Annotated in this window: 100 protein-coding genes and 1 tRNA gene (2 of these 101 running past the window's edge); 51 read left to right on the forward strand and 50 right to left on the reverse strand. The window is 38.6% G+C overall.

All coding sequences use genetic code 11. The features are described from left to right. Window positions 1–249, forward strand: the 3' end of a protein-coding gene (locus tag SKC36_RS07940) for a CopD family protein (RefSeq protein ID WP_459465556.1). Its footprint begins 294 nt before the window's first position; only the last 249 of its 543 coding nucleotides appear in the window; its start codon lies off the left edge, out of view; the stop codon is at window positions 247–249. Here the strand turns inward: SKC36_RS07940 and smpB are convergent. The 4 genes from smpB to SKC36_RS07960 all read right to left on the reverse strand — a co-directional run bounded on the left by smpB (window position 246) and on the right by SKC36_RS07960 (window position 4,248). After that, entirely contained in the window at window positions 246–707 is a 462-nt protein-coding gene (gene smpB, locus SKC36_RS07945; RefSeq protein WP_269004586.1) for an SsrA-binding protein SmpB, read from the reverse strand. The two genes, SKC36_RS07940 and smpB, sit on opposite strands and share 4 nt — an antisense overlap. Window positions 708–766: 59 nt before the next feature. Beyond that, window positions 767–1,348: an OmpH/Skp family outer membrane protein gene (locus tag SKC36_RS07950; RefSeq protein ID WP_459465557.1), complete on the reverse strand. Its 582-nt coding sequence runs from the start codon at window positions 1,346–1,348 to the stop codon at window positions 767–769. Window positions 1,349–1,423: 75 nt separating this feature from the next. Then, window positions 1,424–1,792 (reverse strand): hypothetical protein, encoded by a 369-nt coding sequence (locus SKC36_RS07955; protein WP_459453338.1) that lies wholly within the window; start codon window positions 1,790–1,792, stop codon window positions 1,424–1,426. Between the two features lie 2 nt (window positions 1,793–1,794). Next, entirely contained in the window at window positions 1,795–4,248 is a 2,454-nt protein-coding gene (locus SKC36_RS07960; protein ID WP_459465558.1) for a penicillin acylase family protein, read from the reverse strand. Between the two features lie 117 nt (window positions 4,249–4,365). On the opposite strand from SKC36_RS07960, the gene SKC36_RS07965 reads away from it, so the two are divergent. Both SKC36_RS07965 and SKC36_RS07970 read left to right on the forward strand, forming a co-directional pair. Next, entirely contained in the window at window positions 4,366–5,307 is a 942-nt protein-coding gene (locus SKC36_RS07965) for a N(4)-(beta-N-acetylglucosaminyl)-L-asparaginase (protein WP_459465559.1), read from the forward strand. 11 nt (window positions 5,308–5,318) lie between these two features. After that, window positions 5,319–7,151, forward strand: coding sequence for a glycosyltransferase (locus SKC36_RS07970; protein ID WP_459453335.1), 1,833 nt, complete (start codon window positions 5,319–5,321; stop codon window positions 7,149–7,151). A 62-nt stretch (window positions 7,152–7,213) separates the two neighbouring features. Here the strand turns inward: SKC36_RS07970 and SKC36_RS07975 are convergent, their stop codons facing one another. The 3 genes from SKC36_RS07975 to xylA are packed head-to-tail and all read right to left on the reverse strand — an operon-like array spanning window position 7,214 to window position 11,908. Next, window positions 7,214–7,873 (reverse strand): DNA alkylation repair protein, encoded by a 660-nt coding sequence (locus SKC36_RS07975; protein ID WP_459465560.1) that lies wholly within the window; start codon window positions 7,871–7,873, stop codon window positions 7,214–7,216. Beyond that, window positions 7,870–10,575, reverse strand: coding sequence for a glycosyl hydrolase (locus tag SKC36_RS07980; RefSeq protein WP_459465561.1), 2,706 nt, complete (start codon window positions 10,573–10,575; stop codon window positions 7,870–7,872). The genes SKC36_RS07975 and SKC36_RS07980 overlap by 4 nt, the downstream gene beginning before the upstream one ends. A 4-nt stretch (window positions 10,576–10,579) precedes the next feature. Further along, on the reverse strand, window positions 10,580–11,908 hold the full coding sequence (xylA, locus tag SKC36_RS07985; RefSeq protein ID WP_459453332.1) for a xylose isomerase: 1,329 nt from the start codon (window positions 11,906–11,908) through the stop codon (window positions 10,580–10,582). A 176-nt stretch (window positions 11,909–12,084) separates the two neighbouring features. Here xylA and SKC36_RS07990 point away from each other — a divergent pair, with 176 nt between their 5' ends. After that, window positions 12,085–14,442 (forward strand): M1 family metallopeptidase, encoded by a 2,358-nt coding sequence (locus SKC36_RS07990; RefSeq protein WP_459453331.1) that lies wholly within the window; start codon window positions 12,085–12,087, stop codon window positions 14,440–14,442. A gap of 77 nt (window positions 14,443–14,519) precedes the next feature. Here the strand turns inward: SKC36_RS07990 and SKC36_RS07995 are convergent, their stop codons facing one another. From SKC36_RS07995 to SKC36_RS08005, 3 genes are all read right to left on the reverse strand, one after another. Then, window positions 14,520–15,350 (reverse strand): phytoene/squalene synthase family protein, encoded by an 831-nt coding sequence (locus SKC36_RS07995; RefSeq protein ID WP_459465562.1) that lies wholly within the window; start codon window positions 15,348–15,350, stop codon window positions 14,520–14,522. A gap of 1 nt (window position 15,351) precedes the next feature. Then, window positions 15,352–16,827: a phytoene desaturase family protein gene (locus SKC36_RS08000; RefSeq protein ID WP_459465563.1), complete on the reverse strand. Its 1,476-nt coding sequence runs from the start codon at window positions 16,825–16,827 to the stop codon at window positions 15,352–15,354. 137 nt (window positions 16,828–16,964) lie between these two features. Continuing rightward, complete coding sequence (locus SKC36_RS08005; protein WP_459453328.1) at window positions 16,965–17,468, reverse strand: RNA polymerase sigma factor; 504 nt, start codon at window positions 17,466–17,468, stop codon at window positions 16,965–16,967. A gap of 197 nt (window positions 17,469–17,665) precedes the next feature. On the opposite strand from SKC36_RS08005, the gene SKC36_RS08010 reads away from it, so the two are divergent. Then, the gene (locus tag SKC36_RS08010) at window positions 17,666–19,999 is read left to right on the forward strand and encodes a TonB-dependent receptor (RefSeq protein ID WP_459465564.1); all 2,334 of its coding nucleotides are present in this window, start codon (window positions 17,666–17,668) and stop codon (window positions 19,997–19,999) included. Here the strand turns inward: SKC36_RS08010 and SKC36_RS08015 are convergent, their stop codons facing one another. The 3 genes from SKC36_RS08015 to SKC36_RS08025 form a co-directional block, all read right to left on the reverse strand. Next, the gene (locus tag SKC36_RS08015; protein ID WP_459453326.1) at window positions 20,000–21,409 is read right to left on the reverse strand and encodes a murein hydrolase activator EnvC family protein; all 1,410 of its coding nucleotides are present in this window, start codon (window positions 21,407–21,409) and stop codon (window positions 20,000–20,002) included. 11 nt (window positions 21,410–21,420) lie between these two features. Then, entirely contained in the window at window positions 21,421–22,236 is an 816-nt protein-coding gene (locus SKC36_RS08020) for a DUF4292 domain-containing protein (RefSeq protein WP_459465565.1), read from the reverse strand. Between the two features lie 70 nt (window positions 22,237–22,306). Continuing rightward, window positions 22,307–24,025 carry a tetratricopeptide repeat protein gene (locus tag SKC36_RS08025; RefSeq protein WP_459465566.1) on the reverse strand — a complete coding sequence of 573 codons (1,719 nt, stop codon included), beginning with the start codon at window positions 24,023–24,025 and terminating at the stop codon, window positions 22,307–22,309. Between the two features lie 104 nt (window positions 24,026–24,129). On the opposite strand from SKC36_RS08025, the gene SKC36_RS08030 reads away from it, so the two are divergent. Further along, window positions 24,130–25,242 carry an amidohydrolase family protein gene (locus SKC36_RS08030; protein ID WP_459465567.1) on the forward strand — a complete coding sequence of 371 codons (1,113 nt, stop codon included), beginning with the start codon at window positions 24,130–24,132 and terminating at the stop codon, window positions 25,240–25,242. Here the strand turns inward: SKC36_RS08030 and SKC36_RS08035 are convergent, their stop codons facing one another. Genes SKC36_RS08035 through ileS form a run of 3 tightly spaced genes read right to left on the reverse strand, consistent with a single transcriptional unit; the run spans window position 25,243 to window position 31,138 of the window. Continuing rightward, window positions 25,243–26,322 carry a hypothetical protein gene (locus SKC36_RS08035; RefSeq protein ID WP_459465568.1) on the reverse strand — a complete coding sequence of 360 codons (1,080 nt, stop codon included), beginning with the start codon at window positions 26,320–26,322 and terminating at the stop codon, window positions 25,243–25,245. A 1-nt stretch (window position 26,323) separates the two neighbouring features. After that, window positions 26,324–27,730 (reverse strand): MBOAT family O-acyltransferase, encoded by a 1,407-nt coding sequence (locus SKC36_RS08040; RefSeq protein WP_459453321.1) that lies wholly within the window; start codon window positions 27,728–27,730, stop codon window positions 26,324–26,326. A gap of 6 nt (window positions 27,731–27,736) precedes the next feature. After that, entirely contained in the window at window positions 27,737–31,138 is a 3,402-nt protein-coding gene (gene ileS, locus SKC36_RS08045; protein WP_459465569.1) for an isoleucine--tRNA ligase, read from the reverse strand. Window positions 31,139–31,310: 172 nt separating this feature from the next. Between ileS and SKC36_RS08050 the strand changes: the two genes are divergently transcribed. Genes SKC36_RS08050 through SKC36_RS08065 form a run of 4 tightly spaced genes read left to right on the forward strand, consistent with a single transcriptional unit; the run spans window position 31,311 to window position 34,222 of the window. Then, window positions 31,311–31,928, forward strand: a complete 618-nt coding sequence (locus SKC36_RS08050) for a 5-formyltetrahydrofolate cyclo-ligase (protein WP_459453319.1) — start codon at window positions 31,311–31,313, stop codon at window positions 31,926–31,928. 33 nt (window positions 31,929–31,961) lie between these two features. After that, on the forward strand, window positions 31,962–32,468 hold the full coding sequence (locus tag SKC36_RS08055; RefSeq protein ID WP_459453318.1) for a hypothetical protein: 507 nt from the start codon (window positions 31,962–31,964) through the stop codon (window positions 32,466–32,468). 10 nt (window positions 32,469–32,478) lie between these two features. Beyond that, a complete protein-coding gene (locus SKC36_RS08060; protein WP_459453317.1) occupies window positions 32,479–33,471 on the forward strand; it encodes an aspartate-semialdehyde dehydrogenase in 993 nt (330 codons plus the stop codon). 34 nt (window positions 33,472–33,505) lie between these two features. Further along, window positions 33,506–34,222: a pyridoxine 5'-phosphate synthase gene (locus SKC36_RS08065; protein ID WP_459453316.1), complete on the forward strand. Its 717-nt coding sequence runs from the start codon at window positions 33,506–33,508 to the stop codon at window positions 34,220–34,222. A 364-nt stretch (window positions 34,223–34,586) separates the two neighbouring features. Here the strand turns inward: SKC36_RS08065 and SKC36_RS08070 are convergent, their stop codons facing one another. Beyond that, complete coding sequence (locus SKC36_RS08070; protein ID WP_459453315.1) at window positions 34,587–35,201, reverse strand: hypothetical protein; 615 nt, start codon at window positions 35,199–35,201, stop codon at window positions 34,587–34,589. 227 nt (window positions 35,202–35,428) lie between these two features. Between SKC36_RS08070 and SKC36_RS08075 the strand changes: the two genes are divergently transcribed. From SKC36_RS08075 to SKC36_RS08105, 7 genes are all read left to right on the forward strand, one after another. Further along, a complete protein-coding gene (locus tag SKC36_RS08075) occupies window positions 35,429–36,028 on the forward strand; it encodes an RNA polymerase sigma factor (protein WP_459453314.1) in 600 nt (199 codons plus the stop codon). Further along, complete coding sequence (locus SKC36_RS08080) at window positions 36,003–36,215, forward strand: hypothetical protein (RefSeq protein WP_459453313.1); 213 nt, start codon at window positions 36,003–36,005, stop codon at window positions 36,213–36,215. The genes SKC36_RS08075 and SKC36_RS08080 overlap by 26 nt, the downstream gene beginning before the upstream one ends. Before the next feature lie 53 nt (window positions 36,216–36,268). After that, complete coding sequence (nth, locus tag SKC36_RS08085; RefSeq protein WP_459453312.1) at window positions 36,269–36,919, forward strand: endonuclease III; 651 nt, start codon at window positions 36,269–36,271, stop codon at window positions 36,917–36,919. Then, the gene (gene pnuC / locus SKC36_RS08090; protein WP_459453311.1) at window positions 36,916–37,482 is read left to right on the forward strand and encodes a nicotinamide riboside transporter PnuC; all 567 of its coding nucleotides are present in this window, start codon (window positions 36,916–36,918) and stop codon (window positions 37,480–37,482) included. Before nth ends, pnuC begins: the two co-directional genes overlap by 4 nt. Before the next feature lie 161 nt (window positions 37,483–37,643). Next, entirely contained in the window at window positions 37,644–38,027 is a 384-nt protein-coding gene (locus tag SKC36_RS08095) for a TraR/DksA family transcriptional regulator (RefSeq protein ID WP_459453310.1), read from the forward strand. After that, window positions 38,028–38,378, forward strand: coding sequence for a phage holin family protein (locus SKC36_RS08100; protein WP_459453309.1), 351 nt, complete (start codon window positions 38,028–38,030; stop codon window positions 38,376–38,378). Then, window positions 38,375–38,716, forward strand: a complete 342-nt coding sequence (locus SKC36_RS08105) for a hypothetical protein (protein ID WP_459453308.1) — start codon at window positions 38,375–38,377, stop codon at window positions 38,714–38,716. Before SKC36_RS08100 ends, SKC36_RS08105 begins: the two co-directional genes overlap by 4 nt. A 222-nt stretch (window positions 38,717–38,938) precedes the next feature. Here SKC36_RS08105 and prfB read toward each other — a convergent pair. Continuing rightward, a protein-coding gene (gene prfB, locus SKC36_RS08110; RefSeq protein WP_459453307.1) for a peptide chain release factor 2 occupies window positions 38,939–40,013 on the reverse strand; the annotation gives its coding sequence in 2 pieces (ribosomal slippage) (window positions 38,939–39,961 and window positions 39,963–40,013; 1,074 coding nt in all). Window positions 40,014–40,093: 80 nt separating this feature from the next. Between prfB and lpdA the strand changes: the two genes are divergently transcribed. Beyond that, window positions 40,094–41,488, forward strand: coding sequence for a dihydrolipoyl dehydrogenase (lpdA, locus tag SKC36_RS08115; RefSeq protein WP_459453306.1), 1,395 nt, complete (start codon window positions 40,094–40,096; stop codon window positions 41,486–41,488). Here lpdA and SKC36_RS08120 read toward each other — a convergent pair. The 4 genes from SKC36_RS08120 to SKC36_RS08135 all read right to left on the reverse strand — a co-directional run bounded on the left by SKC36_RS08120 (window position 41,483) and on the right by SKC36_RS08135 (window position 44,522). After that, window positions 41,483–42,109: a 3-keto-disaccharide hydrolase gene (locus SKC36_RS08120; protein WP_459453305.1), complete on the reverse strand. Its 627-nt coding sequence runs from the start codon at window positions 42,107–42,109 to the stop codon at window positions 41,483–41,485. The genes lpdA and SKC36_RS08120 overlap by 6 nt on opposite strands. A gap of 8 nt (window positions 42,110–42,117) precedes the next feature. Further along, window positions 42,118–43,440, reverse strand: a complete 1,323-nt coding sequence (locus tag SKC36_RS08125; RefSeq protein ID WP_459465570.1) for a Gfo/Idh/MocA family protein — start codon at window positions 43,438–43,440, stop codon at window positions 42,118–42,120. Between the two features lie 272 nt (window positions 43,441–43,712). After that, the gene (locus SKC36_RS08130; RefSeq protein ID WP_459465571.1) at window positions 43,713–44,336 is read right to left on the reverse strand and encodes an FMN-binding negative transcriptional regulator; all 624 of its coding nucleotides are present in this window, start codon (window positions 44,334–44,336) and stop codon (window positions 43,713–43,715) included. A 98-nt stretch (window positions 44,337–44,434) separates the two neighbouring features. Further along, a tRNA-Ser gene (locus SKC36_RS08135) sits at window positions 44,435–44,522 on the reverse strand. 313 nt (window positions 44,523–44,835) lie between these two features. On the opposite strand from SKC36_RS08135, the gene SKC36_RS08140 reads away from it, so the two are divergent. Genes SKC36_RS08140 through SKC36_RS08150 form a run of 3 tightly spaced genes read left to right on the forward strand, consistent with a single transcriptional unit; the run spans window position 44,836 to window position 48,104 of the window. Beyond that, on the forward strand, window positions 44,836–46,926 hold the full coding sequence (locus SKC36_RS08140) for a nitrite reductase (protein WP_459465572.1): 2,091 nt from the start codon (window positions 44,836–44,838) through the stop codon (window positions 46,924–46,926). A gap of 1 nt (window position 46,927) precedes the next feature. Then, window positions 46,928–47,725, forward strand: a complete 798-nt coding sequence (cobA, locus tag SKC36_RS08145; RefSeq protein ID WP_459453301.1) for a uroporphyrinogen-III C-methyltransferase — start codon at window positions 46,928–46,930, stop codon at window positions 47,723–47,725. Continuing rightward, on the forward strand, window positions 47,715–48,104 hold the full coding sequence (locus SKC36_RS08150) for a RidA family protein (protein WP_459453300.1): 390 nt from the start codon (window positions 47,715–47,717) through the stop codon (window positions 48,102–48,104). Before cobA ends, SKC36_RS08150 begins: the two co-directional genes overlap by 11 nt. A gap of 91 nt (window positions 48,105–48,195) precedes the next feature. Here SKC36_RS08150 and SKC36_RS08155 read toward each other — a convergent pair whose 3' ends face one another. Beyond that, window positions 48,196–49,179, reverse strand: a complete 984-nt coding sequence (locus SKC36_RS08155) for a bifunctional heptose 7-phosphate kinase/heptose 1-phosphate adenyltransferase (protein ID WP_459453299.1) — start codon at window positions 49,177–49,179, stop codon at window positions 48,196–48,198. Window positions 49,180–49,181: 2 nt separating this feature from the next. Continuing rightward, window positions 49,182–50,162 carry a GTP 3',8-cyclase MoaA gene (moaA, locus tag SKC36_RS08160; protein WP_459465604.1) on the reverse strand — a complete coding sequence of 327 codons (981 nt, stop codon included), beginning with the start codon at window positions 50,160–50,162 and terminating at the stop codon, window positions 49,182–49,184. An 80-nt stretch (window positions 50,163–50,242) separates the two neighbouring features. Between moaA and SKC36_RS08165 the strand changes: the two genes are divergently transcribed. From SKC36_RS08165 to SKC36_RS08190, 6 genes are all read left to right on the forward strand, one after another. Continuing rightward, on the forward strand, window positions 50,243–50,488 hold the full coding sequence (locus SKC36_RS08165) for a MoaD/ThiS family protein (RefSeq protein ID WP_459453298.1): 246 nt from the start codon (window positions 50,243–50,245) through the stop codon (window positions 50,486–50,488). A gap of 44 nt (window positions 50,489–50,532) precedes the next feature. After that, window positions 50,533–52,428 carry an NADH-quinone oxidoreductase subunit 5 family protein gene (locus SKC36_RS08170; RefSeq protein ID WP_459453297.1) on the forward strand — a complete coding sequence of 632 codons (1,896 nt, stop codon included), beginning with the start codon at window positions 50,533–50,535 and terminating at the stop codon, window positions 52,426–52,428. Between the two features lie 22 nt (window positions 52,429–52,450). Beyond that, on the forward strand, window positions 52,451–54,109 hold the full coding sequence (locus SKC36_RS08175; RefSeq protein ID WP_459465573.1) for a complex I subunit 4 family protein: 1,659 nt from the start codon (window positions 52,451–52,453) through the stop codon (window positions 54,107–54,109). A 10-nt stretch (window positions 54,110–54,119) separates the two neighbouring features. After that, on the forward strand, window positions 54,120–54,479 hold the full coding sequence (locus SKC36_RS08180; protein ID WP_459453295.1) for an NINE protein: 360 nt from the start codon (window positions 54,120–54,122) through the stop codon (window positions 54,477–54,479). Window positions 54,480–54,506: 27 nt separating this feature from the next. Further along, window positions 54,507–55,403, forward strand: coding sequence for a hydroxypyruvate isomerase family protein (locus tag SKC36_RS08185; protein WP_459453294.1), 897 nt, complete (start codon window positions 54,507–54,509; stop codon window positions 55,401–55,403). Window positions 55,404–55,558: 155 nt separating this feature from the next. Next, window positions 55,559–58,798, forward strand: coding sequence for a T9SS type A sorting domain-containing protein (locus SKC36_RS08190; RefSeq protein WP_459465574.1), 3,240 nt, complete (start codon window positions 55,559–55,561; stop codon window positions 58,796–58,798). Between the two features lie 79 nt (window positions 58,799–58,877). Here SKC36_RS08190 and SKC36_RS08195 read toward each other — a convergent pair whose 3' ends face one another. The 8 genes from SKC36_RS08195 to SKC36_RS08230 form a co-directional block, all read right to left on the reverse strand. Beyond that, window positions 58,878–59,651, reverse strand: coding sequence for an SDR family NAD(P)-dependent oxidoreductase (locus SKC36_RS08195; protein ID WP_459465575.1), 774 nt, complete (start codon window positions 59,649–59,651; stop codon window positions 58,878–58,880). Window positions 59,652–59,719: 68 nt separating this feature from the next. After that, window positions 59,720–61,414, reverse strand: coding sequence for a tetratricopeptide repeat protein (locus SKC36_RS08200; RefSeq protein WP_459453291.1), 1,695 nt, complete (start codon window positions 61,412–61,414; stop codon window positions 59,720–59,722). A 160-nt stretch (window positions 61,415–61,574) separates the two neighbouring features. Continuing rightward, on the reverse strand, window positions 61,575–62,519 hold the full coding sequence (locus SKC36_RS08205) for a PstS family phosphate ABC transporter substrate-binding protein (protein WP_459465576.1): 945 nt from the start codon (window positions 62,517–62,519) through the stop codon (window positions 61,575–61,577). After that, a complete protein-coding gene (locus SKC36_RS08210) occupies window positions 62,509–62,751 on the reverse strand; it encodes a hypothetical protein (protein WP_459465577.1) in 243 nt (80 codons plus the stop codon). Before SKC36_RS08210 ends, SKC36_RS08205 begins: the two co-directional genes overlap by 11 nt. Window positions 62,752–62,831: 80 nt before the next feature. Further along, on the reverse strand, window positions 62,832–63,653 hold the full coding sequence (locus SKC36_RS08215) for an energy transducer TonB (protein WP_459465578.1): 822 nt from the start codon (window positions 63,651–63,653) through the stop codon (window positions 62,832–62,834). A 44-nt stretch (window positions 63,654–63,697) separates the two neighbouring features. Then, the gene (locus SKC36_RS08220) at window positions 63,698–64,213 is read right to left on the reverse strand and encodes an ExbD/TolR family protein (RefSeq protein WP_109324017.1); all 516 of its coding nucleotides are present in this window, start codon (window positions 64,211–64,213) and stop codon (window positions 63,698–63,700) included. 24 nt (window positions 64,214–64,237) lie between these two features. Continuing rightward, window positions 64,238–64,843 (reverse strand): ExbD/TolR family protein, encoded by a 606-nt coding sequence (locus SKC36_RS08225; protein ID WP_459453287.1) that lies wholly within the window; start codon window positions 64,841–64,843, stop codon window positions 64,238–64,240. Between the two features lie 73 nt (window positions 64,844–64,916). Further along, window positions 64,917–65,753 carry a MotA/TolQ/ExbB proton channel family protein gene (locus tag SKC36_RS08230; protein ID WP_459453286.1) on the reverse strand — a complete coding sequence of 279 codons (837 nt, stop codon included), beginning with the start codon at window positions 65,751–65,753 and terminating at the stop codon, window positions 64,917–64,919. A 354-nt stretch (window positions 65,754–66,107) separates the two neighbouring features. On the opposite strand from SKC36_RS08230, the gene SKC36_RS08235 reads away from it, so the two are divergent. Continuing rightward, the gene (locus SKC36_RS08235; protein WP_459465579.1) at window positions 66,108–66,437 is read left to right on the forward strand and encodes a DciA family protein; all 330 of its coding nucleotides are present in this window, start codon (window positions 66,108–66,110) and stop codon (window positions 66,435–66,437) included. On the opposite strand, the gene SKC36_RS08240 is transcribed toward SKC36_RS08235, so the two are convergent. Genes SKC36_RS08240 through SKC36_RS08250 form a run of 3 tightly spaced genes read right to left on the reverse strand, consistent with a single transcriptional unit; the run spans window position 66,415 to window position 69,075 of the window. After that, complete coding sequence (locus tag SKC36_RS08240; RefSeq protein WP_459465580.1) at window positions 66,415–67,584, reverse strand: glycosyltransferase family 87 protein; 1,170 nt, start codon at window positions 67,582–67,584, stop codon at window positions 66,415–66,417. The two genes, SKC36_RS08235 and SKC36_RS08240, sit on opposite strands and share 23 nt — an antisense overlap. Further along, window positions 67,574–68,368 carry a polysaccharide deacetylase family protein gene (locus SKC36_RS08245; protein ID WP_459453283.1) on the reverse strand — a complete coding sequence of 265 codons (795 nt, stop codon included), beginning with the start codon at window positions 68,366–68,368 and terminating at the stop codon, window positions 67,574–67,576. The genes SKC36_RS08240 and SKC36_RS08245 overlap by 11 nt, the downstream gene beginning before the upstream one ends. Then, window positions 68,365–69,075 (reverse strand): glycosyltransferase family 2 protein, encoded by a 711-nt coding sequence (locus SKC36_RS08250; protein WP_459465581.1) that lies wholly within the window; start codon window positions 69,073–69,075, stop codon window positions 68,365–68,367. Before SKC36_RS08250 ends, SKC36_RS08245 begins: the two co-directional genes overlap by 4 nt. Before the next feature lie 119 nt (window positions 69,076–69,194). On the opposite strand from SKC36_RS08250, the gene SKC36_RS08255 reads away from it, so the two are divergent. The 5 genes from SKC36_RS08255 to ftsZ all read left to right on the forward strand — a co-directional run bounded on the left by SKC36_RS08255 (window position 69,195) and on the right by ftsZ (window position 75,645). Next, window positions 69,195–70,091, forward strand: coding sequence for a S66 peptidase family protein (locus SKC36_RS08255; protein WP_459465582.1), 897 nt, complete (start codon window positions 69,195–69,197; stop codon window positions 70,089–70,091). Window positions 70,092–70,131: 40 nt separating this feature from the next. Beyond that, window positions 70,132–71,670, forward strand: a complete 1,539-nt coding sequence (locus SKC36_RS08260; protein ID WP_459465583.1) for a YifB family Mg chelatase-like AAA ATPase — start codon at window positions 70,132–70,134, stop codon at window positions 71,668–71,670. A 27-nt stretch (window positions 71,671–71,697) separates the two neighbouring features. Beyond that, entirely contained in the window at window positions 71,698–72,711 is a 1,014-nt protein-coding gene (locus tag SKC36_RS08265) for a hypothetical protein (protein WP_459465584.1), read from the forward strand. A gap of 102 nt (window positions 72,712–72,813) precedes the next feature. After that, window positions 72,814–74,304 (forward strand): M20/M25/M40 family metallo-hydrolase, encoded by a 1,491-nt coding sequence (locus tag SKC36_RS08270; protein ID WP_459465585.1) that lies wholly within the window; start codon window positions 72,814–72,816, stop codon window positions 74,302–74,304. Window positions 74,305–74,358: 54 nt separating this feature from the next. Continuing rightward, complete coding sequence (ftsZ, locus tag SKC36_RS08275; RefSeq protein WP_459465586.1) at window positions 74,359–75,645, forward strand: cell division protein FtsZ; 1,287 nt, start codon at window positions 74,359–74,361, stop codon at window positions 75,643–75,645. Here the strand turns inward: ftsZ and SKC36_RS08280 are convergent. Continuing rightward, complete coding sequence (locus tag SKC36_RS08280) at window positions 75,642–76,400, reverse strand: copper homeostasis protein CutC (RefSeq protein ID WP_459453276.1); 759 nt, start codon at window positions 76,398–76,400, stop codon at window positions 75,642–75,644. The genes ftsZ and SKC36_RS08280 overlap by 4 nt on opposite strands. Window positions 76,401–76,579: 179 nt before the next feature. Between SKC36_RS08280 and SKC36_RS08285 the strand changes: the two genes are divergently transcribed. Continuing rightward, complete coding sequence (locus SKC36_RS08285; RefSeq protein ID WP_109324052.1) at window positions 76,580–76,801, forward strand: DUF2795 domain-containing protein; 222 nt, start codon at window positions 76,580–76,582, stop codon at window positions 76,799–76,801. On the opposite strand, the gene SKC36_RS08290 is transcribed toward SKC36_RS08285, so the two are convergent. Next, entirely contained in the window at window positions 76,798–78,381 is a 1,584-nt protein-coding gene (locus SKC36_RS08290) for a glycerol-3-phosphate dehydrogenase/oxidase (RefSeq protein WP_459453275.1), read from the reverse strand. The genes SKC36_RS08285 and SKC36_RS08290 overlap by 4 nt on opposite strands. A 190-nt stretch (window positions 78,382–78,571) precedes the next feature. On the opposite strand from SKC36_RS08290, the gene SKC36_RS08295 reads away from it, so the two are divergent. The 4 genes from SKC36_RS08295 (at window position 78,572) to serS (ending at window position 82,422) form a co-directional block, all read left to right on the forward strand. Next, entirely contained in the window at window positions 78,572–79,249 is a 678-nt protein-coding gene (locus tag SKC36_RS08295; protein WP_459453274.1) for a tetratricopeptide repeat protein, read from the forward strand. Window positions 79,250–79,321: 72 nt separating this feature from the next. Further along, on the forward strand, window positions 79,322–79,798 hold the full coding sequence (ribH, locus tag SKC36_RS08300; RefSeq protein ID WP_459453273.1) for a 6,7-dimethyl-8-ribityllumazine synthase: 477 nt from the start codon (window positions 79,322–79,324) through the stop codon (window positions 79,796–79,798). 19 nt (window positions 79,799–79,817) lie between these two features. Next, the gene (locus SKC36_RS08305) at window positions 79,818–81,140 is read left to right on the forward strand and encodes an aspartate kinase (protein WP_459453272.1); all 1,323 of its coding nucleotides are present in this window, start codon (window positions 79,818–79,820) and stop codon (window positions 81,138–81,140) included. 10 nt (window positions 81,141–81,150) lie between these two features. Next, window positions 81,151–82,422 carry a serine--tRNA ligase gene (gene serS, locus SKC36_RS08310; protein ID WP_459465587.1) on the forward strand — a complete coding sequence of 424 codons (1,272 nt, stop codon included), beginning with the start codon at window positions 81,151–81,153 and terminating at the stop codon, window positions 82,420–82,422. On the opposite strand, the gene SKC36_RS08315 is transcribed toward serS, so the two are convergent. Further along, the gene (locus SKC36_RS08315) at window positions 82,415–83,122 is read right to left on the reverse strand and encodes a response regulator transcription factor (RefSeq protein ID WP_459453270.1); all 708 of its coding nucleotides are present in this window, start codon (window positions 83,120–83,122) and stop codon (window positions 82,415–82,417) included. The two genes, serS and SKC36_RS08315, sit on opposite strands and share 8 nt — an antisense overlap. A gap of 11 nt (window positions 83,123–83,133) precedes the next feature. Beyond that, a complete protein-coding gene (locus SKC36_RS08320) occupies window positions 83,134–85,029 on the reverse strand; it encodes a sensor histidine kinase (RefSeq protein ID WP_459465588.1) in 1,896 nt (631 codons plus the stop codon). Between the two features lie 137 nt (window positions 85,030–85,166). Between SKC36_RS08320 and SKC36_RS08325 the strand changes: the two genes are divergently transcribed. Continuing rightward, entirely contained in the window at window positions 85,167–85,973 is an 807-nt protein-coding gene (locus SKC36_RS08325) for a T9SS type A sorting domain-containing protein (protein ID WP_459465589.1), read from the forward strand. A 242-nt stretch (window positions 85,974–86,215) separates the two neighbouring features. Here SKC36_RS08325 and SKC36_RS08330 read toward each other — a convergent pair whose 3' ends face one another. Then, the gene (locus tag SKC36_RS08330; protein ID WP_459465605.1) at window positions 86,216–88,315 is read right to left on the reverse strand and encodes a prolyl oligopeptidase family serine peptidase; all 2,100 of its coding nucleotides are present in this window, start codon (window positions 88,313–88,315) and stop codon (window positions 86,216–86,218) included. Window positions 88,316–88,323: 8 nt separating this feature from the next. Next, on the reverse strand, window positions 88,324–89,349 hold the full coding sequence (ruvB, locus tag SKC36_RS08335; RefSeq protein ID WP_459453267.1) for a Holliday junction branch migration DNA helicase RuvB: 1,026 nt from the start codon (window positions 89,347–89,349) through the stop codon (window positions 88,324–88,326). Between the two features lie 162 nt (window positions 89,350–89,511). On the opposite strand from ruvB, the gene SKC36_RS08340 reads away from it, so the two are divergent. Both SKC36_RS08340 and glpK read left to right on the forward strand, forming a co-directional pair. Beyond that, complete coding sequence (locus SKC36_RS08340; RefSeq protein ID WP_459453266.1) at window positions 89,512–90,213, forward strand: MIP/aquaporin family protein; 702 nt, start codon at window positions 89,512–89,514, stop codon at window positions 90,211–90,213. A gap of 8 nt (window positions 90,214–90,221) precedes the next feature. Beyond that, window positions 90,222–91,712, forward strand: coding sequence for a glycerol kinase GlpK (gene glpK / locus SKC36_RS08345; protein ID WP_459453265.1), 1,491 nt, complete (start codon window positions 90,222–90,224; stop codon window positions 91,710–91,712). Here the strand turns inward: glpK and SKC36_RS08350 are convergent. Continuing rightward, window positions 91,709–91,831, reverse strand: a complete 123-nt coding sequence (locus tag SKC36_RS08350) for a hypothetical protein (RefSeq protein ID WP_262495125.1) — start codon at window positions 91,829–91,831, stop codon at window positions 91,709–91,711. The two genes, glpK and SKC36_RS08350, sit on opposite strands and share 4 nt — an antisense overlap. Window positions 91,832–91,841: 10 nt before the next feature. Beyond that, window positions 91,842–93,323, reverse strand: a complete 1,482-nt coding sequence (locus SKC36_RS08355) for a type III PLP-dependent enzyme domain-containing protein (protein WP_459453264.1) — start codon at window positions 93,321–93,323, stop codon at window positions 91,842–91,844. 69 nt (window positions 93,324–93,392) lie between these two features. Between SKC36_RS08355 and SKC36_RS08360 the strand changes: the two genes are divergently transcribed. Continuing rightward, on the forward strand, window positions 93,393–94,796 hold the full coding sequence (locus tag SKC36_RS08360; RefSeq protein ID WP_459465590.1) for a UDP-N-acetylmuramate--L-alanine ligase: 1,404 nt from the start codon (window positions 93,393–93,395) through the stop codon (window positions 94,794–94,796). Here the strand turns inward: SKC36_RS08360 and SKC36_RS08365 are convergent. Further along, window positions 94,782–96,056 carry a DUF349 domain-containing protein gene (locus tag SKC36_RS08365; RefSeq protein ID WP_459453262.1) on the reverse strand — a complete coding sequence of 425 codons (1,275 nt, stop codon included), beginning with the start codon at window positions 96,054–96,056 and terminating at the stop codon, window positions 94,782–94,784. The two genes, SKC36_RS08360 and SKC36_RS08365, sit on opposite strands and share 15 nt — an antisense overlap. A 220-nt stretch (window positions 96,057–96,276) precedes the next feature. Here SKC36_RS08365 and ettA point away from each other — a divergent pair, with 220 nt between their 5' ends. From ettA to SKC36_RS08390, 5 genes are read left to right on the forward strand one after another with little or no spacing between them, the layout of a single operon-like run. Further along, a complete protein-coding gene (ettA, locus tag SKC36_RS08370; RefSeq protein WP_459465591.1) occupies window positions 96,277–97,944 on the forward strand; it encodes an energy-dependent translational throttle protein EttA in 1,668 nt (555 codons plus the stop codon). Continuing rightward, window positions 97,945–98,316: a DMT family protein gene (locus tag SKC36_RS08375; protein WP_459453260.1), complete on the forward strand. Its 372-nt coding sequence runs from the start codon at window positions 97,945–97,947 to the stop codon at window positions 98,314–98,316. It begins immediately after the preceding gene. A gap of 30 nt (window positions 98,317–98,346) precedes the next feature. Beyond that, window positions 98,347–99,306: an AAA family ATPase gene (locus SKC36_RS08380; RefSeq protein ID WP_459453259.1), complete on the forward strand. Its 960-nt coding sequence runs from the start codon at window positions 98,347–98,349 to the stop codon at window positions 99,304–99,306. A gap of 55 nt (window positions 99,307–99,361) precedes the next feature. Beyond that, a complete protein-coding gene (locus SKC36_RS08385) occupies window positions 99,362–101,572 on the forward strand; it encodes a glycosyl hydrolase family 28 protein (protein WP_459465592.1) in 2,211 nt (736 codons plus the stop codon). 10 nt (window positions 101,573–101,582) lie between these two features. Further along, window positions 101,583–102,041, forward strand: coding sequence for a DUF1569 domain-containing protein (locus SKC36_RS08390; protein WP_459465593.1), 459 nt, complete (start codon window positions 101,583–101,585; stop codon window positions 102,039–102,041). Here SKC36_RS08390 and SKC36_RS08395 read toward each other — a convergent pair whose 3' ends face one another. Next, the gene (locus SKC36_RS08395; protein WP_459453256.1) at window positions 102,042–102,479 is read right to left on the reverse strand and encodes an Lcl C-terminal domain-containing protein; all 438 of its coding nucleotides are present in this window, start codon (window positions 102,477–102,479) and stop codon (window positions 102,042–102,044) included. Window positions 102,480–102,923: 444 nt separating this feature from the next. On the opposite strand from SKC36_RS08395, the gene SKC36_RS08400 reads away from it, so the two are divergent. Genes SKC36_RS08400 through SKC36_RS08415 form a run of 4 tightly spaced genes read left to right on the forward strand, consistent with a single transcriptional unit; the run spans window position 102,924 to window position 109,761 of the window. Continuing rightward, window positions 102,924–103,685, forward strand: a complete 762-nt coding sequence (locus tag SKC36_RS08400; RefSeq protein ID WP_459453255.1) for a hypothetical protein — start codon at window positions 102,924–102,926, stop codon at window positions 103,683–103,685. Window positions 103,686–103,711: 26 nt separating this feature from the next. Next, window positions 103,712–107,008 carry a tetratricopeptide repeat protein gene (locus tag SKC36_RS08405; protein ID WP_459465594.1) on the forward strand — a complete coding sequence of 1,099 codons (3,297 nt, stop codon included), beginning with the start codon at window positions 103,712–103,714 and terminating at the stop codon, window positions 107,006–107,008. 57 nt (window positions 107,009–107,065) lie between these two features. Beyond that, a complete protein-coding gene (locus SKC36_RS08410) occupies window positions 107,066–108,697 on the forward strand; it encodes a TonB-dependent receptor (RefSeq protein WP_459465595.1) in 1,632 nt (543 codons plus the stop codon). A gap of 38 nt (window positions 108,698–108,735) precedes the next feature. Next, complete coding sequence (locus SKC36_RS08415) at window positions 108,736–109,761, forward strand: NAD(P)H-dependent glycerol-3-phosphate dehydrogenase (RefSeq protein WP_459453252.1); 1,026 nt, start codon at window positions 108,736–108,738, stop codon at window positions 109,759–109,761. Here SKC36_RS08415 and SKC36_RS08420 read toward each other — a convergent pair whose 3' ends face one another. From SKC36_RS08420 to SKC36_RS08440, 5 genes are all read right to left on the reverse strand, one after another. Next, a complete protein-coding gene (locus tag SKC36_RS08420) occupies window positions 109,762–110,154 on the reverse strand; it encodes an HIT family protein (protein ID WP_459453251.1) in 393 nt (130 codons plus the stop codon). Between the two features lies 1 nt (window position 110,155). Next, window positions 110,156–112,117 (reverse strand): KUP/HAK/KT family potassium transporter, encoded by a 1,962-nt coding sequence (locus SKC36_RS08425; protein WP_459453250.1) that lies wholly within the window; start codon window positions 112,115–112,117, stop codon window positions 110,156–110,158. A gap of 326 nt (window positions 112,118–112,443) precedes the next feature. Further along, window positions 112,444–113,304 (reverse strand): dienelactone hydrolase family protein, encoded by an 861-nt coding sequence (locus SKC36_RS08430; RefSeq protein ID WP_459465596.1) that lies wholly within the window; start codon window positions 113,302–113,304, stop codon window positions 112,444–112,446. Between the two features lie 48 nt (window positions 113,305–113,352). Further along, the gene (locus tag SKC36_RS08435; RefSeq protein WP_459453248.1) at window positions 113,353–114,726 is read right to left on the reverse strand and encodes a monooxygenase; all 1,374 of its coding nucleotides are present in this window, start codon (window positions 114,724–114,726) and stop codon (window positions 113,353–113,355) included. Further along, window positions 114,723–115,343: the 3' portion of an AlbA family DNA-binding domain-containing protein gene (locus SKC36_RS08440; RefSeq protein WP_459453247.1), read on the reverse strand. 75 nt of this gene lie beyond the right edge of the window; the window shows 621 of its 696 coding nt (coding positions 76–696); its start codon lies beyond the right edge, outside the window; it ends in the stop codon at window positions 114,723–114,725. Before SKC36_RS08440 ends, SKC36_RS08435 begins: the two co-directional genes overlap by 4 nt.

The raw sequence follows: 115,343 nt of genomic DNA on the forward strand, positions 1-115,343 counted from the left end.
GGTATTACCATTTACCACTTCTATTGTCGCCACATAATTTTAAAATTCCGACAACAAAAATTTATTTTCTCTGGTCCCCAGCTTCGACTGTTCAATGAGATTGCCACCATTTTATTGGTGTCAGTGGTGTTTCTAGTGGTAGGAAAAAATAGCCTGGATTGGCTTTATGGCTTACTTGGATTTACCTTGTTTGGAATACTGATCATGGCAGCAGTAAAGCTTGCTAAGCGCTTTAGAAATAAAGCTTAGGATAATTGCCTAGCCATTTCTCGCTTGACATCTTTTTCCTTAATATCCTCTCGCTTATCAAAACTTTTTTTACCCTTTGCCAAGGCAATATTCAGTTTGGCATAGCCTTTATCTGAAATAAATAATCGAGTAGGAATGATGGTTAAGCCTACATTTTTTAACTCTTTTTGAAGTTTTTTCAGCTCCCTTTTAGACAATAACAACTTTCGATCTCGAAGTGGCGTATGGTTGAAATGAGTACCCTCTTCATAGGTGGAAATATGCATATTTCTCACATATAATTCGTCCTGCATGAACAAACAATAGGCGTCTGTGAGGTTGGCTTTTCCTTGACGGATGGATTTAATCTCCGTGCCTGTCAATACCAATCCTGCGGTCCAGGTTTCCAAAAATGCATATTCAAAAGAAGCTCTTCTATTCTGTATTTCAACTTTCTTTTGAATTTTTTCTCTTGCCATGTTGGTACAAATAAAAAAGCCACACAGATGCACTGCGTGGCTTTTTAGCGTTTAAAAGATTACTTACCCGCTTTTTTTGCAGCGTATTCTTTGTTCAAACCTTCAATCATTTTTTGAGTTACATCCACAGAAGCATCAGCAAATAAAATACCGCCTCCTAGTTTAGAATAACCCAAAACGAATTCAAACTTGTTCTCTTTGTTCACCTTGGTGATATACTCACGAATGTTATTATATAACTCTTCGTTTTTCTTAGCTTGTTCTTGACCTAACTCAGCTTGCTTTTGCTGGCTATATTGTTGCAATTCTGCACCCTTCTTTTTTAAAGTCATGTCAGCCGCTTGCAATTCTGCTTGAGTCATAGCAGAAGCACGTTGTTGGATAGCTTGCAATTCACCTTGAAGTGCTCGTTCTTTTTGACCTAAATCAACCTGTAAACGGTATCCTTTATTTTCAAACTCTTTTTGAGCGTCTTTGTAGAATTGATAATTATTCAAAAGTGAATCTGAATTAACGAATACAATTCTCTTCCCGTCAGAAGTAGTGGCTCCAATTCCTGCTGAAGACCCTGATGGTTTAAAATACAAATAAGCAATTGCAAAAGTTAAAACTACTAACCAAGCATAATGAAGATTTTTCACGGGGTATAATGTTTAAAAATGACTAGGACGCAAAGATACAAGGTCTTATTCAGTTGTCCTAAAAAATTACAATTTTCAATGATTTCCTCTCAATTTTGAGCCTGCCCAGGACCATAATGCCCCTGTTAAACCTCCAAAAACACCTGTAAGCAAGTATAAAGCCAGCACACTTCCACCTAGAGGTAAAATTTGTGCCATGCGTGAAGGCAAAGTACTTGGGAATTGGCTATCCATCCAAATCGCAGAAACGCTCCAAAGGATAAATCCAGCCCCTAATCCAATTAAAAATGCCGATCTACTTGGTAAAGCCAAAAAGAAGGAAATTATTCCAAACACAATTCCCATGGCATACCAAGGCAAATATATTTGAACAATTGCGCCCAATATTACCAAAATGAGAATTGTAGTAAGGGCAAAAGATGTACTCACGTTACGCTGTGCCATAATTACTTAGTTAAAATCATTTTTTTACGAATTCGATTGGTTTTTTGATCAGGTTGATTCAAAAATAATAAGGGTCTTAACTCTCCTTTGGCCCAGGTATCAATTAAATCATCATAATGTGAACTACCCGGATTTCCTGACTGTCCGCCTGGATAAACGCCATAGGCATTCGGATTTCCTGATTTAGACAATTCAACCACCAATCTCCAAGAAGGTCCTGTTTTGGTGGTTGAAGCATTCACTATGGTACCACCTCCGCCAATGGGAATATTGAGTCGGCTCAAGGCATCCATGCCTGGAATTAAATGACGAACACCCGTCTGCTTATGTTTGTACCAAACCCAATCAGCACCTAATGGTCCATGTAGCTTAGTTAAACTATCTACGTTGGCTTGGAAAGAAGTTCGAATGATATCATCCATACTTTCCTTCTTATTCTTGGTTTTCACATTGTCCCACCAAATTGCTGTCGGTTCTTCGATGATCAATTTCAATGTTCTATCCACCGTTGGAATATTCATAGGCGCCTTTTCATCACTATTGAATTCATCATCCCAAAGGAAAGACTGCAATAAAATCACCCAATTTTCAAAAATAGTAGCACCAATGGATTCCTTCGAATTCTGCAAGTCCCATTTCTTCAATACATCGATGGCTGATGCCATGGCTGGACTAGGATTGGTAATATGAGGCAATAATAATGGCAATAATCTACGGGCCCTGATATTAAAATTATCATTTTGCAGCCCCCTCAATGAATCAACTGTGGCTTTATTCATGGCTGTTAAGCGCTCATTAATTCTTCTTCCACGCTCAGAGGGAGCAAACTGCCAGCCCAAATAATACGGATAACTTTTATCCACCGAAAATTGATTTGCTGAGCTCACAAATCCCCTAGGCGGGTTTTTAACATGCGGATCATGATCATGAGGAATATAGCCCTTCCAATCAGCTGCTGGATCCGTTCCATCCAATAGATATTTACCTTGTAAAGGAGATTTTAAAGGGAATTTTCCATTGACCCAAAGAGCAATATCTCCTTGATTACTTGCAAAAACAAAGTTTTGCGCTGGTGCAGAAAAATGGGTAATAGCCGCTTTATATTCCTCATAATTGGCAGCACGATTTAACTGATAAAAAGCAGAAACTTCGCTCGATTTTTCCAAGGCAATCCACTTTAAAGCATGTCCAACCGGTATATTCGAACGGAATGGTTTTTCGTGACTCAAATAAACCACCGGACCATGGTGCGTGAAAAACACGGTATCAACAAAATCATCCTCCCCCCTTACTTTAAACCTCTCTATGCGCATGGTCGTTTTTTTCCATTTTCCATCATGCCAATACTCTCGCTTAGAAGCATCTTTGAATTTAATTTGGTACCAATCCAACACATCCGAACCCACATTCGTAACTCCCCAAGCGATGTTCTTATTAAAACCGGCAATCACATTGGGTGAACCTGGCATGGTAGATCCATAAACATTGATACCTGGTGCTACCAATTGCATTTGATACCAAATGGAAGGCAATGAAAGCGTCAAATGGGGGTCATTGGCTAAAATTGGCATTCCCGATATCGTTTTATTCCCCGCTACTGCCCAGTTGTTCGATCCCGTATTCGGATCTTTTTCTGGAGTTTTCATGGTACTTCCTAAACCTATAAAATCTGCAGGAGCTGCCGGAATAGGCAAAGGCTTGAAATCTAAGGGAGTCCCTTCGGGGATAATTGGACTTTCTTCGAAGGGATAATTTGGGAATAAATGCTCGGCTACTTCACGACCATACTTTCTCAAAATATTAGTCATCTTTAAATCATCCGTACCTGATGCCAAAACAAATGACATATTTTTTAAAAATAAGGCACTTTTAATTGGTGCCCATTTTTCAGGACGATAATTCAATAATTTATATTCTAAGGGTAATGTTCGGTCATTTAAGCTTTCTATATAAGCATTAACTCCATCTGTATAAGCTTCTAGCGAGGCTTTAGCCACTGGATCTTCCACCATACCTTTTAAGGATTGCTCCGCACCATACACAGCCCCCATTCTTCGTTGAAATTGATCCGAGGCCATTCCTTTAGATCCGACGATTTCCGAAATTCTTCCACCAGCAAAATGGGTTTGAAATTCCATTTGCCACAAACGATCTTTGGCTGTTAAATAACCCTGAGCCAAGTATAAATCGTGGTCATTTTTAGCAAAAACATGGGGAATAGCCATTTCATCGTACAAGACTTGAACAGGCTCAATTAAACCAGGAATTTGTAGGGTCTCCTCCGTTTGCTCCGAGGCATCTGCTTTCTCAGCATTGACCCAGAATCCGTGGAAAGGACTTAGTAATTTACCCATCGGAGGTAAGGTGCCCCAATTGGTATGCAAGGCATAAGTCCAAATTAAGGTTACGATTAAAGGGAAAAAGGATTTAAATTGTCTCATTGATGCGTTGGGCACTCATTTGAAGATGAAAATTCAAAGATTTTATTTTAATTTAGAAAGACAATTTTACACATTTGTTATTCAATCAACAAACAAAATTAATTCTTAAGTGGGCGAGGCCATAAATATTGAATGAAAAGAAGATCATTTTTAAAAACTACAGGAATTTTAGGACTTGCTAGTCCTGCTTTATTAGAACAGCAAAGCATCCCAGAACCCATTATCATAGCTACTTGGAAAAATGAAAAAGGTACCCAGGCGGGGTATCAAAAAATCATGGAAACAGGAAAAGCCTTGGATGGTGTAGAAGCGGGTGCTTGGGTACCGGAGGCAGACCCCAATGAAACGACGGTGGGGTATGGAGGATATCCAGACCGAGATGGACATGTGACCTTGGATGCTTGTATCATGGATCACCTGGGCAATGCCGGATCTGTTACCTTTCTTGAACACATCATACATCCTATTTCGGTAGCTAGGGCTGTAATGGAAAAAACACCCCATGTCATGCTTTCTGGTGCTGGAGCTCTGGAATTCGCCCTGTCGCAAGGTTTCAAAAAGCAGAATTTATTGACAGAAAAATCTAAAAAAGCTTGGCTTGAGTGGAAGAAACAAGCTAAATATGAGCCAAAAGTCAACATCGAACGACATGATACCATCGGCTTGTTAGCCTTAGGAAAAGCCGGTGAAATAGCGGGGGCATGCTCCACAAGTGGCATGGCCTTTAAAATGCATGGTCGCGTGGGGGATTCTCCTATCATTGGTGGAGCTGTATTTTGTGATGATGAAGTGGGTGGAGCCTGTGCTACTGGCCTCGGAGAATTTGTGATGAAAACATTGGGCTCTTTCCTGATTGTCGAGTTTATGAGACAAGGTAAAAGTCCACAGCAGGCTTGTGAAGAAGCCATTATGCGGATAGTTAAACGATATAAATACCAAGAATTTCAAGTTGGCTATTTAGCCATGAATAAAAAAGGAGAATATGGTGCTTATGCTATTCAAAAAGGCTTTAATTTCACCATTACCAAAAATGGAAAAACGGAAGTCATTGAAAGTGCCTCTTACATGTCTTAAATCATTTCACTATGACGAACGAAATTAAAACAAGAAAGCCCGTAGTTAAAAAGAAATTCTTAGTCGAAGTAGCTTGGGAAACATGTAATCAAGTTGGTGGAATATATACGGTTATTCGTACCAAAGTTCCTTCTATGGTGGAAAAATGGGGAGATGACTATGCCTTGTTAGGCCCCTATTTTCCTCAAACGGCTGCAGCTGAATTTGAGGCTCTACCAGTGGGGGAAGACACCCCAATGGAAAGGGCTATTTTGTGGATGAGGGAGCAAGGATATCAAGTGCATTATGGTAATTGGTTAATAACCGGTAAACCAAAAATCATTCTCTTTGACATAGCTTCCATTTATGAACAAATAAATGCCATCAAAGGTAGAATTTGGGAAAACCATAAAATCTCCACCTTAGGAGTAGAAGAATTAGTAAACCAAACCATTGCTTTGGGGGAATTAATCCGACTATTCATCACGAAATGGGCACAAGAAAATCAGAATAAAAAAGACCTAATCGTTCATTTTCATGAATGGATGGCTTCCACTTGTTTACCTGATTTAAAGAAAGATAAAGTAAAAATTTCAACGGTATTCACGACACATGCTACCATGTTAGGGCGTTACCTCGCCGGCAATGTTCCCAATTTTTATGATGTCATAGATACATTTGACTGGTATAAAGAAGCCGTTAATTATGGCATTGAAGCTCAAGCTAGCTTTGAAAGACATGCCGCTCAAAAAGCAGACGTTTTGACTACCGTCAGTGATATCACGGCCAAAGAATGTCAATATTTTTTGGGTCGAATACCTGAATTGATCTTGCCAAATGGATTGAATATCCAACGCTTCGCAGCCTTGCATGAGCATCAAAATTTGCATTCCAAATACAAGCAGAATTTATCTGAATTTGTCATGGGGCATTTTTTCCAAAGTCAAGCATTTGACCTGGATCAAACCCTCTACTTATTTACCTCTGGTCGATTCGAATATAGCAATAAAGGATACGATTTAACGCTTGATGCACTCGCCTTGTTAAATCAAAAAATGAAGGACATTGGCTCCAAGAAAACGGTGGTAATGTTTTTTGTCACCAAGCAGCCATACCATTCCATTGATCCAGAAGTATTGCATTCACGTGCCGTATTAAATGAAATTCGAGAGAACTGCTCAGCCATTGAAAAAGAAGTAGGGGAAAAACTATTTTTAGCAGCTGCTTCTTCCAACAACCTACAATTACCTGATTTAAACAATTTTGTTGATGAATATTGGCGACTTCGTCTTAGAAGAACAGTTCAAACTTGGAAATCTGGTTCTCGTCCTAAAGTGGTTACTCACTTATTGAAACAAGAAGATGACATCATCCGCAATCTGCATCGCACCAATTTATTGAATAACCCAGATGATAAAGTCAAGATTGTTTATCACCCTGATTTTATTGTTTCTACGAATCCATTATTTGGTTTAGATTACAGTCAGTTTGTACGAGGCTGTCATTTAGGTGTATTCCCAAGTTATTATGAACCATGGGGTTATACTCCATTAGAATGTATGGCTAGAGGAGTGCCTACTGTTACTTCCGACTTATCTGGCTTTGGGGATTATATCATGCAAATCATGCGAGATTATGAGCAATGGGGCGTAAGCGTAGTGAATCGTAAAAGCCAAACTTACCAAGAGTCGGTGGAACAATTGGCCAACAATTTATTCAAATTTACCCAACAATCTCAAAGGGAAAGAATTACGCAAAGAAACCGCGTAGAGAGTATTGCGGATACCTTTGATTGGTCCAATTTACGTAGCTATTATGATACAGCCCACGAATTGGCCCTAATGAAAAAAAGGAATAAGGCATAATCACTGATGCCATTTCATTTTAAAAGCCTTGTCAGAATAGAATCATTCCGACAAGGCTTTTTCTATAAATGCTTTAAAGCTTCCCTCCTGCTCAAGGCGGCCAATTCATGGGATTTAACAAAATCTTTCACCCAAATACCATCCACTCGAGCATATTGTCTTAATGACCAACCGATAGCTTTTTGGATGAAAAATTCTTTCTCCCGAGAAAGTTCCAAAATGATGCTGGATAATAAGGCAATATCGGTCTTTTGCTTATACGTCAGCTGAAACAAAACACAAACCCGTTGAAGCCAAAAATTACCTGATGACATCCAACGACTAATCCAAAAATCTCGTTGAGCAGGATTTTTCAATAAATAATGCCCCATAACATGTGGTCCCAAAACATCTACAACATCCCACCAGGATTGATTTCCAATCCAATTTTCCACTAATTCGGGAATTCGATCATCCCATTGTTTTTTCTCCAATAAGAGGTAATCCAATGCGAGGTATTGAAATTCTCGTTCCCTCATTTGAAATAATTCATTGGCTACCACAAACCAATCTAAACCTTTACCTTCCTGCTTGTACCATGCCTGGAGAATTTGATGCCTCAGCGGTTTCTTAATCCCTAAAAATGGGAATTGATCCCGCATGTATTTCCTCATCCAGAACGAATTTTCTTCCTGGGCATGGGCATGCATATGCTCAGATAAGTGGGCTAATGGAGCATTCATCGATTACTAAAATAGATGTTACCTTGCAGGCCACTGTCCGTTATGGGCCAATTAGAAGCATCAAAAGGATTATATCGAATGTCCACAAAATTAATCTCATAGAAATTTTTCCATTTCCCTCCCTCTTTATCCAACTGGCGGATTCGATTAGCTGATACATTGGTTACTTCCAATTCGATGTGGTTTTCTTCTTTCAATATTCCTGCAGGAAGCTTTAATTGAAATGGAATTGACCAAACTATTCCTACATCTTTTCCATTTAACCGCACCTTTACCCAATCTCTAACCTGATCAAAATGAAGGATTTTAGCTGATTTTAATTCTTCCGCACTTAAAGAAAAATCAAAGGAGTATTTCGCAGAGCCACTAAATTGATGCGTAGATGAGTCCTTCGTCCAATAGCCTAATTCCTTCATTTTAAGGGAAGGAGGTAAAAAGGGCGAACCATGTAAAAAATCTACTTGTATGTTACCCTTAGGCTGGATAAGGACTTCTTGTTTTTCTAACAAAGCTTGAATTTCCCCTCCTTTAAAAGTATTTGACACCTTGATAATCCGGCTTTCACCTGGCGCCAAGACTAAGTTTAAAACTTTAGATTTCGGTAATTTAATTTTCTTCAACTCCAGTGTCAATGGATTCAAAAGTTCAAGGCTCGAACCAGATTTTGCTAGGGAAATATTTCCCTCTGAAAACTGATGGGATAAATTGCTAACAAAATAAGCAAAACCGTTTTCCGTCCTTTTACGGATAAAAGAAAGCCCTTGCTCGGCCATCGTTTCCTTACTGACAGCGTGACGAGTTAAGGCATCAGCAGGATCAGATAATACCTTTAATAGAAAACTTTCTCGGGCCTTATTCCAGCGCTCCTTTTGTTCATCTGAATAATTCCAAGTACTAGGCACTGAGGGAATATGTTCTAAAAAATAAACGGGCATACCCTGCTTAACCCATCCGGCTAATAATTCCATAGTTTCCAAGGATAAATGGGTACTAGGAGGAATTAATAACATCTTATAAGTATTACCCGAAGGGGCCTTCCATCTCTTTGGAGCTACTACCTGTAAAGTGCTAAGTAAATGATCAGATACATAATCTACCTGAAAACCACGGTTTTGTAAGGCATTGGACCACTTACCAAATGGGGTTTGAATCATCCAATCCCGACTATTGGCATGCAAATCCAGCGCATGGGTTTTACCGGATGCATTTCTTTGATGCCAAATATCTTCCATGGGAAAATACAAGAGCAAGTCAGCGTCGGTCGGGTACTTCTGCAACATTGTTTGACATGTCTCAATATACTTGTTCAATTCGGGCAATGCACCCCAAAAATGACTTTGTGGGTTAAAATTGGTACTAGCATAAAATAACCAACCTGGCCAAGCTACTTCGGGTGGTGAATAGGTAGCACCATGGTAGAAAACATGGTTGACTCCACCAATAAAAACTTCATCAATGATGGGTTTTACTTGAGCCAATGAAACTTTAAAATGGTTTCCTAACCAAGTAGCTGTTTCACAAGAAACTAGTTTTTTACCCATGATATCAGCTGCCGAAGAAGCCAATTTGATATTTCTTAGGTCAGGTATTCCAAATCGAACGCTATCATAATCAGGATCAATGCGATACCCTGGAATGGTATAGGGCTTACTTCCAAAAAACTCGGTTTCAGGAATGTCCACTGAGGCATATAAATCAATTAAATTTCCAGGGGATCCATGTGCTTGATCCCGACTTATAAATCCTTGACTTTTAATCCATTGTGCCCAAGGTTTGGTAAACTGATTTAACAATAAATCAGCTAAGGTACGGTGATAATCCGCCCAAACTTGGTTTTGGAATTCGCCTTCTGCTTTTGCTTCTGCCAAAACGGGTAAATAATGGCGTAAATCGTAGCCGTTTATGCGCTTAAATTCATCAAATAAACGAGGACTAAAGTTTGCTCCATAAACTTCATAAGAATCGGTATAAATGGCTCTTAAGGGGGCATGCGACTTTTTTAAGACAGCCGCGAATGGTTGTTTATAAACATCCCAAGCTTCTTGAGAAAAATGATCCATGACCAAACCTTCTCCACCCGGAGCGGCGCGTTTCACCTTTTGTTGGGTTAATGTCTGGTAAAACAAATAAACAACGGTATTAGAGACTTTGGCTTTCCAGTTGGCTAGTTGGCCCTGTTGATATAACGGCCATAAATCTTCTTGAAAATTCTTAGCTTGATAAGCGGTGATGGATACCAATTTAGCATTGGGAAATTTATCAAGCGTGGGGGAAATTGGAGCTAATTTTTCTCCTTCAGATAAAGTTATTTGTTGAATTTTATAGGATTTGGCCGCTTCAGATGCTCCAATTTGGGGTCCTCCATACGGCCAGCCGGTTCCTAAGGTTAAATCAATCCCCAAGTGTAACCTTTTGGCTTCCTTCAAGACAAATGCAAATTTACTATTCCACTCTGGACTTAGGTAATTCAAAAATTGCTTCTCATAACCTTTAGCTCCGTAAATAGGAATGATATGTAAGCCCCCAAAACCTGCTTTAGAAAAAGCCTCCAAGTTATGCGTAATTCCTTTTTCAGAAACAGCATTTCCAGGCCACCACCAATATGCCCAGGGTTTGGCACTTGAAAAAAGAGCAGGGTCTTTCGGCCCTGCTGCTTTAACATTGCTGCCAATCAACAGCAATAAAAAGAGAATTTTCTTCATTTTCTTAGACAAATCTGCCCAATAAATTTTCTAAATATTCTTGCTTACCTGATATCAAGGCTGGCTCACCAATTTCAGTGGCAATTTGATATAAGTCTTCCAATTTCAATTTTCCTTGCTCAAATTCCGCACCTTTACCTGAATCAAAGCTGGCATAACGAGCCGCTTTCAAACGATCCATTTCTCCGTGAGTTAAAATCTTATCAGCGATCAATAAGGCACGAGCAATGGTATCCATTCCACCTACGTGAGCATAGAATAAATCAGCCGCATCGGTTGAATTTCTACGACGCTTCGCATCAAAGTTAATTCCTCCTCCAGCTAAACCACCTTGACGTAATACGATGGCCATAGCTTCAGCCCATTCATAAATATCCGTTGGGAATTGGTCAGTATCCCAACCATTTTGATAATCTCCGCGGTTAGCATCCATCGAAGCTAGCATTCCATTATCAGAGGCTACTTGGCACTCATGTGCAAAAGTATGTCCAGCTAAAGTAGCATGGTTAACCTCTAAATTCAATCCAAATTCAGAAAGCAAATCAAACTCTCTCAAGAAACCAATCACCGTAGCTGAATCATAATCATATTGATGCTTAGTTGGCTCACAAGGTTTTGGTTCAATAAAGAATTTACCCTTAAATCCATTTCTACGAGCATATTCCACACAAGTATGCAACATTCGAGCAAAGTGCTCACGCTCGCGTTTCATGTCTGTGTTTAATAATGACATGTAACCTTCTCTACCTCCCCAGAAAACATAACCACGACCTCCTAATTTTATCGTTGCATCAATCGCTGATTTTAACTGAGCACCCGCATGGGCCACTACTTCAAAATTTGGATTGGTCGCTGCACCGTTCATATACCGCTCATTTGAGAACAAATTGGCCGTTCCCCAAAGTAATTGAACACCACTTTCCGCTTGTTTCTTGGCAAAAATATCGGATATGTATTGCACACGACTGCTGAATTCTTTCGGATCATTCGACTGGTCGATAGCATCCACGTCGTGGAAACAATAAAATGGTGCACCTATTTTGGTAATAAATTCAAATGCTGCATCAGCTTTATCTGCCGCGCGCTGACGAGGATCAGATGCTACATCCCATGGATAGTGATGCGTGCCTGGTCCAAATGGGTCTGAACCATCTCCACAAAAAGAGTGCCAATACGCAATAGCAAAACGAAGGTGCTCCTTCATGGTTTTACCCGCTACTATTCTATTTTCATCATAGTAACGAAATGCTAAAGGATTATCAGAATCAACTCCTTCAAATTTAATTTTTTCGATGCCTTTGAAATATTCTTTTTGGCCTATAATCACACTCATGGTTCAACAGTTTAAATTATATCTATAAGCTTCAAAACTACAAAATCTACCTAAGACTAAAATAGCAATCTATCCTTTTTTTTTAGTCTGTCCTGCCTGATAATCAACGAAGGCTTAAAAATAGATGAACAAAGAGTAAAATCTTTTTTCTATTTTTGAAAAAAAAGAGCTCATCAATGACAAAAAAACTATTTTTCTTCCTCCTTTTAGGACTTTTTTCCCATTCTGTTTTGGGTCAATCTTCCACAGGTACTTATAATGCAAACGGTCGATTCGAACAATTAGAATCAATTTTGCCCACACCCAATTCCTACCGTACAGCCAGTGGCTCACCCGGTAAAGATTATTGGCAGCAGCGTGCAGATTATGATATTAAAGTTGAACTAGATGATATCAATAGAAAAATCACCGGTTCTGAAACAATCACCTATTTCAATAATTCACCAGATGAATTGCCCTATTTGTGGTTACAATTAGACCAAAACTTATTTGAAAAAGGGGCAGCAGGTAATACCACTAAAACTGGCGACATTAAAAATGGTATTTCAGCAGCGGCGTTTAAAGAATTAACAGATCCTAAAAGTTACGGCTATAAAATCACTGCTGTAAAAGACATCAAAGGAAATGCTTTGCGCTATACCATCAATCAGACAATGATGCGGATCGACTTACCTACACCGGTTAAATCTGGGGCTAGCGTGAGTTTTGCAATTGATTGGAATTATTTAATCACTGAATATTATGGCCGTTCTGGCTATGAATTTTTTGCAAAAGATGGTAACGCCAATTATTTCATTGCTCACTGGTTCCCAAGAATGGCCGTTTACAATGATGTCTACGGATGGCAACACAAACAGTTTTTAGGTCAGGGAGAATTCACCCTGAACTTCGGAAACTATAAAGTAGCCATCACTGCGCCCAATGACATGGTAGTAGGTGCTGGAGGAGAATTATTGAATCCAAATCAAGTGATGAGCGCTACCCAGTTAAAACGTTGGGAAAAGGCCAAAACAGCTACTCGTCCAGTAGAAATCGTGAATCAGGAAGAAGCAGAGTTAGCGGAAAAAGGTAAACCGACAGGTAAAAAAACTTGGATTTATAAGGCAGACAATGTGCGTGATTTTGCCTTTACAGCTTCCCGTAAATTCATTTGGGATGCCATGCAAGTGGATGTAGAAGGTAAAAAAGTTTGGGCCATGTCCTACTATTCCAAAGAAGGAAATCCACTTTGGGGGAAATACTCCACCATGGTCGTAGCCCACACCCTGCGTTCTTATTCCAAAAGAACCGTAGCCTATCCTTATCCTGTAGCCATTTCTTGTCATGCTACCTTGGGAGGCGGAATGGAATACCCTATGATTTCATTTAATGGCGGTCGTCCTGAAGCAGATGGTACCTATTCAGAAAATGTGAAGAATGGTATGATTGGGGTTATTATCCACGAAGTTGGCCATAATTTCTTCCCAATGATCATCAATTCAGATGAAAGACAATGGTCTTGGATGGATGAAGGATTAAATACTTTCTGCCAATATTTAGCAGAGCAAGAGTGGGATAGAAATTTCCCAGCTAGAAGAGGAGAAGCTCAAAGCATTGTTCCCTACATGCGTTTAGATTCTAAAAATCAAGTTCCGATCATGGCGAACTCAGAAAACATCATGGATTTTGGAAACAATGCCTATGCCAAACCTGCCGCGGCTTTGAACATTTTGCGTGAGACAGTTATGGGTCGAGAATTATTTGATTATGCCTTCAAAGAATACGCTCGTAGATGGGCATTCAAACAACCCTATCCAGCTGATTTTTTCCGTACTTTGGAAGATGCCTCTGGAGTTGATTTAGATTGGTTCTGGAGAGGTTGGTTCTATGGAACAGAGCCTGTTAACCAATCGATTGAAACCGTAGAATGGTATGGAATTGACAACCAAGATCCTATTGCCAAAAAGGCCAAGGATAAAGCTGATTTTACAGCTAAAAGAGAGACCATTTCTAATATCCGAAACAAAACAGATATCAAAGAAACGGTGGTGGAAAAAGAACCTGATATGAAGGACTTTTACAATAGCTATGACCGCTTTGCAACTTCAGATGCGGAAAAAAAGAAATACCAAGATTACCTGGCTTCCTTATCAGATGATGAAAGAAAATTAGTAGCAGAGGGTAAAAACTTCTATGTAGTCAATTTTAAAAATAAGGGAGGTTTACCTATGCCGGTCATTGTTAAATTGACTTTTGAGGATGGAACAGAAGAAGTACTTCGTTTTCCTGCAGAAATTTGGAGATTAAATGATGTTCAAGCGAAGAAAATCATTCCAACTAGCAAGAAAGTAGCTAAGTGGACTTTAGACCCTTACTATGAAATTGCGGATATCGATACGGATGATAACGCATTCCCAAGGGAGCCTGTACAACCTACTCGAGTTCAATTGTTTAAGGCTCAACCAAGAAGCTACGGAGCAGGTCAGGCCAACCCTATGCAAGAAGCTCAAAATGCTAAAAAAGCGGCAGGAGCAGTGACAGGTTCAAAAAATTAATTGACTGATTTGGTTAAAATGAAAAATGTCAACCCTAGTGGTTGACATTTTTTTTATGCTAATCTTACAAAATGGAATTAGGCTAAACCACATTTTAGTTTAACAAAAATCCATAACTTCTCTAGGTCTGGAACTCGAACACGTTCTTCTTTGATTAATTGAAGTGGTGCCTGTTTTATATGCTCAAATAAACGGGTGTAGTATAAATAGGCCAACAAAACTCCATTTTTGGCCTCTTGAGGAAGTCGATTGATACCACGCAATCCAGCGTCAAAGTCCAGTTGAATATCAGCCTCAATGGCTTTTTTATCGTTCTCCGTCATGGTCAAATAATCGACTCCTGGGAAATAAACCCGACCTCGTTCATCAAAATCTGATTTGATATCACGTAAAAAATTGATTTTTTGAAATGCTGAACCCAAGGCACAAGCATCGTCCCTTAATGAGTGATATTGTACTTTATCCCCTTGACAAAAAACATGTAAACACATCAAGCCAACTACCTCTGCTGAGCCATAAATATATCTTTTATACCCAGCTTCATCGTAGTTAGTCTCAAATAAATCCAACTCCATGGAATATAAAAAAGCATCCACTAATTCTTGCTCCATGCCAAACTCATGATACACACTTTGAAAAGATTCTAGAATAGGATTCAAACTGATTTTTTCCTCAAGTGCCCAATAGGTATCCTTCTTAAAACGTTCAAAAAGCACTTTTTTATCGTGCTCATGAAAAGTATCTACAATTTCATCCGCCAAGCGTACGAATCCATAAATCGCATATACGGGATCGTGAAATCGACTAGACAGAGTCTTAATGCCGGATGAAAAAGAAGTTGAATAGGCATTCGTCAATAATTTAGAACATGCCAAAGAAACACGTTGATATAAATCTATCTGGGTCATGCTATTTTTTTAGGGATTTATCTACCTCATTAGCTACCACCAAGCCTGAAATCAATGAAGGAGGAACGCCAGGGCCAGGCACTGTGAGCTGACCAGTGTAATATAAATTGTCCAGTTTTTTATTTTTCAGACTAGGTTTTAGAATAGCTGTTTGTAATAAAGTATTCGCTAAACCATAAGCATTGCCCTTGAATGCATGGTAGTCCGACATAAAATCCTGATGCGCATAGGAACGCTTGTAGACTATAAAATCCCGAATATTTTCTCCACAATATGCTTCTAAACGATCCATTAACTGGTGAAAATAATTTTCACGATGCGCCTCTGTATCTTCTAAATTAGGAGCTACAGGAATCAACAAAAACAGATTCTCGCATCCCTCAGGGGCTACACTTGGGTCAGTTACCGAAGGAGCACTGGCATAAAATAATGGATCTGAAGGCCAAGAAGGTTCAGTATAAATCTCGTGGGAATGCACTGAAAAATCACGGTCAAAAAATAAGTTATGATGTTTCAACTTCGGTAAACGTTTAGAAATACCTAAATAAAACAACAAAGACGAAGGAGCCATTACGCGTTTATCCCAATACTCTTCGTTATAATTCCTAAAATCATCACCCAATAACTGTTCCACCCAATGGTAATCAGCACTTGCTACCACCATGTCTGCCTCCATTAAGCCATTGGCTGTCTTTACACCTCGAACATGATTATTGACAATTTCAAAACCTGTCACTTCAGCATTATAGGTGAATTTTACCTGCTTTTCCTCAGCTAAAGCTACCATTCCTTTGACAATTTGATGCATACCACCCAAGGGGTACCAGGTTCCCATGGTTATTTCTGCATAATTCATCAAACTATACATAGCAGGGGTATTTTGTGAAATTGCTCCTAAAAATAAAATGGGGAATTCCATCAATTTTAAGAGGGTACTCGACTTAAAAAATTTACGAATATGCTTGTAAAAAGAAGAAAACACATCCATTCGAATGGCATCAATAAGTATTTTGATGCTCAAAAATTCGGAAATCTTTAGGGAAGGACGCCACACGAAATCTTGAATACCTACGCGGTATTTATACGCTGCTTGATGCAAAAATTTATCCAATTGAGCCGAAGCCCCCTCTTCATAGGATTCAAACATGGACTTAATGCCTGCTAAATCCGCAGGTATATCAATAACTTCTGAGTCAGATAATATTACGGAATAAGAAGGATCCAATCGTTTTAAATGGTAATAATCCGAAGGCTTTTTACCAAATTTCCCAAAATAAGTCTCAAATATATCCGGCATCCAATACCAGCTTGGCCCCATATCAAATACAAATCCTTGCTCTCGAAAAACGCGAGCTCTACCCCCTGGCTCAGCATTTTTTTCTAAAACCTGAACCTCATATCCCTTGTCAGCCAAAGCCGTAGCTGCCGAAATTCCTGAAAAACCTGCACCAATGACAATTACCTTTTTCTTTTTCATTCTTTCCATTTAGTCGAACCTAAACAAATATAACCATCTTTTGAAAGAGCTAAACAGACTAAAAGAAAAAGTCAGATAAAATCTGACTTTTTGCTTGTTTCTTCTGTTAACCAAAAAACTAATCAATTGTGAAAAATCTATGCGTACATGTACAATTTTTTCTTTAATTCTTTACGAGCAATGTGGATACGGTTCTTAACTGTACCGATAGGTAAATCCAATTCTTCTGAAATCTCGTGGTATTTAAATCCCCGGAAATACATCAAAAAAGGCAATCGGTACATCTCGTCTGTTTGTTGCAAGGCTTTTTCTAAATCTTCGCGAACAAAATCGCTTAATGCCCCATTATACTGTAAAGATTCTTGTGAGTTGATGAAATGTAAATTTTCTGTAGTATCTATAAAAGTATTTCTACGAACCATCCGCTGGTATTGCGTGATGAACGTGTTTTTCATGATGGTAAACAACCAAGCTTTTAAATTGGTCCCTTCTGCATACTTGTCTCTGTTGGAATATGCCTTGACCAAAGTATCTTGAACCAAGTCATTGGCATCATCCATATCTTTTGTTAAACGTAAAGCAAAGGGTTTCAAAAACTTAGAAAAGCTTCCAACCTGGTACGTAAATTCAAGAGCTGTCATATCTGAAGTGATTGTTTTGTTTAACAAATTTATAAAAAGATTAAACAAAACAAATTATTATGAAAAAAAATTTATCGTTTTATTTTAAAGACTGGTCGCCCCATATGGCTTGATCATCGGTTATATCCTATCAAAATTGGGCTAAAAACGAAAATGAGTGTATATTTAAAGTCTCATCTTATATAGATGGCCTACCCATGAAATTAAAATCCCTGGTCATATTTTTTTTGTTTATACTTCCATTACACGATAGCTATTCGCAGAAAAATTGCTTTTGTACTTTACAAGGGAATGTATCTTCCAAAGAAAACAAGGAAAAAATCAAAGGGGCCTATGTTTATTTAAAGGGGACAAATATTGCTGTCCAAACCGATTCTCTTGGATTTTTCTCCCTCAAAAAAATCTGTCCTGGTTCATATACCTTAGTTTGTGAAATGAGTAGCTATGACCCGGTGGAAATTAAGGTTAATCTTAGCAACGAGCATGAAGAAAATATTGCCTTGCAAGTGCATGATGAGCACCTACAAGAAGTAATTGTAAGCGGCAAAAGGAATGAAACCAGTGCGCAAATGCGTGGTACGCTAAGTGCGGAGGAAAGAAAAGAAAGGGATGGTCTCAATTTAGGTGAAATGTTGAAGGGCATCTCAGGAGTACAAAGCTTACAAACAGGTAGTACTATTTCTAAGCCCGTGATTCATGGTATGCACTCCAGCAGGGTCATCATATTAAACCAAGGTATAAGACAAGAAGGGCAAAACTGGGGCAGTGAACACGCTCCTGAAGTAGATCCATTTGTCAGTAAGAATATCCAAGTCATCAAAGGACCTGCTGGCTTACGCTATGGCGGGGACGCCATTGGAGGAATTGTGATGTTAGAACCTAATGCCCTTCCAGATACAAGCGGCATCAAAGGTGAATTGCAAAGTATCTATTTTACCAATGGTCGACAATGGGTTGGTTCAGGTAGTCTAGAAGGTGGTTTCACAGGAACCAAAGGCTGGGGCTGGCGTGTGCAAGGAACCATCAAAAACGGAGGAAATATTCAGGCGGCTGATTATTATTTAGCGAATACTGGAGTGCAAGAGCAAAATTTTTCTACCCAGTTAGGCTACAAATCTCGCCAATTCGGGGCGGATTTATTTTACAGTCGTTTTCATACTGTATTAGGTATCTTTCTGGGTTCTCATATTGGTAATGTCAATGATTTAGAACGATCTATTGCATTGGCTAGACCTTTAGCACAATTCACTCCAAAGGATTTTATCCGCAACATTGACCGCCCAAATCAAGATGTCATTCACGATTTATTAAAGTTTAAAAGCTTTTACCAAGTTTCTAGCCAATATAACTTGCGCTTAACCTTAGCCCATCAAACCGATCAACGCTTGGAATTGGATGTGCTCCGTGCAGGAAAAAACATTAATACCTTAAGTTTTCAGTTAAGTACCTGGAATGGTGAGTTAATATTAGATGGGTCTAACGCTAGCCAATTATGGAAAGGCCAATTTGGCCTAACTTTTTCCTTACAGGATAATATCACGTCTGGAAACCGAGTTAACTCACCTACGCTCGTTACAAGCCTTTTACCCAATTATGAACAAAATAATTTGGGCTTATTTGCCATAGAAAGAATGGTTAAAGAAAAATGGGAATTGGAATTAGGCCTTCGCTTAGACCAAAAGCAAATTATCACCCACCGTCCTATCAAAAATTATTCTTTCATCGTGGACCGAGATGAAAAGCGATTTACAGGCCTATCAGGTAGCGTAGGAATTAAATACCACTGGACAGATCAGCTAGAAAGCCACTTGATTTTAGCCCGGGCATTCCGTGCACCAGGAGCCAATGAGCTTTTCTCCAATGGCGTTCACCATGGTGCTGCTGCCTATGAAATTGGACAAATAAACTTAAAAGGTGAGACAGCTACCAATCTAAGCCTCAATACTCAATACAATTTAGATAAGTGGGATATTGAATTAGGCTTATATAGTAATCAGATTCGTGACTTCATTTATTTACGTCCCATGGTAAACGATGGTCAAGCTTTCTATGTCGTGACCCTGCGAGGCATTTTTCCTGGATTTACCTATGAACAAATCAATGCCAGATTCAATGGATTAGATGGTCAAATTACCTACCATGTTAATCCTAAAATTTCGTTCCAACATAAAACAAGTTTGGTCAGGGCTTACAATACCAAAAACAGGGAGTATATGGTCAACATTCCAGCTGACCGTTTTGAATATTTAATCCGTTATCAATTCAATAGCAACAAACAGTACCTCAGTGCTGGTGTTACCCAGGTTTCTCGGCAAAGTCGGGTGGAACCCGGCTCAGATTATACAGACCCACCTGCCGGCTACCAATTGGTGCAAGTTAATTGGGGCTATCAATTCAAAAATGTAGATGTGGGAATCAGAGTCACCAATGCCTTGAATGAATCTTATCGAGATTATTTAAATAGATTTAGATATTACACGGATGACCAAGGGAGAAATATCCAGTTCAGGGTAGCCTACAAATTTAGCTGATTAGCGTCTTAACCATTGTTCAGGATTCTGTCGAATGGTATTTTTCCAAACCTGAAAATTTATTTCAGCAGTACCATCATCATCTGAGGCTACACTTCCTATGCGCTGACCTGTTCTAACTCGTTGACCTGTGGAAACAGACACATTATCCAATTTACTATATACGGTAAAATAATCTCCATGTTGGATAGCCACCACCATGTTAATACCTGGAATATTCACCACGGATTGTACTATACCTTCATATACAGAATGAACTGGAGAACCTGGAGCTGTTTGAATATCAATACCATTGTTATTGATCATTACCCCTTTTAGTATGGGATGCTTATGTACCCCAAAGTGATCTGAAATAAAACCGGAAGGTACTGGAAATGGCATTTTCCCACGTAAGGCTCCAAAGGAATTAGCCAATTTAGCTTCTTCCGCATTCATATAATATATATTCTTCTCTAGTGGAGCAGTTTTGGCTTCCTCAGCCTTTTCTGCTGCTTTGGCTCTGGCTACCTCTTTTTTATCTTCAGCAGCTTCCACCCTAGTTTCAGATTTAGTATCATCATCTTTGGTAGACCTATCACTCAATTTCGGTAAAGTGCCATCACCTTTCAAAGTAGGTAAAGCGGGTTTATTAACCTCCAATTTTCGAGCTTGCTGGGCTAAACGCAAACGGCGCTCTCTTTCCTGACTTTTCTGAATTTCACGCGCAACGATACCTGCAATTAAATTGTCCAATTTTCGAATAGCAAGTTTTTTGCGTTCTAGTTCGATCCGTAATTTCTTCTCCTGCTGGGTTAGTACCGTAACAACTTTGTCTTCTTTGGTTTTAAGCACTTCCAAATTCTTCTTTTCTTTCTCTTTTTCAACCAACACTTTCTTCTCCTCTGTCTTCTTGAAAATAACCTGCTGTTCTTTGGACATTAAGTCTTGACGAGTCTGAAAAATTTTGTGGGCTTGTGCCTTACGGTTGCTTGTAAATTGACGTAAGTAATCAAAACGCCGAGTAAATTCACCCAGATTAGAGGAAAGAAGTAAGAAACTGAGCTTATTGTAAACGGTAGAAGTTTTCTGAGCTTCAAATAACATTTGCGCATACATACGCTTTAATTTTTTCAATTTAGCGGCTAATATGTCACTTTCTTGCCGCAATTTATTGGCTTCTTGTGCTAATAATTTTTGATTTTCACTTAAAATACCAATCTGCTTTTTCTGTACTCCAATCTGCTCTTTTAGCACATTCAGTTTCCCCAATGAGGCTTTTTTCTTTTTGGAAGTACGGGATATGATGCTGTTTAATTCTTTAATCTTAGCTAAGTTCTCCTTCTTTTGACGCTCCAATTGCTCTCTTTTATCCACTTGGGCATCCAGGGAAAAAACGAATAGAAAACAGATTAAAAAAACAATGTATTTCAAGGTTGCAAGATTTATTTGTTGAGGTATTTTGCTGGCACTTTAAAAGGGAATTCTAAAGGGGTATCCAATAATTCTACTTTGGAATATTTTATACTAATGAGTGTTTTAACCAATTTATTGTCCTTGTCCTTCACATCTAAGGTAATTTGGCTCGAAAAAGGAAATAAAAATTGATTTATCGAAGCAAAATCTTCGTAATCTAAAGTCAATTTATTTTCGGTTGGTCCATCATTCACTAATAATTTTTTTAGTTTTCGATTGGGACCCACATAATTATCAATTTGAATTCGACCTTCATCTTGCTTCAAAATGTAATTTTCATTCTCGCGAATCACCCTGGAATTCTTCTTTTTAAATGGTTGATTTCCCACAATGAGTGATTGAAGTATTTCGTAATTAATTTTAAAACCCATTTTGGTACTTAAACTATCATAGGTCAAATTAAAATATTCATTATTGATCTTATGAAAAAACTGAACGCGGTCTTTTGAAAATAAACCAGTGGCACCTGTAATCATTGAAACAGAAATGTTCATCCAGATTAAACTATCCTTTTTCATTCGAATATCTACCGTGTAGGTATCAGCATTTGAATTTGTTTTCCAAAGCACCTTTGACTTAGCTTTTAAATAATTGAAATTCAAATCTTCTGAAACTACTTTATTGTCCTCTTTAGGCTCTTCTACGGGCGGCTGAACTTCCACTGGCACGGGTTTTATTTCTGCCTGTACCAGCGTGTCTTTAGGAATTAAGCTATCCAAAACAGCCACATTTTCTACTAGAGGGGCAGCTACCTTTTTTCCACAGGATTGGAAAAGTATAAACATAACAACTAGTAAAATAGTATTCCTGTGGCTTATATTCGGCATGCGATTATTTTTACAGCACAAAATTATCTCAATTTTCGATAATTTGCCTCTTCTCTATCTTTTTAAATAAATTGGGACTGGCACCTTCCAAGGTTTTGGCCTTTTGCCAGGCATTCATGGCCTCATCAGTCTTACCCAATCGAAAAAGGATATCACCATAATGTTCCCAGACTGTTGAACTGTTTTGCTTCTCATCTTTCAATGCGAGTTCCAAGTACTGTAAAGCTTTGCTGTAGTCTTTTTGCTGATATAAAACCCAAGCATAGGTATCTAAATAAGTACCATTTTTAGGGAATTTATCCGTTAACATTTTGGCCATTTTGGCGGCTTTGTCAAGCTTATCCTTACGGAGCGACAAATAGTAACTATAGTTATTTAATACATGTTCTTCATCGGGACTTTTCGCTAATACCTTTTCAAAACTCATATCGGAATCACGGTAATTACCCACAGCATGATAGGCATCCCCCATCAAGGCAAATAATTGAACGTACCATGAATCTTTTTCTTGCACATAAGGATTTGCTGACTCAAATGAGGCTAATGCCTCTTTACTTTTTCCTTGCATGTATTGAGCAAAACCCATTTGAAACCATAAAAACCCTTGATTCGGATAAGCCTCCAATGCTTCTTGAGCATGCACAATGACACTATCCAGCGTATTCATTTCAAAATCTAATTGGATGATTCTAGTCCAAACCTCAAACTTACCCCCTCCATTTCTGGCTGCTTTTAAATAGGATTTTTGACCTTCTTGAAATTTGGAAATACTCATCCACAAATCACCTTGCATCGCCACAAAACGAGGTTCTTTAGGGAAAGCCGCAACCGCTTTTTGAAGAAAAGCATAGGCTTTATCCCAATCCGTTTTCCCGGACATCAATTCAAAAGTTTGTAATGTTACTTGACTGAATAACTCGATGTGCATATCAGCATCTGCCAAACAACGCTCCAAAAAGTCGAGTGAACCAGCAAAATTCTTCTCATGAACGCGAACATTGGCATTCAATAAGGCAACCTGACCATCATTTGGGAAATCTATTGACAATTGCTCCAAGGCTGATTTTGCTCCTTTCCAAGTACTTAAATGCCACCAATATTCCATTTGTTCCCAAGCAAACAAAGGCTGTTCAGGATTATTGGCTACAAAAGCTACTCCTTCTTGAATAGCCTCCTCCCATTGTTCATTTTTTAAATAAATGTATTGCTTAGTCCGAATGATTTCCGGAAAATCACCAACCCATGGCTCCGCAGATTTTAATGCTTTCAAAGCCTCGTCACCTTGATTATTCCAAAGATAAGCTTGTGCCAATCGAAGATTTACATCAGGCTGCATGGAATCATATTGAATCAATTTCAAAAAACAGGCAATGGCCTCCTTCGACTTGCGCTCCTGTAAAAGCAAGTCTCCGTATAACAAACCGTAATCTAAAGAATAAGGTGAAAGTTCATTGGCCTTCTGAGCATATTTAAGGGCATTAACAGACTTCCCTTGAGCCAAATACGACTTAGCCAAATAAAAAGAAATAGAGGCTTCCTGAGGCATTTCTGGCAAAAGCTGCTCCCAAACTAAGATGGCTTCATCATAATCCTCTTTTAAATAATGACGCATGCCCTCAGCCATCCATTCCTCTGCTCGTGCAGGAGAAAAAGCGGTGCTTTCTTTCTTAGCTTTTTTACCAGTATCCTGTGCCAAGAGTGGACTGGAAAGCAACAAAATATAAAGTATTAGATTGAGGTATTTCATAAAAGTTCGAATATACCGAAATACCCTGAATCCTTTTCAAAATTCTCTATGAAATGCGCTGTATTTGAACAGAATTGAATAGATTCGTTAAAATTATTAAAAAGATGAAATACCTATTGTTCTGCACATTACTAATAAGTAGCTCTATTTTCGCTCAAGAAAAAACCATGAGTTTCGAGGAATATGATCCAATTTCAACCTTGAAAGTACCAGAGCATCAAATAAAACAAGCCAAATACCCCTTCATTGATATTCATAATCATCAATTTAATATGCCCAATCAAGATTTGGCCTACCTATTAAAACAGATGGATAGCCTCAACATGAAGGTCATGGTCAACCTAAGTGGAAAGGGCTCACAACGAGGGGCCGATATCGCTGCGGGAACCGAATATTTGACACAATCGGCGCGCGCTGGCCGTGAAAAAACCAATAATCGCGTGGTGGTATTTACCAATTTGAGTTTTGCCAATATTGATAGTCCCGATTGGACGGCCAAAACAGTTGCAGCCCTTGAGGCCGAAGTAAAAGCTGGGGCTATGGGATTAAAGATTTATAAAGACCTAGGCTTGGAAGTAAAAGACTCCAAAGGAAACAGACTACGTACCAATGACCCTAGATTAGATCCAGTATGGGCAAAATGTGGGGAATTGAATATACCTGTATTAATTCACACGGGAGAACCAATCTCCTTCTTCGATGTGCATGATAAAACCAATGAGCGCTGGCTGGAATTAAAACAATTCCCAGGTAGAGCCCGTCCTGCCTCTAAATATCCTTCCTGGCAGGTGGTCATGGATGAACTTACTGACATCATTCGCAAGCATCCGAAAACAAAATTTATAGCCGCTCATTTGGCTTGGAGAGGTAATGATTTAGCTGAATTAGGCCGTTTATTGGATAAGTATCCTAATATGTACACAGAAATAGGGGCCGTAATTCACGAACTAGGAAGACAACCCAAAAATGCCCGCAAATTCATGATTCAATACCAAGATAGAGTTCTATTCGGTAAAGATATTTGGGCTACATCCGAGTATTACACGTATTTTAGGTTGTTAGAAACAGATGATGAATACTTTCCATATTACCGAAAAAGACACGCTTTTTGGCGAATTTATGGACTAGGTTTACCAGATGAAGTATTGAAAAAGGTCTATTATAAGAATGCTCTGAGTTTACTACCTAAATTAGATAAAAGCTGGTTTCCCAAATAATTAGGGTAATTTATCGAGCACTTGATTGAATTCCTTCAGCCATATTTGTGCCCCTCTGAGGGTCCAATGAGAGTCCGACTGATAAAAATTCATGCGAGCGTTTTGCTTCAAAGCTTTACTAGGGTCTAATAATTTGACGCCGAGTTTGGGATGTAGTTTAATCTTTTCCAATGCCAAATTAGGTGCATTCAGTTCCGTTCCTAATACAGCCACGGGATTAGGAATCAAAGAAAAGATAACCTCATCATAGCCATTTGATAAATAATAAGATTCTATTTCTTGAAGGTTTTTTACCATCAAATCTACCTGATTTGGCTCCAAGGGTTTAAAGGAAGAAGTCTTTTTTTCAGGATTGACTGTCTCTTCCAAATATAGAAATTTTCCATCCTTAGATACGCAGACGTCAGGATTTGTTCGTCCTAAAATCCTCCAAGTAAAATCCGCTTTTAGCTCTTTTATCCAGCCTAATATCCCAAGGTTAAATAAAACAAAATCCAAATTAGACTCTAAGGTAGGGTGGTAAATGGCTTTTTTAACCCCTGCATCAAATCGATCTAATTGATAGAAAATGGATTCTTTGACTGATCGATCTTGGACTAATTTCTCTGGCATTGGATGGTCCAAACGTAACCTAGTGTCTGCCAAATTCATTCGATCCCACATATTTCTTTCAACGCATTCAATCAACAACACCTGCTTATTTCCCTTTTTAGCAGGAATTAGATGTGTTTGAGTATCTGACCAGCGATAAAATTGAAGGGATTTGACCCGATTAAAATAGGCAGGATTAACTTGAAATGAACTGTACAAATAACTATCCCCTAAGATGGTTAGGTCATAATCCTTTAGGGCTGAATCAATTTTTTCAGGCAAGGGCAACAATTGCGTATCCTTTTCAATCCGAAAATCAGATAAATATGAAATCCCATATAAATCCCCAAAACGATATTTATCTGCACCCCAAACATCGTTTCTGGCATATCGCCCTTGGGTAATCCAATGCATTCCCTTTTCCGAACTACTGATAATCAGTATGGCCGAAGAGAGAAGAAATACAAAAAGGGCTATTATCCGACGCATCTTAAAATTGGAAGTAGATAAATTGTTTCAAACTAAATACTCCTAAAAAATAAATGGCAAGTACTAAAAAACTAAACTGCCAGGCAAATGAGCCTTGGTTAGCCTTATGCAATATGTTTTGTCTGTATTCCCACCAGCACAAAGAAATTATTAAGCATAAAGACAAGATGATTTCCTGTAGGCTCATGGCCAAAACCAAGCCTTTTTCTGTTCCATTAACTATAGTTGAAAAAAACTGTTTTACTTCCGTAAAGTGTTTTAACCTAAAAAAGACCCAAGCAAATGTCACCAAGGTGAAAGTCAAGATGCGATACAGCCATTGTACCCAAATCTGCTTTTGTGCCTCCGCAGCCAAACTAGGGAACACTCGGTTGATACTTAAACCTATCACCTGAAAAATACCATGCAAAGCCCCCCAAATCACAAAATTCCAACTTGCGCCATGCCAAATTCCCGATAAAATAAACACGACCATGATATTAAAATACCATTTGGGAACAGCCACTCGGTTCCCCCCTAAAGAGAAATAAACGTAATCTTTGAACCAAGTAGATAAGGATATATGCCAACGACGCCAAAATTCAGGCAAGGATTTAGCAAAATAAGGAGCGTTAAAATTATCCATTAATTTAAAACCCATAACCCTGGCAGCGCCAATGGCCACATCCGAATAACCTGAAAAATCACAATATATCTGAAAGGAATAAAAAAACGCGGCTAAAACTAAAGCTCCACTAGATTGATCCTGAATATGTTCATAAGTTGGATCAACTAATAAAGCCAATCGATCCGCTATGACTACCTTTTTGAAAATACCGGCCGCCATTTGTAAAAGGCCTGATTTGACTCGATTCCAATCCCAAGCATGCACTTCGTAAAATTGGTGCAACAAATTTTGAGGTCTTTCAATGGGGCCTGCTACCAGCTGAGGGTAAAACATGACATAAAGACTATAAATCCCAAAATTCCTCTCAGCTTTTTGATGGCCACGATATACTTCTATGGTATAACTCATGGCTTGAAACGTATGGAAGGACAATCCAATGGGCAAAATCATTTCCAAAACCGGAAGCTGAACATGTGTCCCCAAACTTTCGGATAACCATTCGATGTTTTGATCAATGAAATGATAGTACTTAAATATGGCCAAAACACCAATATTGGCTAACAAACTTGCCGATAAAAATAACTTTTTTTGAAGGCCTTCAAAACGTTCTAGGTAAATGCCAGCAAAATAATCGATGACAATGGTGAAGCCTAAAATACCCAAATACATGGGCACAAAAGCCATATAAAAGTAGCATGAGGCCACTAAAAGTAAGAGCCAACGAAATTTGGGATGTAATAAAAAATAGGCACTGGTAATAATTCCAAAGAAGACTAAAAACTGCAAGGAATTGAATACCATAGCTTCTTATTTATGAACCGTCACCTTGACCGATAAAATGGTGTCATCGATGGAAATTTCAGACGCTTGGTCTAGCGACTCCTTCCAATCAATACGCAAAGCCTGCACTTCTTGACAAATATATGACTCAAATTCACGGATACTTTCTTCCCATGCCTCATCACCCTGGAGCACCTCGATGTTTATCTTATCCACCACATCAAATCCCGAATCTTTTCTTAGGTTTTGTATGCGGTTTACGAATTCACGTGCTCTACCTTCTCGAACCAATGATGGGCTCAATTGATTATCTAGCGCAATGGTTAAACCCGATTCACTGGCCGTTAAATAACCTGGCATATCCTCAGTCAAAATCTCCACATCCACTAATTCAATAGCAAAACCAGCCTTTGAAATGGTCCCATGTGCTTCCAATGATTGTAAATCATCTGAACTCATTGAGCTAATTGCTTCCGCAACAGCCTTCATATCTTTACCAAATTTAGGACCTAAAGCCTTGAAATTAGGTTTCACTTTTTTGCTCAATACTCCCGCTGCATCGTCTAAATAATTGACTTGCTTTACATTAACCTCTGATTTAATCAAATCTTCTACTCGACGAATTTGATCCCGAACTTGTTCTTGTAAAACTGGCACTAAAACCTGTGCCAATGGCTGACGTACTTTCAATTTATGTACTTTACGAATAGAATGCACCAAAGAACAAATTCGTTGGGCTAGGTCCATGGAAGCTTCTAAATCTGGATTAACCCAAGACGGATTAACTTGAACAAAATCCGTTAAATGAACAGATTCCTTTTGGCTTAGATTCTTGTATAACCAATCTCCATAAAAAGGCGCTATGGGCGACATCAATTGAGCAACTGTCTCCAAACAAGTATATAAAGTTTGGTAAGCCGCTTGTTTATCCGGATTGATTCCTTTTTCCGTAGACTCTGGATTCCAGAATCTTCTTCGAGATAATCGTACATACCAGTTTGATAAATGATCACATACAAAATCTTGAATTGCTCGACCCGCTTTGGTTGGCTCATAGGTAGCATAAGACTCATCTACCTCTTGAATTAATTGCATTAATTTAGATAAAACCCAACGATCTAATTCGGTTAAATTAGCTTCTACTAATGGATTGGCCTTCGGGTCGAATCCGTCTAAATTAGCATATAAAGCAAAGAAATTATACGTATTGGTTAAGGTGCCAAAAAACTTATTTCTCACCTCGGTGATACCCGCTAAATCAAATTTTAAGTTATCCCAAGGCTGTGCATTGGTAATCATATACCAGCGCGTAGGATCAGCCCCATACTTTTTCAAGGTATCAAAAGGGTCAATGGCATTACCCAAACGTTTGGACATTTTATTGCCATTTTTATCTAATACTAAGCCAGTAGAAACGACATTTTTAAATGCAACAGAATCTTCTACCATGCTAGAGATCGCATGTAAGGTAAAGAACCATCCCCGAGTTTGATCCACACCTTCTGAAATAAAATCGGCTGGATATGATTCTTTAAATATGTCTTGATTTTCAAATGGGTAATGCCATTGAGCAAAAGGCATAGCACCAGAATCAAACCAAACGTCAATCAGATCTAATTCCCTAGATAAAATAGCGCCCTGAGCACTAATCAAATAAACCTGATCAACAAAAGGACGATGAAGATCAGCCGTACCAGCTTGTATGGCGGCTAAAAAATCTTGATTCCCTTGGGCTTGCTCTGCATTTAATTTACCTGAAGCCAAAGCCTTCTCCAATTCAAAAGTCAACTGCTCCAAGGACCCAATACAAATCTCCTCAGCACCATCTTCCGTTCTCCAAATGGGCAAAGGAGTTCCCCAATACCTCGAACGCGAAAGATTCCAATCCACTAAATTCTCCAACCAGTTTCCAAAACGACCCGTACCAGTAGATTCAGGTTTCCACTGGATGGTTTGATTCAAAGCAATCAATTTATCTTTTACTGCTGTGGTTTTAATAAACCAAGAATCTAATGGATAGTATAAAACAGGTTTATCTGTTCTCCAACAATGTGGATATGGGTGATCAAATTTCTGTACGTTGAATGCCTTGTTTTCCGTTTTCAGTTGAATGGCTATTCGCTCGTCCACTGACAAATACTTATCACGGCCTTGTTTAATTCTGGCCTGCTCTTTTTCTTCTTCCGAAAGGTAAGCTTCTTTAACTGGCTCTAAAGCATAATCACTTACTTCTTGAACAAATTGACCTTGGCGATTCACCAAAGGCACTTCTTTGCCATTGGAATCCAATACCATGATAGCAGGAATACCGTTTTGTTGTGCAACTCGGAAGTCATCTGCCCCAAAAGTTGGAGCTGTATGAACGATTCCCGTTCCATCTTCAGTCGTCACGAAATCACCTAAAATCACACGGAATGCCGGTGTAGCAGGTTGCACATAGGGCATTAATTGTTCGTATTCAATTCCTTCTAAATCAGAGCCTTTACATTCCCCTACTACCTGATAAGGAATGGCTTGAGGTTTTTTCTCTGCAGCTAAAAAGGCATCAAAATCCCCATTTTCAGCCGAAGCAGTAAAATAGTTTTTAAGTAAATCCTTAGCAAGTACTACGTGTACAGGAAGAAAGGTATAGGGATTAAAAGTCTTTACCAGCACATAAGTAATCCCTTTCCCTGCGGTTAAGGCAGAGTTGGATGGCAAGGTCCATGGAGTTGTAGTCCATGCCAAAAGATATACAGGATTAGTTTGACTCCATTCAAATAAAAACTGAGATTTCTCATTCTGAATCGCTTTGAACTGAGCCGTTAAAGAAGTGTCTTTAACATCTCGATAGCAGCCAGGCTGGTTCAATTCATGTGAAGATAATCCCGTACCAGCAGCAGGAGAATAAGGCTGAATGGTATAACCTTTATATAGCAGGCCTTTGTCATAAAGCCTTTTCAATAAATTCCAAACACTTTCTATGTAGGGCGTTTGATAGGTAACATAAGGGTTTTCCAAATCCACCCAATAGCCCATTTTTTGAGTTAAATCATTCCATTGTCCCGTGAATTTCATGACAGTTTCACGGCACTTTTGGTTATACTCTTCCACGCTTATTTTCTTACCAATATCTTCTTTGGTAATGCCCAATTCTTTCTCTACTTGCAACTCCACTGGTAAACCATGGGTATCCCAACCGCCCTTACGCTTTACTTGTTTTCCTTTAAGTGTTTGATAGCGACAAAAAATATCTTTGATAGCACGCGCCATCACATGGTGGATACCCGGAGTACCATTAGCGGAAGGGGGGCCTTCGTAAAAAGTAAAGCTTGGGTGACCTGCACGTGTGGAAATTGATTTCTCAAAAATCTGTTCTTGATTCCAGAAATTTAAAATCTCATCGGCAACTTGCGCGTAATCTAAATTTTTGTATTCCTTGAATTTCACGTATAAAGGGGATTTAATAGTATATGCTAGGCAAAATTGAGGCAAAAATAGTAAAATTTGGGCTGATTTCGTAATAAGATCATGTAGCTAAGCCAATAAATCGAATTTATATCTGGCTTAATTTACTTTGATTTTCCAGCATTAATATCCTAATTTGATTCTACTTTGAATTATGAAAAAGAGTGACATCAGAAATAGGCATGCTAGCCAAAGAAAATCCTGGTCTCAGGAGGAATGGTTGCTGCAAAATTTACGAATAAAAGAAATTCTCTTTGACTTTTTAAAACAAGTCCCACCGGGCTGCTTAATGCTTAGTTTTCAATCCATCGAAAGTAAGCGAGAAGTGGATACCAAGACCATCAACGAAAAATTGCTTCTTCCTCCTTTTGAATTTCAACTAGCTTTCCCTCGCGTGGAAGGAGATGGAATCATGTCTGCCTACCTCTCGGATGAAAAAACAATTTGGCATAAGTCCTCTTGGAATATTCTAGAACCCGATCCCACTACTTCCAAGAAAATCAAGCCAAGCACCCTTCAAGCTATTTTAGTTCCTCTAATAGGCTTTGATTTGCAAGGTCATCGCGTAGGATTTGGTAAAGGGTTTTACGACCGCTTTTTAGCACTTTGTGATCCTGCCTGTTTAAAAATTGGTTTAAGTTTAGAAGAACCTGTGGCTCAAATAGAAGATTTACATGCCCATGACATCCCATTGGATGTTGTGGTTACTCCCGAAAGACTTTATTCCATACATGGAATTAGTCCAAAAAATCCTTTCTTGTTCAAGATATAAGACCTAATTTTGCGTTCCTTTAAATATTTTTCTGTGAAAATCAGGCTATTATTGGCACTTTTCTTTTGTTTGTTGACTTGTAATTTATTAGGTCAAGAAGAAGTCAAGGGCAAATTATATCCTATTGAACAGATTGAAGGAGGTTGGAATAAAAAGTATTCCTACAAAAGGCAAATTATTGAAAGTCCCTTGGCCTTACAAATTCCATTATTGGAAGCAAAGGATCCAGAAGTGAGCTATGAGTTTTTGACCTATAAACGTCAAAAAAAGAGTGCAGAAATCATTTCAGCTTTCACGACGGGATTTTCGGTTTATACTTTTTTGAGTAAAGGAAAGGTATCTGATGGCTTTTATTGGACAGTAGTAGGAAGTGCCGCCGTTTTAAATTTGTATTTAGGTACGGTAAGTATCAAGCATTTCAAAAAAGCATTGAAACGCTACAATGAAATAGCACAAACTGACAGTAAAATCAGTTTACAAATTAATTCTCATGGGAGCTCAGGGGCTTCGATGGGTTTAGCATGGAATTATCAATTTTAACGATTATACAATGAAAGTTGCAGTAGTGGGCGCCACAGGCTTAGTTGGCGGTGAAATCTTGAAAGTTTTGGCGGAAAGAAATTTCCCGGTTAGCGAATTAATTCCGGTTGCATCGGAGCGCTCAATCGGTAAAAAGGTAAGTTTCAAAGGTAAGGAATTTGCTGTTGTCGGATTTGATACAGCTATTGCCATGAAACCTAACGTGGCTATTTTTTCAGCGGGAGGAAGCACATCCCTAGCTATTGCACCCAAATTTGCCGAAGCGGGAATTACGGTGGTGGATAACTCTTCTGCATGGCGCATGGATCCTAGCAAGAAATTGGTTGTTCCAGAAATCAATGCCTCCACTTTGACACCTGAAGATAAAATCATTGCAAATCCTAATTGCTCTACCATTCAAATGGTGGTTGTGATGAATCCATTGCATAAAAAATATAAAATCAAACGAGTGGTTGTTTCAACCTACCAGTCGGTTACAGGAACAGGTAAAGCAGCCGTAGATCAACTTTTCAATGAGCGTGCTGGTAAAACAGATTACGATAAGGTTTATCCTCATAAAATAGACTTGAATGTATTGCCGCACATTGATGTGTTTTTAGATAATGGTTATACCAAAGAAGAGATGAAAATGGTCAATGAGACCAAAAAAATCATGATGGATGACTCCATACAGGTTACAGCAACGACTGTTCGTATTCCTACGATTGGGGGTCACTCAGAATCGGTAAATATCGAATTTGAAAATGATTTTGATTTAGATGAAGTTAGACGCCTATTGGAACAAGAAGAAGGGGTTATTGTGCAAGATGATCCAAAAAATTTCTTGTACCCAATGCCTATCACCGCTCATGGAAAGGATGAGGTTTTTGTAGGACGTATTCGTCGCGATGAAACCCAAGCGAATACCTTGAATCTGTGGATTGTAGCAGATAATTTAAGAAAAGGGGCCGCTACCAACGCCGTTCAAATTGCGGAGTATTTGGCCAAGCATCAATTAATTTAAAAAATTGGCCGGTTTATCCGGCCTTTTTTATGATATGACTAGACTTAGTGTAAACATTAATAAAATTGCCACGCTTAGAAATTCTCGAGGTGGGAATAATCCTGATTTAATCCAGGTTGCATTAGATTGTGAGCGTTTTGGAGCAGAGGGAATAACCGTTCATCCTAGGCCAGATGAAAGACATATTCGATATGCTGATGTTTACGCATTAAAAAAAGTCATCCAAACAGAATTCAACATTGAGGGAAACCCTTTGGAAGAGAAATTCGTGGAGTTGGTTTTAGCGGTAAAACCTGAACAAGTAACCTTGGTACCAGATGCCTTGGGGCAGATTACGTCCAACCATGGCTGGGATACGGTAAAACATCAGGACTTACTTATTCGATTAATTGCCCCTTTCAAAGCGGCCGGGATTCGAACTTCCATATTTGTTGACCCAGTCCTAGAAATGGTTGAAGCGGCTAAAACCACTGGCGCAGACCGTATAGAATTATACACAGAGCCTTTTGCTGAGGAATTCCCGAATCATCCAGATCAGTCGGTGGCTGCTTACAGAAAAGCTGCATTTAGGGCACATTCTTTAGGCTTGGGCGTAAATGCGGGGCATGACTTAAGCCTAGAAAATTTAGCCTTTTTCAAGTCCCAAGTTCAACCTTTAGATGAGGTCTCGATAGGGCATGCCTTGATTTGCGATGCTTTATACTATGGATTGGAGAATACAATTCAACTCTACAAACGTCAGTTGATCTAGGACATTTCTGTTATTTAAAGCGTCCTTTAAACAACAAAAACATCCTTTAAAAATGATTGAATTTAAAAAATTCATCATTCTACATTAAACGTGGTTAGGTATTCCAAAGAAAACCTTAATTGTTCAGCCTCAGCTGATTTCCTGTTCTGAGTGATACAAAAGTGAGGATAATTAAAATAATTCAACTTGCGAATAATCAATAAATAAAATTGCGGCCTATCAATTAAACTGTGAAAATCTATTTCAGATGAATCTAAAACAGTATTTTAGGTTGAAGGCATTAAGATTAATCGATTCAAAATATTGATAAAAAAAAGGGGGTAACCTTTCGATTACCCCCTAATTTATAAGTTCTAATGGCCTATTAATCTCTTTGACCCGTTAAAACTACGGCTCCACCTGCTACAGATAATTTGATAGCAGCTACTTTTCCATCTGTTCTTGAAAAAATAATATCGGCATCATATCCTTGAATCGTGGCTGTATATACATCAGCATCCTTGGATGGTTTTAATTCAGCTGGCTCACCACCACCTGCATCTGAGCTTAAGAAAAGTTTACCTTCTTTAGCTGCAATTAAGATTTTCTTTACATACTCATTCTCGGCCATTTTAAAAGAACCAGCATATTCGTCTGAAGCAGATTTTGCCGCTTCTTTTTGACCTGCTAATACTTGTCCTTGCGCATCAATTTTAATGACGCTTACCTGACCATTCACACGTTCAAATGTGATCGTAGCACCCATACTTTCTAATACAAACTCATCAGCTTTTTTACCTGCGGCCAATTCAGTATCTGGGAAACCTTCTGCTGACATGACCAATTTTCCTTCTTTGGTGGTCAATTTTACTGACTTCACGTATGGATTATCTTGTAATTTATAATTACCAGCATAATCTGTCACGGCGGTTTGGGCATTGGCGGTAAATGCAAAAAATGCCAATGATAGTCCTATGGCAATATTTTTTAATTTTTTCATTGGGTGTTAATTTTGATTTGTTTGGCAAATCTAATAAAAAAATGATGCTTGCATCATACTTGTTAGCTTGAAATGATAAAAAATAATATAAAAAATTTCATATCAATTTGATTAAGGATTTTGATTTATAAAAGTTTTATTTACTTTTGAAGCGAAATCAATTCGCCAACCAAACAATAGGAGACCCTGCATGAGATAAAACTCTACGTTAACAATTTTGAATTTTTATGATCAAAAATCAAGTTAACGATGCAGCGTTGGTGTCAGCGTACATCCAAGGCGACGACCAAGCGTTTGAAACGTTGGTTAAAAGAAGCAAATCAAAAGTCTACACAACCCTTTATTTAATTGTTAAAGATCGCTACATAGCAGAAGATCTGATGCAAGAAACCTACATTAAAGCCATCGACGTGTTGAAGTCGGGCCGCTATAATGAGGAGGGTAAGTTTCTGCCATGGGTAGTCCGAATTGCTCACAATTTGGCTATTGATTATTTCAGAAAAGACAAGCGTTATCCAACCATTGTATTGGAAGATGGCTCAAAAGTATTCAACAGTTTTGAATTTGCAGAAGATTCTGCAGAGGAGATACAATTAAAAGAGGATCAAATCGTTAATATCAGAGAATTAATTAAAAAACTGCCTGATGAACAACGAGAGGTCCTTGTCATGCGTCATTACGAAGAATTAAGTTTCCAAGAAATAGCGGCACAGACTCAAGTTAGCATCAATACGGCCTTAGGTAGAATGCGTTATGCGTTAATCAACCTAAGAAAAATGCTAGAAAAACAAGAGAATGCCTATGACGCAAAGCTTTACCACAAATGACCTAGTTAAAAACCTTTACGAACCCAAACCAGGGTTTTCACCCGTTTTAAGCTTGGAAGACCAATCGGAATTGGCTTCCCTGCAAAAGGTCAAATTGTCATTAGACAATGCCCTGCTAGAACCTCCTAGTAGAACGATTGAGGCTATTTTAGCCTATTCAAAGCATCAGATGCCCATTCAATCCTAATGGATGGGCATCCTAGCTTAAAATTTTTCTTACCTTTGTAGAAAGCCTTTTTCATGCAAAGAAAAGAACGATTTCAAGCGTTTGTTGATCATTTTTCCAGCTCTTTTCCAGAGGCCGAAACCGAGTTACACTACCGTAATCCATATGAATTATTAGTGGCCGTAGTGTTGTCGGCACAATGTACAGACAAGCGAATCAATCAAGTTACCCCTGCCCTTTTTAAACGCTTTCCTAGTCCTAAATTTTTAGCTGAATCCAATGTGGATGAAATATTCAGCTACATTCGATCTGTTTCCTATCCCAATAATAAAGCCAAGCATTTATTAGGCTTAGGTCAAAAACTGATGGACAACTTTCAGGGGGAAGTACCTGAATCTTTGGATAATTTACAAACACTTCCAGGAGTGGGCAGAAAAACCGCTAATGTCATTGCCTCGGTAATTTACCATCAACCAGCTATGGCGGTGGATACCCATGTATATCGAGTTTCCAGAAGATTGGGCTTAGTGCCTCAAACCGCCAATACACCTCTAAAAGTTGAACAAATTTTAGTCAAACATTTACCCAATGACGTGATAGCTAGGGCACACCACTGGCTCATCCTACATGGTCGATACATTTGTTTAGCCCGTAAACCTCAATGCTCAAGCTGTCAAATTAGTAGTTTTTGTGCTTTCTTTGAAAAAAATAAGCTCAAAGCATGATCTTCCAATGGCTGCGTGAAAACTTCTGGGAGTTTGGTGGTATCATTTGCTCCCTTTTGGGAGTTTATTTTTCTATTCAACAACATTTGTCGTCTTGGATTTGGAATATATTAGGCTCTTTCCTGTTTGGAATTTTATTCTATCAACATGGATTGTATTCCGACATGGAATTGCAAGGTTTTTTTATTGCGATGGCTGTATATGGATATTATCAATGGAATAAAGAGGAAAAAATTTGGAAGGCAGAGAAAAGCTCCAAGAGCTCCCTCCTATGGGGGGCAGTCTTATCCTTGGCTTATGGGATTTTCGTAGGATTTCTTCATACCCGATTTACCCATTGGGTTTCCTTTGCTTATGTAGATGCTACTTTAACAGGATTAAGTATCTGGGGAACATGGTTAGCCATCCATAAAAAAATAGAAAACTGGATATTATGGATGATTGTAGATATAGTGTATGTCATCATCTATATACAAAAGGGACTTTGGGGAACCAGTTTACTTTATGTGCTGTTTATCTTTCTGGCTATCAAGGGCCTATACCAGTGGAGAAAAAACCTCTAGGTTAAAAATTTAAATTCAATTTTATATAATAATTATCTATTTCGAATAGATAAATTTATATTTGTGCTACCATTATTAGAAACGAAACTAAATCACTGATTAACAAATACTTGCAAGAGCAAAATATTTATTCAACATTCAGATTAAGCATTATTTAGAACATGGGAAACGAAGAAAAGCAAAGGTATTCAGCCGAAGAATTAAAAGAGTTTGAAGACATCATTCTTAAAAAACTAGAAGAAACAAAAGCCGAATTAACTTATTTAAGAGAAACCTTAAGTAAAAAAAATGATCCTGGAACAGATGATACTGCGGGGAATTCCAAAGTAATGGAAGATGGCGCAGATACGGCCGAAAAAGAGAACATGAACCAATTGGCAGTACGTCAGCAAAAATTTGCTAGTAACTTGGAAAAAGCTTTGATGCGAATTAAAAATGGCACTTACGGGGTTTGTGTAGAAAGTGGTAAATTAATTTCTAAAGAAAGGTTACGTTTGGTTCCTCATACGCAGCATTCCATTGAAGCCAAACTTAAACAAAAGTAAATGGGCCTATTCGATAACAATAAGTTAATCGATCTCTTGAGCAATTACCTCAAGACACAATTCGAACTGGTGAAGTTAGACATCCAAGAGCAAATCGAAGAACTATTGACTCGAATTTTCACCTTTTTCTTAACGGCTTTTGCGGTATTGATTACCCTGTTTTTTGCCTTAATGGGTATGGCCAACTTTTTAAACGAATATGTAAAAAGTACTTATTTAGGTTATCTCATTGTGGCGGGGTTCACAGCTATAGTTAGTATAATTTTAGTGAGTAACCTTAAAAAACAAGGTAAAAAAGAAGACGCCGAGGAAATTGACAGCCCATCAACTGAAGACGATATTGAACCATGAGCCGAGAAAAAAGTAAAAAAGAAGTTTTGCTTGCCCAAGCGGAGATCTATGAAAAAGAACTTTCTGAAGAAGTGGGTGAAATAAAACAACAGATTAAAGAAAAGGGAAGCCAAGTATTACTGATTGGTGGCGTATTACTTGGTTCCTATTTGCTGTATTCCCTTTTATCGGGTTCAGAAAAAAAATCAAAAGTAGAAGATAAAGAAGGTGGTTCTTTCATCGGAGGAGCCATCAAATCATATGCCATTGCCTTGGCGCTTTCTCTAGCAAAAGATAAGTTAGTTGAATTTCTTAGCCAATTGGAGGAAAATAATCAACAAGCTCCAACTGAAAAGTAGGAGGAAGTGATCACTTAGGTTTAGATTTGTCAAGTTTAATATTTGTTAGCATTCAGATTTGGTAACATTGGGATTTGGTAGCATTTAGATTTGTCAACTTTTGAAAAGTTGACAAATCTCTAAGACAAATCTCTAAGACAAATCTCTGAATGAAACCACTGATGCAAATCTCTAAGACAAATCCCAAAAAATTCCCTAGCTAATCCTACCCACCGCCATCAATTAATTTCCCATCAAATAAGCTTTGATAAACTCATTGATTTCACCATCCAAGACGGCATCCGTATTGGAGGTTTGATGATTTGTTCGATGATCCTTTACTCTTCGATCATCCAATACATAACTTCGAATCTGGGAACCCCACTCAATTTTTTTCTTTCCAGCCTCTACCTCAGCCCGTGCAGCATTTCGTTTATCTATTTCAATTTGGTATAGTTTCGACTTCAATAAACGCAAGGCTACTTCCTTATTTTGCAATTGTGATCTTTCCTGTTGACAAGCAATTATGATTCCTGAAGGCCTGTGGGTTAAGCGCACTGCTGTTTCTACCTTATTTACATTTTGCCCACCTGCTCCTCCTGATCGGAAGGTATCCCAGTCAATATCTGCTGGATTCACATCAATCTCAATGGAATCATCCGCTAAGGGATAGACGTAAACGGATGCGAAAGAGGTATGTCGACGAGCATTGGAATCAAATGGCGAAATACGTACTAAACGATGAACTCCATTTTCAGAACGTAAATTTCCATATGCAAATTCGCCTTCTATCTCAATCGTCACTGATTTTAAACCAGCAACATCACCATCATTGGAATCTACCAAACGAACTTTAAAGCCATTTTTATCTGCCCACATGGTATACATGCGAAGGAGCATACTTGCCCAATCTTGTGATTCTGTTCCTCCAGCTCCGGCATTGATTTCTAAAACAGCGCTCATTTGATCGCCCTCTTCTGACATCATTTTACGAAACTCGAGAGCCTCTAGTTTTTCTTCTAATTTAGCTCCCTCGATATCTACCTCTGCTTCAGTAGCATCACCAGACTCATAGAATTCCCAAATGGTTTCTAAATCTTCCATAGAAGCATTAAGTTTATCGAAACCCTCTGTCCAAAATTTCAAGCCACGCATCTCGCGCATGGTGCTTTCCGCTTTGTCAGGATTATTCCAAAACTCGGGATCCATGGTCACCGTTTCCAATTCGGAAATCAAATATTTTTTGTGATCGTAGTCAAAGATACCTCCTTAAAGCCTCTATTCTGGCTTTCAGGTCATTGAACCTGTCTTTTGTCATACCTAAATGTGTAATTAAGCTACAAATATACCCGCTTTTGTGCTAAATTGCGGACAAATTCATTTAATTCAAGCAATACAATGGCGCAACAATACGATTTAATCGTGGTAGGATCAGGCCCGGGAGGGTATGTAGCCGCGATACGAGCTTCTCAATTAGGCTTAAAATGTGCAGTCGTGGAAAAAGAATCTCTGGGCGGAATCTGCCTAAATTGGGGTTGTATTCCTACCAAAGCACTTTTAAAATCTGCTCAGGTTTTTGAATACATCAAACATGCTTCTGATTATGGAATTACGGTAAAAGGAGCAGAAGCAGACTTTAATGCTGTTATTCAACGCTCCCGTGGTGTAGCTGATAGCATGAGCAAAGGAGTTCAATTTTTGATGAAGAAAAACAAAATCGATGTGATCATGGGTTTTGGTAAAATCAAACCTGGCAAAAAAGTTGAAGTAACGGATGCGGAAGGTAAATCAACTACCTATGAAGCCAAAAATGTGATGATTGCAACTGGTGCGCGCGCAAGGGCATTACCTAATATTCCTATCGATGGAGAAAAAGTAATCGAATACCGTAAGGCAATGAGCTTAAGTAAAAAACCCGATTCAATGGTGATCATTGGATCAGGTGCCATCGGGGTTGAATTTGCTTATGTATATGCTGCTATGGGAACCAAAGTGACCATTGTGGAATTCCTTCCAAATATTGTACCCGTTGAAGATGAGGATGTGTCCAAAGAGTTGGCTAAACAATACAAAAAAATGGGTATTGATATTTTAACCAATTCTAGTGTTGAAAAAGTAGATACAAAAGGAAAAGGGTGTAAGGTTTCTATCAAAACTCCAACAGGCAATCAAGAAATTGAATGTGATATCGTTTTATCAGCTGCTGGAGTTATTTCAAATCTTGAAAACATCGGTTTAGAAGAGGTTGGTATCATTGTAGATAAAGGCAAAATTCCAGTGAATGCATGGTATGAAACTAATATGCCAGGCTATTTTGCAATTGGTGATGTTACCCCAGGCCCAGCTTTAGCCCACGTAGCATCTGCCGAGGGAATCATTTGTGTAGAAAAAATAGCTGGACATAAAACAGAAGCCTTAGATTATACCAACATTCCTGGATGTACTTATTGTACACCTGAAATTGCCTCTGTAGGTATGACGGAGAAAAAAGCTAAAGAAGCTGGCTACGATATTAAAGTGGGTAAATTCCCATTTGTCGCATCTGGAAAAGCCACCGCAGCTGGTGCTCGCGATGGCTTTGTCAAAGTAATCTATGATGCTAAATACGGAGAATTGCTTGGAGCACACATGATTGGTTATAACGTAACCGAAATGATTGCTGAAGCAGTTGTCGTACGTAAATTAGAGAGTACTGCTTATGAAATCATGAAGTCAGTACACCCTCACCCGACCATTTCTGAAGCATTTAAAGGTGCAACAGAAGCGGCCTATGGTGAAGCAGTTGATTTATAGAAGTCGAACTTTAATCGACTTATACATTACTTTAGATTTGGGATCATGTGCTTGTATAGCGATGGTCCCATTTTTTATTAGTCTTAATTCTTGACCTTTATTTCTCAAAGGACTAGCTGGTTGCGTATAATCCACCACGGTGATTCCATTGAGTTTAGTAACGATACGGTTACCCTTTACAGTAACCACCATATCATACCACTCATTATCTTTCACATACACTTCGGCACAATCTACCACATTGTACAAACTAGCTGACCTTCTCCAATCGGTATGGGAATTGTTAACCTGAATTTCATAGCCTTGTTTTGGCCAATCGCTAGGTAAAAAATCAGTATGCACATATAATCCAGAGTTCGCACCTGGGAATGTCATAATTCGAGCTTGCACCTCGAAATCTTTGAAATTATGGTTATTAAATGGACCATCATAGTATAGGTGAGCACGTTGCCCTTCTACTACTAAATTTCCATCTTCTACACGGAATGACTCCGGTCTTTCGCTGGCTTTCCAACCATCCAAGGTTTTACCATCAAATAATTCTACCCATTTCCCTTTTTGTGAGAATCCTACTGAGCTAGCCAATAAGCCTAGCATAACGGTCAATACAATCTTTTTCATTTTCATAGTTAAATTTTTATACCCCAAGTTTTGTTCAATTTTCTACCTAATAATGCATTGGCCTCGGCATCATTGAATTTTTCCGTTTTTGGATTCCATTCCAATGATTTGTTTAAGGCATAGGCTATATTTCCTATGTTACAAACCGAAGCTGTCCTATGGCCTATTTCCACATCGCAAATTGGCATAGTTCTGTTTCTTATTGCCTGAATAAAGTCTGTATAATGATTTTCACTCTTATACACGTGCTTTTCATTTGGACCAATGATACGGTCTTTCAGTTCAGGCTTAGATGTTTCTAGTTTTTTTCTAGCGCTACGCAATGTTCCCTCCGTACCCACAAATTCTATCCCATTATTCCATTCCCATGGTTGATGAGTCATGGTAATACCATTGGCATAGGTATAGGTTAAATAAGGCTGATCTTTTCCTTGAGGTGCACTAACCTTCACCGGACCTGATTGATCCATATCCAATGCCCATTGAACGATATCAAACATATGAGCACCCCAATCTGTCATACCGCCTCCACCGAACTCCTTGTATTTTCTCCAGTTAGGAAATACATCCTGAGTAATTGGAGGTGCTAATTCCGGATTAAAGGCCACTACCTCATTAGGTCCTAACCATTTTTCAAAATCCAAACCCTCTGGTACAGACTGTGCGGCCAAATGATAAGCTTCAGGCGGTGGGCCAACATTGACTTTAATGGACTTAATCTCACCAATATATCCATTACGAATTAATTCAACTGCTTGACGAAACTCGGGCCAAGAACGTTGCATACTTCCTGTTTGAAATACTCGCTTATGTTTACGAGCAGCATTCACCATAGCTCTACCTTCTTTAACAGTCAGAGATAATGGTTTCTCACAATAAATATCCTTACCTGCCTCTGCTGCTCTAACGGCCATGGCTGCATGCCAATGGTCCGGAGTAGCAATGACTACGGCATCCACATTTTTAGAAGCCAATAATTCTCGATAATCTTGGAAAACAGGAATGGGCGAATAGGCTCCCCAAGAAGGATTTTTGGTATAGTTTTCCTTAACACGGTCTAAGAATAAATTGGCCTTAGCTTGATAAACTTCGCTGATAGCACTGATTCTTACCTGACCAGTCGACAAAAAAGAGCCTGACAATCCTCTGCCTTGTTTACCTGTTCCAATAAATCCTAAATTAAGTACATCACTAGGGGCAAGGTAAGAACTTCCATCCGGACGCTTCCCTCCTAACACATGCCTGGGAACAATCATGATTGAACCAAAGGCTAAACTGGCTTTCGAAAGAAAATCCCTCCGATTTAAGCCATCGTTATGCTTATTTTTCATTTGCAAATAGGTTAATTAATTGGCATAAATGTAAACGAATTTCACCAAATAAAAAACCTTATCTGTCTGCCGATAAATTGATTAAGAATTTGACCTAGATGATTCTTAAAAAAATAATTCCAATCAAATAAAATTGGCCACATCCTCACCCAAAACCTGGTGATAACTGAAAAAATAAAATTTCTCTACAAAAATATTTTTGAAAAAATGGAAACCTAAGGTCAGGGAAAATCAAGTATGAAATTCAAATTATTCAAGTAATGGCTCCGTGTTTACTTTGATTTCCTTTCCAGATTTTTCATCATGTAATCGGCGATGAGTTTTTCTGATGTATTTGAACTTTGAGACAAAGCTTTCGCAATTTGCCCCCGTTCTTTTTCTGATCTGTTCTGACTTATCTTTTTCTTCGCTTGAATGTTGGAAACAATTATTTCAAAAGCCACTACCCCTTGAATCATGTTGGATTTATAACTATCCGACAGCGTATTCCATTGTTTTCTATAAGCACTATCAAAGTATTCAATACTAGATTCCAAGAATTCCAAGGTTTCCTCGGGCTTTACAACTATTCTTGCACGACCATAAAGATGCACAGAAATATAATTCCAAGTAGGTACATTTTGTTCTTTCTCATAATGACTAGGAGAAATATAGGCGTGTGGCTCTTGGAAAATGATTAAGTTATCTTGCTCTTCCACATACTTCCATTGTTCATTCGCTTTCGCAAAGTGCGCTTGTAAAATGATTTGATTTTCTCTCTGAAAAGACACAAAGGGCAAATGAGTGGCTATGGGTTTTCCATCCTCAAAGGAAACAATGGTTCCGAAACTGAACCTTTGAATAAAGTCCATAATTTCGGTTAAATCTGTCAATTGATTGACCAAAGGAATATACATCGTTCTGCGGATTTACTTGAACAAATGTATTCAAATCTGCTGGAGATGACTTGATCCTAAAATAAAAAAGACAAATCTACATTAGATTTGTCTTAGAGCAGAGGGGAAGGGATTCGAACCCTCGATAAGCTTGAGGCCTATACACACTTTCCAGGCGTGCTCCTTCAACCACTCGGACACCCCTCTGTTTGGGAGGGCAAAACTAATCAATTCTTTTGAAGAATGGAAACAGCATGTTACATCCTTCCTGCATTAAACCAAATTCTTTTATCCAATGGGACCAGACCTTGGTAGATTTTTTTCCTAAAAATCATTTTAAATCTGGTATTGGGAACTATGACCAACCGAATTCATCAGGGAATAATTATTGCTTTACATCCAAAATTCCCGCTTTTTTTGATATTCGAATTAAAAATCCTTTGTCGAATAAGGTCTAATGTGTAATTTTGCTTAAAATCTATATATTATATAGAGTATATAAGATTAAAACCATGCCATTATGCAAAGCTTCCGCTCAGAAATAGAAAATCCTATAGTAGAAAAAGACATCATCGATCTTGCCAAGAAAATTGCTCAATTTAGAGCGGGTGAGATTCATGAGGAGAAATTCAGAAGCCTTCGTTTGGCTCGTGGAGTATATGGCCAGAGGCAGCAAGGAGTTCAAATGGTTCGTATTAAACTTCCTTATGGTAAAATTAAATTTAACCAATGGAGACGAATAGCAGCCATATCTGATGAGTATTCTACGGGAAATTTGCATTTAACTACACGTCAAGATATACAAATTCACTTTGTTTCCTTAGACCGTACACCTGAGCTATGGGCAAAATTAGAGCAAGATGATATCACGCTCAGAGAAGCTTGTGGCAATACGGTAAGAAATATTACCGCCTCTCCTACTTCAGGAATAGATCCATTGGAGTTATTTGATGTTAGCGCACATGCTGATACTGCATTTCGCTATTTATTGAGAAATCCGATTTGTCAAGAAATGGGAAGAAAGGTAAAAATTTCTTTCTCCAACACCGATGAGGATACCTCTTTAGCTTATTTGCACGACATGGGCTTTATCCCTAAAATGAAGGATGGGATCAAAGGATTTAAGGTGGTAGTAGGCGGAGGTTTAGGGGCCCAACCAATGTTGGCTTATACCGCTTATGAATTTTTAGCTGAGAATAAAATTATTCCATTCATGGAAGCGGTTTTACGTGTTTTTGACCGTCATGGCGAAAGAAATTCTCGTCATAAGGCACGTATGAAGTTTTTAATTCAAAAAATTGGATTCGAAGCTTTCATGGATTTAGTAAATGCTGAAACAAAAGCATTAAAAAATCAAGTAGTTGAAATTCCCGCGGATGGAGTTTGGGAGGTTTCTATTCCATCTAAATTAGCCGATGTAGCATCCGATGGTTCAGAAGCATACCAAACATGGTTAAGTTCCAATACCTTTGAACAAAAGCAAAAAGGTTATTTCGGAGTCTATGTACGTATATTAAACGGTAATATATCCAGTGATACTTCTCGTAGCCTCATGGAAGCCTTGGAAGGATACATTGGAGATGATGTGCGTATCACGATTAACCAAGGCCTTCTATTTAAATTTGTTCCTCAACAAAACTTGGCATATGTATACCAAGTGCTTAAAGAACATAATTTAGCTTCACCAGGAGCTAATTCTGTGGCCAATATCACTGCTTGCCCTGGTACAGATACTTGTAATTTAGCTATTTCAGATTCAACCAACATTACGTCCAAATTAGAGGAGGTGATTTCACAAGATTTCCCTGAGTTAATACATGACAGCCAAATGAAAATTAAAATTTCTGGTTGTATGAATGCTTGTGGGCAACATAGCATGGCAAGTATTGGTTTTCATGGTTCGTCCTTAAAGGCACCAGACAAACGTGTACTTCCTGCCTTACAAGTGTTATTGGGAGGAGCCACCTTAGGAAATGGAGAAGGAAAAATTGCCGACAAAGTCATTAAAGTTCCTTCCAAAAGAGGTCCAGAGGTGTTGCGTGTAGTATTAAATAATTATGAAGAGAATGCTTTGGAGGGGGAATATTTTCATCAATATTACGACCGTCAAGGGGAAAAATATTTTTATAGCCTTTTAAAACCGATCGCTGATTTACAATCATTGGTAGACGATGATTTCATTGACTGGGGGGCAGCAGAGGCATTTCATACGGAAATTGGTGTGGGTGAATGTGCTAGTGTTATTATAGATTTAGTAGCAACCTTGCTTTTTGAATCAGAAGAAAAATATGATTGGTGCAAAAGTGCACTTGAAGACAAGCGCTGGGCAGATGCCATTTACCATGCCTATAGTGTATTTGTTTCGGCCGCCAAGGCTTTACTATTAGATAAGAGTGTACAAGTTTCCACTCAGCATGCCGTTATTACCAAGTTCGACGAGCAGTATGTGCAGACTGGAGATTTTGCTTTAGAAGCAGAAAGCTTTTCGGCAATGGTACTTCAAATCAACCAACATGAGCCAAGTGAGGCATTTGCTAAAGCCTATGCTAAGCAAGCTTTGAGCTTTTTGGAAACTGCCAGTTTATTCCGCCAATCTATTGCTAGTAAATAAGATGATCCAACAATTAAGTCGATTTAAATCATTAGAACCTCAACCGAAACTTAGTGTGGTTGGTGCTGGACCTGGTGACCCTGAATTGATCACTTTAAAGGCCATTAAGGCTTTACAAAGTGCTCAAGCTGTTTTATTTGACGCCTTGGTAGATGTAAGTTTACTAGAACATTGTTCTGAACAATGTGAAAAAATATTTGTTGGAAAAAAAGCAGGAGAAAGTCATTCACAAGAGGCAATCAATGAGCTTATTGTAAAAAAAGCCTATGAATTGGGTCATGTTGTTCGATTAAAAGGAGGGGATCCATTTGTTTTTGGAAGAGGCCAAGAAGAAATTGAATATGCAAAGCAATTCGGCTTATTGACCGCCTATATCCCTGGCATAAGTTCATCATATGCAGCAGCAGGTGCAGCGGAAATCCCTTTAACTATCCGAGGGGTTAATGAAAGTTTTTGGGTAATGACTGGTACTAAATCGGATGGTAGCTTGAGTAATGATTTACAACTTGGCTTACAATCCACAGCTACCATCATCATTTTGATGGGTATGCATCGTTTAGCCGAGATCTCCAAGATTTGTCAGGAGGCTGGTAAAGCTCATATTTCGGCTGCTATAGTTCAAAATGGAACCATGGCACAGCAAAAAGTAGGATTAGGTATCGCCGGAGAACTTGAAAATTTGGCTAAAATTGAAGACCTTCGCAATCCCGCAGTTATTATCATCGGCGAAGTGGTTCGTCATGCCAAAAAGGATATCTGGGAAAAAGTATCTCACCTAATTAATAAAAATGAGCAATAGAATTTCAATATCAAGTGGCTCTCCATTTGAAGATGTATTTGGTTACTGCAGAGCAGTAAAAACAGGAAATTTACTTGAAATATCGGGCACTGTGGCTCTGGTAGATGGAGATAAAGTAAAAGAAGATGATTTATACGCCCAAACGTACAACATCATTGAGCGTATTGCAGTGGTGCTCGAAGAAGCTGGTTCTTCCTTGAATGACGTAGTTAGAACTCGAATATTCACTACGGACATTTCTAAAAACTTAGACATTGCTAAGGCGCATGCTCACTTCTTTGGAGCAATTAAACCTACCACGGGTATTTATGAAATTTCAGCGCTGATTGCACCTCAGTACAAGGTGGAGATAGAATTCACGGCTTGGGTCAAAGAATAAGTTATCAGTTTTTTGATACAATAAATTTTAATTCAGCCGTTAGACAAACGCTGTCAAGGTTTGGAACCTTGCCAGCGTTATAAAAATCTACTTACATCAAGTGGCTTTCTGCCTCTTTTTTCAACAAATCTTTGTCGATAGGTACTACACCTAATGATTCACAAACTAAGCCTCCTCCTAAATTGGCTAAGGAAGCAATATGTCGGGCAGGTAAACCCAAGGCTAGGGCGCAAGCAGCAATGGATATTACCGTATCTCCTGCTCCTGAAACATCTGCAATTTGCCTAATATGAGCAGGAATTCGAACTTGTTCATTTCCAAGATCCATCAATACACCCTTTTCAGACAAGGTTACAAATACTCCATCAAATCCTTGACTTTCCTTAAATTGATGAACTGTCTCCAATAATTTTTGACCTTCAAGGTCTTCAGGAAATAAACCTAATCCATCTCTAAGTTCATGTAAATTAGGTTTAAATAAGGTAGCTCCGCGATAATTAAAAAAGTTTCGCTTTTTAGGGTCTACCACCGTAGGAATCCCTTGCTTTCTAGCTAGAGTAATTACCTCTTGGATCAGTGGTTCGTTTAGTACCCCTTTGTCATAATCCTCAAAAATAATAACATCGACCTCCTTAATACAGGCCTTTACTTTTTCCAATAAGGCACGAGAACTTTCCTGATTCACTGTTTTGTCCGTTTCAGAATCAACACGCAGCAATTGCTGAGAACCCGCAATAACCCTTTCTTTTATGGAGGTAATTCTTCCTTTTTCCTCTACAATTCCATGTAAGGATATCCCCTCTTTCTCCAACAATCCTTTTAACTGGGTTCCAGCCTCATCATCCCCTACCACAGAAACGACCCATGGCTTGGCTCCTAAACTAGCTATATTCATAACTACATTACCTGCACCTCCCAACCTAGCTTCTTTTTTGATAACTTGAACCACAGGAACGGGTGCTTCAGGAGAAATCCGACTCACCTTTCCCCAAGTATAGGCATCAATCATTAAATCACCAATGACCAAGACCTGTAATTCATCAAAATCCTTAAATATTTCGTTCACTGTTTTCATAACTAACCCCCAATACTCGTCATTGACTCGTTAATAATTCCTTTTCTATTTTTTTCTGCTTCAAAACCGTCTTTGGGTCTACTACCAAATAAGGATATAAAGGTCTGTTTTATCTCTTCATCGCTTACGCCCTTCCGAATAAAAGATTTCAAATCAAAAACCCCATCATCGTATAAACATGTTTTTACCTCCCCCAAAGCGGTTAATCGAATTCGATTGCATGTTCCACAAAATGTCCGACTAAAAGCTGCAATCACCCCTACATCTCCAAGATATCCTGGGATTTGGTATCGCATTGCTGTCTCTCCATAACTTACATTCATGGGATGTAAATTCCCGAAATGATCTTTCAGATGGTCAACTATTTTAATGAAATCCCATTTCAAAATAGCAGGCCCTTTACCTGAGCCGTTAAATGGCATTTCTTCTATAAATCGTACCGAAATAGGATATTGCTCAGTTAATTGGGCTAAGGCTAAAATATCTTGCTCATTCTTTCCATCCATCACCACCGCATTAATTTTAACCTGAAAATTTGCCTCAATCAATCCTAATAAGGCTGAATAAACGACATCGAAATCATCTCGACGAGTAATTTGGCGAAAGCGTTCCTTGTCCAATGAATCCAGACTCAAATTGACAGACTTAACGCCATATTCCATCAGCTGTGGGATATGCTTTTCTAATAAAACGCCATTACTTGTCAAACAAATCTCTAAACCATCTAAGCGACTAAGATCTTGGAGAAATTCCATGATGCCATGACGAAGCAATGGCTCCCCTCCCGTAATTCTAACTTTTTTTAAACCGAGTGCATACAATTGCTGCACAATCCGCAACATTTCTTCCCACGTTAGCAATTGCTTTTCAGGCAAATAGTGAATTCCCTCCGCCGGCATACAATAAAAACACCTTAAGTTACAGCGATCTGTAACTGCCAAACGCAAATATGTCATTTCTCTACCATGATTATCATAGAGAATAGGGCGAGAGGCTGGTAAGCTTTGAGAAATATCCAATATATTTGTATTATATACAAAGGTACAAAATCGCCCTCAAACGAATGCCAAACTATCGAATTCTACTTTTTGGATTAACCCGAGATTTACTTCAAAATAGGGAAATTGTATTGAGTTCGGAGGAAAATTTAACAGCAGCCCAACTTTTACAGGAGGTAAAATCTAAATATCCCGCATTATCTAATCTTCCCTCCCTTAGAATTGCGGCAGAACATCGTTTTCCAGAAGATGATTTTATGGTACAAGAAGGCATGGAAATTGCCCTAATTCCACCGGTAAGTGGCGGTTAAACAACAAAGAACTGTATATTTGTATAATAAACTCGTGTAACCCGATGGGCTTAACCCCCTTATTTATTGGCCTTCTCCTATTTCCTTGGATTTCGGCCATGCTCATCGCACTTTGTTTTCGAATTCCCAAAGGTATCTTAAGTAAACTTTCTAGCTTTTTTTCATTCCTACAATTAGTGGGCTTGGCTTATTTTATTTATCAAGTCAATTCCCAAGAAATAGCCATTCATATACAATGGTTTATGCTAGGAGAAACTGCATTTAGGGCTAGTTTTATAGCTTCCTCTTCCGCACAAATCATAAGCCTATTGGTAGCAATTGTTGCATTTTTTGTGCAAATTTTCTCCAGTTCATACCTTCATGATGAACCAAAATTAGCTACATACTATTTGTATTTAAATCTGTTTGCAGCGGCCATGTATGCTTTACTTTTTGCCGATCAAATTTGGATTTTCTATGCTTCTTGGGAATTGGTGGGTGCCTGTTCATACCTTTTAATAAGCTTTTGGCATCAAAAAGAAATAGCCATTAAAGCCGCCAAAAAAGCATTTTTATTAAACCGCTTGGGCGATATTGGCCTCCTTATTGGCCTAATTGGACTATCAGTTCATTTTAATACCATGGAATTTTCTTCGATGCAGATTGGTTCATTCGGGCCAGCTCCACTTGCCCTGGGTATCGCTTTATTAGCTGGAGCCATAGGAAAATCTGCTCAATTCCCTCTGATGTCTTGGCTTCCCGATGCTATGGAAGGACCAACTCCCGCCTCCGCGCTCATCCATGCCGCTACTATGGTGGCAGCTGGAGTCTATTTAGGAATTAAAATTTTTCCAATTACAGGTGAAGACACACATTTATTTATGGCTTTAATCGGTGCCATATCCTTAGTCTCTGGGGCTATTTTTGCCTTATTTCAAAATGATATCAAAAAGGCCTTGGCCTATTCGACCATATCTCAATTGGGCCTCATGTGGATGGGCATGGGATCTGATGCCTCCCTATTGCATTTAGTCGTACACGGTATTTTTAAAGCCGGGTTATTTCTTTCAGCTGGCTCAGTCATTCACTACCTTCACCATCAACAGGATAGTCAACACCTCGATGCCCAAAGTTTAGATCAAATGGGTGGGCTCAGGAAGGTTCTACCCTGGACCGCCATCAGCTATGGAATTTTTGCCGCAGGTTTAATGGGTCTACCGTTTACAAATGGATTTTTCAGTAAAGAAAACCTGGCAGGCCTTCTCTGGGAGAATACCCAAAATAGTCCTTACTTCCCCATTTACTGGACATTATTAGCGTGTTTGGGGCTAGGTATGCTATTGAGTAATTGGTATATAAGTCGACAATTCTACCTTATTTTTATGGGGAAAAATAGACAAAATTTAACCTTAGAAAAAGTAGGTTCTTGGGATGTATCTCAAAATATCCCCATCCTTTTACTAGCCTTTTTCAGTTTATTTTTCTGGACAAGCACTCAAATTTTTCATATCCATGACTCCATCCTTTTGGATAGGTTTCGAATTAAACAATGGGAAGTGCCCACTTTTTGGTTAGTGGTAACTGCTTTCAGTTGGATAGTCGGCATCAGTTTAACTTGGATTAGTCGAAATTGGGTTCCCCAAAATAATTACCGTTTTTGGCCTTCATTTTGGCCATCTATTTTTCAATTTATCACATGGAAAGCACGCTGGACTCAAATTCTTGATCATGTACTACTTGATCGTTTCTTGATATGGCTAGCCCAACTGCAGGTAGTTTCAGGGCATATAGTGGCCTGGTTAGATCATTCTTTGGTTGATGGTTTGCTTGTTGGAGCTAGTACAAAAATCAGTCGAATTTCAGGTCATTTTTTAAGTAGATGGCAATCAGGAAAAGTTCAACAATATTGGATATTGGTATTTTTAACATTTGGTCTATTTTTACTTTACGTTTGCTTGTAGATAGTCCTCTTAAAATGAAATAATGGGTTTACCGCTTTTATCATTTATTATTCTTTTACCCCTACTTGGCTCCATAGTTGCAGCCCTGCTGAAATGGGAAAATGGAATTAAACATTGGGCCACCGGCATATCTGTCATTCAATTGTTTGCCCTTTTGTATGCAGGCACGAATTTTGACCAATCAGCCACTTCATTTCAATGGACAGAGGAGCTTACATGGATTCAATTGCCACTAGGATCATTAGGTGAATTTGTCATCAAATATTCTTTAGGCTTAGATGGATTAAGCTTTTTATTAATTGCCTTAACTGGTTTTATATCGTTTTTGGCCATTATCAATTCCCACACGATTCAAGAGAAGAAAGGAGCCTATTTTTCTTTAGTATTATTGTTAAATGCCGCCTTAATGGGTTGCTTTTTATCGCGCGACCTCTTCCTATTTTATGTATTTTTTGAGTTTATGCTTTTACCCATGTATTTTCTCATTGGTATTTGGGGTGGACCTCGTAAAAATTATGCTTCCATTAAGTTCTTCCTATATACCTTAATCGGCTCTCTTTTTATTCTCATCGTCATGCTAGGCATCAGTTTGGCCTACATCGATCCGTATGAAACAGCTAGACACCTTAACTTGATTCAAGAAGGTCAAAATTTTGATTTGGAAGCATTAAAAAATATACAATCGGCCCTATCCAATAAAGAAATTAGTTCCTTTGATTTGGTTCATAGTTTTGATATGCAAGCCTTAAGTGATGTGAATAATTGTCAAACTAGTAGCATTTTACATCCAAATTCAGGTTGGTTACTGAATGGGCTTAGTGCCAGAACTTGGGGATTTTGGCTTTTATTCATTGGTTTTGCCATCAAACTACCCATGGTTCCTTTGCATACCTGGCTTCCAGATGCCCACGTAGAGGCACCAACACCGATTTCCGTTATATTAGCCGGGGTACTTTTAAAAATTGGAGCATATGGTTGGTTGAGAACAGCAATCCCCTTCTTCCCTAAAGAAGCGCTGGAATCGGCCAATATCTTGGCTGCCTTAGGTGCCATTTCCATCATATATGGGGCATACAATGCCCTTGCTATGAGTGATTTAAAAAAACTCGTCGCCTACTCATCCGTGTCTCACATGGGTTTTGTCCTGCTGGGATTAGCCTCCTTTCAAGCGGAAGGGTGGCAAGGAGCTATTTACCAATTAATATCTCATGGTATCCTTTCGTCTCTTTTGTTTCTAGTAGTTGGGGTTTTATATGAAAGGACTCATGATCGTCAAATAGATCATTACTCGGGAATTTCAAGCTTGATGCCCCAATTCACCATCATTTCAGGAATAGCCATTTTTGCTTCTTTAGGTTTACCTGGATTCTCCGGATTTATAGGAGAATTTTTCAGTCTTCTAGGAGCATTTACCAGCCCTTACATACATCCAGCTTGGGCTATTTTAGGAGCCTTTGGTATATTATTGGGAGCGGGATATTTCCTTTGGACATTCCAAAAAATCTATTTAGGCAAGACTCATTTATTTAATTCTTCTTGGAATTTGACAGATTTAACTCGTTTAGAAATATTTAGTTTATTCAGCCTTGGTATATTAAGCATCCTTTTCGGTATATTTCCACAATTAATCTTGGATTGGTCCAAATACTTTGTTTCCAATTTCTTGACAACCCTACCTTAAAGCCAAGCTTATGAACCCTAAATTTTTGCCTTTAATTTCTCAATTTGAATTGGAGGAAATGATTGCTGTTAAACAAAAATTGCAAGATTTAAGTGATAGTCAACAAGAGCAATTTTTGGGTATTTACTTAGCCAGAAGAAGAGATACCTTATTGATTCTTTTGTGCACCCTAATGGGTTTTGTAGGCTTTGCGGGCATTCAACGATTTGTCACCAATCGAATTGGATTAGGACTCCTCTATTTTTTTACGGGAGGTTTGTTGCTGATTGGAACCATTGTGGATTTAGTCAAATACAAAAAAATTGCCTTGAATTATAATTTAAAAGTCTTAGAAGAAACAGGTTTATTAATTGGTACTTGGAGAGGCTAAACATATTTAAAAAGAAAAACCATTACAATGAAAACTACATTTACAAGAAGAGATGTCATCAAGAATTCCGCAGGATTGGCAGGTCTAGGTTTCTTGGGTAATTCCATGGAACACCGATTTAAAGAAGCTGATACCCAAGTAGGAGCGGAATTAAAAGGTAAAGTAAATCACTCGGCATGCCGTTGGTGTTATCAATCCATTCCTTTTGAGGAATTAGTGGTTAATGCGAAAAAAATCGGTTTGCAGTCCATCGAACTTACTGGCCCAGATGAATGGGACATTTTGAAAAAACACGATATGACAGCCGCTATTGGTTGGGGTAAATATCCGGATGGAATGGGATTGCCTAATTTTTTCAATAAGGTAAAAAACCATGACCAATTAGTAGCTTTTTATGAGGATTTAATCCCTCGAGCAGCTAAAGCTGGTGTTAAAAACCTAATTACCTTTTCTGGAAACAGAGACGGGATAAGTGATGAACAAGGATTGTTGAATTGCAAAAAAGGCCTTCAGCGCATCATGAAAACCGCAGAGCGTCACGATGTGACTATCTCGATGGAATTATTAAACTCCAAAGTAAATCACAAAGATTATCAGTGTGACCATACAGAATGGGGAGCTGTCCTTTGCGAAATGGTAGGGTCAGATAAATTTAAATTATTGTACGACATCTACCACATGCAAATCATGGAAGGAGATGTAATTGCAACCATTAAAAAGCATCATCAATATATTTCTCATTACCACACCGGTGGTGTGCCAGGAAGAAATGAAATAGATGAAAGCCAAGAATTAAATTATTCAGCTATCATTAAAGCCATTTATGATACGGGATATAAAGGCTTTATCGGTCAGGAGTTCATTCCTGCTCGTGCCGATAAAATGGCTTCATTGGAACAAGCAGTTAAAATCTGCGATATTTAATTACCAAACTTATGATATTTACGCAAGCTGCTGACATACAACAGCTTGCGTATTTTTTTTGCCAAGGATTTTATAATTCCATGGACTCAGGCCATCTAGGCTTTATCACTTCAGATTAATTCAACTGTTTTGAACTCAACCATGATGAGTTCAAAATGAAAAGGTACTTTATTCTTATCCTATATTGGTTCATTGTTTGGGAAACATGTGGCCAATGTCCTATTATTCAAACCCAACCTTCTTCTCAAACAGATTGTGAAGGAAATAGTATCCGAATGATCGTAAAAAGCGATGGGGATACCTTTCAATGGGAAAAGAAAAGGCCCAATGACAGTCAATTCACCGCAATTTCAGGGGCTAGTAGTGCCAATTATCAAATCAATCCTAGTGGAGGTACTCTTCATCCTTCTGGTACCCTATATCGCGTAAAGGTAAGCAAGAAATCATGCCAGGTTTATTCTCAAGAAGCAAGCATAAGCTTACACAGCATAACATCTATCCTTAACCCAAGTATTTGCGAAAGAGGCAACGGGACCTTAAGTCCACAGATCCCTAGCTCCTCTTTAAGTCAGGTTCAACAATACCAATGGACGCGTTCAATTAATGGAGGTCCATTTGAAGATCTGGTGGATGACTCTAATTTCAGTGGAACCAAGACGAAAGACCTTGTGATTTCTAAGGCACAAATGGCATGGAATAGTCAAAAAATTAAAGCTCGAATTCATTTTGCGATCAGTGCCAATAATGATAATGACGGCTCCATTAATAATGAAAATCAAACCCCTACTTGCCCTAGAACTTCATCAGAAGTAAGCTTACAAATAAAAAATGCACCTATTCCCTCGCATGCCTCCAATCTTTATAAAGGTTGTGTCGATAGCCCTGTCGCCGTTAATTCAACAGGTTGCTCCCCTTACAGTACCTTTTGGTACAATGAACAAGGACAAAAAATTGGAGAAGGTGCTCGAATTATCATACCAAGTGTGGATACGTCACCTCAGCTATTTAAAGCTACTTGTTTTAAAAATGGCTGTGAGAGTCTTGCATCTACGGGTACCTATGCTCAAGGATTCCCTATTCCTGAGGCTCCGCGAAATCTTGGGACACCATCTCAAGTATGTAGTGGCACTCCGATTACCTTCAAAGCTTCAGGAGGAAGTAATAATTTATGGTACCTCAATTCCTCAGACAAAAGTCCAATAAGCACAGCTACCACTATTCTTGTATCTCAAACAACAAATACTGGCCAAGAGAACCTAGAGATTACTCGATGGGTTTCTCAAAAAATCAATGAATGCGAAAGTCCCAAAACAGCAATTCGAGTGAATATAGCCCCAGCTCTGGTAGCAGATGCAGGTGAAAACAAACATATAAAAGGTGATGAATTATATGATACTAAACAATATTCTACGGCGATTCGAGGCAATCCTCCTTATAGTTTTATTTGGTCTACCAGCAATAATACACCCTCGAGTGGCTTACTTGAAAGTAATCCCATCTTTGGCCCATTTCGCTCTTCAGGTTTTGTTACCGTCCAAATCAAAGATCAATCGAATTGTATTGCCAAAGACTCCGTTTACATTCAATGGGAAAATCAAGTCATTAGTCTTCCAAAAGATAGCCTCATCACTCCTACTCTTCCCTCAGATAGTACAACGATAGTCCTCCCTGAACAAAATATAGACCCAAAGGATCCTAGCAATCCTATTTCAGAGGAGAAAATGGACGAAAATTTGGAGCCTCCAATCCCAGTTTGGCATGAGATTTCTTATACCATGGAGCCATTGTGCCAACAGGATGCTTACAAAATACAGGTCCAAGGCTGCCCGGGAAATGTCATGTATTTTAATCAATATGGGCCAGAACAAATGCGTGCACAGGGTGCCGAATGGATTGTAGATGCCCGTTATGAACTTTTTGTCCAAATCCGCTGCTCTGACCCCAATAGTAATACCATTAACGTAAGAATCCCCGTCTTAAAAAAACCTAGTATTCCGATTATCAAAAATTTTGATGCCTATGTTTGTCAAGGCCAAATAGCTCAGATTGAAATTGATCATTGGTACAAAAATCAGTTCATTGGCTGGGAAAAGGATGGACATTTTTTTTCGGAAGCCTTTATTCTACATCAAGAATTAGAGCAAGGACAATACCAGGCAATTATTCAGCAAGGAACATGTTTTTACCGAAGTGAGCCATTAGATCTCATCGTCCGAATTGCCCCACCTGCTACTCATATTATTGCTACTAAAATATCGCTTTGCCTTCAAGATACTAGTCGCTTGTCCATAAGTCAGGATTATCCTCATGTCCGATGGAAAAATGGCGAAAGAAATAAAAGTATTAGTTTTCTAGCCCAAAAACCTGGCCCATTTGAATTCCAAGTTCAAATTAGTCAAGACCAACAATGTTGGTCTGATTGGTCAGACCCTTTTCAAATTATGGTACATGAAAACCCCAAGCCACCAAGCATTTTAGCATCTCCATCCTTGGGATTTTGTCAAGGTGATTCCATTCAACTACAAGTACCTTCCCATTTCACTAACTATCAATGGAATACAGGTAATTCATTGCCAATAAACGAGGTACGTAAACCTGGATGGTATTGGCTGAAAGTACAAAATCAATTTGGGTGTTGGTCCATCCCAAGTGATTCTGTACATACCTATTTTTATCCAGAAGAACCTAGCCCTATTATACAGGCGATACCCTCTAGGCAATTTTGTTCTGGGGAAAGCATTGAATTAATAAGTAGTACAGCTCATGCCTATAAGTGGAAAAATGGTGATACAAGCGATCGAATTAAAATCACTGACTCTGGAAGTTATTGGCTAAAAACCCGCAATCAATATGGATGCTGGTCAAATAGAAGTGAAGAAATTCAAACTTACCGAAGAGAAAACCCATTAATACCCGCCATTAAAAAGAACGGGGTTTATTTCCTTGAGGCTATCAATATTGATCAGCCAGACCGCTATGAATGGAAAAAAGATCAACAACTTTTACACGATTTCGCTTCCATCATAAAAGCACGAGAAGCGGGGCTTTATGAGGTTAGGGCACTAAAACAATTTGACCTTTCAGCGACAAAAAGCATCATTTGCTATTCTCCCTTTCAAAAAATCAGTATGACCATACCCGAATTTTTTCAAGGATTTTCGGTATTCCCCAATCCCAACAAAAATGGATTATTACAATTAGAACTACTGGAAGATATCTCCGATGCCTCGGCTTATATTTTCGATTTCTTAGGAAATGAAATCATTGCTTACCAACTTCCAGCAAGCTCACAACCCATGGCGGTACAACTACCTAAAATTCCTGCTGGAACCTATATATTAAGAATCATTGCCCCAAATTTTAGCAAAGATAAATTGATCATTATTAGTCCTTAATCATCCACCAACATGCCCATAAAATAAGCGTGGCCCCTGAAGGGCCACGCATGATCTAATTCACTAGATGAATATGAACCTATTCATAAATTCCTTTAGCTACTTTCTCGCTTAAGGATTTAGGCATCAACCACGCTAAAGTGGCACCCAGTTTATTGATAAAACCTGTAATTACCTCAGGCTTATGAGCAAATAAGCCTTCCACAGCCAGACGAGCTACATCCTTGGGCGTCATGACAACCTTTTCCGCAGCCTTTCTAGCCTTAGCCTGTAAATTAGCTCGGTCATTGAAATTCGTAGAAGTGGCGCCTGGGCTAACCACGGTAACTTGAATTCCTTTAGATTTCCATTCATGGTATAAGCCACGAGAAAAATTTAACACAAATACCTTACTGGCGGCATACAAGCTCATCAATGGAATAGCTTGGTAAGCCGTGGAGCTTGCAATATTTAATATATAGGCTTGGCCCTTACCTTGTAATAGTGGGAAAAATAGATAACATGCTTCCGTCAATGCATTCATATTAACCTGCATCATTTGTTGATTTTCTTCCCAAGAATAAGATTCAAAAGCACCCACTAAACCATAGCCTGCATTATTGACTAATATCCGTACATCAACTTGTTTTTCTAGTACCCATTCATAGAGCTGAGACACAGCACCAGGCTGAGATAAATCCAATGGCAAATAATCAACATCGAGAGAAAATTTCGACTTGATTTCATCGCTAACTTGATGTAGCTCTTGGGCATTTCGGGCTATTAACAATAAATGATATCCTCTGGCAGCTAATTCCAAAGCTATTTCTTTTCCTATTCCCTTGCTAGCGCCGGTAACAATTGCGTATGACATAATGTATTTAAATTAATTGTTGATCGTGTTAAAAATAAAAAGCTGCATGAAGCAGCTTTTTATTTCATTTATTTCTTCGGTGCGGCAGCTGGTGCAGCTGGAGCAGGATTGAAATAGGCTTTAATATCTGGATCATCTGGTTTGATCTCCTGAGCTTTTGTAAATAACTCTTTTACTTTAGCTTCATCTTTGGTAACCGATAAATGATAACCACCTAAGAATTTAAGTGCCTCAAATAATTGGTTTTTATCTTCTTTGTACTGAGTACTTTTTTCAGCTTTTTGTTGCTCTACTGAAGCTAAAAACTTCTCGTAGTAAGGAGCACCTAACCATTTAGTACCTGTGTAGTCGATGAAGTTATTGGCACGAGCACGATTAATATAGAATGGAGGCCATTTGTCATTAATCTCAATCGCTTTAGCAAACATAGAATCAGCTCTCATAGCCATAGCCGGACGACCTAATGTATCTGCACGATCCATGTAAGCAGAAGTCAAATAAAGATCCATAGCAACTTTAAAATAATCACCAGAACCTACAGTTTGATTTTTCTTCTTCTTCCAATCGATACTTCCTAATCCTGCCTTAGCAGCATCTGCATATCTTTTTTGCTTGTAACGAACATCGTGGATGATAGAATACACATTGTTATTAGTATCTAATGGAGCAGCTCTCTCAAGATAAATTAAGGCAATAGAATCTTTACCTAAACCTTGATATCCTTTTCCAAAATACAAATCATCCATAAAATAAGGCTTAACACCCTTTTTCACCATACCATCAAGGTTTTCAATACCTTGTTGGAAATTACCCATTTCAACGTTAGCATATCCACGCATACGGTAAATGTCATTGTCTTTTACCCCTTTCTTGTCAGCCTCATCAGTAAACTTCATAGCTCCTTCATAGTCCTTAGAAAGGAATAATAATTTGGCCGTTTCTAAGGTAACCTCAGGAGTAGCTTCTGCCTTTTCTAAATACTTTCTGAAATAACGAGATGCGTTTTTGTACTGGTTACCTACGATTAAATATTCACCATAACGACGGTGAGCTGGAGCAAAGTTAGAGTCTAAATCAATAGCCTCTTTGTAACGAGCTTGTGTTTCTTTGTAGTTTTTACCACGTAAATACACAGTACCAATCTTCACTTTTGCCTTAACATTTCTAGGATCTTGCAATAAAGCTTGCTCATAAGCGGTAACAGCATTACCACCATCATTCTTAATTAAGTAAGCATCTCCTTTAACAATGTATTGCGCCGGGCTAGGTACCTTTTTCGTTTTCTCTTGAATTAAATCAATCAGACGAATAGCCTCCGCTGGATCATTGTTATTAGCATTGAAGCTATCTTCTTTACCTAAGACATAAAACATCTCGTAAGCCTCAGCGATACGGTGCAATACATCTGGATTTTTTTCTTTGGTCTCTTTGATAATACGATCAAATTCAACCTTGGCTGCAGTCACATTATTTTGACCTACCAAAATAGATGCTAAACCTACTTGATTCAAATAGTTTTTAGGATCAGCTGCTTTACCTTTTTCAAAGGCGGCTTTCGCATTATCCCAATCACGAAGATTCAAGTAATAATAGCCTAGGAAATAGTAGTTCTCACCAGTAGGAGCTGAAGCCACTAAAGATTCAAATACCTGTTTGGCTCTACTTGGCTGATGACGATCTAAAAAATGCAAACCATCTTGGATTGTTTGCCCGAAGGCCACATTGGATACTAATAATCCCAAACCCAGTATCCACGATTTCATTTTCTTCATTGTTAATTTAAATTAATTGCGATTCTTAATAATTATCAGGCCTTAAATTGAAATAATTCAATAAAATATCGTAAAAGTTTAGTTTTTTACGAACTACAAAATTAATTATAATTCTTCAATATTTTATTAGACAATGTCAATTAAATATGTCCTATTGGCTAATTTGATACTGTCTAATCGTGATAGGTCGGGTCAGAGGGATTAATCCAGCCTTCAAAACAATCAGCTGGCCCATATCTCCACACACATAATTAACAAATCCAGTACCCAATCCCATGTGTGACTCTTTCAGAATAATTTTCACATCTCTACGTAACGGGTATTTTTTCAATGCCAAATTATAGCCAAAGGGTTGATAAAAATCCCCCGCATTTTTACTATTTTTTTCGCCGACGGACATCACATTGACAGAACGAATAAAACCCAAAGATGTTGGATTATCTCCATCGCTAATCCAATTAGAGCCAATGATGCCAAGGGCATTTTTATGAGATTTAACGTATTCAATAACTGCTTTATTGGATCCTGCAGCAAATATGGGTAGTGGTTTATTGGTATCTAGTCCAAACTTGTCGACCAAAAATTTAATATTACTGGAATTAGCTTTATCTACTACCAGCGAAACTTCACCTCGGATGCCTTTAGCTCCTAAAGACTCCCACGTTTTATTCTCTCCTGTCAACAATGATTTTAATGCAGGCAAGGCAATTAAGGTATCCACATTTTGAGGATGTACTAACAAAGCAAGCCCATCAGCCGCAAAATTATAACTGCGGTAAGTAACTTTTTCCCTAGTAAATATTTCCTTTTCCTTTTCTGTCAAATCACGGGTAACTACTACGGCACGCACTTTCTCATTCAGCAAATCGGCGATGGCCTCATTTTCTGCATGGAAATCAAAATTAATTTTAGCAAAGTGGTAATTATTTTCAAAGGCGGTTTTTTCAGCCAACAACAAAGGTTGAAATGATTCATCAACAGCTACTGAGATTTCCCCTTGAGCTGGGCCATCAGAAAATTTATTTTCCTTGGATTTGTTACAAGAAAAAATAGGGGCTAATAGTAACAAGCAAAGCCCAATTGATTTAATCTTCATAATTGCCATAATCTGGATCTTTTGTTTCACTAACATATAAAAAAGCACGCCAAATACGAAATAATCCGTACAGCATGAACAATATACCCAACCAAAATGTGGTTGGCATATCCATCAAAATACCTAATTGGAATTCAGACCAGAATCCAATGTAATAGCCTAATAAAAAATAAGCAATTGCGGCAAAAAAACGAAAAAAGACGTTAATCCAAACTGCAACAGGACGTGCCATGATTAAAACGGATAATGGTTAAACAATCAGACCTGCCAAATAAGAAATTTAGCAGGTCTGAAGTATGAATGGAAATTCGATTATTCGGAAAGTACGAATGTAATCGGTTGAGTGAATCGTGAACGTACCGCACGACCTGACTGTTTACCAGGGGTCCATTTAGGTACAGACTTAATTACACGTACCGCTTCTTCGTCGCAACCAAATCCTACAGATTTCAATACAGTAACATCTTGGATAGAACCATCCGTATTAACTACGAATTGAACATATACTTTACCGCCTACGTTAGCACGCTGAGCAGCAGATGGGTACTTTAAGTTTTTCTGCAAGAAACGTCCGAAAGCCGCAGGTCCACCAGGGAATTCTGCTTGTTGCTCTACCGCTGTAAAGATTTCATCTTCAGCAGGTTTTGGCGGCTCAACTGGCTCTTCTTTTCCTTTAGCATCTGGATCCACTGGAGGTTCGTAATTCTCCGTTTCACCTTTTACTGTTTCGTTAGCTGTATTACCACGTACCTCTTCTGGTGGTGGCTCCGGCTTAGTTACCTCTTCATCATGCTTGATTTCAGGAGGTAAGAATTTAGTTGTCGTCACCTTTGGAATTTCTTTTGGTGGTGGCGGCGGTGGTGGCGGTGGCAACTCTACCTTCTTTTGTGGAGGAGGAGTGTCCAATTTCATTACTTCGGCTGTCACCTCTGTTTTCTCAGTATTAGAGGCAGTTAACTGTTTCCAGAATGCTGCCAATAACAATGCACCAACAAAAAGTGCTGAGCCTAGTAATACAGACCGCTTGATGACCTTAGGATACGTCGTCCTTAAAAGAAAAGCACCATACTCACGGTTCTTATCTTTAAAGATAATGTCATCTAATGTAGCATCTTGGCTTATTACTTGTGACATAGTTTATGTTATTTAAAAATTAATTTAAAAGGCTTTCGACCTAATTACTTACCTGAACGTTTGATTAAGGCTTCAGTATCTGGATCAATTTCTAATAGCGCGTAACGCTTGTTATTAGTAATTGCACATTCGTCCAACATATCTACCATATTACGGTATTTTGCTTTTTTTGTTGGTTTAATTACCAGAGTAAAGTTGCTACCAACTTTAGCCTTCAAATCCGCGATAACTTTACGGATTCCCGTGTCAGAATAATCGGTCACCTCTAACTTGGTGCCTGCTTCAGTTGGGATACCTTGGTAGTAATACACCTTGTTCTCATCTGGACACACAGTAAGTGTTTCAGATAATTTTACAGGTGATGTTTCCTTTGTATCCGTTTTATCAGGCATGTTTAATTGCATGGTAACGGGCTTTGCCAACGTAGTCGTCAACATAAAGAAAGTGATAAGAAGGAAGCCTAAGTCCACCATAGGTGTCATGTCAATTTTGGTTGACATTTTTTTACTTCGCTTCTTCCCGCCTTTCTTACCCCCACCGGAGCTATCTATTTCTGCCATTTCTTTTTCGAATTAGAATGTAAATTATTTTGGTTTATTCTCAGGAGCTGTAATCAACTGGAAGATATTAATGTTCTGAGCTTGTAATGTACCGATAATATCAGCAAATACTTTGTAGCTAGAATTTTGATCTCCTTTGATAGCAACCTTCAACTCTGGATTTGATAATTTCGCGTATCCAACCCAATAGGATAATTCATTATTCGATGAATCAATAGGGATACCCTTAATAAATCCTTTATCCTTAGCTTCTGAAGGTTTCATATTCAACACCTGACGCATCGCACCAGCAGGGTATCCGACGATTTCAGAACTCATGTAGTTCTTCTTCATTTCGCCTGTCAAAGCAACTCCATAGCGATTAGCCATGCGCTCTAACATAAATTCCCTAGCCATTTGATCATCAGTTGCCAAATAAACCCCTCCCTCATTGGAAACACTGATGGTTAACATACCATCCTTCGTATTCAGAGCTTTCTCTGAAATAGATGATGGTGGTGTAATCGTAACTGCCTCTTCTGGACGGAACTTCGCGGTTAACATGAAGAACGTAAGCAGAAGAAAAGCCACGTCACACATCGCTGTCATATCGAGTGAAACACTATGTCGTTTGGCTTTAACTTTTGGCATAACAATTTTTATTTTGAACGGTGAAAAAAATGATAAATCGAAATGAATAACTCATTTCGCATTGGTTCAAATATTAATTGTGATGCGTAGCATAGTTTTGGTTAACGCTCAAACCAATCTCATCAATGCTATAAGTTAACTCATCAATTTTAGATGTGAAAACGTTGTAAGCAATGATACAGATAGCTGAAGTACCAATACCCAATGCAGTATTTACAAGAGCCTCAGAGATACCGTTTGCCAAAGCAGATGCATCTGTTGATCCTCCTGAGTTACCTAATGCAGAGAACGCCTTGATCATACCAACTACCGTTCCTAATAGACCCAATAAAGTTGATACAGACGCTAAAGTTGCAATGATAGTCAAGTTTTTCTCCAACATTGGTAATTCCAATGAAGTAGCTTCTTCTACCTCTTTGCTTAAAGCTGATAATTTTTGCTCTTTATCTAAAGAACCATCAGAAATCAATTGCTTGTACTTCTTAACAGCAGAAAGAGTTACGTTACCTACTGAACCTTTTTGTTTTTCGCAAGCTTTCAAAGCACCTTCAACATCATCTTTATCTAAAGATGCTTGGATACCACGAACGAATGCATTAACATCACCAGTTCCTTTTGCTTTACCAATTGTAACTAAACGCTCAATTGAGAATGTTAAAGCTGTCAAGAAACAAGTCATTAACACGGGCACAATCACACCACCTTTGTACACGATACCAAAGTAATCGCCTGGAATTGGGTGTCCTTCATTGGTTCCACCTTCGAAGTGAGAGCCATCACCCATAATGAATTGGAAAATCAATAATGCAATGACAAATAGGATGACAAGAATTAAACCTGCTGGAATTCCGCCAGATTTTTTTTGGGGTGCAGCTGGCTTAGCAGCTGGCTTTGGTTGTTGTGTACTCATTAGTTTGGTAATTTGGGGTTAAAGAATTATTTAAAAATAAAACTCGCGAAAATACAACGTAGCAGTTTTCATAGATTTCTAAGCGTCCGCTGTTTTTTTCAGTAAAGGCAAAAGTAATGCAATTCTTAATTAATTTTTACACGGGTTTATCTAAAAAGTTCTCATTTTTTTCATATCACCCAAGTGCCTATTGTACTATCCTGATATTTTAAACTAAATATGTCACTTTATTAGGTACTTTTTCGAGAATTAAAAAATTAAAAAAAAATGAAAAAAAATTAATTTAAACCCCAAATTCAATGAAAGTCCCCCATAAAAATTCTAACTTTAAACACTAAAACAACCTTTTATCACATGGATTCTCCCTTTTATCCAAAACGCCTCAAACCCTCTACACGCAAGGAATCTAGTCATTCTTTAAAGGAGGTAATTGAGTCCATGCTCAAGGTGTATCAAATACAGGGGAAATACCAAGAAACGTTCGTTAGTGCACACTGGGAGGAAATCATGGGGAAACCCATTGCTGCCCGTACCCAAAAAGTCTATGTTCACCAACAAAAATTATTTGTTCAAATCAATTCAGCACCTCTTAAAAAGGAGCTGATGATGGCCAAAGAAAAATTGATTGACCTCATCAATAAACACGCTAAATCTGATTTAATTAAGGATGTAGTGTTTCTTTAGGCTCTTGCCTGTCTAAATCCCAGGCAATGGAGAGCCAAACCAAGAATAAGGGCAATATCATTAAGCCCAAAGGATTTATCCATTCATTTCTCAACCAGGTAGGAAATAAATCCGTTGGTGAAAAACTCGAAATCAACAAAGTAAAAACCAATAAGGTCCATCTGGCTTTGCTTTTTTCTCCTAAAACAAACCAAATTCCCACCCCTGGAAATGCCATAATCAGCGTCGGAGATTCTGTACCGGTACTCGCTAACATGAGATAAATGCTTACAAAGGCCACTATCCTCAACTGAAATGCCAGATCCTTCCATTTGCTTATCTGAAAAAACACCAGCAGATTTACTATCATAGAGGGTAGTAAAAACCATAAATTGGATAGGCTTCCGTCTCCCGTCCAGCGACGAATCATTCCCATCACGCATACATCTGTACGTAAGTTCTTGATGTCGACATTTAGGTCATTTTTATGTGCCAATACTTCTTTCCAACCCCAATAAGTAGACAAGCCATAATCCCAACCTCCCAAAATCAAGGGGATAATCAAAATCAGTAACATCCAAAAAATCAAATATCCTGCCAAACGAAGCGGATTTTTAGAAAAAAAGAAAAAAGCTAAGCCTACTATTCCGTACAGCTTGATGCAAATTCCCAACACAATCCACAAGGCAGCCCAAGAATCTTGCCCTCGATTGATGCAGATATAGCTCCAAAGAATCAGGGCTATACACAGGGGATGAAATTGCGTATTCAGCAGTGCCGTCATGGTGGAATTCAAGATAATCCAAACAATAGCCACTCGTTTTTTTTCGTCCAAGGGCAAATTCCAAACTGCCAGAAAAAGCACCAATGCATTGACCATATTCCAAACACTCACACTTACTACCGTAGGTAAAAAGGCAAATGGTGCCATCAAAATGGCGAAAATGGGGCCATATAGATATAAATCGAAGTATTCCTTAGGGTATTCCAAGTACAAAGGTATTCTTTGCAAAAAGTGTCCATAGCTCGATTTGAAAATTATAAAATTGTTGATATGCGAATGAAGCTCTCCTTGGTAATACTGCTTGATGCCTGTAAAAAGACCTGCCAATAACCATAGACCCAATAAAAACTCGTAACGAGCATAAAAAGCTGGCTTATTTTCCATTTTCCAATTGCTTTACAAATTTTTGCATCGTCATGAACTCTCCCAATCCTTCCTTTTGGAGATATAAAATCAACGATTTCAATTTGGCTACTAATTCCCCTTGAGAACCTCGACTCACATGAGCGGGTAAAGGATATTTAGACAAATCCGCAAACTCCCAAGGATGAAAATATAAATTGAGAAAACCATGCTTCTTTAATGTATCCTTACAGAGTTGCTTAAAAACAAACAATGGGAAGTTTTTAAAAGCCAACCAAAACAGTGGTATTCTAAAATTAGGGCTTACTGAAGCTGGGATATTCCAAAGTCCCTTTTCAAAAAATGGTAGCTTCGAAGCTTTTAAATGATTATACCTTCCGGGAATCCAAGTTGGGTTTAACGAAGAATGATATTGGTAGCCGGCTTGTAAAATATCTGCCTCCTCTACATGTTGCATTCTGGCCATTCTAAAACCTATTACTTTTCTAGCACTTAATTCTTCCAAAAGTAAACGGGAAGCCAACAAATCTGTTTTTGGGTCAAACTTACTATGATAAAATCCATGGGACGCCAATTCATGTGAAGCATCAAGATCTTTTATCCACTCTGGATGATGCTGTGCATAAACTCCCGTGCAAAATATGGTGCAGGGCACATGGGTATCTGAAATAACCTGCATGAATTGTTCCAAACCTTTTCTGGATTGAGCCAATTGCTCTTCTAAGCCAATTTCGTAGCCATATTCTAGAGGAATATCACATTCTTCTACATCAATTGTCAAAAGTATGGCTGGGCTTGATTTCATTTAGAGAAGAATCCTCGGATTAAAATGGAGGCAAAATTAATTAATTCCGTAAGTATCGTTTTAGGCTTCATGGTTGAAAAATGAATTCCTTCACGCACCTGGACATAAATCCACTCCATTTGTATATCTTTTTGTTTGGACACTAATACCAAAAATTCCATATCAAAGAGGAATGCGGCAATCTTAGTTTTCAAAAACAATTCTTTGCCTTTGGCATTAAATCCTTTAAGCCCTGATTGTGTGTCCTTCACTTTTAATCCTGGGAAAAACAAATAATTCATCAATTTTAAGGATAGGGAAAATATTTTTCTCCAAAAGGGTAATTGATCGTAATATTGCTCATCTCGAACACCAACTACAACATCTACCTTACCTTCTGCTAATCTTCGACACATTTCCCAAGCATTCTCCATTTTGTAGGGATAATCTGCATCTGTGTAAATGACTAAATCACCTTGACATTGTTTAATCGCGTGCCTTAAGGCTCCACCCTTTCCTAAATTTTGACTTAATTTAATAAATGTAAAATGAGAGATAGATTCCTGTAATTTCTTAATGTCTTCCTCATACACCCCATGCTTACTCCCATCATCCACCACATAAACAGCTACCATTAGCCCTTGAGGAATTTTTGACATAAAAAGGGCATAATGACCTATCAAATCCTCTGCCCATCCAGCATGGGGATTGTAACATGGATGTACCATGTCTAGGCTTATATTTGTGTTTAAAGTAGTCAAAAAAGGATTCTTTTTGCAATAATACGAAAATTAAACCTTGGGTTGAAAAGAAAAATAATTCATATTTGTCTACCATTCTAATAATTATGAAAACTCCACCTCTATTACATCCTGGCGATGAAGTGATTTTGGTATCCCCTGCGTCTCATCCAAAGAGTGATCAGTGGAAGCAAGGAGTGGAAGTTTTAGAGTCTTGGGGTTTAAAAGTCCGACTAGCGCCGCACGCCTTATCTCATTATTTTGGATTTGGTGGAAGCGACGAAGAAAGACGTAGTGATTTTCAATTGGCTTTAGATGACCCATCCATTAAAGCAATTTTCCCCATACGGGGAGGATATGGTTCTAGTCGCATTATAGATCAATTAAACTTTGATTTATTTGTAAAAAATCCAAAATGGATTGTTGGCTTTTCAGACATTACTGCCATCCTGAATCATGTGGCTAATTTACAAATAGCCAGCATTCATGGACCCATGCCACATAATTTCTGCCAAGTGGGTGGAGATGAGGCTTTGGAAAATCTCCGCACTTTACTTTTTGAAGGAAAAACCCATATCGAGATTGATGCCGAAGCCGATAATAGAATAGGCCAGGCAGAAGCTGTCATAATTGGTGGGAATTTATCACTCATCGTTCACCTCATTGGTAGCACCAGCTTAGCCGAATTCAGCAACAAGATATTATTACTAGAAGATGTCGGTGAAAATTTATACCATATTGACCGCATGGTATTGCAATTAAAAAGAGCTGGATTGTTGGACCATTTAGCTGGTTTATTGGTAGGAGGATTTAGTGATTGTAAAGAAGCTGGCCTTAGTGTAGGTAAAAATCTCAATCAAATTATTTTAGACCATACCGCTGGGACTTCATATCCCATTGCATTTGAATTTCCTTCTGGACACATAGCCCAAAATTTTCCCTTGGTATTTGGCAAAAAAATCAAGCTCTTGGTAAATGAAAGCAAAGTCCAACTAACTGATTAAGTCGCATTACTTTTCCCATTAATTTTCCTAACAAAAAACGATGTTAGCTAAAACGTATGGGTGCGCTGTATTTGGGGTATCTGCCAACCTCATTACCATAGAAACACATGTAGGACAAGGAAGTAAATGCTATTTGGTAGGTCTTCCTGATTCAACCATCAAAGAATCGATTCAGCGGGTAGAATCTGCCTTGAAAAACACAGGATTTTTTTTCCCAAGGAGAAAGGTCATCATTAATTTAGCCCCTGCTGATATCCGCAAGGAGGGCTCTGCCTATGATTTGCCAATCGCTCTCTCTATTTTAGAGGCATCAGAGCAAGTGGAATTAAAAGGATTGGAAGAATACGTCATCATGGGTGAATTAGCGCTTGATGGAACTATTAGACCTATCAAAGGTGCATTACCCATTGCCTTGGAAGCTAAAAGCAGAGGAATCACTAAACTTATTTTACCGGAGGAAAATGCCATTGAAGCCGCTATGGTTGAGGGCATTGAAGTATTTGGATTAAGCCACTTGAGGGAAACGGTTCAATTCATTCGAAATAAAATTAAACTAGCCCCTACCCAAGTAGACGTGCAAACTTTATTCAGCCAATCGCATGATTTATTTGATATTGATTTTTCTCAGGTTCAAGGTCAAGAGGGCGTAAAAAGGGCCTTTGAAATTGCAGCAGCTGGGGGCCATAACCTCATCATGATTGGTCCTCCTGGAGCTGGTAAAACCATGTTAGCCAAAAGACTTCCAACAATCCTCCCTCCTTTTTCATTACCTGAGGCCCTAGAGGTCACCAAAATACATTCAGTAGCAGGAAAATTAATGGGAAAGCATTCATTACTAACTCATCGACCTTTCAGAAGTCCACACCATACGATTTCCAATGCGGCCTTGGTGGGTGGGGGTTCATTTCCTCAACCAGGAGAAATTTCATTAGCCCATCATGGCGTGTTGTTTCTGGATGAGCTTCCTGAATTTAACCGAAATGCTTTGGAAGTAATGCGCCAGCCCTTAGAAGATCGAAAAGTTTTTATCTCTAGAGCCAAATGGTCATTGGAATTCCCAGCCAATTTTATGCTGGTCGCTAGTATGAATCCTTGTCCATGTGGCTATTACAATCATCCGAATAAAGATTGTGTTTGCGGGCCAGGTCAAGTGCAACGCTATTTAAATCGAATTTCGGGACCTTTACTCGATCGGATCGACATGCACATTGAAATAGTACCGGTGCAATTTGAAGAAATGAGTACAGGACGTGCCGCGGAGCCCAGTGAGCATGTTCGAAAAAGAGTTATAGAAGCTAGAAAAATTCAACAAAATCGATTTATCCCATTTCCGAAAATACATTCGAATGCCATGATGACAAGTTCGCAAGTCAATGAATATTGCCAACTGGATGAATCATCGCAGCAATTGCTGTCTGTAGCAATGGATAAATTACAACTTTCAGCTAGGGCCTTTGATAAAATAAGAAAAGTAGCTCGAACAATCGCTGATTTGGCTATGTCTGAGCAAATTAAAACGGAACACATCGCCGAGGCAATTACCTACCGAAATTTAGATAGAGAAAATTGGGCGGGATAATGTATTTTTGAAGAAAAATATTCCAATATGCGCCTGTCCTTTTTGATACTTTTCGCTTGTTTGAGCATTTCAGCCCCTACTTGGGCACAGAAAATTGATCAGAATAAGTCTTTCCGACCGATTATTCCTATGGAGGAAATTTTCAAAAAGGCAGAAAAGGAAAATAAACCCATCTTTTTTGAAGCTTTTTTACCTTCATGCTCGCATTGCATTGCCTACGATAAAACCTTAGGTCAGCCTGCCATCAAGACATATTTGGATTTGAATTTTCATGCCTATCAATTGGATTTAAGCAAACGAGAAAATAATGCCTTTTTACGTTCTCGAAAAATCTTTATTCCATCTACTCCTTCTTTTATTGTCTTTTCTCCCCAAGGAAAAGTATGGAACATTGAACCAGTTGGAGAAGCCACCAATTCGGTGAATGGTATTATTCAATTATTGGATGCTGCCAAAAATCCTTTAAAAAACCAATCTCAATTGTTGGAGCGCTACTTAGCAGGCGAAAGAAATAAAGAAAACATGATTTCCGCCGCCTATTTCACTCGCTTGAGTTTAGATACCATGAAAAATGTGGGATTAGTGAATGACTTGGTTAAAATGATAAAACCTGAGGAATTTGAAAGCCAAACTAGCTTTCTATTGATCCAAAAGGTCATGATGGATGAAGAAAATGCCTTGTTCCAACATTTCATTACCCACATTAAAAACTATGAAAGTAAATATGACAGTATGGAGGTCAAGCAGACGGCCGAAAATACCATCATGACAAGCATATACAGTAGTAGGGCAAGGTCTTTTAGCCCCGAAAGACTACAAAAATTAAAGAGTGGTTTACAAGCTATTGGATTAAAACCGCAGCAAATTGCGGCACGTTTTATCTACCTCGAGGTTTTGATTGATTTGGATAAAAAATTAGTCGAGCAGGCAGTAACTAGAGTAAAAAACTTTTACGGAGGTAAGGCCATTCCTGAGAAAGAAAAAGAGTTTTGGTGTAAACTGTTAAAAAAGCCAGGAAGCACGGAATGCTTACTTCCTTAAATCCACTCAAAATACATAAAAACCTAAGGAGTTGAATTGTTATTTTGCTCAAAAAAAAGTAAATTTCTGAATCGTAAACTCTCATCCTATTTAAACTAATCCATGAAGAGAAGTATATTATCCATATTGGTCTTTATTTTCTTAATTACTTCATTTGGTTTCAGTCCATCATTGGGTGGAGAGGAAAGTTTAGAGTCGGTTTTTAAACGAATCAAAGATGAAGTAGATCAAAACTCTTTGGCATATTCCTCTTTGGGCACGGCATGTAAAACTGTGGGGCATCGACTTACAGGAAGTGAAAAAGGGAAAAAGGCTGAAGAATTCGCCTTTAATCTTTTTAAAAAATACGGATTCCGTGATACCAAATTTCAAGGATTTCAAGTGGAGGCCTGGGCTAGAGATACAGTAACTCTTTCCATTGCCCCTCCCAAATCCGATGATTTCAGAGAGGTTCCAGTTGTTTCATTGGCTATGACTCCTGTGGAAGCCAATATAACAGGGGCAATGGTGGATATGGGAAATGGCCTTGACCTTGATTTTGAAGCAAAAAAAGAACAAATCAAAGGCAAAGTAGCAGTCATGAATATTGGTTTGGTAGACCCTAAGCCAGGACAAAAAAACCTTCATCGTTCAGAAAAAACAGCTTTGGCTATCCAATATGGCGCCATTGGGGTCATTTTTGTAAATACCGTTAAAGGTCAAGTTTTATTAACAGGAACCGCCTCCGTTACTGGAAATTTAATATCCATTCCGGCAGTTTGTGTAAGTTGGGAAAGCGGTATGGAAATTCGTAAATGGATGCTTGAGCAACCTGGTTTATTGAGTTTAATTGAAATGCATAATGTAAGTAAACCTATCAAAGCGCGGAATGTAGTAGCTACTTTGAAAGGGGATAATAAAAAATTTCGCAAGGAAAAAATCATTATTGGTGGCCACTTAGATTCTTGGGATTTATCTACGGGGGCTATTGACAATGGAATTGGTTCCTTTTCAGTCATTGATATCGCTAGAACCTTTAAAGCCTTGGGCCTAAAGAGTAAAAGAACCATTGAATTTGTCGCCTTTATGGGGGAAGAAGAGGGTTTGCTAGGTTCAAAAGCCTACATTGAACGTGCAAAAAAATCAGGTGAAATCGATGAAATAGTTTACATGATCAATTTGGACATGACTAATAATGTCTCTGGTTTCAATGCAGGTGGAAGGGATGAATTACTTAGCTTGTTGAAAGATATTGGTAATAAAATCAAGTCGATTGACCCTGCATTTGGCAATGAGATTAGCAATAGTGCTGGACTACATTCAGACCATCAATCCTTTTTAATGGAAGGTATCCCTGCCAGCGCGCCTATAGGACGTTTGGAAAAACGAGTATTGGATTGTTACCATGCAAATTGCGATTCCTTTGATTTGGTCAACAAAAAAGAATTAGAAAATACCGTAAAATATACAGCTATGTTGTTGTACGGATTGGCAAATGCGAATACTATACCAGCCAAAAGGCTAGACTTTTACTCTACGCGAGATTTCTTCATCAAGCAAAACCTAAGAAGAGATTTAGAATTGGGTAATGAGTGGCGCTGGGGTAAAGATTAAGCAAGCCATTTTTATTTCAATTATTAGATTATTCCCTAAAAGCAAAGTAACCTTATGAATAACCAGAACCCTTCCTTTTTCGACCATAAAATGGAAATTGTTCCTGAATCATCTTTCAAATCCATCATCAAAGTTATTGGTATTGGTGGCGGTGGCTCCAATGCGGTTCGCCACATGGACAACATGAAGATCAAAGGAGCGGATTTGATTATTTGCAATACAGATTCTCAAGCATTAGCTTCCAACCCAGTTAAGACCAAAATCAAATTGGGTGAACAAGGCTTAGGAGCAGGAACTGATCCTGAGGTTGGAAAATTAGCTGCCCTAGATAGTATTGAGAAGATCAATGCGGTATTAACCAATGGTACAGAAATGCTTTTCATTACTGCAGGTATGGGAGGAGGTACAGGAACTGGTGCAGCCCCAGTAGTAGCTGAAATTGCAAGAAAGCGAGGTTTATTGACGGTTGCTGTCGTAACTGCACCTTATGCTTGGGAAGGCCGAGAGAAAATTCAATATGCACTAACAGGAATTCAAGAATTAAAAACCTATTGCGATACCGTTCTGGTAGTTATGAACGACAAGCTGGCTCAAATATATGAGAAACTAGCTGTGAAGGATGCCTTTGCAAAAGCAGATGACGTATTAGCCAAAGCCGTTAAGAGTGTGGTTGATGTCATTGCAAAACCCGGCGATATTAATACGGACTTCATGGATGTGAAAAAAGTATTGAAAAATGCGGGACAAGCTATGATGAGCTCCGCTTTAGGAAAAGGTGAAGATCGTGCATTCCAGGCCATCGCTGAAGCTTTGGAATCTCCCTTATTAAATTCACAAGAAATTAAAGGGGCTAAACGTATTTTGGTTACGGTATCAACAAGTTCTGAGCATGCTTTAGTCATGAGTGAACAAAATATCATCATTGAATACCTCAATGCTCGCATCAATGATCAAGCCGACATGGTGAAATTTGGTTTTTCAACCGATGATGATTTAGGTGAAGATCTATATTTAACGGTAATTGCAGCAGGATTTGAACATGAGCAAAATGCCTTGGATGATTTCTTGTTCAGTGATACCAGACATTATGGAACTGCCAATAAACCTGCTTCTTTGACCTCCGGGGCAACTGTAGAATTTGATGAGTTTGGAACTACTAGTTCGGCTCCCACCGAAAGCGAAGAAGTCCGATTCCAAAAGATGGTTGACCATTATAAAAAGGGTGGACCAGATGAAAGTGATTTCGCCATCCCTACCTACCAGAGAAATCAAATTCCACTGTATGATTTAAGCCGTATTCCACAAGATGAGTGGATTGAAACTCCTTTATATGAGGATTAACAATTTCTGATTTTTTGAACGGCTTCTCGAATGATTTCTTCGCTGGAGTAGGCTACCTCAAATTCTGAAATTTCGGCCACACCACCCATGGAAATACCCGGTCTTCGATAAATCATATCGGATTCTCGGGTTGTACGGGCACTTAGGTGGATGGCATCTACCCCAGCATCTACCAATTGTAGGCAATTTTGTGGATTCACTCCGCTTCCTGCCATAATTTGAATGCGTCCTTGAGCCGCTTCCACCATGGTAACGATGGCCTCAATTCCTTCCATGGCTTTGTTTTTTTGGCCTGAGGTCAAAATACGGTCAAAACCCAAAGCAATTAAAGCCTCCATAACTTCCAATGGCTCTCTGGATACATCTATGGCTCGGTGACAAGTTAGTTCTGCAGATTCTCCTACGATGTATTTTATTTCTTTTAAAAAGTCAATATCAAGATCCCCTTTAGGAGTTAATGCACCAATAACCATGCCATGTACCCCTAAAGTCAGGTATTGTTCAATCTCCGCTAACATGGTTTTTTTTTCATAGGAATCATAGCAGAAATCCCCTCCTCGAGCTCGCACCATCACATGAATTCCCAAAGCAGTTTGCGATAAGGCCTCTGAAACAAGACCCGCAGATGGGCTCGTTCCTCCTTCCCAAGGAGAGGCACATAATTCAACTCTATCGGCACCTGCTCGATCGGCTGCCAAACAAGAAAATAAGGAGTAACTACAAACTTCAACTGAGAGTGCACGGGATTTTGACATAAAAAATAGGGCTCTATAAGCATTAAAACCAGTTTATTTTTATTTATTCAAAATTTAAAAAATAAATCTTTCATAAATATTTTTTTATTTTACTTTTGCAGTCCGATAAATCTTTGATTCTTAAGAATCTAAAAGAGAATAAGGGAAAATTTGAATCTTTAAGAATTAAAATTAAACATATGTACTGGACACTAGAACTTGCCTCCTATTTAGAAGATGCACCATGGCCTGCTTCAAAAGATGAATTAATTGACTACGCAATTCGTACAGGATCTCCCCTAGAAGTAGTAGAGAACTTGCAAGAATTAGAAGACGATGGACAACCTTTTGAGAGCATCGAAGAGATTTGGCCGGACTACCCTACCAAAGATGACTTCTTCTTCAATGAGGACGAATATTAATGAAAGGAGGCGAAAGCCTCTTTTTTTATGTCCTTTATCAATTGCCCCTTGGCTTGATCTCTCAAACTAATCCCCCAACGGCGATATAAAATATCCTCCCAACATTCCGCCATTTCGTAGTTCTTCAAATAATTCAGCTCACCTTGCAAATAGGGCAAATCTTTATGAATTAATTCCAATCCTTCTTTTTCTTTTTCACAATACTCCAGCACCTTGATGGCATGAAATCCATAAACCTCTCGAAGGTGAGTAGCAGTCATTTCATTGATTTTCAAAGAATTGATTCGTTGTTGCCAAGTCCCTTCATCCATTTTTTCACCTCCGAATAATACGTAATCTTTGGTCTTACAGACTTTCTTGGAGCGGTGAAGTACTTCTTCCTCTACAACGTCCATGGTATCTTGGGCCATCACTCGGTAGGTAGTCCATTTACCACCCATAATACTTACCAATTTACTTCTTTGATCCACTTCTACTTCATGATCTCGCACCAATGATTTGGTGTCCGATTGCATGGCATCGGATAAACCAACTTGCAATAAAGGTCTTTGTCCAACAAAGCCCGAACTTATGTCTTGCTTAGTCGCCTTATTAAGGGCAAAACGATTAAAATAATCGAGCAAATATTCCTCTTCTTGCGCCTGAATAGCAGGATCTTCTTGCAAGTCATCGGGTTCGTCCGTTGTACCAACTAGTACATAATCCCTCCATGGAATAATGAATACCACCCGACCATCATCTGTTTTAGGAATCAATAATGCAGTATCTCCCGACCAAAAAGCTTTAGGTAAAACTATGTGGGCTCCCCGAGAAACCTTCATTCTTGGTTTCAGTTTAAGGTTAGCCAAATGACGAATATGATCGGTAAAAGGTCCCGTGGCATTCACTACCACTTTACAAGAAACCTCATGCTCCTCTCCCGAAATTAAATCTTTAAAATGTACCTTTTTAATTTTTAGACTTTTAGGACTTAAACCAAAATGGCTTAGTTCACAATAATTTAATATAGCTGCACCCTCTTTTTCAGCCGATTGAACTATGGCCAAAGCATAACGAGCGTCATTGAGCTGGCCATCATAATAAAGTATACCTCCAGACATCCCTTTCACCTGAAGATTAGGCACCAGTTGCTCCATTTGTTGCTTACCAAGACCCTGGCTATTTTTCAAATTGGTCACACCAGAAATACGATCATATAACCACATGCCAATTCCATAGTAAATGCGATCCCACCAAGAATAGCATGGAGTCAATAAGGCAAGAGGATGTGCCAAATGAGGGGCGTTTTGTAGCATCACTTTTCTTTCATGTAATGCCTTATAAACCATTTTAAATTGTTGCCAATCTAAATTGCGGACAGCTTGTTCTAAATAGCGGACTCCCCCATGAACCAATTTGGTTGATTTGGAAGAAGTTTGACCAGCAAAATCACCCTTTTCAATCAATAATACTTTATAGCCCCGCAATACGGCATCCAAGGCCACCCCTGCACCCGTTGCTCCACCCCCTATGATACAAATATCATATTCAGACTCATTGGCTTTAATTTTTTGAAATTGATCTATTCTGGAAAATGCCATGTACTAAATTTATGCTTGAAAAATCCGCAATCCGACGAATTTACTAAAGATTCAGGAAAATAAAACCGAAAAGATTCCATTAATATTGATATAAATGAAAGAGATTTTATAATTTTGCAAACCTTTCATGGGCCTATACCCATTTGAATGAAAGGGCAATACAATTAGACTCCTGAAATAAGGACGTAATATGGCAAAGAAAGAAACTAAAGAAACGATTGAAATTATTGAAAGCCCAGAGGCATTACAACAAGAGTTGAGCAAGGTCACTGGATTTTTTGAAAAAAATAAAACCTCAGTATTAGGATTAGGTGCCATTATCGTGGCCCTAGTGGTAGGAACTTTAGGTTACAAGTGGTACACCCAGACACAAGATGAGGAAGGTGAGAAGAAATTATTCAAAGCGGTTTATGCCTTTGAAGCTGATTCTTTATCCAAAGTCACGAAAGATTTAGCCAAGATTTCTGACGAATTTGGAGGAAATACTCAAAATTTAGCGGATTTATACCAAGGAATTGCCTTATTGAAACAAGGTAAATTTGACCAATCCATTGAAAAGTTGAAAAACTTTAGCAGTGGAGATTTATTGGTACAAGCCAGAGCCTATTCCTTAATCGGGGATGCTTATGTAGAAAAGAAATCGTATGCAGAAGCCATTGATTATTATAAAAAAGCAGCTGATTATAAGCCTAATAAATTCTTTACTCCTACTTATCTGTTAAAATTAGCTACGGCCTATGAAGCTAATAAACAAGGAAAAGAGGCTTTAGCTGCTTATACAGATATCACGGAAAAATTCCCTGAGTCGGCAGAAGCTGTACCTGCTAAGAAATATAAAGCTCAATTAGAAAGCTCTATCTCTGAATAATTAGATAAATTTTTATATCAGGAAGGGATAAGAGCAGCAGCTTTTATCCCTTATTGTTTTAACCCATTCAAGATGTCTTCCCAACATAAAAATTTAAGTGATTTTTCTACAGAAAGTCTACCTGACATTCAACAAAAGCAATTCGCCGTGGTCGTGTCGGAATGGAATACGGAAGTAACGGAAGCATTGTACCAGGGCTGCGTAGACACCTTATTAGCCCATGGGGCTCAAGAGGAATTCATCCATCGAGTTCAAGTACCTGGCAGTTTCGAATTAAGTTTAGGGGCTCAAAAATTGGCTCAAAAACCAGAAATTGATGCTGTCATTTGTTTAGGTTGTGTCATTCAAGGTGAGACTCGTCATTTTGATTTTATCTGCGATGCCGTAGCCAAAGGAATTACGGATGTAAGTTTAAAATATGATAAACCTGTGATTTTTGGGGTTTTAACACCCAATAGCCAGGAACAAGCGATGGATCGAGCAGGAGGAAAACATGGAAACAAAGGCGATGAAGCGGCCATAACTGCCATTAAAATGCTAGCTATATAAACCCATAATACAACACCATATGCAAGTTTGGAAATTTGGAGGTACCTCCGTTGGAAAACCAGAAAGAATGAAGTCGATCCGTCAACTTATCACGGAAGATGGAAAAGCCAAAATCGTGGTATTATCTGCACTTTCAGGAAGTACTAATTCCTTATTATCTATATCAGAATCTTTATTAGCTGGTCAAATTACGGAAGCTCAAAGCAAGGCAAAAGCATTGCGTGATCATTATGATGTTTTTTTATCAGAATTATATCAAACAGAGCAAGGCTTAGCCAAAGGGAAAGTCATTGTCGAAAAAGAGTTTGCTTTTATTGATCAATTAATTGCAACCAAACCCTATGGCACCAAGCAGGAAAAGGAAATGGTCGCCTTAGGTGAATTATTGTCCACACAAATATTTGAGGCATACTTACAAGAAGAGGGGGTGAACTCCCTATTACTTCCTGCTTTGGATTTTATGGTGATTGATGCCGATAATGAGCCAATCTTAAAGAAAATTGAAGAGAATTTAGGAGCTATTTTGGCCAAAGAACCTAATAAGCAAATTTATATTACGCAAGGTTTTATCTGCCGTAATCCCCAAGGAGAAGTGGATAACTTGAAACGTGGTGGGTCGGATTATACAGCTTCATTGATTGGAGGAGCCATTGCTGCGGAGGAGGTTCAAATTTGGACGGATATTGATGGAATGCATAACAATGATCCGCGTATCGTGAAGAACACCTTCCCAATCAGAGAATTATCCTTTGCCGAAGCAGCAGAATTAGCCTATTTCGGGGCCAAAATTCTACATCCAAGCACCATTACACCTGCCAAATTAAAAGGAGTACCGGTTCGTTTAAAAAATACGATGGAGCCAAGCGCCTATGGTACATTGATTTCTGAAAAATCTACGGATGTTGAAATTAAGGCCATTGCTGCCAAGGATAATATTACCGCTATTTACATTCACTCAACCCGGATGTTGAATGCCTATGGTTTCTTGAAACGCGTATTTGAAGTGTTTGAAAAATATAAAACTCCTGTGGATATGATTACCACTTCGGAGGTTTCTGTATCGGTAACCATAGACCAAACTACCCATTTAGATTCCATCATGAGTGAGTTGAGGGAATTTGCCGAATTGGAAGATCCCGATAAAGACCAAGTGATTATTTGTATTGTAGGAAATTTCTGGGCAGACAAAGAAGGTATTGCAATCAAAGTATTAAATGCCATGAAAAACATTCCAATTAGGATGATTTCTTATGGAGCTTCTGAGCACAATATCTCCCTTTTGGTAGATGCCAAACATAAAAATGAGTCTTTAAATGCCTTAAACGAAGGTTTATTCTTCTAAAATCAATCCTATGCTAACGCTAGCTTTTATCCGTGCTAATACTGAAGTAACCATTCAAGGTTTACAGAAAAAACGTTTTTTTGAAGCTGAAAAGGTTGTTGAGCAATTGATTTCCTTAGATGACAAACGTAAAACATTATTACAACAGGCAGAGCAAGCTTTAGAAAAATCCAATGCCGCCGCCAAGGAAATTGGCGCTTTAATGAAAAATGGACAAGCTGATTTGGCTGAATCCAAAAAAGCAGAGACGGCTGCGCTAAAGGCTAGTATCAAAGAATTAGGTGAGGCTGCCAAAAGTGCCGAGCAAGAAGTATATGAATTACTTGTCACCTTACCAAACCTTCCCCATCATTCTGTGCCGCAAGGAAAAACAGCAGAGGATAATGAAGTGGTTTTCAGCTGGGGCAACATCCCTTCTTTAGGGGAAGCAGCTCAGCCGCATTGGGATTTGATTAAGCAATATGACATCATTGATTTTGAATTAGGAAACAAAATCACAGGAGCAGGTTTTCCTGTATATAAAGGTAAAGGGGCGCGCTTACAACGAGCTTTGATTAATTTCTTTTTAGATGAGGCAATCAAAGCCGGCTATTACGAAATTCAACCTCCTATTTTGATAAATGAGGATTCCGGTTTTGGTACAGGTCAATTACCCGATAAAGAGGGTCAAATGTATGTGACCAAAGAAGAGGGCCTTTATTTAATCCCAACTGCAGAAGTTCCTATTACCAATTTGTATCGCGATGTGATTGTGAATGAGAAAGAACTACCCATCAAAAATGTCGGTCATACACCTTGTTTCCGCCGTGAGGCTGGATCATGGGGTGCCCATGTGCGTGGTTTAAATCGTTTACATCAATTTGATAAAATTGAGATTGTACAAATTCATAAACCGGAGACTTCTTATCAGGCCTTGGAGGAAATGTCTCAGCATGTTCAAGGCTTATTACAAAAAATGGAATTACCATATCGAGTATTACGTCTTTGTGGTGGCGATATGGGTTTTGCTTCGGCTTTGACTTATGATATGGAAGTATGGTCTGCGGCTCAAGGACGTTGGTTAGAGGTTAGTTCTGTCTCTAATTTTGAAACTTTTCAAGCAAACCGCTTAAAATTACGTACCAAAGTAGATGGTAAGTCTATCTTATGCCATACTTTAAATGGCTCTGCTTTGGCACTCCCTCGCATAGTAGCAGCTATTTTGGAAAATAACCAAGGTCCCAATGGCATAAAGATTCCTGCCGTTTTAGTTCCTTATTGTGGTTTTGAATACATTAACTAAGACCTTCCACACTTAATCGAAAACCTTCGCCGTGCAGATTAATCAGCTGTACGCGAGGGTCTTCTTTCAACATTTTACGAAGTTTGGTCATGTAAACATCCATGCTTCGAGCGTTAAAATAAGTATCATCTCCCCAAATCAATTTCAAGGCATAACTTCTACTGACTGGCCTTCCCAAATTTTCACACAGCAATTTCATCAGGTCATTTTCTTTGGGAGTGAACTTTTGTTCAGTTTGACCCAAAACTATTTTCATTTTTTGAGGAAAATAAACAAAATCGCCAAGATTGACCTCCTCGGCTAAACTTGGCACCGACTTCCCAGAGTGCGTTCTTCTTAAAACCGCTTCAATTCGAGCAACCAATACATCCATGGAAAATGGTTTAGTCAAATAATCATCTGCCCCCACTTTAAAACCTTGAAGGGTATCTTCTTCCATGGATTTGGCAGTAAGAAAAATTATAGGGACATCCAAGTGAGTAGCCCTAATATCCTTAGCTAAAGAAAACCCATCTTTTTTAGGCATCATGACATCTAGTAAACAAATATCAAATGCCTCTTTGACAAACTTATCCAATGCTTCATCTCCATTTTGAGCCCATTGAACTTCATAACCCTTCTTTTTTAAGAATTCTGACAATAACAATCCTAGATTAGGATCATCTTCAGCTAATAAAATGGATGGTCGACTATTTTCCATATTAAATGAAATTAAGTTGTTGGATGAAATGGTAAGCTTATTTCAAAAGTACTTCCAATTTGAGGTAAACTAGAAACCTGAACGGTACCGCCGTGAGCTTCCACAATTTTTTTCACATAACTCAATCCTAGGCCAAAGCCTTTAACATTGTGAATATTTCCTGTAGGAACCCGATAAAATGGTTCAAATACAGAACCTAATACCTCTTTAGCCATACCAATACCTTGGTCAGAAATACGGATGCTTAGGAAACTTGGACTAGAGTTGGTACTTATCGTGATCTCTGGTTTCTCTTTGCTGTATTTAATCGCATTGTCTAAAAGATTAAAGAGCACATTTGAAATATGAACCTCATCTACTTCTATCTGAGCCTGAGAGGCGTCTAATAATAAATTCAAATTTCCTCCTTGAGACTGAATCAATGGACCATTTATCTCGGCCACTTGTTGAATTAAGGTATGTAAATTGATTTCCTTTTTCTTCAAAACAATCGTCTCTTTTTCCATTTGGGCCGTTTGTAAGACTCTTTCTACTTGTCTACCTAAACGAATATTTTCTTCCTTGATAATACCTACATAACGACTAATAGATTCACTTTTTAAACCCGTAGATTCCTCTTGAATTAATTGAGCCGCTAAGGAAATCGTAGAAATGGGCGTTTTGAATTCATGCGTCATGTTATTGATGAAATCATTTTTCACTTCGGCTAATTTCTTTTGTTTCAAAATGGTAGTAACAGCTATGTAAAAACAGCCCAACATGATGAGTAAAAGTAAAGCTGAGCCTAAAAAACTAAAGCCCATCGCTTTCCAAACTAAAGCCTCCTGATTAGGGAAATAAATTTGCAAATATTGACCACTCGGTCTAAGGTCATTGGGGAATAAAGGAGTTATAAATGAGGCAGTTTGAGCCCTTGGGGTTTTCATTAAACCAGCAGAGGTATAGACCCATTGTTTCGATTTACTGGAATCTTTAGGCCCAATCCCAAACACATAGGGCATAGAAATCCCCTTTTCTGCTAATTCTTGCTTAATTAAGCTGTCGATATGTTTGGTCGAGACACGCTGGGTTATAGGCCTTTCTTTGAAAAGGAAATCAGCAAATACTTCCTTGGCCATCTCCGTCTTTTTTAACACTTTTTGAAGTTCCGCTTTCTCTTCTTTCAATTTTTCAGCGTCAATGGTAAGTGCATTTATCTTCTGCGTTTTTTGTTGATCTTCTTTATGTAATTGTGCCAAAAACTTAGGTCGCATTCGATTCAAATCAGCTATACGTTTAGCTTCTCGAGCTTTCGAACGATTTAATTCTTTAATTCTGTTGAGCTCTTGTAAAACCCGAGGTTTCACTGCTCCCATCATGTCATTGAGTTGCTTCTCTTCTCGCAAGCGACGATTGATCCCTTTTAAATCGGCATTAATTTGGTATTCTTCTGTCACCTCAGCAATTTGCCCATTAGGTAGCATAAAGGATTTTCTAACATACAGGATATCATTAGGCATTTCATTTTGTTGGAACTTTTTGAAAGCCTGAAGTTCTCCTGGATTAAATTTAAATTCATGCGAGATTTCCTCTGTAATCAATTCCATGGCATCATGTTGCGCCAACATAGGATCTTTAGCTTGCGGAGGACGTGGTGGTCGAGGAATGGCTTTAGAAGCTAGCTTCTTCTCAAGTGCAGCTATCTCCTTTTGCTGATTTTCATATTCTCTTTGTTTTTGTGATAAAACGTAGAGTTCTTGTTTTTCCAACTTACGAACCACTTTTTCCATTCCATCACGAATGTCGGCCGCTAATTGTTCTGTTTTGGTTTCCAACATAAAACCAAGCCAATAAGACTGAAAGGAAATTAAGCCAATCAATGCCAAAGTCATTAAGCCAATAATGAGTCGTATTTTCTTTTGGGACATATCTTTTCAAACCATTGAATAACAAAATTAAACGATTTATTGTACCAATTTCCTATTGAACAGCCACTTAACATTCTTTAACAGTCAAGTTTTGAATGCTTTATCTAAGTTTGTGCCATCACAAAAATTAAACTGGTATGAAAACATTCATTTTATCGGCCCTTTTAGGAACGATGGGAACCTTTGCCTTGGCACAAGACGCGCCAAAATCGGAGTCTACAATTAAGGTTGTTGTAGAAGAAAATGGAAAACAGAAAGTCATAGAGAGGACATTCTCTAATCCAGACTTGGCTGAAGCTGGCATGAAGCACTTGAACGACTCATTAAACAAAGAAATGGGGAAATCAGATGGCAAAACAAAAATCATCACCATGAATATTCGAAAAGGAGGGGGAAACAGAATGCACTTGGATGGAATGGGACCTATTACACCATTGGATAGAAGGGCTATGGCACGAGTTGAAAAACGCATGAGGAAATTCAAGGATGAGCTAGAAGATAAGCAGGTACGTATTTTTAGACATGGGCCAGACAACATGGAAATACATGTTGAAAAATTACCTGGTGAAAAGAATTTCAAATTTGATTTTGATGAAAATGGTCCTGAGTTACGAGGCTTAAGAAGGCTTCAAGAAGAGGGTTTTCCAATGGGTGGAGGTAATATCGCTTGGGGAAAGGAATCTAGTACCATTAAGGGGCTATTCGCTAACCCGAATCATCCATTTAACGGGAAAATAAATATTCGCTTTCAAGCTCCAGAAAAAGGTACTGTCAACATTAATGTAAGAGACGTAAATGGCAAAGAAGTTGGATCAGAAACTGTAAAAGATTTCCAAGGCCGGTATTTAGGTCAAGTTGATTTGAAAAAAGCTAATCCTGGTTTCTATTTCGTTCAAGTCACTCAAGGAAATGACGGAGCTGTCATCCGAGTAAAAATAGATTAATATTCAATTCGCCTAGTAGAAATAATCCAAATCCTCAACGCTGTCAAGGTTTAAAACCTTGACAGCGTTAGGCAAATCTAACCATTAATTCCTCCTTGAATTCACTAAAATATTGATAATTTTTCCTAATAATCAACAAACTGATTTAATTAGTAGAATATCTAGGAACAGATTAAAAATACAGTTAAAAAGTCTGAATTTCACCAACGCTGTCAAGGTTTAAAACCTTGACAGCGTTCATGTTATTTTCCCATATTGTATAGCACAAAGGCATACGAATCCGCCGTAAGTTCAATCAATTTTGCCGTATTTGATGAACCATGTCCACTATTGGTATCGATTCGAATAATCATCGGTTTTGATGAGGTATTTTTCTCTTGCAAAGTTGCAGCATACTTAAATGAATGAGCTGGCACTACCCGATCATCGTGATCTGAGGTAAAGACCATGGTTGCTGGGTAATTCATCTCTTTGATATTATGTAATGGCGAATAGGCATAAAGCGCCTTGAATTCTTCCGGATTATCACTACTACCATAATCAGCTACCCAGTTCCAACCAATGGTGAACTTCTGGAAGCGCAGAATATCCATAACACCTACTCCCGGAAGAGCAGCTGCAAATAAATCTGGTCTTTGGTTAATAACTGCACCAACTAATAAACCCCCATTGGAACGGCCAGATGCTGCCAAATAAGCAGGAGAAGTATATTTCTCACGAATTAAAAATTCCGCGCCAGCTATAAAATCATCAAACACATTTTGTTTCTTCAATTTCATTCCTGCTTCGTGCCACGTTTCCCCATACTCACTACCACCACGTAAATTAGCAACCACATAAATTCCTCCCTTTTCTAACCAAGGGATTAAACTCGCTGAGAAAGCTGGGCTGGAACTAATATTAAATCCGCCATAACCATACAAAATGGTTGGATTTTTACCAGTTAATTCAATTCCTTTTTTACTCACAATAAACATCGGAACTTGAGTGCCATCTTTTGATGGATAGAATTTTTGAACGACGGAATAATCCGACGGATCAAAAGATAGACTTGGTTTACGGAACAGGGTAGACTTATTTTCCGCGATATCATATCGGTAAATCGTTGGAGGAAAATTAAAAGAAGAATAGGTATAAAAAGTAAATTTATCCTCCTTTTCGCCACCAAATCCTCCCGCATTTCCAAGACCAGGTAAGGTAACTGAACCAAGTGCTGACCCTTGGTAATCATAAATCAGCACGCGAGAGCTTACATCTTTAGAATAATTCAAAAACAAGCGTTTACCAACAGTATTCACATCTTGTAATGGCTCTGGCTTTTCTGCCACAATGGTCTTCCAATTTCCCTTGGCTGGATTAGTCGGATCAACACGTACAAGTTTCTTATTAGGAGCTCCCTCATTGGTTTCCATAATCAAGATATCACCATCATTATCCACCACACTGAAATCGTATTTTCCAGGTTCGGCCACTACTGGCTTAAATTTCGTCTCCCTTTTTGAAGCATCTAAAACCCAAAGCGCATTTCCATCCAAACCTTTGCCTCGATCCGAAATCGTTAAAAATGCAAAACGCTCATCATCCGAGGTACTCACCGTGTGGAAGCGTTGTGGATTTTTCGCATCTTCATATATCAATTGATCCTGAGATTGAGACGTCCCCACCTTATGAAACCATACCTGGTGGTTCTCGTTTTTTGTACTTAATTCCTTTCCTTTACCAGGTTCTGGATACCGCGAATAATAAAACCCATCTCCCTTCCAAGCTACTCCACTCACTTTCACCCAACTCAATTCATCAGGCAGATTTTTGCCCGTCTCCATATCACGTACATAAAAGGTTTGCCAGTCACTACCACTCAAGCTTAAACCTACGCAAGCATATTTTCCTGATTTATTCAAGGAAAATACGGTCAAACGAGTAGTTCCGTCTTTGGATAAGCTGTTTGGGTCAATAACTTGCTCAGGTTTTCCTTGAAGGCCTTTTTGACGATAAAGAACGGATTGATTCTGTAAACCTGAATTTTTATAAAAATAAAACCAATCTCCCTTGCGAAATGGAGCTGAAATTTTTTCATAATTACTAAGCGCCTCAATACGCTTTTTGAATTCCTCCCTTAACGGAATTTGGTTTAAATAACCAAAACTTACCTCATTTTGAGCCTTCACCCAAGCTTTTGTTTCTTCACTATTATCGTCTTCAAGCCAGCGATATGGATCCGCAACTTGGGTTCCATGGTAATTATCGATGTGATCGATTTTTTTTGTTTTGGGGTATTTCATTTGGGCAAAAGTAGACACTGAAATTAGTGTCATTACTGCAATTAAGTTTGTTGTTGACATCATGTAATTTAAAATAGAGATCCTGTCTCGGATCTAGGTGCAATCCCCACGTGGCGGTAGGCTTTCTCGGTAGCCTCCCTTCCTCGGGATGTTCTTTTCAAAAATCCTTCCTGAATTAAAAATGGCTCATATACCTCTTCAATGGTCTCAGCCTCTTCTCCACAAGCCGTAGCAATCGTCGTTAAACCCACAGGGCCTCCCTTAAATTTTTCAATGATCGTTAGCAAAATGCGATTATCCATTTCATCTAAACCATTCATATCCACATCCAAAGCCTCTAAGGCGAATTTTGCAATCTCCACATCAATGCTCCCTGTCCCTTTGATTTGAGCAAAATCACGCGTACGTCTAAGTAAATTATTGGCAATACGCGGAGTTCCCCTACTTCTTCTAGCTATTTCAAATGCCCCGCTTTCATCAATGGGCATATTTAAAATGGTTGCCGAGCGTTTTACAATGGTGGTCAATAATTGAGCATCATAATATTCCAATCTCGCATTTATTCCAAACCTTGCGCGCAAAGGCGAAGTAAGCAAACCAGCTCGGGTGGTAGCCCCAATCAAGGTAAAAGGATTCAAACCAATCTGAATACTGCGTGCATTAGGGCCTGAATCCAACATAATATCAATTTTATAATCCTCCATGGCGGAATACAAATACTCCTCCACAATGGGGTTCAGGCGATGAATCTCATCAATAAATAAAACATCATAGGGCTGTAAATTCGTAAGCAAGCCCGCTAAATCAGATGGCTTGTCTAAAACAGGTCCTGAAGAAATTTTCAAAGTTGAGCCTAATTCATTCGCAATGATATGAGAGAGCGTGGTCTTACCCAAACCTGGAGGACCATGCAATAATACGTGATCCAGCGCCTCCTCTCTTGCTTTGGCAGCGCCAACAAATATTTTTAAGTTCTCAACGATCTTCCCTTGACCCGTGAAATCAAAGAAACTCAAAGGCCGTAATGCCTTATCAATTTCCTTTTCCTGCTGAGGTAATGACTCAGAATCTCCCTTCAAATAGTCTTCACGCATAAAACTTGAAAATTTATATTGTTAATCAAAGATAATTTTATGCCCGCAATAAATGAGCATTTGGGTCAAAATTAAATTCGAGAAATAAAATCTAGCTTCACGAAAAAAGCCTATTTATTATAGATAAATTTCATATTTTTGAAGGTATTTAAACCTTAAACAATGAGTTCTATTTTTATTGGAGAATTAGCCGGAACTGCCACCTTGATTTATTTGGGAAATGGTGTAGTGGCTAACGTTTTATTAAAAGGCACCAAAGGACATCAAACAGGCTTACTAGCCATAGCGGCTGCTTGGGCATTTGCTGTTACTATTGGCATATTCGTTTCAACTTATTTTGGTAGCCCGGGGGCTCATTTAAATCCCATAGTTACGATTGCCGGATGTGTCAAAACGGGAGATTGGGCACTCTTTACTACCTACGTAGGTGGGCAAATCTTGGGAGCCATGTTAGGGCAACTATTGGTCTGGCTTCATTACCACCCTCATTACCAGGTAACAGAGGAGGCTGGAGCCATTAAAGCTACTTTTTGTACAGATCCAGCCATCAAAACATGGCCATTCAACTTTATCTCTGAGGCTTTTGCCTCCGCATTAATCATTGTGGCTTTGGGAACATTTTCTACGATTGAACATGGACTTGGACCCTTTTTAGTCGGCATACTTGTTTGGGCAGTTGGTTTAGCTTTAGGAGGTACCACAGGTTATGCTGTCAACCCTGCAAGAGATTTAGGTCCTCGTATCATGCATTTCATTTTACCCATTCCCAATAAAGGAAAAAGCGATTGGGAATATGCTTGGATTCCTGTATTAGGACCTTCGGCGGGCGCTTTGATTGGCGCATATTTACTGACATTAAACTAATTTTTCCCATGTATATCGGATCCATTGACCAAGGAACAACAAGTTCTAGATTTATTATTTTCAACAAAGGTGGAGAAATCATCTCCATGGGCCAGAAGGAACATGAGCAAATTTATCCGCAAGCAGGCTGGGTAGAACATAATGCCGAAGAAATTTGGCAAAATGTACAAGAGGTCATTGGGCTAGCACTGGGTAAAGCCGGTTTATCTGCCCGAGATATTGCCGCTGTTGGAATTACAAATCAACGAGAGACTACGGTCGTTTGGAATAAAAAAACAGGAAAACCCTACCATAACGCCTTGGTTTGGCAAGATACCCGCGTCGGATCTGAATTAGCAGAGCTTGCCCAAGAAGGTGGAATGGATCGCTTCCGGGCTAAAACAGGATTGCCCTTAGCCACCTATTTCAGCGGTCTAAAATTACGTTGGTTACTGAATCATGTACCTGGCTTAAGGGAGGATGCGCTAAAAGGAGATGCCCTGTTTGGCACCATGGATTCCTATATATCTTGGCAATTAACGGGTGGAGTAGAAGGGGGAATTCACATTACCGATGTGACCAATGCTAGTAGAACCCAATTAATGGACTTATCCACTTGCGCATGGGATGATGAAATATTGGAAGTTTTACATATTCCCAAAGCTATGCTTCCTGAAATTAAAGCTAGTTCCCAAGTATATGGAAACGCCAAAGGAGTTTTAGATGGAGTACCTTTAGCTGGCATTTTAGGTGACCAACAAGCTGCCTTGGTTGGCCAAACTTGTTTTAATCCTGGTCAAGGAAAAAACACCTATGGGACAGGATGTTTTCTTTTGATGAACACAGGTCAACAAGCCATTCCTTCACAATTTGGTTTATTAACTACGGTAGCTTATCAATTGGGTAACGAACCAGTGCATTATGCACTGGAAGGCTCCGTTGCCATTGCTGGCTCACTGGTTCAATGGTTACGAGATAATTTAGGCCTAATACAAAATAGCCCTGATATTGAAAATCTTGCTAGGGAGGTGGAAGACAATGGAGGCTGCTATTTTGTGCCAGCTTTTTCTGGACTTTATGCTCCATATTGGAAACAAGATGCCCGTGGCGTTTTGGTTGGCCTAACCAGCTATGTCAATAAAAGCCATATTGCTCGAGCGGCCTTAGAAGCCACCGCTTTTCAAACATGGGAAGTATTAGAAGCCATGGAAAAAGATGCTGGTATTCCGATTACTTCCTTACGGGTAGACGGCGGCATGGTAGTTAATGAATTATTGATGCAATTCCAATCTGATATCCTGGGACAAGAAGTCATTTGCCCTAAAATTATTGAAACTACAGCCTTGGGTGCAGCCTATGCGGCCGGTCTTGCCGTTGGATATTGGGAAAACTTGGAGGATCTGAAGAAAAATTGGGCCATCCAACATCGCTGGAATTCCCAAATGGATGACAGCCTACGATCCCATATGAAAAAACAATGGAAGAAAGCTGTATCTAAAAGTTTCAACTGGGAGGATTAACCTCTTTTCACTTTCGGGGCATCAGCACGGGTAGTACCGTAAGCTGGACAATTGGTATTTTGTGAACAAGCTGCACATACAAAAGTGGCAAGCAACACGATGGCCAATACTTTTTTCATATAATTAGTTTTAAACAGATGCTAATTTAGTTTTTGCTTTTATCTCAAGCTCTATTTTCGTATTTAATTCTTCCTCTGAGGTAAGCGTGTTTGGTTGGTTATAACCCAAAATATTCAACATGGAACTACTATTTTGCTCCTCAGAAAACAAACGGGTTGTCACCGTTCCATCTTCTAAACGATCAATAATCACATGCTTAGGCGCAGGAATCAAACAATGTTGAATACCTCCATAACCTCCTAAGGACTCTTGGTAAGCTCCTGTGTGAAAAAAGCCAACGTACTGTCGCTCAGTCGCTTCCTCAAAAATAGGTAAATATAAATCAGAACTATGCGCTTCCGTATTATAAAAATCCATGGAATCACATGTCAAGCCTCCTAAATTCACTTTTTGGTAGGGAGAGCCCCAATTATTAACCGGTAACATGATGTACTTTTGGTTCATTCCCCATGAATCAGGTAACTGAGTGATGAAAGAACCGTCAATCATATACCAAAGCTCTTTATCATTTTGCAATTTTTGATCTATAATCTCATACAAAACGGCCCCACTCTCTCCTACTGAATACGAACCAAATTCCGTAAAAATATTAGGAACAGGCACATTGTTTTTATTACAAATCCAGGAGATAGATTCTACTATCTCATCAACCATGGCTTGGTAATCGTAATTAAATTGCAATGAAGTTTGAATCGGCAGGCCTCCTCCTAAATCAATGGAATCCAATTCTGGGCAAATCTTTTTAATCTCACAATACTTGTAAATAAAGCGACTCAACTCCGACCAATAATAGGCACTATCTTTAATACCTGTATTGATGAAGAAATGTAACATCTTCAAATTAAAACGTGGATTCGGCTTGATTTTATCTAAATAAAGTGAATTCACATCAGAATAACGTACACCTAAACGAGAAGTATAAAAGGCAAAATCCGGTTCCTCATCAGTAGCAATACGTATGGCCAAATTAACTTTGTCTGCCGTAACGGATTTCTCGTAAAAATCAATTTCCTTTAAATTATCTAATATTGGAATACAATTGAAGCCTTCATTGATAAACTCTGAAATGTATTGAGTATACAAAGGCTGCTTATATCCATTGCATAAAATATAAGTCGATTTAGAAATTTTCCCACGCTCATACATATCCCGAATAATGGGTATATCAAAAGCACTGCTCGTTTCTAAATGAACATGCTGTTTAATGACCTCATCCAATACAAAGGAAAAATGGGAGGATTTAGTACAATAACAATAGGTGTAATTTCCCTTGTAATTGTATTTCTTGATGGCATTTCTAAACAATAATTTGGCATTATCGATATGCTCCCCAATCTTGGGTAAATAGGATAATTTTAATGGTGTACCATATTGTTTAATGATCTCCATCAAAGGGACATTATTAAACAATAACTCATTGTTCTCATTGATATTGAATTCCCGAGTAGGAAATTCAATGGTTTGATCAATTAGATCGATGTAATTTTTCATGGATACTTACCAAATTAAAAAACGAGTACTCTCGAATTGTGGAAAAACGTGCAAAACTGCAATAAAAGTATGTACTTTGCAAACTATTCTATACAATGTTACATACCAAAAATTCATTTTATCGCTATAGGTGGTGCGGCGATGCATAATCTAGCCTTAGCACTTCAGGTTCAAGGTTATAAAATTTCAGGTTCAGATGATGAAATCTACGAACCATCGAAAAGCTTGCTAGAGAAACACGGCATTTTGCCTGAAAGTTTTGGTTGGTTTCCAGAAAAAATACAAAGCGATTTAGATTGTGTCATTGTAGGCATGCACGCCCGTGCTGATAATCCCGAATTACTCAAAGCTCAAGAATTAGGAATTCGTATAGAATCTTACCCTTCATTCTTGTTTGAACATAGTAAAAATAAACAGCGCATTGTCATAGCTGGAAGTCATGGAAAAACCAGCATTACTTCCATGGTATTACATGTTCTTAAGACACTCCATAAAAAATTTGATTACCTAGTTGGAGCCAAAATTGAGGGATTTGACTTAATGGCCTCATTATCCGACGCACCGATAATTGTCATTGAAGGAGATGAATATTTGGCCTCCCCCATCGACAGAAGAGCTAAATTTTTATTGTACCAAGCTCATATTGCGTTAATTTCTGGGATCGCTTGGGATCATATCAATGTGTATCCCACTTTTGAATCCTATACAGCTTCTTTCGAAGAATTAATTAAATCCATGCCCAAAGCAGGCAGTCTATTCTACGATCAAAAAGATAGAACCTTAGAACAATTAACGGACTCTTGCCCAGACCACACGGAAAAAACAGGCTATGAAGCACATCCATCTTATATTAAAAATGGACTAACCATTTTAAAAGGTTTAGATGGGAAAGAATATGAAATTCAAATTTTTGGTGAGCATAGTTTAAAAAACCTGAATGGCGCTCGTTTACTTTGTGAACAAGTAGGTATTTCTACCAGCGATTTTTATTTAGCAATTCAGTCATTCAAAGGCGCTGCTAAACGCCTGGAGCTGGTTGGCAAGTCCGACTCCACTTTATTTTACAAAGATTTTGCTCATGCCCCTTCTAAGGTAAAAGCTACCACAGAAGCACTTAAAAGCCAATATCCCCAAAGAAAGCTGATTGCTTGTCTTGAATTACATACTTTCAGCAGTTTAAATCCTGCCTTTCTGCCTCATTATTCCAAGACATTAGATGCAGCAGATGCTGCTGTCATCTATTTAAGTGAGCATGCACGGGAGATAAAAAAAATGGAGCGAATGGAAGATGATCAGGTACAACCCTATTTTCAACACCCGAATTTGATTATTCTAAGAGATCCGGCCGCCATGAAAGCTTACCTAGCACAGCAAACTTGGAACCAATGTAACCTGTTAATGATGTCCTCAGGTACATTTGATGGGCTAGATTTTTCAGGTTTAGCCCATCAAATGGGATTAAGCATTGAGTAATTGATCCAATTCTGTTTTAAAACCGGTTAAAAGAATTTCCTTCATACTGATTTTACGCTTTTGCGTATTAATCTTACTTTGTATCGGTTTTTCTTCCATTTGGCGATCCTGTTCGGCTTGGGCGATAAAGCTTTCCAATTCACTGCGCTCTTTCTTTGTCATGTAATCCATTTGATTAATCATGATTTTCAATTGCTCAATTCTTGGTTTATCGTTTAAAGCAGGATGACGGTAAGAAATAACCCTCAATAAATAATTCATCTCAAAAATCTTATCGCAAATGGTTCTGAAACGTTCTGCCAAACTACGATCCAAGGATTTCATTTGTGCTGTAATTTCTTTCCACTTCACTAAATAAGCTTTCGCTTTATCTGCCGTAGCAGGCATATTTACCTGATCTCCCAATTTGGATTCTAGCTCCTGGGTCATCGCCATTAGCTCTTGAACGCGAGGGTCAATACGAGGTTTAACCTCAATACCTTTAATTCGATTGTACTTTTCAAAAAACATATCGTTTGCCTTTTTGAAATTCTTCCAAAGCATCGATTGTTTTTTCGGAGGTAAACCTAATACGGTTTTCCACTCCTTTTGTAATTCTTTTACCTTACCCACAGAATCATCAATATCGGGTGCTTTTCTCAATTGATGCACCCCATCAATAAATCCTTGTAATTTGGCTATTTTCTCATCTATGATTCGATTCTTCTCTTCAAAATACACCCTTCTTCGTAAGAAAAATGCCTCTAAAATTGCTTGAAAAGAATTCGTTAATTCGTCTTGATATTGGCGATCTACCGGCCCGGTTTTAACCCATTTGGATTTTATTTCTACCAATTGCTCCGTAGCCACTAAAACATCTTCCCCGTGAGCAGCATTTTTTGCGTCTTCTATTAGAGCGCGTTTAATCTCTAAATTCTTAACCTGATTTTGTTGAATCAATGAGCGTAAAAACTCTTCAATTCTATCCAACTCATCAAATAATGGTTTAAAATCACCTAGGCCATCAAACTCAGACAAATAAGCCTTCATTTGAACTACTTTTGTCAAAAATGAACCTTTGTTTTGGACTTCCTTGACTTCGTTGGATAAATCCGCGACTTTTTTCTTGGCTAATTCAAAACGGTTGACAAAATACTGCAATGCTTCTTGTTCCGTATTACGAACAAAACCAATCTCACGCTCGGGAAAGTTAAGAAATGCTTTGATATAGACTTTGCCATCTCGACAAAATCCAAATTCATTGGAGGTGGTTGCTTCCATCTTTTTTGATATAAGAGAGCTTCAAGCAAATGCCCTGGCTCAAAAATTAGGTGTGGTTTAAATAATCTTTTTTACAAAGCCCTAAATTATTTAAATTTTAATAAATCTCTAAACATTTTGGATTAATAATCTTTTTAAAAATCACTAAAACAAAAAATAATCCGGAAACAGTTTCCGGCTTTTTACGATATTTGCATCTTATTAAAATTCCAAACGCCGCATGAGCAACGAAACAATCATATTTTCGATGGAAAGGGTCTCTAAGACCATCCCTCCACAGAAAACTATTTTAAAAAATATTTACCTGTCATTCTTTTACGGAGCCAAAATTGGAGTCCTGGGTCTTAATGGTTCCGGAAAATCAACTTTGCTACGCATCATTGCAGGAATCGATAAATCATACACAGGCGAAGTTGTTTTTTCTCCAGGTTATACCGTGGGTTTGCTGGAGCAAGAACCCCAACTTGATCCCAATAAAACTGTGTTAGATGTGGTGGAAGAAGGGGTAGCTGAAATCAAAAACCTTTTGAGAGAATTTGATGAAATCAATGAAGCTTTTGGTGATCCGGATGCTGATTTTGACAAATTACTTTCCCGACAAGGTGAAGTACAAGAAAAATTAGATCACTTCAATGCCTGGGAACTGGACAATCGTTTAGAAAAAGCAATGGATGCTTTGCGTTGTCCTCCGTCCGATGCGCTCATTAGTACTTTATCTGGAGGAGAAAAAAGACGTGTTGCTCTTTGCCGATTATTATTACAAGAACCCGATGTTCTATTGTTGGACGAGCCTACCAACCACTTAGATGCTGAATCCGTTTGGTGGTTAGAAGAACATTTACGCCAATACAAAGGAACGGTGATTGCCGTTACCCACGACCGTTATTTCTTAGACAATGTGGCAGGATGGATTCTAGAACTTGACCGTGGTGAAGGGATTCCTTGGAAAGGAAATTATTCCTCATGGTTGGAGCAAAAGCAAAACCGTTTGGCTCAAGAAGAAAAAACTGAGTCTCGTCGACAGAAGACTTTACAGCGTGAGTTGGAATGGGTAAGAATGGCCCCAAAGGCTCGTCAAGCTAAATCAAAAGCACGTATTGGGGCCTATGAAAAGCTCCTTTCGGAAGAAAATAAACAAAAAGAAGACAAATTAGAGATCTACATTCCCGCAGGTCCACGTTTAGGAAATAAAGTGATTGAGGTACAAGGTGTTTCCAAATCGTATGGTGATAAGTTACTTTTTGAAAATCTAAGTTTTTCCTTGCCTCCTGCAGGAATTGTCGGCATAATTGGCCCCAATGGTGCGGGTAAAACCACCCTGTTTAAATTAATCACTGGTCAGGTACAACCCGACTCTGGTAGTTTTGAAGTGGGGGAAACTGTTCAACTGGCCTATGTGGACCAAGAGCACCATCAATTAAAAGCAGAAAAATCAGTATTTGAAACGATCTCTGATGGAAACGATTGGGTCATGTTAGGTGGAAAGCAAAGCAATGCCCGCGCCTATGTGAGTAAATTCAACTTCAATGGGGCTGATCAAGAGAAAAAAATTGGCAACCTTTCGGGGGGAGAGCGAAACAGAGTGCACCTTTCTATGATGTTAAAAGAAGGAGCCAACGTTTTATTGCTGGATGAACCTACCAACGATTTGGATGTAAATACGCTTCGAGCACTCGAGGAAGGTTTAGAAAATTTTGCAGGATGCGCAGTTGTCATTTCCCACGATAGATGGTTCCTTGACCGAATTGCAACGCATATTTTAGCCTTTGAAGGTGATTCCCAAGTTACTTGGTTTGAGGGCAATTATTCCGAGTACGAAGAAGCTAGAAAGAAACGTTTGGGCAATGACATCATTCCTAAACGAATCCGATATAAAAAATTAAATTAAATGAGAGCTGGCATTACCGTGGCATTGCTCGTTCTATCCAACGTCTTTATGACCTTGGCGTGGTATGGGCATTTGCAATGGAAAGAAAGTTCCTGGCTGAAACATGCAGGAATTTGTACCATCATACTATTCAGCTGGGGACTCGCTTTTTTTGAATATGCCATACAAGTACCTGCCAATCGACTAGGATTTAAGGAAAATGGAGGGCCATTCTCTTTTTTTGAATTAAAGACTATTCAAGAGGCCATTTCCCTCATAGTCTTCACCCTTTTTCTTATTTTCGTGGTGAAGTCTGAAAAACTAGCCTGGAATCATTTCTTAGGTTTTGGCCTAATACTTCTGGCGGTTTATGTTATTTTTAAAAAATGGTAAACCCCAAAGGGATAAAAAACGATTGATACGATGGATTCTAGAGAAAAAATAAATGCCCTTTTACATGAGATGAGTAAGGTGGTAGTAGGGCAAGAAAGGTTGATAAATCGACTTTTAGTGGGTCTATTTACCGGTGGACACGTGCTCTTAGAAGGGGTACCTGGATTAGCCAAAACATTAACCATCAACACCCTAGCAAAAATCCTTGATCTCCATTTTCATCGCATCCAGTTTACGCCAGATCTATTACCAGCTGATTTGGTAGGAACCATGATTTATAATCCCTTAAAAAATGAGTTTGAAGTAAAAAAAGGACCCATTTTTGCTCAAATCATTTTAGCCGACGAAATAAACCGTGCTCCTGCCAAAGTGCAATCAGCCTTGTTAGAAGCCATGGCTGAAAAACAAGTAACGATTGGCGATACTACCTATCCATTAGATAAGCCCTTTTTAGTTTTAGCCACTCAAAACCCTGTTGAACAAGAAGGAACTTTTCCTCTTCCAGAAGCGCAAGTGGACCGCTTTATGCTTAAGGTATTCTTGAATTATTTAGATAAAGAACAAGAATTAGAGGTAATGCGGAAAATGTCCAACATGGACTTTGAATATGAGGTAAAGACCATCATGAATTTGGAAGATATTCAGAAAATCAGGAAGGAAATCAACCAAATCACCATCAGTGAAACCTTAGAAAAATACATCATTGAATTAATCTTTGCCACACGTAATCCTGCCGAATATGGATTAGTTCAAGAGGCGAATTACATTCAGTTTGGCGCATCACCCAGAGCCAGCATACACCTCAATCTAGCCGCAAAAGTAATGGCTTACCTAGAAGGACGCGACTATGTTTTACCAGAAGACATCAAAGAAATGGCGCCAGATGTATTGAATCACCGCATCATCCTCAATTATGTGGCAGAAGCAGATGGCATAAGCACCCTTCAAATTATCCAATCTATTTTAAGTAGTGTGGCTATAAATCGCTAGGTAACGGGTAAATTTTATTGACATTCCCCTTTTAAAGTCAATGAAATCCGAATACATGAAAACTCGCCTAGCATTTCTTTTGCTTAGTATTGCCTTATTTAGTTTCCAAACCGCTGAACCTCTGCGTGTTTTTCTCATTGGTGATTCTACCATGGCAGATAAAGTCCCTGCCGATTATCCAGAAACTGGCTGGGGAATGCCTTTCGCTCACTTATTTAACGAGGCCGTAGAAGTACAAAACCATGCCTATAATGGTCGGAGCACCAAAAGTTTCCGAAAAGAAGGAAGGTGGGCTAAAGTCTTTCAACAAATCAAAAAAGGTGATTATGTTTTCATTCAATTTGGGCATAATGATGCCAAAATATCCGATACCAGTAGATATGCTGCGGCGCAAACTGATTACCGGGAAAATATCACTCGGTATGTCAAAGAAACTCGATCCAAAGGAGGGATTCCCGTTTTATTAACTTCCATCCAAAGGCGTAAATTTGATTCCGCAGGGGCCTTTGTGGATCAGCACGGCGAATACCCGCAAGTAGTCAGAGAAGTAGCTAAACAAGAAAAAGTCCTCCTGATCGACTTAGAAAAAATCAGTAGGGCACAAATTGAAAAATTAGGCCCCGACTTATCTAAAAAAATATACCTGCATTATCCTGCCGGAATCTTCAAAAAATTCATGAAAGGAGTCTCAGATGACACTCACTTTTCAGTTTACGGAGCCTCTTGGATGGCACAAGCAGTAGCTTCAGCCATATTTGATTCCAATGAAGCGCTCAGAAGCTTTCTCAAAAAATCAGCCTTCAGCCAAAAATACCAATATGAAATACCCTTAGTAGCGGGCACAGCATTTAAATTAGATACTTTTTCCATCGTTCGCTATGGGGCTATTTCTTCTCCAAGTCAACTTAATACCACTGCTATTCAACAAGCCATAGATGTTTGTCATGAGCAGGGTGGTGGAGTGGTTCATCTACCAGCTGGATTTTGGCTTAGTGGCCCGATTATTTTAAAATCAAATGTCAATTTACACTTAGCTTCTGGTGCCTTATTACAATTTAGCCGCCAAAGTAAAGACTATCCACTGGTGAAAACATCTTGGGAAGGAGTAGAAGCCATTCGTGCGCAATCTCCCATTTCAGCCTTTCATGCTACGAATATTGCCATCACTGGGCATGGAATAATCGATGGGGCTGGTGAAGCCTGGCGACCTGTCAAAAAGGGTAAATTAACAGCTGGTGAATGGGCTGAATTAGTCAAATCAGGAGGTGTCTTAAACGACACAAAAGATACTTGGTACCCAACTTCCCGAGCTTTAAAGGCCGCCAAAATGGACCGTGCAGGTGTGGTAGCTGCGGGTTGGACCATCGAAAAGTCAGAGGAAATCAAAGAGTTTTTGAGACCCAATATGATTAGCCTGATTGAATGTGAACAAATCTTATTGCAAGGTGTCAGCTTTCAAAACTCCCCTGCTTGGAATATCCATCCATTACTTTGTAAGCACCTAACAGTCAACGAAATAAAAGTTAAAAATCCATGGTTTGCTCAAAATGGAGATGGGATAGATATTGAATCATGTGAATATGTCTTGGTTAAAAATAGCAGTTTTGATGTAGGTGATGATGGTATTTGCCTCAAATCGGGTAAAGACGAAGAAGGGAGAAAAAGGGCTAGGCCTAGTGCACATATTTGGATTGACCAGTGCCAAGTATTTCACGGGCACGGAGGCGTGGTGGTAGGCAGTGAAATGTCTGGAGGAGTTCATGATTTATATGTTTCCAACTGTCAATTTTTAGGTACAGATGTGGGACTTCGTTTCAAAACAGCTAGAGGAAGGGGTGGCATTGTGGAAAATGTGTACATTCGAGATATTCTGATGAAAAATATTGCTGGAGAAGCTATTCTCTTTGACATGTATTATCAAGGTAAAGATCCACTAAGCACTTTTGGCAATGGGGAAGAAAAACCCGTCATTGCTAGTATGCCAGTCAATGAAGGAACTCCTCAGTTTAAATCCATTTGGGCAGAACGCATACGTGTAAAAGGTGCTCAGACAGGCCTTCTGATTCGCGGATTACCCGAAATGCCCATCAGGCAAATCAAATTGCAGGATGTACAAATCGAATGCGATCAAGCCTACCGGGCAATTGAGGCTGATGACATTGATTTAGAGCAAGTTATATTCTCCAAAACAAAAGACATCAAAAGTGAACTTTACCACGTAAAGCATTGGAAATTTGCGGGCAAAGAGCTAACATTAGTACCTTAAAAGAACCATTATGCCCTTGCCATCTATTTTTAAATCAGAAACAAGCAAACAATTACTTGCTAGAATTGATGCATTAAAGCCTGACTCCAAGGCCCTATGGGGAAAAATGAACGTGGCTCAAATGTTGGCTCATTTATGCGTTCCATATGAACAAATCAAAGGGGAAAACACAGAGCAAGTTCCTTGGTACCTTAAATTATTCTTGAAATTATTTCTAAAGAACCTCTTAACCAATGAGGCACCTTACCTAAAAAATGCCCGCACGGCTCCATCATTCCTCAAGGTGAATGAGCACGATTTCGAAATAGAAAAAAACCGTTTAAAGACCTACATCCTAGAGATTGAAAGAATGGGTGCGCAAGAACTGTGTCAACGACCTTCTCTTAGTTTAGGAATACTCAATGAAACCGAGTGGAACAATATGCTTTACAAGCATTTAGACCATCACTTACGACAGTTTGGAGTATAATTAAAAAGTCCTGACCGCTAAAACTCGCATACTTAGACGTTTAAAATAGTTAGTTTGCATGCCCGTGTTCAAATTATGAGTCACGGCATGTTCTTTATCTATTTCTGTGGAAGTCCAGTACCAAGCAGATTTGAACACATTATTGGACTTCATTTTTTTAAGATTCAACTTTTGATGAATTAATTCAAATTCCTCCTGCGTGGGTAATCGCCAATCATCAAAACCGTTTAAGTTGAGATTTTCACAGGCGATGAGCGCATTAGGATAATCAAATTGTCCGATATCCTTGGTCGTGGCAATCAAACCATGGTTATCTTTTTCAAAAATCACATAACCTCCCAATTTTTCCTGAGGGGCTTTTATCGTAGCCCTTTGACCTAAGGAAATAAAAGCAGCACTACAAATGAATAATACGATGGCAAAAAATTTCACTAGCATAAATTGATAATTCCATTTCAAAGTTCTGAAATTATTCCTACAATCATTTCATTTAGGCTCTAATTTGAATGTTTTTATTCCTAGAACTTACCCGACATAATACCCTAGGCTGTGCTAAATTTAGGTCCATTGGTCTATTCATCTTGCAAATAAGGGCAAAAAGCCGTATTTTGAAGTAATTTTACTTTGAACTTAACAAAAACCAATTTAACCATTACCTAGCATATTCCTGCCTACGAAAATTTAATTCAGGAATACTACCATGGAGTGCTTTTTCTCTGCGGGGCAAATGGGTAAATGTTCCTATCATAGAACTGAGAAATTCATCATTTCTCCTGAACATGATACCACAAAAGTGTCAAAGGAAATATGTCAAGGATGAATCGTTTTATTTCATAAAATGAAAAAATAAGCTCCTTGCACAATTTGTTAGCCAGATTAATTATGTCAATCCATATAGAAGAACATACTACTTTAGATGAAATCGTATTTCAGAATAGAAATCAAGAATACGGCGCATTTCAATTAAGGGCTATTTATCCTTCTACTTTAAATAAATCAGCTCTAAAAGGATCCCTCCTTTTTACCCTGGTTATCGTATTGATGTTTTGTTACCATATCTGGGAGGATGCTCAGTCCCAGAAAACAGATGTAGGCAAAGAGGTGATGGCAGAAGTAATGCGATTAGCTCCTCCCCCTCCAGTAAAAAAACAGGATGAGTTAGCTCCACCTCCGCCCAAAGAAATTCCAAAAGTTACCACAACTAAGTTTTTACCCCCAGAAATTAGACCCGATGATGACCCTGAGCCAGTAGTTAGGCCTCCAGAGCAAGATAAAATCAAAGGTAATCCAGGAAGAGTGGATGCCATAGGAGATGTTACGGAGGGGCAAGCAGACGGAGCAGAGATAGAAGCAGAACCTCCGGCCATAGCTTACCCATTCAATAATGGGGTTTGGGAGTGGCCCAGCGGAAAAAGCCTACAAAGTCTGATTCCGGTAGGCTCCACCGCTTGCTCTGTTGACTTTAGAATCAAAATTAAAGCGGATGGAACGGTGAAAGAAATTCAGACCAACAGTGATTGCGAAAGTAATGTGGAGGGAATTCTCACAAATTATTTTAAGAACCATCGTTTTGTATTACAAAACTCCAAAAAAGTGGGAATCGGTGCGGCAGTGACTTCAAAAAAAGAGTACATTTTGAATTAAAGCAAGATTCCCTATTGAAAATTGACATGATGACGGCCAATAAATCAGCCCATTTTTACACACCTATTTACCTATTCTTCTTCATTTTGGGAATAGGTCTTCTGATGACGCTACCGGGTTTTTCACAAGACTCCAACATCAATAAAAGCCCAGCAGAGCAATTTAGAGTAGCCAAAGATTATTACAATGCCGCCAATTACGCAGCGGCTAGAATGGAATTTTCTTTGTTCTTGGAGAAAAATGCCAAAGATTTCGATCGTAATTCCAATGAAATTGTTGATGCAGAATTCTTTATCGTATTATGTGATTTTTACATCAACACCACGCGAGCCAAGGTGGCAGTGGAACGTTTTATTGCCAACCATCCTTCAAGTTTAAAAACATCTATTTTGGTTAAGGAAATTGGGAGCTTTCTCTATAAAGCAGGTCAATACCAAGATGCAATTCAATACATAGAACAACGGGTATCCATCTTAGATCCTGAAATACGATTTCAATTAGCGATTTGCTATTTACAGGTGGGCTTAAATACCAAAGCGCTGAGCTTGTTTGAATTATTGAGTAATGATGACAATGAATCTGTGGCCTACGCAGCCTCCTATTATTCGGGATTATTGAAGTTAAATCAAAAACAATTTTCTTCGGCCATTTTTGATCTAAAAAAGGCGGACGAAGCCCCTTTTCAATTAGCTCAAATTCCCCTTTCTGATTCGGTTTGGGTCAGAATTAAAAGACAAATTCCCACCATGATTACCCAGGCCTATTACCAAATGGGTCCTGAAAAATACGCTGATTTAATTGCTTACGCGGAGCCAATTGTACTAAACGACCGTAGAGAGGTAGAGAAATCTGATATCGCTAGGTTGTTAGGGGACATCTATTTTAACCAAGGAAAATTCAGCAAGTCGGCTGAAATTTATGCCAAATATTTAGTGATTAATGAAAACAAAAAAACGGTGTTGCAAAGTAACACCGAGGATATTCCGCTGAAACAGGCCTTTTCATTCTTCAAATCTGGGCAGTATCAAGCCAGTGAAAATTTACTCAACAAAATTATTGGAAATGAAAACTTGACTGATTCTTTAAGTCAATTAATTCACTATCAAATAGGGATGTCTCAATTTCATCTCAAAAACTATACTGCAGCAGCTTCTTCCTTAGAAAAAGCCATCCAAGTTAATTGGAATAAATCTTTGTCAGAAGATGCCTCTTTCAACTTATTGGTAAGCTTGGAAAACCAAGGGTCTTTTGATGCCTTGTTAGGTAAAATAAAGGAATTTGTTCGTCAATATCCTCAAAGCAAGCACCTGGTACCGCTAAATACCATGATTGTTCATGCCATCAGCGAATGTAGCAAAGAAGGCACTGGCATTTACCAAGTCAAGGAATTTTTCACCTTTAATATTTTTGCTACCGAAGAATTTAAAAAAGCCTATCAAGAGAGAGCCTATGCCCTAGCCATTGAACTTTTTGATCGCCAAGACAATCTCGCTCATGTCGATCAAATCCTGGGGTTAATCGAAGAAGTAAAAGCATTTCCATTCAACCCTCAATTGGTCTTTTTAGCCAAGGTTTTACAAGGTGAAACCTATGGTATTTTAGGCAAAGCTTACCTTCAAAAGAAAAAGTCTCCCCTAAATAAAGAGGAAGAAAAAGTGTACCAATACTATTTAAACCAACTTATTGATATTTATTCCTCCATTCATCAAATCCCTGTACCGAAAAATCCAGGAAGAGAATTGGCTTTGGATAGCTTAGCGCTAAAATTTCAACTAAAATCAGCCTTGTTAAATACCTTGATTGATTTAAATCAACAAAGACCGACACAGTTAGCTTTGGCAGAGGAATTGTTTAACTCCCCATTAGCAGATGCATCTACCCGAAAAAAGGTGATTGAAGTATGGAAATACAATTCGACCAAAGAGGCATCTGAATACCAAGAAAATAATATTCTTGCTCAAACCATCGGCTTGTTGGAAATCGCCTATAACAAAGGGAGCACTTCAGAAAAAGAAAATTATTTGTGGGATAAAATCAAAATCCTAGAAAAGCTTCGTAGATACGAAGATGTAAGTGATTTATATGGGAAATTTTTAAAAGAATTCCCCAATTCCATCCATAAGGAAACGGCTACCTTGAATCAATGGATTAGTTTATATCAAAAAGGAGGCCGTGAAAATTTAATTCAAGCCATAAAGGGCTTCTCAGATATTATAGGAAAAAATCCACCTACTGCCCTAAACTATAAAAGAGCTCTGGATTTTAGGTCGCAGACATATGATAAGCTATCCATCCTATCCCAGGGTGAAGAACTCATGAACTTTGGACGATTAGCCATTCAGGATAAAGAGGAGCAATTGGGTAGTAGCCAGGGAGACACCATCCGAGTGAGTGTGGTAAATAAGCTTAAAAACATTTACAAAAGATTAAATCTTGAGGTAGAATGGGTGAAAAAGCATTACCAGGAATATGGAAGCGAGGAGAAGTTTTGGGAAGATTGCATGGAAATTTACCAAAGTAAACGCTGGGATATAGCCCGAACTACCCTTTTAGAATTTCAAAAAATCTATCCTAATTCGAAGAATAGTAATACCCTTTTAAAAAATCTAGCTGCTAGCTCAGATAGCTTACATGATTATCCAAAGGCTATTGAATTTTATCAACAAATTATCAGCAAAAAAGATAAATTTAAAACAACGGAGGTTATTAATGCAGCGAAAAGAACGGGGGAATTAGCCCTGACAAATAAGCAAATAGATGTGGCGATTCATTCTTTTCAGTTTATCAAGTCGTATACTAAAGTTAGTCGTTATCAGAAATTAGCCAATGAAAATTTAGTTCAAATCTATTTAAAATCGAAGCAATTGGATTCCTTGTATCAATTAACATCCACCTGGGATGACTTGTATGAAGTGGATGAGAAAAATGAATTCTATCAAAAATATGTACAAATTTCAGAAGAAGCCCAACAGCCTGAATTAGTTAAAAAATGGTTACAAAGAATCAGTGTTAATAACCATTTAAGCCCGATTGTTCAACAGATTGTAATAGGTGCTGAAGCTGAATTGAAATATGCTCAGCTCTTATACCAAGAAAAGAAACACGCTGAATTGGATGAACTATTAGACAAAACCTTGATTCGGAAAGTGGTTCCGACAAACATTCGGACCAAAAAAACCTATTTCAGAGGGCTATTATTATATGCTGACAATTTAATGGCCATAGATCAAAAAGATAAAGCCATGGGATATTATATGGCATTAGCCAAAAATATGACCAAAGAAAATGATGTAAGAAATTTAGCCAAGAGTCGATTAAAATAGATGAAAACCAGCACGAGAAATTCATACTTCCGATATATTCTTCTTATCATTGGCTTTATGGTAAAGACCGAAATGGCCTTGTCATTTGTTCCCCAAACGGCAGATACCATTCGTATTAATCGAGAAGTCAATTTAGGGGAATTAAAACTTTCCCAAGAGAAAATTAAATTACCCACTTTTCAGGATAAGAAAAGCAGCCAAAAGCCAGTGGATGTGCCCTTAAACTGGAGTAGCCAAGAGGAACATCCTTTGAAATGGTCTAAAATCAATCCGAGGGACGGGGAGATTTATGGATTGGATTCTCTGAATAACAACATAATTAGGGTAGGTGCCGGAAATTTTGGATATACCTATTTGAATTTAAATCTGAATAAAGCAGATCAAAGATTAGGCTTTTATTTATCCCATGATGCCTATGCGGAAGGGCCTGTGGCTGATATCTTTTCAAGAAAAAAATTGAACAATGTCAAAGTCTGGAGTCGCTCTCGAGCAGATAGCAAACTAGAATTGGAGACGCATGCCGCTTATTCCCAACTGGGAACTAATTACTACGGTTTTGAACCCGGACAAAAAATCCCAAGTTTCCGTGATCAGCGATTAGTGTACGATACCTATAACTTTTTCGGAAAATTTGGCACTAATATCCCCCGATCAACCTTTGATTTTAATGCTAGCCTAGATGTCTCAAGGATAAGTAATCTGAGTGAAGTCAGCGAATTAACTAGCAATGGCTCCTTCTATTCTAAGATAAAATTAAAGTCCAACTCATTCATCAACTTAAGTGGGGAAATGATACTCTCAGAATACAAAACTCCTGCTCTGACCCTGACGAGGAGTTTTTCTAGGCTTAGACCTTTTTATACTTATTCTAATTACTTTGTAACCGTTTCAGCAGGAGCCCATTTCTTACAAGAAACAAGTGACGGCCCTGAACCAGCTAAGACAAGCTTTTTCCCTCAATTTTTAATCGACTTTTCAAGCCTAGACTATATCCATTTTTTTGCTGGATTAGGTGGAGATGTGCAATTCAATACTTATGCCAATTTTGTGAAACAAAATCCATGGGTTTCTCCTACTATTTTATTGAAAAACTCATCTCAAGTAGGTAACCTTTATGCTGGAATTAAAGGTACCAACCGTACCGATAAAGATAAAGCAGGAGATATTGATTTTGAATTTAAGATTGCTTATTCAGAATATACAGATTTACCCATCATTACTAATGCTGCATCAGATCCTACCCAATTCGTATTAAGTTATGTTGGTGGCTTAAAAAAGGTTCAGGTCACTACCTTCTCAGGAAATTTTGACCTACAAATAAGTCGATCCATCAAAAGTGCGGTCCGATTTAATTATGATAGCTACGAATCCTTAGGAGATTTGGAGAAAGCATTTCATAGGCCTGCCTGGAAGATAAATTGGAATGGGACCATCCTATTAGGTAACAAACTTTCTCTTATTCCTACCATAGAATACATTAATGGATTATATGCTTGGAGTCCAAAGGATTCAAAGGCCATAGCCATGGCCGAGATTTTTGATTTAAATTGTCATATCAATTTCAAGTTCAATGATAAAGTAGCTCTAGGAGTTAATTTGAATAATTTATTGAACAGAAATTTCCAACGCTACCTGAATTATCCTAGCCTAGGTTATAATTTTGGAGGAGTACTGACATATTCCTTTTAAACTAAACTCATTCCATCTTTTTAAATTAATTTTGTGCTATGAGTCAAATCGAGGAACTAAAGAAAAAAATCCCTACCCACATCACGGTATTGGGAGGGGGAAGTTGGGCAACAGCTCTAGTCAAAATCTTATCCGAAAATCAGGTTAAAATCAAGTGGTGGATTCGAAGAAAATCGGACGTAGACTTTATCAGAAAATACAACCATAATCCTAGTTATTTAACCGATGTAGCCATAAATCCGCGGAAAGTAAAGACATACCACAAAATGTCTGATGCTTTGAATGGAGTAGAATACATCATTTTGGCAGTTCCCGCAGCTTTTATTCCAAGTACGCTAAAGGACCTAAATAAAAAGCATTTTGAAGGCAAAAAAGTAGTCTCAGCTATCAAAGGTATGATACCTGATGAAAACATGTTGGTTACTGACTGGATAGAACGCGAATTCAACCTGCCTTTGGGGCAAACCTGTGTGATCGCTGGACCATGTCATGCAGAAGAAGTAGCTTTAGAAAAACAATCTTACCTGACAATTGCATCTCCCAATTTGGCTTTAGCTCAGACTTTTTCTAACCTCCTAAATAGTCGTTTTTTACAATCTCATGCTATTGAAGATTTATACGGAGTGGAGTATTGCGCCGTTATCAAAAATATCATAGCCATGGCCTGCGGTATTACGCGAGGATTAGGTTTTGGTGATAACTTCCAAGCTGTCTTGGTTAGTAATGCCATGCAAGAAATTAAACTTTTCTTGGATGCGGTATATCCTGAAACAAACCGCGATTTAAATAGCTCTGGATATTTGGGCGACTTATTGGTGACCGCCTATTCGCAGTTTTCCAGAAATAGAACCTTTGGAAATATGATTGGAAGAGGGTATTCTGTTAAATCTGCTCAGATTGAGATGAATATGATTGCAGAAGGATATTATGCTGTGAGAAGTATTTACCATATATCAAGACAACATAACATCCACCTACCGATCATTGAGGCAGTATATGCCATTGTATACGAAAAAGCGAATCCTCAATTAGAGATGAACAAATTGAAGGGCTTTCTCAAGTAATTACAAAAACGAACGAATCTGTTCGGCCGTTTTTGCCAAGGAATCCTGACTAACTTGTAGCTTAGCTTGCGTGAAATTCAAATCGTTGGCTGTGTTCATAGGTACTAAATGTACGTGCGCGTGAGGCACTTCCAAACCAATAACTGCAATACCTATGCGCTTACATGGAATAGCCTTTCTGATGGCTGGGGCTACACTTTGAGCAAATTTCATCAGGTCACCCAACATATCTGGTGACAGATCAAAAATATAGTCAATCTCTTGCTTTGGCACTACCAAGACATGCCCTTCTACCAAAGGCATTACATCCAAAAATGCTAAAAAATGCTCATTCTCAGCTATTTTGTGACATGGAATTTCTCCTGAAATAATTTTGCTAAATATTGTACTCATATTAGTCTATACGTCTCAAATTACACTTTGAAATAGGTTTGATGATTAATGGTACTTTTTCTAATTTCACCGCATCACTATCTAAACCAAACCATTTATCTTCCGAATTCATGAACTGTTTTAAGAAGAAATAAAACTTCATAACCAATCTGTCCATCAGAGGTAATTCATTATCAAAGGACAAGAATTTCTCCAATACAACAAAACGGAAATCACCAATCACATTTTGCTCATTTAAGGATTTATAACGAGAGGTAATATCCACCTCTCCTCGGGCAACCATTTCCTCAACTACTTTTCTAAAGTATAAATTGATTCTTTGTTCCACCCGAAAACCCAATTTAAAATTCACTTTAATGATATCATCTGGTTCTATCACCGTTACCTTATAATCCATGGTATATGGTTCATCTAGTGTATCTACGTGTACAAACCAGTAAATATCTGCTCGTTTAGGTCTGCGTTGAAAGATGGAATAGATAATCTTAGATTCAATGTCAGAAACTCGCCCTGCATTCGACATAAAGACCAAATGTGTGGCATATTTTGGTATGGTTTCATCTCGACTAAGTTCCTTCAAAGGTTCTACGTAATCAGATAATTTTTCATATTCCGTCAAGTCTTTCTTAATACGTGTAGCTCTAAACCACACATACATAACCAATAAAATCACCCCAGCTATAAACAAGGAAACATAACCCCCATGCGAGAATTTCTGCAAGTTGGCCACTAGAAATGCTCCCTCTAAGGAAATATAAACGACTAAAAATAGGAGTATCCACCACATGTCGACTTTCTTAATGTGAAGGTAATAAGCCATCAGTGAGGTCGTCATTAACATGGTTAAGGTAATCGCTAGACCATAGGCTGCTTCCATGTTAGATGATTCTTTGAACCAAAGTACCACACCTACACAACCCATCCATAAAAAGATATTAATGGAGGGCACATACAATTGTCCCTTTTGATCTGAAGGATAAATCAAGCGAACTTTTGGCCAGAAATTCAAGCGAATAGCTTCCGAAATCAAGGTAAAAGAACCAGAAATCAAGGCTTGGCTAGCAATGACAGCCGCAGCCGTAGCGATACAAATACCTGTGAATAAGAATTCTCTAGGCAGTAATTCGAAAATAGGTTTTCTACCATCCAATAACATTCCTTGATGATGCAATAACCAAGCCCCTTGTCCGAAATATTGCAATAACAGAGCAATTTTAACAAAAATCCAACTGATTCGGATATTTTCACGACCGCAATGACCTAAATCTGAATACAGTGCTTCCGCCCCTGTAGTACATAAAAATACGGCTCCTAAAGTCCAAAAACCAGCTGTCCCGGCTTGATGAGTTGTCAAAAGTTCCCATGCATAATGCGGTGATACGGCTCTCAAAATACTCCAGTCATTCTCAATCCACATTAAACCTGTAAAGGCCAACATACTAAACCAAAGCAACATAATAGGGCCAAATAACTTACCCACTACCTTGGTTCCTAAAATTTGGAAAATAAATAAAGCCGTTAATATGACGATTACGATGGGAACTGTATCCGTCACATAGGGTAGTCCTTCTTTTGTTTTCAACATTTTTAAACCTTCCACAGCCGAGGAAACCGAAATGGGGGGCGTAATAATTCCATCGGCCAATAAAGTGGCTCCACCAATGATGGCTGGTAAGGTTAACCATTTAGCATGACGGCGAACTAAAGCAAATAGGGCAAAAATACCCCCTTCTCCTTTGTTGTCTGCACGCAAGATTAAAATTACATACTTGAGGGTAGTTTGAAGGGTCAATGTCCAAAAAATACAGGACAATCCTCCCAATATCATCAGCTCATTGATAGGGTCATTTCCTATGATGGCCTGCATAACATACAAAGGAGATGTCCCAATATCTCCGTAGATGATACCCATAGCTACCAGCAGACCAGCTGCCGTAACAGTATTTTTGTGTTTTTGTTCCATTATAATGTGTGGGAGCGTAAATGTATTACCAATCGAATGTGTTTATCGTAAGAATGCAATAATTGCAAAAAATTGTACTATTATCTGTTGGTTTCTTGAAATATTTCAAGAAACGGCAGCAAATATACCTTCAATTTTCATATAAAAAACAGCTATTTTTTATTTTCTTATAATTGATGTAAAAAATTGATTTATAGCTCCTAATTGCCACATATTCAGAACAAAAAAAAATTGCTTATCAGGTTACCCAGCTAATTTTTCGTGTCTAATCCTCTTCCAATACTATGGATAAAAAAAGGGAAGCACACTGCTTCCCTTCTGTATGATTATTTCAATGTTTGGTCAAAAAGACCCATGGTTCTTGACCAAGCTAATTTGGCCACTTCAGCATTATACCGAGCTGGGGAAGAATCATTATTAAATGCATGTTGAGCTCCCTCATAAACAAAGATTTGATAATCCTTTTTATTGGCCTTTAATGCCTCCTCAAAAGCAGGAATGCCGGCATTAATTCGCTCATCTAAACCAGCATATTGCAGCATTAACTTAGCTTTTATCTTGGGAACATCGGCTGCTTCAGCCTGTCGACCATAATAGGCCACGGCCGCATTTAATTCAGGATCCATAACGGCCATGGAGTTCACCATGCCTCCACCCCAACAAAATCCTACTACCCCTGTTTTCTTATTACTGTTTTTCAACCCTCTCAAATAATCTAAACCACTTTTTATGTTTTCTAGATTTTGAACTGCATCCAATTTGGCAAATAAGGCTCGTCCTTCATCCTCATTGGCTGGCGTTCCACCAAAGGGAGATAAGGCATCTATACCTAAAGCAATGTAGCCTGCCTTGGCAATGCGACGGGTTACATCCTTGATGTGGGGAGTTAATCCTCTATTTTCATGAATGACTAACACGGCGCCCAGTTTTCCCTTGGAAAGTTTTGGTTGGACTAAATAACCTTTCATGGTGCAATTTTTAGCAGGATAAGAAATATCCTCCATCAATAAATCTGCATCTTGAACCGACACTTGATTGGCCATGGCATAATTGCCTTCTAACATCGGCAAAATAGCTAAAGCAGCGGCTGTGCCCCCCGCTAATTTGCTCAATTTCGCTATAAACACTTCCCGTTTTAATGGTTTGTGGGTGTACTCATCAAACAGGTTAATAATTTTCTGATCCATAAAATTTTAATTTAAGCATGTGAGTGAAATTGTATCTAGGGCTCTGTCTTAAAGTGCGTAGTAATATCCAAAAATAATGTTCATCTCATCTTCTGAGGTTAAACCAAATCGAATGGTACGGTTGGTATTATTTTCATAAGTAACCACCGAAGTTAATCCTTCTCCTGCCTTTAACTCTATCACCTTGGGGAAATTAATAACTGTAGGATGGGCCCAGTCGGTACTTTCATAAATAACCTCCCCATTTCGGGCTCCACCTTTGATTTTAATCTGAAATAATTTTCCCCACTGGTGGGTATGCGAGGTCAATGAGACAATGGCCACGGCCTTGTCAAATGTAAAATCTTTTGAAATAACCGTTTTTTGGTTGGGGGCGATGGTTAAGTTGGTATTATTGAAATCAATCATTTGTACCACTTTTTTCACCTGTTCAGGCTTAACCGTGTACAAATTCACATAATTTTCCCCAAAAATGACTTCATTCGTTTTGTTAAAATAATGTGGATTCAAATCAATGGAGCTATTGGCTGGTAGCATCAAGGCTGTTCCTTCAGGAAAGGAATAATCCGAATTCGGATCTGTCCCTCCACCTAAAAAAATATGATTTTGCATTTGCAAAAAGGTAAACACATTAATGCTATTGTCACTGTTTCGCAAATCTCTCACCTCGTTTAAATTGGGTAAAACTTGCTTATTTTGGAAATCATATAAAACCATGTGGTGACTATTAGGTCTGGATTTTAATTTGATTCGAGAAATATAAACAGGCGCCGCATTATTTAATGGTTTTCGAACAAAAAGCTCCCGCTCAAAATTAGGTGCTATGGAGAACTTCTCAACCTTCAATTGAATTCCTTCTTTGCCTTCTACCGATGGTTCACTCAAAGGACTAAATTCTGAACTAACAGCATAACTAGGAGTCGTATCATCCAATAGTTTGGCATCAGCCACTTCCCCTTTTTCAGGAGCTCCTGCTTCTATCCAATTTTGAATAAATTTCAACTGCCCAACCGACAAAGGCTTGCCGCCCAATGGCATAGGCACACCGTAATCAATGCTGGAATGATGTGCTGCATCCCAATTTAATTTATGGTATAATAAACTTTGTGTGGATTGAAATTTTGTAACTCTCAAAATCTTATTGAGTACGGCATTAGGGTTTTTTGCTGTCACTCCTACAAGTTGTGAATAGGCCGCGGATTTAGCCAAAACTAAGCCATGCTGGGCAAAAGAAGCATCCGTTGCCGCCAAATGGCACCCCGCAGTAGCACAGCTTGGCGTAAAAATACGATCTTGAATTAAGTCAAAAGAAGAGATGATGGAACCCGAAGGATTGGGGGATAACTCAGGTTCCACTGCCTGTTTACTACAAGCAGAAAAAAGCAAACTTAAAACAATAAGTATCCGATAGTTAGTTTTCATCGTAAGGTATAAATATCATATACTTCTCCAGGCAAAATGCGTAATACTCTTGCCAGAACTAAAAGTACCAATTTCCTAGAAGCAAGCCATAAAGGCAAAGATTGCTTCTCAGCAAACAAAGCTAATGTAATCTGTTGATTTTCATGCAAATACTCCATTAACCATTTTTCAGATGCTCCAAAACTAAACTGAATTCCCTCCTCATGCTCCCTTCGTAAAATTTGTTTCATTTCTTTACTTGCCTGAACAGTCCGGTCCTTGATTCGAACATAACATTTTGGCTGAGGCTCGTCTGATAATTGGACCATGTGCGGTTTATCAATACTAGGGAAAATATGGTATACCAAAACAGCTCTATGGGCATCTATTTCTACTCGGTAATTGGTATATGTAAAGACTGGAAAACAATATTTTTCAATGGCACGATCCAGCAGAAATTGCTCTTCGTCAACAAATTTGACACCTTGAACCTGACCTTCATCACTTACTCCTACCAATAAAATCCCGCCGTCTGTATTAGCAAAGGCCACCATTTCCTTGACAATTTTCTCGGGAAATTTCACCTTCATTTTAAATTCCAATCGCTGACCTTCTCCCTGCTTAGCCAAATTTTTTAT

This window comes from Aquirufa sp. OSTEICH-129A, from assembly GCF_054558355.1.

What these genes read in the sequence shown, in the direction of transcription:
- smpB (WP_269004586.1), bottom strand. Translation starts at nt 707, where the DNA reads ATGGCAAGAGAAAAAATTCAAAAGAAAGTTGAAATACAGAATAGAAGA.
- SKC36_RS07955 (WP_459453338.1), bottom strand. Translation starts at nt 1,792, where the DNA reads ATGGCACAGCGTAACGTGAGTACATCTTTTGCCCTTACTACAATTCTC.
- SKC36_RS07965 (WP_459465559.1), top strand. Translation starts at nt 4,366, where the DNA reads ATGAAAAGAAGATCATTTTTAAAAACTACAGGAATTTTAGGACTTGCT.
- SKC36_RS07970 (WP_459453335.1), top strand. Translation starts at nt 5,319, where the DNA reads ATGACGAACGAAATTAAAACAAGAAAGCCCGTAGTTAAAAAGAAATTC.
- SKC36_RS07975 (WP_459465560.1), bottom strand. Translation starts at nt 7,873, where the DNA reads ATGAATGCTCCATTAGCCCACTTATCTGAGCATATGCATGCCCATGCC.
- SKC36_RS07980 (WP_459465561.1), bottom strand. Translation starts at nt 10,575, where the DNA reads ATGAAGAAAATTCTCTTTTTATTGCTGTTGATTGGCAGCAATGTTAAA.
- xylA (WP_459453332.1), bottom strand. Translation starts at nt 11,908, where the DNA reads ATGAGTGTGATTATAGGCCAAAAAGAATATTTCAAAGGCATCGAAAAA.
- SKC36_RS07990 (WP_459453331.1), top strand. Translation starts at nt 12,085, where the DNA reads ATGACAAAAAAACTATTTTTCTTCCTCCTTTTAGGACTTTTTTCCCAT.
- SKC36_RS07995 (WP_459465562.1), bottom strand. Translation starts at nt 15,350, where the DNA reads ATGACCCAGATAGATTTATATCAACGTGTTTCTTTGGCATGTTCTAAA.
- SKC36_RS08000 (WP_459465563.1), bottom strand. Translation starts at nt 16,827, where the DNA reads ATGAAAAAGAAAAAGGTAATTGTCATTGGTGCAGGTTTTTCAGGAATT.
- SKC36_RS08005 (WP_459453328.1), bottom strand. Translation starts at nt 17,468, where the DNA reads ATGACAGCTCTTGAATTTACGTACCAGGTTGGAAGCTTTTCTAAGTTT.
- SKC36_RS08010 (WP_459465564.1), top strand. Translation starts at nt 17,666, where the DNA reads ATGAAATTAAAATCCCTGGTCATATTTTTTTTGTTTATACTTCCATTA.
- SKC36_RS08020 (WP_459465565.1), bottom strand. Translation starts at nt 22,236, where the DNA reads ATGTTTATACTTTTCCAATCCTGTGGAAAAAAGGTAGCTGCCCCTCTA.
- SKC36_RS08025 (WP_459465566.1), bottom strand. Translation starts at nt 24,025, where the DNA reads ATGAAATACCTCAATCTAATACTTTATATTTTGTTGCTTTCCAGTCCA.
- SKC36_RS08030 (WP_459465567.1), top strand. Translation starts at nt 24,130, where the DNA reads ATGAAATACCTATTGTTCTGCACATTACTAATAAGTAGCTCTATTTTC.
- SKC36_RS08035 (WP_459465568.1), bottom strand. Translation starts at nt 26,322, where the DNA reads ATGCGTCGGATAATAGCCCTTTTTGTATTTCTTCTCTCTTCGGCCATA.
- SKC36_RS08040 (WP_459453321.1), bottom strand. Translation starts at nt 27,730, where the DNA reads ATGGTATTCAATTCCTTGCAGTTTTTAGTCTTCTTTGGAATTATTACC.
- SKC36_RS08050 (WP_459453319.1), top strand. Translation starts at nt 31,311, where the DNA reads ATGAAAAAGAGTGACATCAGAAATAGGCATGCTAGCCAAAGAAAATCC.
- SKC36_RS08060 (WP_459453317.1), top strand. Translation starts at nt 32,479, where the DNA reads ATGAAAGTTGCAGTAGTGGGCGCCACAGGCTTAGTTGGCGGTGAAATC.
- SKC36_RS08065 (WP_459453316.1), top strand. Translation starts at nt 33,506, where the DNA reads ATGACTAGACTTAGTGTAAACATTAATAAAATTGCCACGCTTAGAAAT.
- SKC36_RS08070 (WP_459453315.1), bottom strand. Translation starts at nt 35,201, where the DNA reads ATGAAAAAATTAAAAAATATTGCCATAGGACTATCATTGGCATTTTTT.
- SKC36_RS08075 (WP_459453314.1), top strand. Translation starts at nt 35,429, where the DNA reads ATGATCAAAAATCAAGTTAACGATGCAGCGTTGGTGTCAGCGTACATC.
- SKC36_RS08080 (WP_459453313.1), top strand. Translation starts at nt 36,003, where the DNA reads ATGACGCAAAGCTTTACCACAAATGACCTAGTTAAAAACCTTTACGAA.
- nth (WP_459453312.1), top strand. Translation starts at nt 36,269, where the DNA reads ATGCAAAGAAAAGAACGATTTCAAGCGTTTGTTGATCATTTTTCCAGC.
- pnuC (WP_459453311.1), top strand. Translation starts at nt 36,916, where the DNA reads ATGATCTTCCAATGGCTGCGTGAAAACTTCTGGGAGTTTGGTGGTATC.
- SKC36_RS08095 (WP_459453310.1), top strand. Translation starts at nt 37,644, where the DNA reads ATGGGAAACGAAGAAAAGCAAAGGTATTCAGCCGAAGAATTAAAAGAG.
- SKC36_RS08100 (WP_459453309.1), top strand. Translation starts at nt 38,028, where the DNA reads ATGGGCCTATTCGATAACAATAAGTTAATCGATCTCTTGAGCAATTAC.
- SKC36_RS08105 (WP_459453308.1), top strand. Translation starts at nt 38,375, where the DNA reads ATGAGCCGAGAAAAAAGTAAAAAAGAAGTTTTGCTTGCCCAAGCGGAG.
- lpdA (WP_459453306.1), top strand. Translation starts at nt 40,094, where the DNA reads ATGGCGCAACAATACGATTTAATCGTGGTAGGATCAGGCCCGGGAGGG.
- SKC36_RS08120 (WP_459453305.1), bottom strand. Translation starts at nt 42,109, where the DNA reads ATGAAAAAGATTGTATTGACCGTTATGCTAGGCTTATTGGCTAGCTCA.
- SKC36_RS08125 (WP_459465570.1), bottom strand. Translation starts at nt 43,440, where the DNA reads ATGAAAAATAAGCATAACGATGGCTTAAATCGGAGGGATTTTCTTTCG.
- SKC36_RS08130 (WP_459465571.1), bottom strand. Translation starts at nt 44,336, where the DNA reads ATGTATATTCCTTTGGTCAATCAATTGACAGATTTAACCGAAATTATG.
- SKC36_RS08140 (WP_459465572.1), top strand. Translation starts at nt 44,836, where the DNA reads ATGCAAAGCTTCCGCTCAGAAATAGAAAATCCTATAGTAGAAAAAGAC.
- cobA (WP_459453301.1), top strand. Translation starts at nt 46,928, where the DNA reads ATGATCCAACAATTAAGTCGATTTAAATCATTAGAACCTCAACCGAAA.
- SKC36_RS08150 (WP_459453300.1), top strand. Translation starts at nt 47,715, where the DNA reads ATGAGCAATAGAATTTCAATATCAAGTGGCTCTCCATTTGAAGATGTA.
- SKC36_RS08155 (WP_459453299.1), bottom strand. Translation starts at nt 49,179, where the DNA reads ATGAAAACAGTGAACGAAATATTTAAGGATTTTGATGAATTACAGGTC.
- SKC36_RS08165 (WP_459453298.1), top strand. Translation starts at nt 50,243, where the DNA reads ATGCCAAACTATCGAATTCTACTTTTTGGATTAACCCGAGATTTACTT.
- SKC36_RS08170 (WP_459453297.1), top strand. Translation starts at nt 50,533, where the DNA reads ATGGGCTTAACCCCCTTATTTATTGGCCTTCTCCTATTTCCTTGGATT.
- SKC36_RS08175 (WP_459465573.1), top strand. Translation starts at nt 52,451, where the DNA reads ATGGGTTTACCGCTTTTATCATTTATTATTCTTTTACCCCTACTTGGC.
- SKC36_RS08180 (WP_459453295.1), top strand. Translation starts at nt 54,120, where the DNA reads ATGAACCCTAAATTTTTGCCTTTAATTTCTCAATTTGAATTGGAGGAA.
- SKC36_RS08185 (WP_459453294.1), top strand. Translation starts at nt 54,507, where the DNA reads ATGAAAACTACATTTACAAGAAGAGATGTCATCAAGAATTCCGCAGGA.
- SKC36_RS08190 (WP_459465574.1), top strand. Translation starts at nt 55,559, where the DNA reads ATGAAAAGGTACTTTATTCTTATCCTATATTGGTTCATTGTTTGGGAA.
- SKC36_RS08195 (WP_459465575.1), bottom strand. Translation starts at nt 59,651, where the DNA reads ATGTCATACGCAATTGTTACCGGCGCTAGCAAGGGAATAGGAAAAGAA.
- SKC36_RS08200 (WP_459453291.1), bottom strand. Translation starts at nt 61,414, where the DNA reads ATGAAATCGTGGATACTGGGTTTGGGATTATTAGTATCCAATGTGGCC.
- SKC36_RS08205 (WP_459465576.1), bottom strand. Translation starts at nt 62,519, where the DNA reads ATGAAGATTAAATCAATTGGGCTTTGCTTGTTACTATTAGCCCCTATT.
- SKC36_RS08210 (WP_459465577.1), bottom strand. Translation starts at nt 62,751, where the DNA reads ATGGCACGTCCTGTTGCAGTTTGGATTAACGTCTTTTTTCGTTTTTTT.
- SKC36_RS08215 (WP_459465578.1), bottom strand. Translation starts at nt 63,653, where the DNA reads ATGTCACAAGTAATAAGCCAAGATGCTACATTAGATGACATTATCTTT.
- SKC36_RS08220 (WP_109324017.1), bottom strand. Translation starts at nt 64,213, where the DNA reads ATGGCAGAAATAGATAGCTCCGGTGGGGGTAAGAAAGGCGGGAAGAAG.
- SKC36_RS08225 (WP_459453287.1), bottom strand. Translation starts at nt 64,843, where the DNA reads ATGCCAAAAGTTAAAGCCAAACGACATAGTGTTTCACTCGATATGACA.
- SKC36_RS08230 (WP_459453286.1), bottom strand. Translation starts at nt 65,753, where the DNA reads ATGAGTACACAACAACCAAAGCCAGCTGCTAAGCCAGCTGCACCCCAA.
- SKC36_RS08235 (WP_459465579.1), top strand. Translation starts at nt 66,108, where the DNA reads ATGGATTCTCCCTTTTATCCAAAACGCCTCAAACCCTCTACACGCAAG.
- SKC36_RS08240 (WP_459465580.1), bottom strand. Translation starts at nt 67,584, where the DNA reads ATGGAAAATAAGCCAGCTTTTTATGCTCGTTACGAGTTTTTATTGGGT.
- SKC36_RS08245 (WP_459453283.1), bottom strand. Translation starts at nt 68,368, where the DNA reads ATGAAATCAAGCCCAGCCATACTTTTGACAATTGATGTAGAAGAATGT.
- SKC36_RS08250 (WP_459465581.1), bottom strand. Translation starts at nt 69,075, where the DNA reads ATGGTACATCCATGTTACAATCCCCATGCTGGATGGGCAGAGGATTTG.
- SKC36_RS08255 (WP_459465582.1), top strand. Translation starts at nt 69,195, where the DNA reads ATGAAAACTCCACCTCTATTACATCCTGGCGATGAAGTGATTTTGGTA.
- SKC36_RS08260 (WP_459465583.1), top strand. Translation starts at nt 70,132, where the DNA reads ATGTTAGCTAAAACGTATGGGTGCGCTGTATTTGGGGTATCTGCCAAC.
- SKC36_RS08265 (WP_459465584.1), top strand. Translation starts at nt 71,698, where the DNA reads ATGCGCCTGTCCTTTTTGATACTTTTCGCTTGTTTGAGCATTTCAGCC.
- SKC36_RS08270 (WP_459465585.1), top strand. Translation starts at nt 72,814, where the DNA reads ATGAAGAGAAGTATATTATCCATATTGGTCTTTATTTTCTTAATTACT.
- ftsZ (WP_459465586.1), top strand. Translation starts at nt 74,359, where the DNA reads ATGAATAACCAGAACCCTTCCTTTTTCGACCATAAAATGGAAATTGTT.
- SKC36_RS08280 (WP_459453276.1), bottom strand. Translation starts at nt 76,400, where the DNA reads ATGTCAAAATCCCGTGCACTCTCAGTTGAAGTTTGTAGTTACTCCTTA.
- SKC36_RS08285 (WP_109324052.1), top strand. Translation starts at nt 76,580, where the DNA reads ATGTACTGGACACTAGAACTTGCCTCCTATTTAGAAGATGCACCATGG.
- SKC36_RS08290 (WP_459453275.1), bottom strand. Translation starts at nt 78,381, where the DNA reads ATGGCATTTTCCAGAATAGATCAATTTCAAAAAATTAAAGCCAATGAG.
- SKC36_RS08295 (WP_459453274.1), top strand. Translation starts at nt 78,572, where the DNA reads ATGGCAAAGAAAGAAACTAAAGAAACGATTGAAATTATTGAAAGCCCA.
- ribH (WP_459453273.1), top strand. Translation starts at nt 79,322, where the DNA reads ATGTCTTCCCAACATAAAAATTTAAGTGATTTTTCTACAGAAAGTCTA.
- SKC36_RS08305 (WP_459453272.1), top strand. Translation starts at nt 79,818, where the DNA reads ATGCAAGTTTGGAAATTTGGAGGTACCTCCGTTGGAAAACCAGAAAGA.
- serS (WP_459465587.1), top strand. Translation starts at nt 81,151, where the DNA reads ATGCTAACGCTAGCTTTTATCCGTGCTAATACTGAAGTAACCATTCAA.
- SKC36_RS08315 (WP_459453270.1), bottom strand. Translation starts at nt 83,122, where the DNA reads ATGGAAAATAGTCGACCATCCATTTTATTAGCTGAAGATGATCCTAAT.
- SKC36_RS08320 (WP_459465588.1), bottom strand. Translation starts at nt 85,029, where the DNA reads ATGTCCCAAAAGAAAATACGACTCATTATTGGCTTAATGACTTTGGCA.
- SKC36_RS08325 (WP_459465589.1), top strand. Translation starts at nt 85,167, where the DNA reads ATGAAAACATTCATTTTATCGGCCCTTTTAGGAACGATGGGAACCTTT.
- SKC36_RS08330 (WP_459465605.1), bottom strand. Translation starts at nt 88,315, where the DNA reads ATGTCAACAACAAACTTAATTGCAGTAATGACACTAATTTCAGTGTCT.
- ruvB (WP_459453267.1), bottom strand. Translation starts at nt 89,349, where the DNA reads ATGCGTGAAGACTATTTGAAGGGAGATTCTGAGTCATTACCTCAGCAG.
- SKC36_RS08340 (WP_459453266.1), top strand. Translation starts at nt 89,512, where the DNA reads ATGAGTTCTATTTTTATTGGAGAATTAGCCGGAACTGCCACCTTGATT.
- glpK (WP_459453265.1), top strand. Translation starts at nt 90,222, where the DNA reads ATGTATATCGGATCCATTGACCAAGGAACAACAAGTTCTAGATTTATT.
- SKC36_RS08350 (WP_262495125.1), bottom strand. Translation starts at nt 91,831, where the DNA reads ATGAAAAAAGTATTGGCCATCGTGTTGCTTGCCACTTTTGTATGTGCA.
- SKC36_RS08355 (WP_459453264.1), bottom strand. Translation starts at nt 93,323, where the DNA reads ATGAAAAATTACATCGATCTAATTGATCAAACCATTGAATTTCCTACT.
- SKC36_RS08360 (WP_459465590.1), top strand. Translation starts at nt 93,393, where the DNA reads ATGTACTTTGCAAACTATTCTATACAATGTTACATACCAAAAATTCAT.
- SKC36_RS08365 (WP_459453262.1), bottom strand. Translation starts at nt 96,056, where the DNA reads ATGGAAGCAACCACCTCCAATGAATTTGGATTTTGTCGAGATGGCAAA.
- ettA (WP_459465591.1), top strand. Translation starts at nt 96,277, where the DNA reads ATGAGCAACGAAACAATCATATTTTCGATGGAAAGGGTCTCTAAGACC.
- SKC36_RS08375 (WP_459453260.1), top strand. Translation starts at nt 97,945, where the DNA reads ATGAGAGCTGGCATTACCGTGGCATTGCTCGTTCTATCCAACGTCTTT.
- SKC36_RS08380 (WP_459453259.1), top strand. Translation starts at nt 98,347, where the DNA reads ATGGATTCTAGAGAAAAAATAAATGCCCTTTTACATGAGATGAGTAAG.
- SKC36_RS08385 (WP_459465592.1), top strand. Translation starts at nt 99,362, where the DNA reads ATGAAAACTCGCCTAGCATTTCTTTTGCTTAGTATTGCCTTATTTAGT.
- SKC36_RS08390 (WP_459465593.1), top strand. Translation starts at nt 101,583, where the DNA reads ATGCCCTTGCCATCTATTTTTAAATCAGAAACAAGCAAACAATTACTT.
- SKC36_RS08395 (WP_459453256.1), bottom strand. Translation starts at nt 102,479, where the DNA reads ATGCTAGTGAAATTTTTTGCCATCGTATTATTCATTTGTAGTGCTGCT.
- SKC36_RS08400 (WP_459453255.1), top strand. Translation starts at nt 102,924, where the DNA reads ATGTCAATCCATATAGAAGAACATACTACTTTAGATGAAATCGTATTT.
- SKC36_RS08405 (WP_459465594.1), top strand. Translation starts at nt 103,712, where the DNA reads ATGATGACGGCCAATAAATCAGCCCATTTTTACACACCTATTTACCTA.
- SKC36_RS08410 (WP_459465595.1), top strand. Translation starts at nt 107,066, where the DNA reads ATGGTAAAGACCGAAATGGCCTTGTCATTTGTTCCCCAAACGGCAGAT.
- SKC36_RS08415 (WP_459453252.1), top strand. Translation starts at nt 108,736, where the DNA reads ATGAGTCAAATCGAGGAACTAAAGAAAAAAATCCCTACCCACATCACG.
- SKC36_RS08420 (WP_459453251.1), bottom strand. Translation starts at nt 110,154, where the DNA reads ATGAGTACAATATTTAGCAAAATTATTTCAGGAGAAATTCCATGTCAC.
- SKC36_RS08425 (WP_459453250.1), bottom strand. Translation starts at nt 112,117, where the DNA reads ATGGAACAAAAACACAAAAATACTGTTACGGCAGCTGGTCTGCTGGTA.
- SKC36_RS08430 (WP_459465596.1), bottom strand. Translation starts at nt 113,304, where the DNA reads ATGGATCAGAAAATTATTAACCTGTTTGATGAGTACACCCACAAACCA.
- SKC36_RS08435 (WP_459453248.1), bottom strand. Translation starts at nt 114,726, where the DNA reads ATGAAAACTAACTATCGGATACTTATTGTTTTAAGTTTGCTTTTTTCT.